Source organism: Centipeda flueggei ATCC 43531, assembly GCF_000160695.1.
Taxonomy (GTDB): Bacteria; Bacillota; Negativicutes; order Selenomonadales; family Selenomonadaceae; genus Centipeda; species Centipeda flueggei.
In genome coordinates, this window is sequence record NZ_GG694008.1 from 118,902 (window position 1) to 234,244 (window position 115,343).

The following is a 115,343-nucleotide window of genomic DNA, read 5'->3' on the forward strand; positions in this document are numbered from 1 at the left end:
CCGGCTCCTCCTCGTAGGCATCCGAGAGCTTCAGATCAAACTCCTGCAGGACTTCCTTCATCGCCTCCTCAAGGCCGAGATTGATGAGATTGGCGCGCAGGAGGCGGCCGAGCAGGAACTCAATGGAAAAATAGTAAATCTGCTTGACGCGCTTTTGTGCATACTGTCGGTTCGTTTTGATCCAGTTGTCTGAGATGGACTGCTTCGCCGTTGCCGCAACCGTCTTGTAGATTTCAGCCTCAGTCAGCTCGTCAACATCTCGTCCGAAGAGCACATGTGCCGTTGTGACAAAGCGGCTCTTCAGAATTTTCTTCATCGTCTCGTAGCTTTTCCCTGTAGGTCTTACATCCTTTTCCTCATGTGCCAAAACGTCCACTCCTTTTCCAAAGCCCCGAAAGTTCCCTCACTCCGTTTTCTGCCGACGGCAGGCATCCCCAAAAGCAAACCAGAAGCCGCTTGCGGCTTCTGACAACCCCTATATCGTCGTGTTCTTGCGTATCACAAGCGGATATTCTGCGGCTCCCTTCAACCACTTGTCCGCCGTGATGACAACATTCTTATCACAGATGACGTTCTCGACGAGTGCGCCATTCTGGATCTCGCATTTCTGCATAATAATCGAGTTGCGGATCTTCGCCCCGCGCCCGACCGTCACGCCGCGAAACAGGATGCTGTTCTCCACCTCGCCGCGCACGATGCAGCCGTTCGCGATGAGGGAGTTCTCCACCTTCGCCGTTTCCTTGTACTGGACCGGAACACCGTCCTTGATCTTCGTATAGATCGGGCGATCGCCCATGAAAAGCTTCTCCCAGACGACGGGGTCAAGGATCTCCATGTTCGCACGGTAGTATGTGGACATTGAATCCACGTGTGCCATATAGCCGTCATGCGCATAGGCAAATATCGTGTAGTTCCCGGCACGGCGGATGATGCCGTCGAGGAGGAACATCTGCCCGCCATGCTCGTAGGCATAGCGGACACATTCGACGAAGACGGCCTTCTCCATCAGGTAGACCCCCATGGAGACCTTCATCCCCTCATAGGCGACCGGCTTTTCTGCAATATCAAGAACAAGCCCGTTCTCCGCCGTCTCAATGACCACGTTGCTGCCCATGTTTTCATCTTCGGTCGTATGCGATACGAGCGTGATGTCTGCCCCCGTATTCTGATGAAAGCGCAGCACCTCGTCAAAGTCCACGTTGTAGACGAAGCTGCCGTTCGCGAGCAGAATATAGTCTGTCGATGCGTGCTCGATAAAGTCAAGATTGTGATAGAAATTCTTAAGATCACCCTTGCGCCGCTGCGCCTCATCGGGAGCGGCGGGGAGGTAGAAGAGACCGTCATGGCGGCGTGCCAGATCCCAATCCTTGCCGGAACGCAGATGATCGAGGACAGAGCGCGGCTCGTCGGGGAGCATCACGCCCACCTTGTGCACACCGGAATTGACCATACTCGACAGAGCGAAATCGATCAGGCGATAGCGTCCGGCAAAGGGAATGGATTCCACCGCACGGCGGTCGGCAAGCTCACGGATCAGCGAACTGTCCTCCTGCAGATTGATCAGTCCCATTATCGTGTTCATCGTCATACCTCTCCATTCCCACAGCTCAGCCGACTTGCTGCTCACCTGCCGCGGCAGTCACCGTCTCCCCCTCCGGAATGACGGCGATCTGTGACTGCTCACCGATGACCTGTGCGCCAGCTTCAACCGTAACATTCTGTGCAAGGATGGCGTAGTCCACCACTGCGCCTTCAGCGACGCGCGCCGACGGCAGAAGAACGGAGTTGCGTACCACTGCGCCCTTTGCGACGCGTACGCCCGGAAAGATCACAGAGTTCTCGACCGTGCCGAAGATCATGGTCCCCTCACTGATCATGGCGCGTACAATATGGGCATCCTTGCCGACGAACTGCGGCGGCATCGACGGATTGAACGAGTAGATGCGCCACTTGCCTGACAGCTCGAACGGCGGCTCATCCTGCAGGAGATCCATATTCGCCTGCCAAAGGCTCTCAATCGTGCCGACATCTTTCCAATAGCCATTGAATGCGTAGGAATAGAGTCGTCCGCCATCCGACAGCATCTGCGGAATGATGTCCTTGCCGAAATCGTGGCTGGATGTCTCGCTCTTTGCATCTGCTGTAAGGTATTTCTCCAAATAGTCGCGGCTGAAGATATAGATGCCCATCGACGCGAGATTGCTCTTGGGCTTCGCGGGTTTCTCCTCGAACTCAACAATGCGTCCGCTCTCATCCGTATTCATGATGCCGAAGCGCGACGCCTCTTCCCACGGCACCTCAAAGACGCCGATGGTGGCTTCTGCCTTCGTCTTCTTGTGCTGCTCGAGCATCCACGCATAGTCCATCGTATAGATATGGTCGCCCGAGAGGATGAGCACATAGTCGGGATCCGACATATCAATGAAGTTGAGGTTCTGGTAGATGGCATCCGCCGTGCCGCGGTACCACTCTGCGCCCTTCTCACGTGCATATGGCGGAAGGACGAAGAGCCCCCCGTCGCGCTTGTCGAGATCCCATGCACTGCCCGAGCCGAGGTACTGGTTCAGCTCAAGCGGACGGTACTGCGTCAGCACACCGACACGCTCAATGCCGGAGTTCACGCAGTTGCTGAGCGGAAAATCAATGATGCGGTACTTTCCGCCAAACGGGACGGCGGGCTTTGCAACACGCTTTGTCAGGGCACCGAGGCGGCTGCCTTGTCCGCCCGCCAAAATCATTGCCAAGCATTCAATCTTTCTCATAGGACATTCTCCCCTCTCGGATACCGAGCGGTATCCCAACCATGTATGCAATGGCCGCGCAACGAGGTTTATCGTACGCTTGTTTGACACGCCATATTTCTGCCAATGTGATCCATATTTCTGCTGCTTGTCCCCAGCATTCTCTTTCGTGTTTTCTCCCTCTGCCTATTATTTATAGGATATTTATTCGATGTACGAAAGAAATTTCCTGCATTTTTCTTTCAATTCTTAAAAAATATTTTTTTCGCAAAGCCCCTGTATTTCAAGGTTTCAAGCACTTATCATATCATTATTATAGTATATGATTACTTTAATAGCAAGCGCGAAAGTAATAATAATTTGCATACAATTTTCACATGAGCTCTACGAAAAAAATATTGCATTCTCGTTTGGCTTGTGATAGAATTACGCAGTACATTTTTCATTGAGGAGGTGAACGATTTGCCAAACATTAAGGCATCCATTCTGAGTGTAAAATCTGACGCCAAGCGCCATGCACGCAATGTTGCGGAAAAGACGCGCGTCCGCCGTGCCATCCGCAGTGTCAATGATGCTGTTGCTGCCGGCAACGCAGATGAGGCGAAAACCCTCCTCGTCGCAGCATATAAGTCCATCGACCAGGCTGCTGCAAACAACGTCTACCACAAGAACGCTGCGGCACGCAAGAAGTCGCGCCTTGCCAAGAAGGTCAACGCGCTGGCACAGTAAGGATAGAAAAACGCCATTCCGTGCGAAATGGCGTTTTTTTGTATCCATTTATTTGATGCGTTTGAAGACACAGAACCCGATCGCCGCCTGCAGGATGCTGAGCACAGCGAGCATTGCAAATGCCGTCTGCAGCGTTGTGAGCGACGAGACGAATCCGATGGCGGCCGGCCCTGCCAGAATGCCGAGGTAGCCCATGGTGCTGACAGCGGAGACCGCCGCACTGACCGGCATGACGTTCTGCCGCCCCATCAGAGAGAAGAAGACGGGCACGATGTTCGCGCTCCCGATGCCGATGGCAAAGAATCCGACATAGAGCAGCGTATCCACGGGCGCAAACATGACGAGCAAAATCCCGCCAAATGCGAGCAGCGCACCGCCGACGGCAACGGGGAGTGCGCCGATGCGCTGCACAACGCGGTCGCCGAGAAAGCGCATCGTAAGCATTGCGGCGGAGAAGACGGAATAGCCTGTGCCCGCAAGTGCGAGATCCATTCCGCGCACCGTGGTCAGATAGACGCCGCCCCAGTCCATGACCGCCCCCTCACTGAGGAACGCAATGAACGCCGTCATGCCGACAAAGACAATGATGCCGCGCGGCAGTGCAAGCAGCGTTCTGCTGCCCCCGCCGTACGGAATCAGATGGCGTCCGAACACCGCCGTCAGGAGAAAGATGAGCCCTGCCGCAATCGCCGTCGACTGAAATGGCGAGAGTCCGAGCAGCCCGACCCAGACACCGTAGAGGCCGGCGCCGACGAAGCCGCCAAGGCTCCAGAAGGCGTGCATCCCGCTCATGATGCGCCGCCCGATGCCCTTCTCCACCAGTACGGCGACGATGTTGACCACAACGTCGATACAGCCCATCACCGCACCGAAGATGAGCACCGCCGGCACGGCCAGGACAAGTGCATCCACGCATGAGACGAGCAGAAGAATCACGGCAAAGAGAATCGCTGCCGTCATGACGACGCGACGGCACCCGAGCCGCATGGCGAGTGCGCCCGAGAGCGGCATCGTCAGGAGCGAGCCGACACCGATGCAGAGCAGCAGCATCCCGAGCACGTCGTCCCCCACCATCAGCCGCTCGCGCAGGAGAGGGACGAGCGGCGCCCACGTCGCCGTGCCAAATCCACCGATAAAGAAGAAGGCACGCGTCGCGTGCACCTCACGCATCCCAATTTCTTTTTTCCCTGTATCTCCCATGATTCGCCCCATTTCGCCGTACCGTCCAAAACTCACGCCATTCTACCATGGAAATAGAAAAAGTAAACCATGCTTCTTGACAGATATGAGGTATCATTGATAAAGAGGATGATAACATGAACGAACCGGCAACAAAGGGAGTGCTCTGGACGCGCGAATTTCTCGGCATGAGTCTCGTCAGCTTCCTCATCTATCTGACGCAATACGCGATGATCGCGGCACTCCCCATCGTCATGATGCAGGAGTACGGAGGCGGCGACGTCGAAGCAGGTCTCGCCATGACCTTCTTCCAGATCGGCACGGTTGCTGCGCGCCCCTGTGCGGGCATTCTCATCGACGCCGTCAACAAGCGGCGCCTCATGATCGTCATCAGCATCCTGTTTTTCATCGTTATGGCGCTCTTCCTCGTCGCCTCTGCGATCTCCATGCTCTACGGCCTGCGCCTCCTCCACGGCGTCATTTTCGCCGTGGCGACAACGACGGCAGCAGCGCTCGCAGCACTGATTCTTCCGCCCTCGCGCAAGGGAGAGGGCATCGGCTACTTTGCCCTCTCCACCAATCTCGCGATGGTCGTCGGGCCCATGGTCGGACTGCTCATCATGGAGCATCTCTCGAGCACAGTGCTCTTCGCTGCACTCAGTGTACTTGCCGCACTCTCCATCGTGATGAGCACGATGCGTCTGCCCGATGCCGTCATCCTGCCGCAGGGTGCACGGCACCGTCTCTCCATTCAGACATTTATCGAGCGGCGCGCGCTCGCGCCCGCCCTCATCGCGGGGATTCTCTTCTTCGCCTACGGCAGTGTGCTCACCTTTATCCCGCTCTATACGCGCAGTCTCGGGCTGTCGGCAGAGACGAGTCTCTTCTACGCCTGCTATGCGGGAGCGATTCTCGTGACACGTCCCTTTGTCGGACGCATCTTTGACCGCATGGGGCCGGACTATACGGTCTACCCGGGGGTACTTCTCTTTGCCGTTGGCATGGCGCTCCTCGGCAGCATCATGGGACTCACGGGACTGATCGGCGCCGCCCTGCTCCTCGGCACAGGGTTCGGCGCAGTCACGCCTGCGCTTCAGACGCTTGCCGTGCGCAGTGTCCCCGCGTCACGTGCCGGCGTCGCCACAGCGACCTACTTCTGGTCACTCGACATCAGCGTTGGGCTTGCTGCTGCAGGGCTCGGCATCGTCGCTGTCACATACGGCTATGCATTCACCTACCGCATCGTAGATGTCGCCGTCATCGCCGCCGCCGCACTCTGCTACACCATCTGGCGGCGCATGGGGAAAAAGGAATAGGGATCGTCAAAGCGGCTGCTGTACGAAGAAATCATACGTACAGCAGCCGATTTTTACATTCCGCTCTCCTTTTTCTGCTCCTCCTCTGCTTCCCGCGCCTTCTTCTCTGCCTTCTTGCGCGCCTGATAGGCACGTCCATCGATCTGCTCCAGATAGCTGTCGGGGATGCGTGCAGCCGCCTTCGGCTCGACCGCATAGAGTTTTTTGTAGTAGTCCTTTGCCGCATCACCGTCGCCCAGCTCATCGTAGATCTCTGCGGCGATCAGATACCCATAGGGGCTCTTTGCGTCCACCTCGATTGCCTTCAGTGCATCAGTGAGTGCGCCGTCGCGCTCGCCGAGCATGCGCCGCACATCCGCGCGGTTGACCCACGTGAGGACATCTGACGGGGCATCGGCGACACCGCGGTCGGCGTCGGCGCGGGCACGGTCAGCGTCGCCCAGCACGGCATAGGCACGCGCACGAATGACATAGCTGAGGGCAGGCTTGTCGTCGTGCGCCGCACCAAAGACACGCGCCATCAGCATGAGGGCACGCATCCCGTCGCCATAGTCACTGTAGGCGTCGCTGTTCTCGCGTATTTTATCCACTGCCTTCGCATCGGCGGCCTCAACCGCCGCACGCTCCGCCTCTCGTTCCGCGGCACGCGTCTGCTCCTCGCTGCGCAGCTTCTCCCGCGCGCCGCTCGCCGTCTCCCCGGCATACGCATCCCCAACGAGGGCGATGAGCTGCGCCCCGGCCTTAGACTTCTCCACAAGGGGCAGCAGTGCCGCATTGATACGGGCATCACCGCGCAGCGATACGCCCCCGCCGCGCGTTACAGAGAGTCCCCAATCCGCTGCACTGTCATAGTCATGAAAAGCACGAGCAAGCGCACCTGCCGCGAGATAGGCATTCTCGGGGCTGTTGTCATAGTCCTCATCCGTCTGCGTCGCCGTGAGGAGCGGCGTGCCGTCGATGCAGACCGTCCGCCGATCCGCCACCGTCACGTGCCCCGCACTGTATGCCGCAAGCATCTCCGCGAGCTTTGCCTCGCGCCGCTCCGTCGCAGGGTGGTCGGAGTAATCGTCCTGCGGAAGATCCTTGTCCTTTGGATTCTGGTACTCCTGCAAATCCTGCGTGACATAGGTTAGATAGTAACCCATCCGTGCCATTGCCGCCGCACCGCCGCCGGGGTTGAAGCCGGCGCTCGTCATGATATGGAAGCCGCCCTCGTCCGCCTCGTACTCTGTGGGCAGAGTGATGTTTTTTGCAATGGAATAGCCCGCCAGTGCATTGAGCTTGTTCCAGTCCATCAGCCCCGCATCCATGTTGAGAAAGCTCATCCCATAGTACTGCGCTGCCGCCTTCGCATAGTTATGTGCGCTGTGCTGACGGATACCGTGCGTCATCTCGTGACCGAGCACCGCCGCAATCTCATCCACGTTTCCGTTCAGTCCGCGAATCAGCCCGCGATTGATGCTCACGTAGTCCGTCGGATAGCATGCAGCGTTAAAGACAGAGCTGTCGTTCACCGCCCAGACAAAGGGAAGCGAGTTCACGCGGAGCACATAGTCTCCGTCCTGCACGAGCCGCTGCATCACATGATCGATAAGAGCAATATCGCGTGCATTTCGTGCGCGTCCGTTTTCCTCAATATCCTGCCGCTCGCTCTCATGCTGCGCGTGAACATCGTTGCCGAGCGCGAGCACCGCACCGAGCGTTGAATGGTATGCACCGAGCACGCCGAGTGCCTGTGCCGCAATACCCCATGCGTCGATTGCCTCGGCGCGCAGAGGAGAAACAAGCAGCCCAAGCCCCGTGATGAAAGCGGCGAACACCGTAAGATTTTTCTTCCGCATCATATCCTCCATTCCTTTTACAGATGATAGCACAACTTTCTTATCTTCTGCTATAATAAATTGATAAAATATGACAAGGAGCGTGAAATCAGAAACATGTGACCCATCTCGTGCATGAACGTCGATTCATCCGCACTCTCAAAAAGCGTGATGATGCGCTTTCCGTCCTCTTTGGAGATTTCACCATGCACTTCTTGACGGAGCATCTGTTTAAGCATAGAAAAAGCACCCTGATCTTCAAGGTGCTTTTGCATATCATTATAGAGTTTGTCAAAATGTGCCCGTGCGCCCGAGCGTTCGCCGCTTACTGCACGAGATACCCCGCGAGTGCCATGTCTGCCTGCTTCTCCCACTCCTCGTCCGTCATTTCGCCCGGGAAGAGCTGCTTGCCCAGTTCGATGTATGTCTTGCGGTCGTTCGTGTCCGTCCATTTGTCGAAGAGTTCCATGTTGTACTCTTGGGTCATTATCGAAGCACCTCCTTGCGTACTCAATCTTTACCGCCAAACGATCCCGATAGGCGGGCTTATTCTGAATGGTATTCGTATTGTAGTCTGCCAACATCTTACGAATGTACGGAAGACGGTCGCGTGCCGAATCCCGTTCCACAGGATCATGCATCACCGACAGATCAACGTATTCGCCAATTTCAGCAGATACCCTGTCGCGTACCATCTCCATGATACCGTCGTTCAGGTACTTCTGAAAAACCGCATCACTTATCCTGCTCTCATTATCGCCGTCTGCGTTCCCGTTGTCAAGCGAATTTATCTGATGATAGATATTCGCATCCGTACCGATTCCGCCGAGGTCAAAGCCGTCGAAGTCATGCGGCGTACCGTGCCATGCGCTTTGTGCATACACATTTCCATCTGCATCCTTGACACCGGAGAGCATATCGCGTATACTGATTGTAGTAAGGTTTCCCGCCGACCCCATCACAGGTGAAATTCCTGCCGGGGTGCGGGAAGTCTTTTTTTCTACAATCACATCATAGAGGTTGACATCTGTCGGTTCAATGGTAATCGCACCATTTTGTTCCTCTGCAACAATACGAATCGTATACAGTTTTCCATTCATCTGTACGGGAACGTAGAAACGATGATACGCGCGCACATTTGGTTTTTTTGATGTTTTACGGTTCGGGGTACTTTCGATAAGCACTGCGTTTTCCAAAAGGTTCTCAATCGAAACAACGCTTGCTTTTCTTGTTCTGAACTCCGCCGCGTTTGCCTTTTTGTTGCTGGAAAACGTGATATGGCGTACATCTTTGGGGAGAATGCTGAATACAGCTTTCCCATCCGCAGATGTAATCGTATCGTTTTTCTGCACGAGCCCGCGAATAAAGTTCAGCACGTCCTTGTTCGACATTTTCTTCTGCGGCAGAGCGGCAGTAATATCAACAATAGGCACTTGTTCATCCAGATTTACATCTGCGTTCATCGCCTGATGAAGCGTCGCCGCGTCAGGCGCATACCGCCCGCCATCACGCAATCCGAATTTCTGCTCGAAATAGTCCAGTGCCGTGTATTTCTCTTTCCCCTCCTGCGTGCGCATTGCCGCCGCGAAAATATCCGCGTGATGTGCAAACAGCATGGCGTTCATACGCGCGACTTTTGTCTGTTTGTCCTCCTTCTGCTTGCCGCCGATCTTCTCCAGCATCTCAATGATTTGACGGTAGAGCTTATACCCTTCGGGCGACAGTCCAGCAGAGCCCTTGACCTCGAACGAATCGACCTTCATCATGCGCTCTTTGATATTCTCCAGCGTCTTGATGTGCCCGTCCAGTTCATCCAGTTCGCCGCGTGCCGCGTCCATTGCCTCCGCCGCTTCACGCGTTGTCGGTATCCATCCCTCCACATTTGGAGCAGACGCATCCCCCACCGTCAGGAGATAGGCAAGGTCACGCAGCTGTGCCTGATTCGGGGCTTTCCCGTGCTGCTTGTAGTACTCCTGATACCACGGCGCATTATTGGACACACGTATCCCGCGCCCATCTTCACCAAGCGACAGAATGTCAACGCCCTGTTTCATCCCCTTTGAGAGTGCATCCATTGCGGGCGGCAGGATCTCATCTAGAAGAAGGCTCCACCCCCTTAACTATAGCGGATTATCCCATTCGTTTTTTGTTTTCTGCTGAACGGGTATTGGTTGCACAGCTATGATATAATAAACGTATTGGAGAAAAGGAGGAACATGATGGAATTTAACGAACTCATCCGTGAACGGTTTTCCTGCCGTGCCCTTTCCGACAAGGAAATCCCGCACGAATCCATGAACCGTATCTTTGAGGCGGCACGTCTCGCTCCTACGGCAGTCAACAAACAGCCGTTTAAGGTCTGGGCGATCCAGAGCCCCTCCGCCCGTGCAAAACTCGCGGAGGCAACGAACTATACCTTCGGTGCCGGCGTCTTTCTCGTCGTTGGTGGAAAAGCAAATGAAGCATGGGTGCGCTCCTATGATGAACGCAACTTCGCCGATGTCGACGCCTCCATCGTCGCGACGCACATCATGCTTGCCATCCACAACGAAGGCCTCCGCTCGACATGGGTCGGACACTTCGACGCACCGAAGCTGAAGAAAGCATTCCCCGCAATGGCAGACTATGATCTCATCGCCATCTTCCCCGTCGGCTATCCGACCGAAAAGGGTGTCCCCTCCCCACGCCACAAGGAGCGCAAGAGTGCCGTAGACATCGTGCAGGTATTGTAAGTAAGTGACTGACGGAAACAAGGGACTGTTGCACGAAGCTATCCGTGCAACAGTCCCCTTTCTATACACAACATGCAGCACTCATGTAACTTCATTGCTCATATTATTTGTATCATCAGTACCCTGTTTCCAAACAAAAATCACTGATGAACACTTGATATACAATTGCATAAATAAAATTATCGCCATTTTGCTCTAAAAAATGTCGAATGTACGCAACGGCTTTTTCTTCACCCACTTGTATGTTCTCCCGTGCATTTTTCGTTATGATTGGATCATAATGCCAGCCAGCGTAGGCTGTCTCGATCTGATTGCCCATTATTTTATAAACATCACCACCTAATATAACGGCGTTCTGTTCCGACAGATATGAAATCACCACAAGTGCATCCCGTGCGCGCCACGCACACCCATCAATACCAAACGATTTCAGCGAGATCGCCATTTTCATTATATCGCTAGGGATTTCGACTTTTTTCATGTGCAGACACTTTCTTTTCATCAAAGAATACAAAAGGAACCCACCGCAGTGCAGTGGATTCCTCCCATACGTGATTGATGCTTACTTCGTGAAGCCAAACGCGCGCTTGCCCGGATAGACCGCACTTGCGCCGAGCTGCTCCTCGATGCGCAGGAGCTGGTTGTACTTCGCAACGCGCTCGGAACGGGACGGTGCACCCGTCTTGATCTGCGCTGTATTGAGCGCAACGGCAAGATCGGCAATCGTCGTGTCCTCGGTCTCACCCGAGCGATGCGACGTGACCGCTGTATAGCCCGCCTTATGCGCCATCTTGACCGCCTCAAGCGTCTCGGAAACCGAGCCAATCTGGTTCAGCTTGATGAGGATGGAGTTCGCCGCACCGAGCTCGATGCCCTTCTTCAGGCGCTCCGTGTTCGTGACGAAGAGATCATCGCCGACGAGCTGAACCTTGTGTCCGAGTGCCTTCGTCATCGCCTTCCAGCCGTCCCAGTCCTCCTCGTCAAGGCCGTCCTCGATCGAGTAGATCGGGAACTGGGCGATGAGCGACTCCCAATGCTTGATGAGATCATCGGATGTGAACTTCTTGCCGGACTTTGGCTGATGATAGAAACCCTTGCCCTTCTCCTTGTCCTTCCACTCGGAGGAAGCTGCATCCATCGCGAGGACGAAATCCTGTCCAGGCTTGTAGCCGGCATTCTCAATCGCCTTCAGGATGTGCTCGATCGTGTCCTCATCGGAGTCGAGATCCGGCGCAAAGCCGCCCTCGTCGCCGACTGCCGTCGTCTTGCCTTCCTTCTTGAGGAGTGCCTGCAGTGCATGGAACACCTCAGTCGACCAGCGCAGTGCCTCGCGGAACGTTGGTGCGCCTGCCGGCATAATCATGAACTCCTGCGTATCGACGGAGTTCGTCGCATGTGCACCGCCGTTCAGAATGTTCATCATCGGAACGGGCAGGACGTTCGCCTGCAGACCGCCGAAGAAGCGGTAGAGCGGAATATCCTCGGACTTTGCCGCCGCATCCGATGCTGCAATTGAAACAGCAAGAATCGCGTTTGCACCGAGTTTTGACTTATCCTTCGTGCCGTCCACATCGAACATCGCCTGATCGACAGCATAGATGTCACTCGCCTCAAGGCCGAGGAGCGCAGGGGCGATCTTCTTGTTGACGTTGTCAACCGCCTTCGAGACGCCCTTGCCGCCGAACTTCTTCTTGTCTCCGTCACGCAGCTCAAGTGCCTCGAACTCACCCGTGGATGCACCCGAGGGAGAAGCACCGCGGCCAATCGTGCCGTCCTCGAGAACGACCTCTGCCTCAACCGTCGGATTACCGCGCGAATCGATAATCTCACGACCGATGACCTGAGCGATTCTTAAATAATCACGCATGAAAATTCCTCCTCATCACCATAACGAAAGGGCATCCCCTTTAGACGCATCAATTCTCGGATGCGCTGTCTCGGTGATATTATACGTTCTTTCCAACCAAAAATCAATGTTCCATCCCGATCTGGCGAGACTTCCTCAGAACTTTTGCGCAAAGCACGAAAACAGTCGAAAAAGATTAAGCCACAAAAATAGAAGTTCAATATTTGCCATTATTAATACATATTTTTTTTTATTGTGTGACCTAGGTTACAAAATTTTCAAACAAAACATGATAAAATACGAAGTGTCAACGGGGAACACGAAACGTCCTCCCCGACATCTTTCCCCCCCGTTGATCATCCCTCTATAGGAACGTCTCCCTGCGTTCCTGATGGTAAGGCAAATCCTTACATCCCATTTCTCAAGCCGCAGGTATTCCCAGCCTGCGAGCATCCCTTTCCATGAAAAAGAGCCGACACCCATGTCGGCTCTTTTTCTGTACGCATTTATCCGAGCGCGACATCGAGCATCATCATGAGCGTAAAGCCAACCGCAAACGAGAGCACGCCGATGTTCGAGTGCTCTCCCTCGCTCATCTCCGGGATCAATTCCTCCACCACGACGTAGATCATCGCGCCCGCCGCGAAGGAAAGTGCATAGGGCAGAACGGGCACGATGAGTGCCGTTGCAAGCACCGTCAGTACGCCGCCGATCGGTTCGACCGCACCTGAGAGGACGCCGCCCGCAAAAGCACGCCACTTTCCCATCCCCGCCGCGCGCAGCGGCATCGAGATGATCGCCCCCTCGGGAAAGTTCTGGATGGCAATGCCGAGTGAGAGCGCAAGAGCCGCACCGAGCGTAATGCCCTCGCTGCCGCTCAGCCAGCCCGCATAGATCGCACCGACTGCCATCCCCTCCGGGATGTTGTGCAGGGTCACAGCAAGGACGAGCATCGTCGTCCGCGAAAGGCGGCTGTGCGGCCCCTCCGCCTGCTGCGCATTCATGTGCAGATGCGGGATGATGTGATCGAGGATGAGGAGAAAGAGCGTCCCCGCCCAGAAGCCGACGACAGCAGGAACAAAGGCGAACTGCCCGAGATCGCCAGAGCCCTCCATCGCAGGGATGAGAAGGCTCCAGACCGATGCCGCCACCATAACGCCTGCGGCAAAGCCTGTCAGACCGCGCTGCACACTGCGGTTGAGCGTATCCTTCAGAAAGAAGACACAGCCGGCACCGAGCGCCGTACCAATGAAGGGGATCATCAGTCCCTCAAAAACATCTGACATAGCATCACCTCTTTATGAAAAGTATATCAGATGATTAGGTTAATATCAATGATAATTCTTCTCATTTATTACGGCATCTTATGATAGTCTATGGCCCCGCCATAGCAATCGCAGAGTTTCTGCGCGTATGGATCATGTTCCTCGTCGAAATTTTTTACGGCGATTGTGCCCAAGGAATATCGTTTGTAGAGAACAGATCTGGGAATCACCATGCCGCGGTCAATCACCTGTTCTTTTAGATCCATCAGCTGCGCATAAATCACCTCATACATGGCAACGTCAGGAGACATCCTCCGCAGCTGATCTGTTTCTGCCATCGCCTGTGCCATGATCTCCTGATAATATGCCTTGGTTCTCCGCGCACTGAGTCTGATATACATAGTTCCTTACTCTCCATCGAACAGGCAAAAAACGGCACGCTGCTCCTGTGCGTGCGTGCCGTTTCCTTTACTCCAACGAAACGATTTTATTCTTCAGTACGTAGACGAGTGCCTGCGTGCGGTCATTCACCTTCAATTTGTGGAAGACGCTGGTGAGATGGTTCTTGACCGTCTTTTCGGAGAGCCCTAGTGCCTTGCCAATGTCCTGATTCGACAGCCCCTTTGCGATGCAGCCGAGCACGTCCATCTCGCGCGGGGTGAGGCGTTCCCCGCGGCTCTCGTCCCAGATTTCCTTCGCCATGCGCCCGACGTCGCCCGAGATGGAAGACGTGCCAAAGAGGCGCTCGGCGAGCTTCGGATAGACGAAAGGATTCCCCTCATTGACCATGTGGATCGCCTTAATGAGCACATTTGGCTCAACATCCTTCAGCAGGTAGCCGAGTGCACCGTTCTTCAAGAGTTCAAGAACGTAATTATCGCTGTCATGAATCGTGAGTGCGATGATCTTGACACGCGAACGTGCCTGCTTCAGTTGTTTCGCTACATCCAGTCCCGTCAGCCCCGGCATATTAATGTCAAGCAGAAGGATGTCCGGTTTGAGCATGAGTGTTCGCGCCAGCGCCTCCTGTCCGTCCTCTGCTTCACCGACGACCTCGAGATCGTCTTCAAAATTCAGTACACGCTTGATCCCCTGCCGCAGCAGGGCATGATCGTCAGCCAAAAGTATTCTGATTGCCACCCGGTACCCCCTCTTTCCGCATTTTCTGCCTCATCACTCATCCAGCACATGTGCTGTGAGAAAGATCATCAATTCGCTCTCGTTTTTGCTTGTTCGTACGGTACGGAAGAATGCCCCCAAGAGCGGCAGATCACCGAGAAACGGAATCTTCGCAAGCGTACGCGACTCATCGCTGTCGATGAGCCCGCCGATCACCATGGTTTCTCCATTCTTCAAACGGACGGTCGTGTCTGCACTTCTCTTTTGAAAGCGGTATGCCTTCAAATCATCGACAAATACAGGTGTACTGACCTCTGTGTGGACATGTGCGACAATATTTCCATCTGCCGTAACACGCGGCGTATAGCGCAGGATAATCCCCGCCTCACGATACTCGATGCCGGTCGTCGTCACGTTATTGGACGTCGTCACAACCGGCACGGGCACCTCCGCACCGATGTTGATGAGAGCCTCGCGCCCCTGCACGGTCGTCACATTCGGGCGGGCAAGCATCTTCGCCTTTCCCTCCGTGATAAGCGCACGAATTGCCGCCGAGTAGTAGAACTCATACGGCAGCCCTTCAGGACCTCGTCCAAATCGGATGACTCCCGGTGCGCTCCTGCCCGCCGTTCCCGCATTGCGGCCACTGACGTGCCAATTGCCCGCAGAGTCACGCGTCACGTTCGGATACTGCGGCAGAGATGACCACGACCAATCGACGCCGAGCTCCTTTGCCGCCCGCTTTGATACGGCAACGACACGCGCCTCGAGCGACACCTGACGCGGTGCAGTGTCAAGCGCAGAGACGATCTCGCGCACAGCAAATGCCTCTGATTCCGTCCCGTAAAAAAGGAGTGTATTCGTCGCGGTATCGACAAGAACACGCCGCTGCACATCAGAACTTTGGTCCCCACTTTCACCTATATCCTTATTAGGTTTCGACACGATCGCTCGTTTTCCTTCACCCGTCAAGGATAAATTTGCCGCATGAGCAAGTTCCTCGGGGTCTGCGTAGCGGACAGTATAAGTATGCACGCGCCGCTGAGCGTCGTGTACTTCCGTGCCAAGTGCCAGCCAGACATCTCCGTGCCGCTCGAGATGAATCCCGCGTGCAGCGGCAATGAGGTGCAGCACCTCCTCCGCTTCCCCCGTAAGATGTGCCGTTACCGTTCCCGTGACACTATCGTCTACGATAAGCGGCAGATTCCCCATGCGCGCCGCTGCGAGGAGCACAGACCGCACATCGCCGCCCGTCACATCGACGGTCACGGACGCAGCAGAAACCGGCGCAGCAGAGAGCAGCAGACCTAGGAGTGCCGCCGTTATGATCCATCGCTTCATCCTATTACTCCCTTGTGAGCGTGACGACACCATGTGCTGTGCGCAGCGTTGCTGCTCTGTCGGTTAGTGCGTCAAGCGTATATCCATGCCATGTGTCGCCTGCGGCAAGTGCCGCGCTGTCCTTCCCCGCGGCGACAATGGCGATGCGCCGACCGTCTGCTCCTGTCACAACACCGCGCAGGACGAGCGTGGTTTTTGCTTCTGCAGACACTTCCTGCAGCTGTACCGGAGGGGCAGCGGGAACGGTCTGCGGCGGCACATTCCTCTCGCGGGACGTCACAGCGCGCGGTGCGGCATTCACTGCCCTCTCCGTCTCATGTGCCGCCGTGAACGGATCACGCAGCGCACTGCGGCGTGCTGCTGCAGAAAGTCCCCGCACCTCCGTCACGGATGTCTCCGCATGGCTGACAGGAGGCAGTGCAGGCGGCGGTGCCGGATCCTCCATGAGGATCGCACAAACGGAAATGAGAAGGATAAGACCGCCGCCGAGTGCTATCTGCTGCCGTCGATACGCCGCGCTAAAGTATTTCTTCCACTCGTGCTGCACGGTGCACCTCCTGCAAAAAGGGGACTGCCGCAGCAGTCCCCCCCCCGAAGCATATTCATACATTCTGCCGTGCAGTTCCCACGCCGCGCAGCAGAGCAGCCGCTCAGCCCTTGAGAGCCTGCAGCTTCGGCCCCATGATACGTTTGTACGCCTCGACACCCGGCTGATCAAATGCATCGACATCCGCCAGTTCCCCCTCGTAGGCAATGGACATCGCGAGCATATAGAGCAGCTCACCGAGATGATACGGCGTCAGTTCCGGCAGTCCAAACACTGCGCTGTAGCGCTTGTTTGAGGCGAGTGCATCTGCATTTGACTGACGTGCGACCTCGAGGGCCTCCCCCATTGTTACCCCCGCAATATCAGCGAGCTTTTTGACCTCAGGGAATACGTTCGGAATGACAAGATCATCCGCCCACTTGTCGATGCGGATAAACTGCACGACTTTATTGAGCTTGCCCTGCTGATGCTGCTGCGTCTGCGCGTGCATATCCGTCGTGCCGACCGCAACGACAGGGGTACGACCGTAGCAGACTTCCTTGCCCTCCTTGTTGAACTGCTTGCCGAGCGACTCGGCAAGCAGCTGAATGTACCACTCGGAGACGGACTTCAGATAGTCGCCGTACGGCATCATGACCTCGATATCGCGGCCGTGCTTTTCGGATGCCGCAAACTTCAGTGCCGCATTGAGCATCGCGGGGTTCTGCCAGAGATCATCATTCTGACACGCCTTGTCCATATCGCGTGCACCCGCAAGGAAACTCTCGATGTCAAAGCCAATGCACGCGGCAAGCGTCAGCCCGACCTCGGTAAAGACAGTGAATCGTCCGCCTACGCCATCCGGCACGGCGAACTGCTGCCACCCCTTCTCAATGGCGAGTTTCTTCAGCAGAGTTGGCTTCTCCTCGTTCGGATCGGTGACCGCGACCACCTCGACCTCAATGTTGTCCGCCTTCGTGAAGGCATCATACATCACCATGAAGTTCGACATCGTATCGAGCGTGCCGCCCGACTTCGAGATGACGAGGAGCATGATGCGCAGCGGCTGTCCGCCATGTGTTTTCTTGATCTGCGCGACATCCTTCATGTGATTGATGATGTCACCCGTGCGGCGCGGATCGATGTTGTTGCCGCTGAAGTAGATCCGCGGATAGTTGCCGCGCTGCTCATTCGAGAGCGAATTCCAGAGCTCGCCGCAGTGCACATCAAACAGCACCTTGTTCCCGAGGTACGAGCCGCCGATGCCAAGGGAAATCACGACATCCGTATTCTCCTGTGCGTGCTTTCCAAGCTCTTTCAGCCGTGCAAGGGACGCAGGAGAGTTGATATTGCCTTCCTTGATGTATGGTGTCTGCGAGAACAGTACCTTCTCCGGCTCCCCATCCTTCGAGAGATGTGCGCGGATAAAGCCCGTCTCGCGCATAACCTTCATTGCGGCATGTGCCTTCTTCAGATCTTCTGCATAGAAGGCAAGATCGGCATCCGTCACTTTCCCCTCGCCGTAGAGGTTGTCATAGTCAAACGTAAACCCCGACTTCAGTACAAGACTCATCCCAAAAATCCCCTTTCTTTACGCGCGGATCTCCGCGAGCAGTTCATCCGTCTTCTCCTTCAGCAGGGCTTTGTCCTGGCGCGTCTCAACATTGAGACGGATCACAGGCTCTGTGTTTGACATGCGCAGGTTGAACCGCCACTGCGGGAACTCGATCGAAAGACCATCCACCTTCGTCACCGTGCCGCCCGCACCGTACTTTGCCTCGATGCGATCCATGACCGCCTTGGCATCGGCAACCTTGCTGTTGATCTCCCCCGAGGTCGGATAGCGATCCATGCGTGCCTGCATGAGCGCCGACAGCGTCTTGCCGCCCGCCGCACTCATCAGCTCTGCAACGAGCAGCCACGGAATCTGTCCGCTGTCGCAGTAGGAGAACTCACGGAAGTAGTGGTGTGCACTCATCTCGCCGCCATAAATTGCATTGACCGCGCGCATCTTGTCCTTGATGAATGCGTGACCGCTCTTGCACATGACTGCCTTGCCGCCCAGCTGCTCCGCGATTTCAAGCGTATTCCATGTCAGACGCGGATCGTAGATGATGCTCGCACCCTTGTTCTTTTTCAAAAATGCCTCAGCGAGGAAGCCGACCATGTAGTATCCCTCGATGAAGCCGCCCTTTTCATCAAAGAGGAAACAGCGGTCAAAGTCACCGTCCCACGCCACACCAAAGTCTGCGCCTGTCTCGCGCACGACCTTTGCCGTCGCCTCACGGTTCTCCTGCAGAATAGGGTTCGGCACACCGTTTGGAAAGTTGCCGTCCGGCTCATTGTAAACTTTGACCAGCTCGAACGGCAGGAACTTCTCCATGGCGTTGATGATGGGGCCCGCCGCTCCATTGCCCGTGTTGACGACGATCTTATAGGGCTTCAGTTTGCTCACGTCAACATAGGAGAGAATATGCTTCACATATTCATCCAGAATATCCTTTTTTTCAACGTGGCCCGCCGAACGTGCGGGCGCAGGATAGGTCTCTCCGACCGCCATCGCCGCGATATCCTTGAGCCCCGTATCGCTGGAGATTGGGCGCGACTCCGCGCGGACGAACTTCATCCCGTTGTACTGCTTTGGATTGTGGCTCGCCGTAATCATGATGCCGCCGTCAAGTCCCAGATGTGCCGTCGTGAAGTAGATCATCTCCGTACCGCACTGACCGATGTCCACGACGTTGCAGCCGGCTTCCGTCAGCCCCTTCACAAGTGCATCGCGCAGCGCCGGCCCCGACAGACGTATATCGTGTCCGACAGCGACCGTTTCCGCGTGAAAAAGCGTCGGAAAACTGCGCCCGATACGATAGGCGAGCTGCTCATTGACCTGATCCGGATAGACACCGCGCACATCATACGCACCAAATCCGCTGTCTGTTACCGTCATGTAACGTCCCCTCCTTATGAGATGCACCATGTATTCCCCTTCGGCACAGCAATGCCGAAAAGTCATTTAAAAACATTGTATATAATTGTAATTCGCCGCCTTTTTTACATTTCCTTTTTGTCTCTCAAAATTTTGAGAACGTTTCACAAAGTTTACATCGATCTGTACTTGTGCTAGGATAAAAAATCATAGAACGGCACGATGTATCCGCTCCCACCCATAGCATGAAAGTCTGGTGTTCCCATGGACGAAGTGATGTCCCGTCTGATTTTTCTCGTCACCGATCTGATCCTGCCGCTCATCGTCGGCTATGTGCTCTATCAGCGGCAGCTGCTCTCCGACACGGTGATCAACCGCCTCATCCGCATCAATATCGTCGTATTCTTCACCCTGCTCTCGCTGTTCAGCTTCTGGGCCCTGCCGCTGACGCGCGATGTTCTTATCCTGCCCTTGTTCTTCGCGTTCATCATCCTCTTTCCCGGTTTTGTCAGCTGGCGTTTCCTCGGCCGGCGGTTTCACAGCCCCATCGACCGCGGTACGCATCTGATCTCCGCATTACTCTCAAACATTGGCACCTTAGGCGGCGTCTGCGCCTACATTATCTATGGTGAACGCGGCTTCGCCTACGCACAGATCGGCGGCGCATGCCAGAATCTCGTGCTCGTTCTCCTTGCTTTCCCCATTGCTCAGTACTACTATCTGCTGCAGAAAAACCATGGACGCAGTGCACGCCTCAACGCACACGGATTTCTGAGACTCCTCATCTCGTGGAACCAACTCAGTATTCTCGGCATGGCAGCAGGTCTCGCTCTCAACGCAGGCGGGGCCGCACGTCCGCCCATCCTTGCGGAGGCATTTTCCTATATCATCCATGTTTCTGCATGGATCGCAATGCTGCCGATCGGCTCCCTCATCAATTTTCATCGTGCACGCCGCTTCATCTATCTAACTCTTGACATGATCTTCCTGCGCTTCCTCCTCGTCCCTGCCGCCACCTTCATCGTGGCGCGGCTCATCATCAGCGATCCGATCATCCAGAACGCCCTTGTCCTCTTCGCAGGTGTTCCCGCCGCGATCAACGCCACCCTCACTGCCCGCCTTTACCATCTGAATGTTGACTACACCATCGCCGTCTTTCTTGTGACCACCGTACTTTACCTCTGCGTCATCTTCCCCATCACCTTTTTCCTGTTCCGATGATGTGAATCATGGTTTGCGCGGAACATCACACGAAGGCACACAACAATCATTGCGATAGAAAGAAGTTTTCCCATGGACAATTCCGATTTCCGCATCATCTACCTCTTCACCGACCTCCTCGCGCCGCTCATCGTCGGCTATCTCCTCTATCGGCACGGGAAGATCTCCGACGCACTCATCAGCCGTATCCTGCGCCTGAACGTCATCATCATCTACACCGTGCTCGCCCTCATGAGCTGCTGGACACTGCCGATCTCGTGGGATCTTGCCCTCATCCCGGTCTACGGCATCCTCATCGTCCTTGTTCCGGGGCTTGTCGGCTGGGCATTCTTCATCCGTAAATATCATAATCCCCTCGACCGCGGCGCATACCTCGCGAATGCGATGATGTCCAACATTACCACCCTCGGCGGTGTCTGCGCCTACATCCTCTACGGCGAGCAGGGCTTTGCCTACGCGCAGATCATGGGCATCTTTCAGACACTTATGCTCGTGCTCGCCGTATTTCCAATGGCGCAGTACTACTATCTGCAGCACAAAAATCACGGACACGGCGGCAAGATCCACATGCGCTTTCTCGATATCTTCCTCTCGTGGAACCAGCTCAGCATCCTCGGTATGGCCGCGGGGCTCATGCTTAACGCGGCGGGCATCGAACGCCCGCCCGCCGTCGGTACTGCGTTTGAGGGGCTGATCCACTTCGGCGCATGGTTCGGCATGCTGCCCGTCGGTGCACTTGTCAACCTGCACCGTGCACGCCGCTATGCCCCATACACCCTCGACCTCTTCGCCTTGCGCTTCCTCATCCTGCCCGTGTTTATGATGGCGATCACCTATCCCTTTGTCAGCGATCCCATCCTTCTCGGTGCAATTCTCGTCTTCTCCGTCACCCCCGGCGCGATCAACTCCGTCACGGCGGCAAAACTCTACCGTCTCAACGTGGACTATACCATCTCAGGCTTTCTCACCACGAGCATCGCCTTCTTCTTCCTCGTCTATCCCGCACTGTTCTTCCTGCTGCGGTAAAACCGCACGTATGCAAAAGCCCTGCCGCAATCCTGCGGCAGGGCTTTTCAATGTCAATATACAGGTAACCGACGATCAGACGCTGAAGCGCGAGACCTCGTTCTGCAGATCCGTTGCGATCTGGGCAAGGCTCTCACTCGCCTCGGCAATATCCGCAAGTGCCTGCGTCTGCGTGTCGACGGCGGCTTCTGCCTCATCCGTCGTCACGTCATTTTCTTTCGCCATATCCATGAGCTTGTTGCTGACGGCAGCGATTGCCTTATTCTTCTCCGTCAGCTTCTCGGCAGATTCGTTCAGTTTCGTAACGACACTGTTCGCGCCTTCGACCGCCTCGGCAATCATCTCAAAGCGGCGCTGTGTGCGTCCGAGATTGACGTTGCTCTCCTCGACGAGCTTTTTGGAGACTTCCATCGTATCGACCGCCTGCTGCGACTTCGTCTTGAGCTCACCGATGATGCCGCTGATCTCATCCGTAAAGCCGCGCGACTGCTCGGCGAGCTTGCGGATCTCCTCGGCGACAACGGCGAATCCGCGCCCCGCCTCACCCGCACGAGCTGCCTCAATGGCAGCATTGAGCGCGAGAAGGTTCGTCTGCTCGGAGATGGATTGAATCATCGCGCTTGCCTCTTCGATGCGCTCGGCACGCTGATTCGTCTCCTCGACCACGCGCGAGACCTCCTGCGTAGCATCGGCAGTCTCGGCGGATTTCTTCATGAGGTCGGCGAGGATCTCCGCGCCCTCGGTCTGGCGCTTCTGGATATTCTCCGTCGCCGCGTTCATCTCCGTCATAACCTTGCGGTTGTCATCGAGCAGTTCAAGAATTTCATCTGTATGATTCACGGCGTCCTGCGTGTCATTGGCCTGTACGCGGGCACTCTCGGCGATGTCATGGATCCCCTTGCGCACCGTCTCGGCAGAGTGTGCCGTGTTCTGCGCCGTCGCCGTCAGCTCCTCACTCGTCGCTGCAACGGACTGGGAGGCGCCGTTGATCTTGCTGATGATATCACGCAGACTGTTCGCCATACGGGAGAGCGAATGAATCATCGCACCAATCTCATCGGAACGCTCCAGATAGATCGCGGCATGCTTGCCCTTCTCACGATCCAAATCGAGATCGGAAAAACGCGTCAAAATCTCCGTCACAACGCCAATTGGAACAATGAGGCGGCGCTGGATAAACATGGCGAGTGCAATGACGAGCACCACGGTACAGATCACCGCCAGCACAACGGAGAAAATGACCATATCGCGTGCTGCGCCGGTAAACTTATCCTTGTCCGTAATGGAGAAGATCGACCACTTCGCATCCACCCCTGCAAAATTAACAGGGTGGAAAATGTAGACGGAGTCCTTGCCCGTGCTCGGTGAGACCTGCGACTTGCTGTACGGAGACTCTGCGAATACATCCTTCTTCTCCGACTCCGGAGACTGCATGATCGTGAAGGCGTTCTTCATGATCGACTCCGGGCTCGTCCCATGCGCGACGAGATCGCCCTCGTTGTCCATCAGCAAATAGATGTTGTCCGGCGTACTGACCTTGGCAAGAGCCTCCTGAAGCTGGCTGACATCAAAGTCGAGTGAGAGCGCACCGACGAAATGCCCGTCCACGATGATCGGCATGCCAATGGAGACGAGCAGTGCTTTTTTCCCGGCCACTTCGTCATAGTACGCCTCCGAGAGAACCAACTTCGATGTAGACTTCGGCTTCTGATACCACGTCTCCGTCTCATAGCCCGTACGGCCCTCAAACTCTATCGCGTTCCCCTCACGGTTCGCATACGGCATCACACGCCCGGACTCATCCGAAAGCGGATCTCCAACATGCGCCGCATCCTGCCCGTCGAAGGCGTTCGGCTCAAACACAACACCAATTCCCGCGAGATTGTCATTCGAAGCAGCCGCATCGGCAAGCATCTCGTTCAGCGCCTCGCGGCTGCGTGCTGCGGGCGGATGCTGCTGCATGTACGTATAGATGCGCTGGCGCACATCCTCTCCCGACTGTTGGACAGACTCATAGCGGCTGATGACCGCCTTTGAACGCTCGCCCAATTCGTTGTACTGCGCCACCGTCCCCATCCTGAGCAGCTCATCATAAGCTCTGTAGCCAACGAACGAGACAAGGATCGTCACCATCACGACAATCCCGATGAGCGTGATCGCGTTCAGCTGGAAGCCGATACCCCTTCCCTTCTTTAGCCCTTGTTCCTGCAAAATATTCTCTCCTTTCTCCGCGCCCGGCCATTCTAACGCAGAACGAGGCGCCCTCTGCCATAACCGCGCGCAAAAACAGCAACATCCGCTACCATTAAAAATAACTTTCGTTACGGTTCTCTAATTCTGTCTAATTCGCCGCATATATATATATTCCTGCCTTGGCAAAATATATTTATGCATGTGCTCCCGGCAAAAGAAATTTAGCCCCGCAATTTTTCATCCGAACCTTTTGCCAAATTCCGATTTTTTGCTATAATGGTAAGCGGTTTCGTAAAGGAGTCGCTGATAAAATAAAGTCTGTCAGATTGGCGCAGATTATTTCATCCGGTTAGGGCGGCAAACCAGACGCATAGCCAAAGCTATGCGGGATTTGCTGACAAAATACGGGCAAAAAGATGCGATAAGACGGCGGTGCTGAATTTATCCGTACTTTCTTAAATACTATCTTAGGGAGTGTATCTAACTTATGACAGCAACCGCATGGTCGATTCTGCCGCCAATCATCACCATCGTCCTTGCACTCTGGACGAAAGAAGTCTATATGTCGCTCATCATTGGCATCTTCTCGGGGGCAATGCTCTTTGCAGGAGGGAATTTCCTGCAGGCGACACTCACGATGTTTCAGGTCATGGCAGACAAGGTGGGCGGCAACGTCAACATTCTTGTCTTTCTCGTCATCCTTGGCATTCTCGTTGCCGCCATCACACGCTCGGGTGCGATGAATGCTTACGGCGAATGGGCGACACGGGCGATCCACGGCAAGCGAAGCGCGTCGCTCGTCACGGTGCTCCTCGGCATCGTCATCTTCATCGATGACTATTTCAACTGCCTCACCGTCGGCACGGTCATGCGCCCCGTTACGGACAAGTTCCAGATTGCGCGGACAAAACTCGCCTACATCATTGATGCGACGGCGGCACCGATCTGCATCATCGCTCCCGTCTCAAGCTGGGCTGCAGCAGTCGGCTCATCGCTCCCGGAGGACTCGCCCATCGACGGCTTTATGCTCTTTTTGCAGACGATCCCATTCAACCTCTACGCATGGCTGACAATTCTCTTCATGCTCTACATTATATGGACGGGGCGTGACTTCGGAGCGATGCGCAGGAGTGTCGAGAAGTCCAATGTGGAGTTCGAGATTCCGAAGGAGTATCAGGACACGGCGGAGGCATCGGCAAGTGCAGCGAGCGAGGGACGCGGCAAAATGATCGATCTTGTGCTCCCCCTGCTCGTCCTCATCGCCGCCTGCATTTACGGGATGCTGTATACGGGCGGCATTCACGAGGGCAAGAGCATTGCACAGTCGTTCGCCGACTGCGACTCGTCAAAATCCCTCGTGCTTGGGTCGTTCATCGCCTTCGTCTTTACGGGGCTGCTCTACCTGCCGCGCCGCGTCGTCTCGTTCAACGTGTTCTGCGACAGCTTCGGCTGGGGATTCAAGGCAATGACCCCTGCCATCTTCATCCTCTGCCTTGCATGGACGCTCTCGGGGATCTGCAGCAAGGAGTACCTTAACCTCGGCGGCTTCGTCGGCACGATTGTCGCCGCCAATGCGGGCGTTGTCATGTTCCTGCCGCCGCTCTTCTTCCTCGTTGCAGCAGGGCTTGCCTTTGCGACGGGCACGAGCTGGGGCACATTCGGCATCCTCATCCCAATCGCCATCGCCGTCCTCGGACAGACGGCGCCCGACATTCTCGTCGTCTCTGTCGCCGCTATCCTCTCGGGCGCGGTCTGCGGCGACCACGCCTCACCCATCTCCGACACCACCATCCTCGCCTCGGCAGGGGCACAGTGTCACCATCTCGACCACGTATCGACCCAGCTGCCCTACGTTGCCGTCGTCGCTTCCTGCTCCCTCATCGGCTACATCACCGACGGACTGACCGAAAACGGCTATATTGGACTCGCCGTGGGCATCGCAGCCCTCGCCATATTCATGGTCGTGCTCTCCTCACGCATCACATCGGCAGAGCGATGAACAAACATACATATATGAAAACGCCGCCAACGAAGCATAGAGCCCGTTGGCGGCGTTTTGTCACGTGCTGTTTTCTTGTCAGCCCCGCGTCTTTCCTCCCGCCACATTATATGTGACGCCGTGGATATAGGATGCGCGGTCGGAGGCGAGATAGGCGACGAGGTCGGCGACCTCGGAGAGCTTGCCGCTGCGCCCAAGAGGCGTGGTCTTGGTACTCGCATATCCCTTGCGCAGGTCATCGACGGTGATGCCGCGCGTGTAGGCGAGAGCCTCCTCATAGGCCAGAGTACGCAGCCCCGTCGCCTCAAGGATACCGGGCGCAACGGCAACAACGCGCACGCCCAGCTTGCCGAACTCCTTCGCCCACGAACGCGTAAAGGAATTGACCGCATTCTTCGTTGCCGCATAGATGCTCTGCCCCTCAGAGCCCTCGATGCCGCTCTCCGAGCTCATGTTGATGATAACGCCGTGTCCCTGTGCGGCGAGCTCTCGCCCAACTTCCTGTGCACAGAGATAGACGCCCTTGAAGTTAACTGCCGTTACCTTATCAAAGACAGCATCGTCCAGTTCATACTTACCGTGCGGATCCTTCGGATCAACCAGGAGGCGCGGAATATTGATGCCTGCATTGTTGACGAGGATATCGATATGTCCAAACTTCTCCTTCGCCGCAGCAACCATCGCTGCAACACTGGCACGCTTCGTCACATCAGTAACGACGTAAAGCACCTTTCCATTCTTCTCATCAAAGGCAGGTGCCTGCGGGTTCATATCGCAGACGACAACATTCGCACCCTGCGCCAAAAACTCCTCGGCGACCGCCTTGCCGATCCCCGACGCGCCGCCCGTAACAATCGCCGTCTTTCCCTCGAGATTCAACCAACTCATATCGTATTCTCCTTTTCCCTTACGAAAGAAAGCAAAATATCTCAGTTCTCATACAGCCCCGCACTGGCGATCCACGCAATGATAACGGCGAGCGGGCCTGTCATGAAGCGAGAGTAAAGGACAGCGGGCACACCGATCTCCACCGTCTTGGCATCTGCCTCGGCAAGACCGAGGCCGACCGGAATAAAGTCGCAGGCGCACTGCACGTTGATCGCAAACACAGCAGGGAGAGCAAGATTCGGCGGGATGTGCCCAAGCCCGATCTCCACACCAATCAGCACACCGACCACCTGTGCGATGACTGCCCCCGGCCCAAGAAACGGAGAAAGAAGCGGAAACGAGCAGATAAGAGCTAAGATAACCAGTCCAATCGGAGAGGATGCAAGCGGCGAGATAAAATGCGCCACGAAGTCGCCAAATCCCGAACCGAGGATAACGCCAATCAGCATGGAGACAAAAGCCATGAATGGAAGGATCGTCGTAATCATGGTATTGACGGACTCGCGTCCCGCCTGATAGAACGTAGCGACGATGCCGCCCATCATCTGCCCGATCTTTGCCATAAGGCCGCCGGACTGCTCCGTGATTTTCTTCGTCGTATCGTACTTCGGAGCGGGTGCCGCCGCAGCTGCATCGGATGCAGCCGGCGCAGCAGGCGCTGCCGAGCCGTCGCTGAATGCGATATTGTTCGGCTTGACCGCCGAGACGTAGATATCCTCCTTGATGTACTGGGCAAGCGGACCAGAGGGTCCCGTCTGCTTAACGTTCACCGTAAAGATGCGCTTCTGCGGGTAGATGCCGCAGCGCAGCGTGCCGCCGCAGTCAATGACCACGGCGAGGATTTCCTCCTCCGGAACACTGGTCTTGAAGCCATCCACAACCTCTGCGCCCGTCATTTCGCCGAGACGAAGGGCAACATCCGAGATGACCCCGCCCGTGATATTGACGATTTTATTTCTCTTCTCGTCCGGCGTCAGCGTGAGCGGGCCGCCAAAGCCGCCCGAACCTGCTGAGACGACAACACTTTTATACTCTGCCATGGTATTGCTCCCTTCTTCCTTACTTCATCACAGTGGGCTCTTTGCTGAGCTCAACGCCCTGCTGACGCTGCACATACGCCGTCGTGAAGTCCGTCAGCCAGCCGCGCAGGAAGTTGACCACGAGACCGACGAGCAGATAGCGGACGGCAAGATCCGTATAGGGCAGTCCGAGCGTCGTAATGCCGTTGGCAACGCCGAGGAACACGAACATCTCACCGGGATTGACATGCGGGAACATACCGTTCATCGTATGGCATGCCGAAGACGATGCTGCATAATACGAGGGCTTGTAAAATTCCGGGAGGAATTTTCCCAGCGAGAGTGCCATCGGGTTGCAGAGGAAGAACACCCCGATAAACGGAAGAATGACATAGCGGGAAAATGGATTGCCTGCACAGAAATGTGCAAATCGCTCCACGCGCTCATTTCCGACGAAGAGAACGATTGCGTTCATCGCGACGAGCAGGCAAAGCAGCGTCGGGATAATGCCCGTCACCCAGCTGATGAGTGTCTCACCGCCCTTGTTGAACATCCCGATGAATCCCTGTGCGAAAAGAATGAGTGTGTCCATGCGTTTGTCTCCTTTCACATGGAAAAAATTAGTCTTATGCTGAACCGGCGAATGCCGTGCCCTGCTCCTGATAGATCATATATTCCTCACGCGCGCCAAGCACGGCGCGGCGCGTTTGGCGATCATAGCGGGCGACATGCTCCTCATCGAGATCGAGGAGATTCACCCCGTTGAAGTCGTCAAATGGTCGGAACCCCGCGAAGACGGTGACGCCCTTCATGATCTCCCCACGCAGGATATTGCAGTCCCCATCGATCACAAAGAGCACAATCGCCCCTGCGGCAAAACGCCCCTTTGCCTTGCCGATGGCGACGCGCCCCTCATGGCGCAGTTCACGCACATGTGCGGCAAAGCGACGAAACTGGAGGATACTCAGCACGAGCTGAAGGACCCACATACTCACCGCGATAACGATCAGCCAAAACATTGTTCTCACCCCCGAATTATTCATTGAGTAAAATCTTTGCTGTCTCCTCATCCGTGATGAGAACATTGATATAGCGGCCGCGCAGTGCGCCGAGAATGGCAGGCACCTTCTCACGCGATGCCGCCATGCCGATGCAGTACGGCAGGCTGCGGAGGCGCTCAAGCTGTACCGCGATGATGCGGTCATGGAACTCGTTCGTCACGGGGCGGCCGTCCGCATCGTAAAACACGGAACAGATCTCCCCCACAGCACCGCTGCGCAAGAGGCTCTCGATTCCCTCTCGACCAAAGCTCCCCATCCAAACCAAGTTGGAGGATTTGACGGGGGCGCCGATGCCGACAATCCCAATATCGAGCTTTTCCCAGAGCTTTGAAATCTGCTCGAAATTGATATCCTGTCGAATCGCCTCTGCGATCTCGCCCGTGCGCGCAATAGCAGGGGCATAGATATAATGACTGCGCCCGCCAAAGGCGTTTGCGAGTTCATAGCAGAGCGTATTCACATGAAGTTCGCTGTCGAGGCTCTCAGGCCCTCCATCAAGCGGAACAAAATCCGCACGCACCGCACGAATTTGCTCCTCGGCCGCGCAGCGCGTCAGCTCGCGGATGCTCGTCCCCCACGCCAGACCGATGGTCTGTCCATCGGCCGCAATTCGGCGCAGCAGGCTGAGCCCCGCCTGTCCCATGCGTTTCTTGACCTGCTCGAGGTCAATGCTGTGTGCGACGACGCACGCCTCACGCAGGCCGAAACGGCGCTCCAAGGCACTTTCGAGTTCCTCGTTGCTGTCCATCTCAACGGTGATGCGAACGATCCCCGACACAAGCGCACGCCGCAGGTACTTACTGACCGTCGTGCGGTCAACGCCAAGCCGCTGTGCAATCTCGCTCTGCTTCAAGCCTTCTGTATAGTATAGATTTGCCGCCTTGATAAGGATCCGTTTATCAACGGCCTGCATCATCATCCCCCTTTCCTATCAGTTTTCACATATGTGACGAACTGGCTCATATGTTTCTGTTATAGATAGAATATAGCGTGTTTTATTCTTTATCGCAAGAAAAAAAGACCGTGATTTGAAATAATCACAGTCTTTTCCCGATGATTGATCAAACATCGTCACATAGGTGATATCACTATATCAAAAGTGACAATGTATCACTTATCCATCATTCCGTTCATCCAGTCGCGCAGAACAACTGCCTGATTGAGCTTCGGATCCTTCGCTCCGTAGAGAAGTGTGACGTTCTCCCCTTTTGCAAGGTGCTCAGCGGCCGTTTTCATGTGCGCAGGTGCGGCACTGCCTGTCGAGAGTTCCGTCCGATACTTTTCGGTAAACTCCGCAAAGTTTTCCGCCTTGTGTCCAAACCACTTGCGCAGTTCGGGGCTCGGTGCGATATCCTTCCACCAGTCCGCAAGGGCGGCATGCTCCTTCGAGATGCCGCGCGGCCAGAGACGATCCACAAGAACGCGGAATCCATCGTTTTCTGTCGGTGTTTCATAAACCCGTTTAATGCGAATTTCTGCCATCGTTACGACGCCTCCCGTACCATATACTCCTGAATCGAGCGAACCTCACCCATCCGCAGTGCCGCAATCATGCGGTTAATGCGCGGCGGCGGCGTCCATGCAAGCGGGAGAAAGCAATTCTCACAACAGTTATACATCTCGTGCAGATCATTCTCCGCCTGTCGGCACAGCATGGCATACTCCGCCGCACGATGCTCGTATCGCCGGCCTGCACGCAGGTAGCCAATCGCGCTGACCGCCGCCCACAGGACAAAGTAATATGTCCAGACGAAATGCGGCAAAAAAGGAGAGAGAGGGAAATAGACAAGTGCAGCGGCAAGTCCGCCGACGAGCAGCCAGAACGGAAAGGATGGGTGCGACACCCCGCACTCAATGCTGCGCAGGTCGTCGACAACCTGATAGAGATTACTGTACTTCACAAAATAGTCCCGCAGGCGTTCGAGTTCTGCCAGCTGTTCCGCCGTATCTGCCGGCGGCACAGTTGGTTCATTCGGCGCGATCGCTGCCGGCATCTCATGGCGTTTTCGGGCCGCCGTATCGGCGAGAAAACTCCATGTCTCAAGCTCGTCATCGACGAGGGCGCGCCCTCCGCAGTGCGGACAAATGCGTGTCAGATTCTCGATCTTCGCGCCGCATTCTTTGCAGATCATCCGTCTCCTCCTTTCCTTTCAAAAATTTAGATCATATTCTACCACAGATTATTATTTCTGTCTAATAGACAGATTTTATTGCTCTATGCAAAAAGATGCGTCCCCGAAGGCAACATCCCTTTGCATATATGTTCCGTCAGTTTTTCCCGCGCTTCGAGCGATAGCCGAGCCAGAGCACGATCAGCCATATAGGCAGGATCGGCACGGCAATCTGCATCCCGGGGATCTGTGCCATCATGATGACAACCCCCGCGAGGAAGATGAGGCAGAGGTAGTTGATCCACGGATAGAACGGCGTGCGGAATTTGATCGGCTTTCCCTCACGTGCACATTGCTCACGAAACTTCAGATGCGTAACGACGATGGTCGTCCAGCTGATGACAGCCGCGCAGGTTGCGATCGCGATCAGATAGAGAAATGCATCGCCCGGGAAAAAGTAATTGAGAAAGACGACAATGAGCGTCATCCCCGAGGAGATGAGAATGCCGCGCACGGGCACCCCGCGGTGCGAGAGACGGCAGAGTGCCTGCGGTGCATCGCCGCGCTGCGCGAGACCGTAGAGCATGCGACTGTTGCTGTAGATCGCGGAGTTGTAGACCGAGACCGCCGCCGTGAGCACGACGAAGTTCAGGATATGCGCCGCCGCAGGGATGCCGACGTTGCGGAAAATCTGGACGAAGGGGCTCGCATCCGCGCCGACCTCGTTCCACGGCCAGAGTGCCATGAGGATCGCCATGGTACCGACGTAGAAGATGAGGATACGCCAGATCACCTGGTTGATCGCCTGCGGGATGGTGCGGTCGGGATCCTCCGCCTCCCCCGCCGTGATGCCAATGAGCTCGATGCCGCCGAACGAGAACATGACGACCGCCGTTGCAAGGAGGAAGCCCCACCAGCCGTTCGGCAGGAAGCCTCCGTGCGCCCAGAGGTTGCTGACGTTCTCGGGGAACGGTGCCCCCGTCACGAGCAGCCAGCCGCCGAGCCCAATCATGAGCACAATCGCCGTGATTTTGACAAGTGCCATCCAGAACTCCATCTCCCCATAGGCACGCACATTCGTGAGATTGAGGATGGTGATGACCGTGAGACAGACGAGCGCAGAAAGCCACTGCGGCAGATCGGGCAGCCAAAAATTCATGTAGATGCCGACCGCCGCCAGTTCCGCCATCGAGACAATGATGTAGTTGAACCAATAGTTCCAGCCGGAAAGAAACCCTGGAAAGTCGCCCCAGTACTTTCCCGCATAGTGACTGAAGGAGCCCGAGACCGGCTCATCCACCGCCATCTCGCCGAGCATCCGCATGATGAAAAAAATCATGATGCCGCCAAGCAGATAGGCGAGCATGACGGCAGGTCCCGCGAGGGCAATCGTCGAGACCGAGCCGTAGAACAGCCCGGTCCCGATTGCCCCGCCGAGAGCAATCATCTGTAAATGCCGGTTCTTCAGTCCGCGTCGAAGTGCGGGCGATGCTGACTTTTCCTGCATATATCCTCCGATTGAATCATTCTACCCGCGCTGACGTGCCTTGAGCGCCTGCTCCACATCACGCTTCGCCGCTTTTTCCTTCAGCGACTGGCGCTTATCGTAGTTGTGCTTGCCGCTCGCAAGTGCCAGCTCAAGCTTTGCTTTTCCGCGCTTAAAATAGACCTTCAGGGGGATGAGCGTCATCCCCTTTTCCCGCGTTTTGCCGAAGAGTTTCAGAATCTCTGCCTTGTGCATGAGTAAACGGCGTACGCGCAGCGGGTCGTGATTGAACTGATTGCCCTGATCGTAGGGGCTGATATGCATGTGATCGAGGAACACTTCCCCGTTCTTGATGTAGGCGTAACTGTCGCGCAGATTTGCCTTGCCGGCGCGCAGGGATTTGACCTCCGTACCGACCAGCTCCATCCCCGCCTCATAGGTCTCGTGGATGAAGTAGTCATGCCGCGCCTTGCGGTTTTCACAGGCGGTCTTGACGCCTTCGTTTTTCTTTCCCATTGATGTTCCTCATTCGGCGTTGCGCGTGCCGCCCTCCGTCCTGCGGTTCATACGGCGTGACGGGCGCGGGGCGCGGCGCGGCTTCTCCGTCCGCTCCGTCTCCTCACTCCGGCTGCGGTAGCCCGGAGGATCGGGCCAGACCGCGCTGTTGAGCCCTGTCACCTTAACGCGGTGGTAGTCACGCCCGCTGCGTTCATCATCACGGCGGCTGTCACTGCGCTCGCCGCGCTGCAGTCGGTCAGTATGACGCCTTGTATCACGTTCACTGCGCTGCGATGCCGGTTTTCCATCCATACGGCCCTTGCGCGGCACACTCTCCGCCGCTGCATGGGCGGCGCGATCCCCCTTCTGGGCGCGGCTGCCGCTTGAGCCATGGGCCCCTCGTGTCTTTTTGCGGCGCTCACCATATCCCGCGCCTGCCGCAGTGGATGTCGGTCCAGGGCGGCGTTCGTTCTTTTTTCGACGGGAAGAGTGTTGCTGCTCTGCCCCCGCCGATTCCTTCACAGGCCTCGGTGAAGTATTCTTCTTGGCGGGAGCAGCCGCCCCCGGTTCATAGACACCATTGTCCTTCAGCACGAAGTCGAGCGTTCGCGCCTGTACATCAGCGCGCGTGATGATGATGGTCACTGTATCACCGAGGCGGTAACGCGTGCCCGTACGCTCTCCCACCATCGCATACTGATCCTCAATATAGCTGTAGTAGTCGTTGACCATGGTCGAGACGTGGACCAGTCCCTCGACGCCGTTCTCCAGCTCGACGAAGATGCCGAACGCCGTCACACCGCTGATGACGCCCTCGTAGGTCTCGCCCACAAACTGCGCCATGTACTCGATTTTTTTCATATCGGTCGTCTCGCGCTCCGCCTCGATGGCGATGCGTTCACGCGCCGAGGAGTGTTCCGCTGCCTCGGGGAGGAGCGCACGCAGACGCTCGCGTTTCTCCGCCGCAATATGCCCCGTGGCAAACGTCTCGCGCAGGAGGCGATGCACCAGGAGGTCAGGGTAACGTCGGATCGGCGAGGTGAAATGCGTATAGTAGCGCGCCGCAAGGCCAAAGTGCCCAAGGCTCGCCGTCGAATAGCGCGCCTGCTGCATCGACCGCAGGGCAACCGCCCCAATGATGCGCTCCTCAGGCTGTCCCTTAACGCGGTCGAGCACCTGCTGGATGTCGGAGGGGCGCACCTTGCCGTCCTCATCGACATGGAGGCGCAGACCGAGTGCGGCGAGAAGACTCTGCAGGCGCTCTATCTTCTCGGCGGCGGGCGTCTCATGCACGCGGTAGACGAACGGCTCTTCCTTCAGCTCCATGTGACGCGCCACGGTCTCATTTGCCGCGAGCATGCACTCCTCAATGATGGACTCGCCGATCGAACCCGTACGTTTTTCGAGCGCGACGGGATGTCCATCGGCATCGAGCTTTACCTTGACCTCGGGCAGCTCAAAGTCAATCGAGCCGCGCCGATGGCGCTTGGCACGCAGTACCTCGCGCAGACGGCGCAGTGTCTCGAGCATTGGGCGGATGTCGCCGTTGTCCGAGACAAACGGTTCCTCACCGGCGAGCACCTTATTGACAAGCGTATAGGTAAGGCGGCGCGCAACATGGATCACGCACGGCACGATCTCATAGTTCCTGACCTCGCCGTCCATGCCGATCTCCATCTCGCACGCCATCGAGAGACGATCCACGCCCTCGTTCAGGCTGCAGATCCCGTTCGACAGCTCCTTCGGGAGCATCGGAATCACGCGGTCGACGAGATAGACGCTCGTCCCGCGCCGAGCCGCCTCACGATCAAGCGGCTCGCCCGCCCGGACGTAGTGGCTGACATCGGCGATATAGACACCGAGAAAGAAAACGCCGTCCTTCTCATAGGCGTAGACACCGTCGTCAATGTCCTTCGTATCCTCGCCGTCAATCGTGACGATGGGGAAATCACGCCGATCACGCCGCCCTGCATACTCCTCGGGAAGCGGATCCTTCGGGCAGCGCGCCGCCGCCTCTGCAACATCGGGCGGGAACTTCTCATCGAGATCGTAGGCGCGCATGACGGCGAGTACGTCCACGCCGGGGTCGCCCGTCTTGCCGAGCACCTCGACGACGCGCCCTTCGGCGCTTCTTCGCTGCTCCGGCCACTTCGTGATCTCGACCACGACCTTGCTGCCCGTCTTTGCCCCGCCGAAGTCCTTTTTCAGCACAAAGACATCGCGCCCGATCTTCGTGCTGTCGGGCGTGACGAACCCGAACGCCTTGCTGCGCTCGAATGTGCCGACGATATGCGTATTGACGCGCTCGAGGATGCGGATGATCTCCCCCTCGCGCGCGCGTCCCGGCTGCTCGGACGGCGTGACGCGTGCGACCACGCGGTCGCCGTGCATCGCCGTCCCCATCGCGCTGCCGGGGACAAAGACATCCGTCTCCTCCTCCGTCTCACGCACGTCGGGGATGATAAAGCCGAACCCCTTCGGCGACATGGAGAGCCGCCCCACCACGAGATTCATGCGGCTCGGCAGGCCGTAAAGGCCGCTGCGGTTGCGGATGACCGCACCATCGGTCTCAAGCGCCGCAAGGGCAGCGGAGAGCTCCTTCCCTTCGCTCTCCGGGAGCCCCAGCCCCGTACGCAGCTCCGCCTCAGGCAGCGGGCGATAGGCGTCCTCCCGCATAAAGGCATAGATCCTCTCCTTGAGCGTATCCAGTTGTTCCTGTTCCATATTTTCCTCTTTTTTCGTTTCTACGATCTTCTTCCCTGCACAGCCTTCTCCAAAAAATCTGCCGTGCGCTCAAATACGCGCTCCCTGATCCCCTCGTCGAGTGGGAGCAGATGCCCTGCGTCAGGGAGAATCACGGTCTCGCAGTCCGCGCTTGCCACATGTGCACGCAGCTCCTCCGCACTCTTCGGGTCCGCCGTATGGTCACGCGATCCATGGACGATCAGGAGCGGCGCACATACCTTGCCCAGCTCGCTTCGGGCGGCGGCAATCACATCCATCATCTCATGGACAGAGACGAGCGGCATGCGCCGATAAGTGTTGTTCGCCCCCTGCGGAACGTTCTCCAGTTTGCGGCGCGCCTTCGGCACATAGCGTCCGACGCTCGCCGCGCGCGTCGGCAGGTGCTCGATCCCCTGCTCCTGTGCGATAATGAGCGGTGCGCCGAGGCTCACGACACACGTGACCTCCGCCTCGACTGAGAGCAGAAGAGCAAAGATCGCCCCCATCGAGTGTCCCACGACGGCGATGTCGTCACACGCACCGCGCAGAATCGCATAGCCGTCGCGCACGGAGTCCATCCAGTCCTCATGATCCGTGCGGCTGAGATCCTCCGCCGTCGTTCCGTGTCCCGCGAGGCGTATGGCGAGCACCGTAAAGCCGCGTGCATGAAGGTACTCTCCCATGAGACGCAGCTCAGCAGGAAGCCCCGTAAATCCATGAATGAGGAGGACACCATGCCGTCCGCCCGGCAGAAAAAAAGGCTCTGCGCCCAGTAAATGCACGGCGATCTCTCCTCCTCAAAATAAAGCCCTGCCCCGCATAGCGGCAGCAGGGTTCATTCACTGATACGGTCAGAGAACCACGATAAATTCAGCACCGCCATCTTGATGCATCTTTTTCCCGTACGCCGACGGAAAATCTACGCCAACCTGGCGGACTTCATTTGATCAGTGATTCCCTAACTCGACATCCGCGCAATGATGATCGTAATTACCCCGAACAGAATGGCAAACACGACCGTCACGCGTGCGAGCAGCGCATCCATGCCGCGCGCCTTGCCCGAAAACACCGTATCCTCGCCGCCGTCCAGTCCGCCCATACCGGCAGACTTTGCCTCCTGTCCGAGCACAGACGCAATGAGAATGATCGCAACAATTGCATCAAGTACCATTAAAAGTGTGAGCAAGAAAAAGCCCCTTCCTGAACGAATATACGCAACTACATTTAGTTATGATAGCACATACTACGCAAAAGTGGCAAGTGAAATGTCTCAACATGAATATTCTCCCACAAGATTTTATGTAAACCTGCCGCACACGAAAATACTGCCGATACGCAGACAGCGATCGGCAGTACGACAATATTTTTAGTTACGAACGTTGACCATTGTTTCCCCAGTAAGATACCGCTTTAAATCCTCCATCCCAATTTCCACGGAGGTCATCATCGTATCACAGGAAGTTCCGGCAAGATGACTGGTCAAGGTAATATTGGAAAGCTTCAAATACGGATGATCCATCGGCAGCGGTTCCTCGTCATAGACATCGATCGCGGCACCGCCGATGGCATGATCACGCAGAGCCTCTGCCAGAGCCTTCGTATCGACCAGTCCGGCACGTGCTGTATTGATGAGATACGCGGTCTGCTTCATTTTGGACAGCTCCGCCTTGCCGATAAAGTGTTCTGTTTTCTCTGACAGACGCAGATGAAGCGTCACTATATCCGACTGCTCCAGCAGCTCCTCCAGCGATACAAATTCGACATTCTGATCGGCACACTTTTTCGGATCAGCATACGGATCATGAACAATCACCTTTGACTCAAAACCCTGCAGACGCATTCTCACGCGCTGACCGATGTAGCCATAACCAATAATGCCGACCGTCATCTTGCGCATATCGTGGATATAGCTCTGGTTATCGTATTTCTTGCACCATTTCCCTTCCATAATCAAATGGTGACTGCGTGCAATATTCTTGTTCTCTGCGATCATCATGCCAACAGCGAAATCGGCGACTGCATTCGCGCTGCGCCATGGCGCGTTAATGAGCTTTACCCCTTTCTCAGTAAGACGGGGAACATCCGCATTCTCATAGCCGCCGCGCAAAACTGCTGCTACCTTGAGATTCTTTGCCTTCTCAATGACCTCTTTGTTGATGGATGCCACATGAACGACAAGAATATCTTTATCCGCACAGTTGTCGAGGAGTGCCTGGCAGGTCGGTGCAGCATCAATGCCCTCATGTTCGATCAAGGTCATACGATCTGTAATCGGTCCCATCGCATACATATCCTTATCTTCGACAATGGTAATTTCAGCGCCAAACTTCTCCAATGCACTCAGTTCTTCCATCATCTTCACAGTGATACCACCATCTGCAACACAAAGAATCTTTGTTTTTCCCATGAATGATTCCCTCCAACAGCTTTACCACCCTCTTCCCGTATGATGGGAAGGGACACCCTCAAAGATGAGGACCTTACGCCTTCCCTGCCGAGCCGACCAGGTCGATCTTCTGACGCACGACCTCCTGCAGGGCAGCAAGCGGCTTCTGATACAGCTGATGCGGCCATATGGCCAAATGCTCTGCATGCTGCAGCTCCTCCTTGAGTGTGCCGTTAAATGCCGTCAGCATCTCAGAGAAGATATTCAGCTTACATATACCGTTGGCAACAGACTTACGAATCAGCCCATCCGGTGTCCCGGATCCTCCATGCATCACCATAGGAACAGGCGATATTGCATTCAGTTCCTGCAGCCGGTCAAAATGAATGTGCGGTTTATGCACGTAAAGTCCATGCGCCGTTCCCACAGCAACAGCGATGCAATCAACCTGGGAACGTGCAACGAACTCCGCCAGCTCACTCGGCTGTGTAAGGAAATCATCAGGGTTATCAAAGGTATCCTTCTTCACAGCCCCAATTTCGCTGTTTCCGACAATGCCGTCCCCCACATGTCCGAGCTCCGCTTCTACACTGACATCAAACCGATGTGCATACGAGACGACCTCGCTTGTCTTTCGCAGATTCTCTTCCAGAGGAAGCATAGAGCCATCAAACATCACCGAAGAAAAGCCTCCATCGATGCACCGCTTGATGAACGGAATATCCACTGCATGATCCAGATGAACAGCCACGGGAACAGATGCAGCTTCTGCAATTCTACGCAAATATCCGAGCCAATAGGAAAGCCGATCACCGACAAGATCGACAGCCAACCCCATCAGAATGACCGGCGACTTTTTTTCCTCTGCAGCCTCAGTCACTGCCATAGCCATATCGAGATTGCTGACATCAAACGCGCCGACAGCATACTTTCCTGCGCGCGCATCCGTCAGCATCTTGTTCATATTTACTAAAGCCATAGATACCCCTCCTCATGCACCGACTCAGTCGGGCGAACACCAACCCCACATGGACTGCGTGCTCGTCATGACCCCATCAAACCCGCGCTGACAGAGCCGCTCAGCAAACTCACTCCGATCGATAAAACCACTCGCAAAAATTCTGCCGGAAAACACCTTGTGAAATTGACCAAGGAAGTCATAGGCACAAACCGCAGGCCTCAGTTCAATGGCATCGGGCTTCGTTACTTCAATGGAGCGGAATGCCATTTCCAACGACAGGGAATCCAAAAGAGCGACTTTCCAAATGGTCTTTAACCCGGCAGACCTCGCCCTGCTGATGTGATATGCGTTCGAACCAATGACCGTGTCTACCTTATAGGCTTTTTTCAGCATTTCAAAGGCAATCGCATCCGTTCCGAGCCCTCCGATCAACTCATGATTGACAATGACCTCCTGTCCATTTTTGTGGCATTGCGTCGTGAGTTCGGCAAGATTTCCGATATGCGATACCGTACTCAGCAAAATCTCGCCCTGGGATGATTTCAGTGCTCGGTCCAGATGCCGTATATCCCGTACCGACGGAATGACCGTGAAGGTTCTATCCATCCTGTCCTCCCTCCCAGTACCGCAGCAAATGTTGATTCAGGCGCTGCCATTCCGCATATCTTTTTTGATAGAATGCGGCCTTTTCCGCATTGGGGAGAACGCGAGGCTTCAGCTTGACCGAACGCGCAAACGCCTCTTCATAGTTCTTGTATATGCCTGCTCCAATACCGGCAACAATGGCAACACCATGCGCTCCTGTTTCGTCACATTCGACGACCTCTACGGGAAGTCCCATAGTATCGGCAAAGATCTGCGTCCACACAGAACTCTTTGCCATGCCGCCGGTCAGGCGAATGAGCTTTGCCGGCAACCCGGCAGAGATCAGGAAATCGATGTGATGTTTATGAATAAACGCGATTCCCTCGACAACAGCATAACACAGTTCTCCGTAGCTTGTATGCATATTGAGGTTGCTGAAGCCCGCGCGTGCGTTCACATGGATACTGGGTGATGCAACAAACGGTTGAAAATACGGTGTGTCCATATTCGGATCTGCCTTCAGAATCCACTCGTTCAGCACATCATAATAGTCGCGTTGTTCATAGACAGCCGCCAGCCTCGCCTTATCTCCGAGGACATGATGAAACCATTCGTAGTTGGTCGCGGAGGCTCCCGTATAGGAACAGTTGAGATACTCATTCTTGTGAATGTAGGGCATATTGCTCGATGCATTTGGTATCACACGATCCGAATGCGTCTCATTGATGCACCATGATCCGGCGATTGATGTGATCACCCCATCGCCCGTTGCTCCGGCTCCGACAAGACTTGCCAGAATATCCATCATACCCGCGGCGATCGGAGTGCCCTCTTTGAGGCCGGTCATCTCTGCTGCTTCCTGCGTCACTGTACCGACGATCTGTTCCGGACTCGAATAGAGCGCTGGCAACTTGTCAAACATCTCGGGAATACCATAGAGATCCATCAGCTCTCGCGAGTACTCCATCGTGTCCATGTCAACCATGAAGGAACCGCCGAAGACATTGAGATCTGTAGCAAACCGACCGGACAGCCGATACATCAAGTAGTCTTTGAACATCAACACGCTGCCGATTCTGTCATAGACAGGACGCTCATGCTCTTTGTACCAGCGCAGAATCGGCCCCGGCTCGCCCGCGAACAGTGTTCCATGTACCATACGGTTGATCTTATCGTATGTGCCTTCCTTCTGATACAAAGAAATGATGTCATTGGCGCGGTAATCCTGTGAAAAACATCCAGGGGCAATGGACCAGCCGCTCTCATCGAGAAACACGACACCATTGCCGAACGACGTCACACCAACCCCGGCAATATCCTCTGCAGAAACCCCAGCCTTCCCGATCGCACGCTTGATGCATTGGGAAACCATGCTCCAGAGCTCATCGACATCAAATTCTTCAAAGCCCCTGCCGCGCGGTGCAAGATGCATACGCTCAGAGCTCTTCGTGGAAGATGATGCGACCATCTTCCCCCCTTCATCAAAAACAACCGCCTTACTCGACGTGTTTCCGGCATCAATGCCAATCAAAAACTTTGCCATGACAGTCCCTCCTTTCAATCATTTACCGCATCAGCATACCGCCTGTGGCATCGAGTGTAATTCCTGTCAGGTAGTCTGCTTTGTTCGAACACAGAAAGAGAATACTGTATGCGACTTCCTCCGGCTCGGCGACTCTGCCTAAGGGAATCCGCTGACAGTAATAATCCCTGCGCGTCTTCAGTGCCTCATGAACCATAGGAGTCTCCATAAGGCCGGGCGCAACTGCATTGACGTTGATACGATGTGATGCAAGTTCCCGTGCAAGTGAAATCGTAAAGGACACCAATCCGCCTTTGGAAGCCGCATAATGTGCGTGTCCCGTCGTAGATCCGGAAAATGCAGCCTGCGACACGACATTCACAATCTTTCCCGGCTTTTTTTGATCGACCAAACAGCGTGCAAAATCACGACATAAGACAAACGGACTGATCAGATTGACCTCCAAGGTATGCCGAAAATCCTCTTCCTCCATATCAAGGACATAGGACTGCGGCCATATTCCGGCAGCATTGACGAGAATGTCCAGCGTACCGAATGCGGAAAGTGCTCTGCGCACGACATCATTGCGGTGGCTGCTGCTCAGATCACATGCGATTCCCGCAGAACGTATGCCGTACCTGTTCTGCAGATCCGCGGCAAGTGCAGTGCATTCATCTCCATGTCGGCTGACGGCAATAACATTCGCTCCCTCCTGTGCAAAGAGCTCACATACCGCTCGGCCAAGGCCCTTTGTACCACCGATCACGAGTGCATTTTTTCCCTGTAAACCGAACTCCATTGTGCACCTCATTTCTGCCGTACAATACAGCGCGATGTCAGATCACCGGAAAGACTCCCCTCCATCTCACGGGAAAGCAAGACAGGAGAATGCAGGAATGCATCGACTGTCCCACCTGCCAAATGCGGCGTGATGGTAACATTATCGAGACCGACCAACGGATCATCTCCAGTAAGCGGTTCATGCTCAAAAACATCAAGTGCCGCCCCTTGAATGCGCTTTTCCTTCAGTGCCGCGTACAGAGCAGCTTCATCAACAAGCCCGGCGCGCGCCGTGTTGATAAAATACGCCGTTGGTTTCATCAAGGAGAATGCACGCGCATTCATCAGCCCCTTCGTCTCCTCTGTTAGGCGTCCATGAATCGTCACGAAGTCCGCCTGTACGAGCAGGTCGTCAAAAGAAACACGCGTGACATCATTCGGCAACACATCCACATAGGGATCGTAGCCGATCAGCCGTACATCAAAGCCACGCAGGCGCTTGGCAACCTTCTGTCCGACCTGCCCCAGTCCGATAATGCCGACCGTCTTATCCTCCAGATCGGGTACCGATGCAGCATTTGCATAGTCGCGAACCCAGCGTCCCTCCTTAAGGTTCGCATGGGCACGGGCAATATTGCGGCACTCGCCCAGAATCATCCCAACAGTAAAGTCAGCAACAGCTGTCGCATTGCGTCCCGGCGTATGATAGACTGTGATCCCTTTCTGCATCGCATAGGGCACATTCACATTTTCGTAGCCGCCGCGCAGAACACCGATGAACCGCAGTTTTGTGCAGGCGTCGATCACCTTCTTTGTGATCGGACAAAACTGTGTAATAAGGATCTCCGCATCACGCAGTTTCGCGATGAGCGCGTCCGGCACCGCATAGACTTCGCTTCCCTGTGTCTCGACCTGCAGATTGATGCTCTGCAGCTCCTCATAGTCTTTCAGCGGCCAGTCAACGACCTCAACATCGACCCCCTTGGCACGATAGCGGGAAAACCCCTCTTCTATATACCGTGACGGTATCAGGAGATCACCAATCCCAATGAGTTTCATCTACATCCACCCCTTTTACTTTCCGATCAGTTCACCCACTTTAACCAGCGCCCAGCCAACAGGTGTATTATATGCCGACACCAAATTCCCCAGTTCCGTCGAGGTTACATTGCTCGGCAGGCGCACATTCGCCTGATCGGCTGCTACGCCGTAAATGCCCGACAGATTACTGCCCGCATAAAGTGCAATGGTCACGATAAAAAGCCCTGTAATAAAGATACGGAACATATTGCGCTTACAGAATGGCGCAACCATAGAAATGACAAACACGATCGACGCGAGGTCGACAAACGGAAGCATGCGGTTCCCCGGCAAAATGATCGAGATGAAAAGCGTGGCAGGAATAAGAAGGAGGCCTGTCGCAATAATGCACGGCTCTCCGATCAGAAGAGCGGTATCCATGCCGATATTGAACTCCCGTCCCGGAAAAATTCTCTTGAGTACCGTCTCTGCCTGATCGCGAACAATCATAACTCCCTCGACGGTGATCTCCACCATCTTCGGCAGCAGGATCATAACGGCAGCCACTTGAACCGCCAGGAAGGCACATTGACCAACGCCCCAACCGGCAAGGATGCCCATTCCTGCACCAAGAATGGTTGCGAGTGTAATCGGTTTTCCAAGGACGCCAAGTTTCTGTATGACTCCCTCTGGACTGAGGTTGATCCTGTTGAGTCCCGGAATCCGTTCAATAATGGCATTAACCGCTATACCGATCGGGACATAGACACCGCATGTGGCATGAACAAACGCGACCCCTTTGATGTTGTACATCTTCTGAATCGCCGGCGCTGTTTTATCTCCAATGATAAACGCGATCAAATACAGGATAAGTGCCGCGGCTGTGCCGAGCATCAGACTCCCCGTCTCATAGTAAACCATCGAGCCCGGCAGGAGAATTAGCCAGTAATTGAATATATCGATATTCAAGATCTGCGTTCGCTTTAACGCCAACAGCACAATATTCAAAATGATTGCCCCCGGCACAACCAGTGGGATGAGGGGGGACGACCATCCGATTGCGGCGCTTGTTGCCCAACCGGCATCAATAACCGTCAGGCTCGCACCAAAGCGCTCAACCATATCCTCCGATGCAGGCCCCAGACTATTTAGAAGCATGGATACAATCAGGTTAATCCCGGTAAATCCAACGCCGACCAGCATTCCCGCTTCAAAAGCTCTGCCCACGGACAATCGGAAACAAATACCCAAGATAAAGAAAATCACGGGCATCATGACCGTTGGTCCCAATGCTAAGATTTCATTCAAAAATTCCATGATGGTCACCTCACAATCAGAATATCTTGCTTAACTGATCGGCCCTCACCGATAAATCTTCTTTGCTGCCAGCATTCCGGCCAATGTGTAAACCGCTGCTGTCTCTTCTTCACCAGATGCCTCTACCGTGACCTCAGTTCCACAGGTAATGCCAAGCCCCATGATCTGCAAGACATCCGTAGCAGCCGCCGTTCTTCCATTCGCATGAAGTTTCACATCTGCTTGAAACTGTCCCGCCTCTTCTGCAATCATCGCTGCTGGGCGTGCGTGAAGACCGGAAGCATTCTCCACCGTAAGCGTAACCTTCATCTCGTCCCCTCCTTTCATATCATAAAGCGCTATCCTACAAATAAAAAACGGTATTAGGAGACAGACTCTCGTCATATCTCATAATACCGAATTCATCTACATACTTCAGTAGTCCGCTATTTTGTTGTATGAAGGTTTTCTCCTTCTTTAATTATCTCAATCTTATCACATCTCGAAAAAATACGCAAGAAGAAATTTTTACTTCTGCTACACAAAAATAGTGAAAGGCTTTCCTATCCGCGTGCCGCCATTGCCGCTGCGAGTGCTGCACCTAGTCCCGAGCCGCCGCACGAGAGGAAGGTGTCTGCCTTTGCTGCGTCCTCACCGAGAAGCTCGGAGAAGGCGCGCATCATGTTCTGCTGCACGAGCGGCATCTTCTCATATATCGAGCCATCCACGGCAATGTGCTGCGGACGCATTTCTCCGCTTCCCGTGATCTGCCACAGCGTTCCGACGAATGTCGCTGCGATGAGCCGCACAGAACGGGCAACGACGGCATGTGCAAGGTCACGCACGCATACGGCATCCTGCACGGAGAGCTCCACTCCCGTCCGCGTACGAACAAGGGCAGCGGCAGTCTCCCCGCCCGTATCTGCCAGCATCCGACTGAGGTCGATGCTGGTAAAGCCATACGTGCATCCCTTCTCGCCCAAAAGCTCCGCGAGAGCCATGGCAAAAAGCACGCCCATGCAGCGTCCGGCAGCCATCTTCTCAAGGCGCTGCTCGCCGGGCTTTTCCGATGCCGCATCAAGTGCTGCGTCAAAGCGGTTCGGCACAAGCTTGCGGAAGCCTCCCGACTCCATATTGAGGATCATCGGCGGCTGTGCCGTCCCTGTATATGGTTCCAAATAGCACGTGTTGTACCCCGCCGCATAGACTGCGCCGATGGCGGTATCACCCTTTACGTAGGCGGCGGCGAGCAGGACAGCGACCGTATCGTTGATGACGGCGATCGGCGTGACGTTCGTCAGCCCCTGCCGCACGAGTGCCTCCCACAGAAGATCGTTGACCGCCTCGCCCTCCACGCCGCGCGCCGCGAACCCCTTTGTCCAGATGACGAGGCGTGCATCGTTGATGTTCGTCTGCCGCGACGGAAAGGAGAAGGTATGCCCAAGCAAATACGGCGTCTCGTGATCACCGCCGACCGTCTCATCAACGAGTGCCGCGATGAAATCGAACATCTCCTTCCCCGTCGCCTCTGGACCGATGAAGTCATAGATGCCGTCCACCTTCAGGGGTTTTGCCGTCTGGGAAAGGACGTCGTACTTCCCATTTCCCAGGAGACGGTAGAGCACAACGTGCACATTGGTCCCGCCGAAGTCCAGTGCGAGATAGTCGCCGCGCTCCTCTCCTGTCGGCAGTCCAAGATAGGACGGCAGCATCCGCAGGGAGGAGTCAGGGGAGCCCATGAGCCCGAGCCGCATATCCTGCCGAAAATCTGCCGCCACTTCACGCAGTTCCTCTGCGTCAATCGTAAAGGCATTGACAATCGCATCATAGTGTGCACGGTCAAACGCCACTGTCATTTTCCTCCATGTGCGGCCGGCAGCTCCTGCACCACAAGCATCGTATGGGAAAGGCGAACGAGTACGCGCGTGATGCGGATGCCGTCTACCTCCTCCACATAGAGCAGTGCACCCTCGTGTGCCGCCATCTGCCCGACGCGCGGTGCCTCACCGAGCTGGTCATACAGCCAGCCGCCGATGCTGTCCACATCCTCGTCCTCGATGCGTATGCCGAGAAGATCGTTGACCTCCTCAAGGAGCAGCTTCGCATCGATGGAGCAGATATCGAGATCACGCCACTCGACACTCTCACGCTCGACATCGAATTCATCACGGATGTCGCCGACAATCTGCTCGATGATATCCTCGACGGTCACCATACCCGCCGTCCCGCCATACTCATCGACCACGATGGCAAGCTGATATCCCTGCTCCTGCATCGTGCGCAGAAGGATACTCCCGTCCATGCTCTCGGGCACGATGAGCGCCTTGCGAATATAGCGGCGCAGGTTCAGCTGCTCACCGCGCATGAGCGGTGCCAAGAGATCCTTGACATGAATAAATCCGATGATATGATCTTTATCCTCATAGCAGACCGGGTAGCGTGTCTGCTGCTCCTCGAGGATGGTCTTGATGCGCTCTGCGGGCGAGTCATCCAGATAGAGACAGATCATATCCGTGCGCGGCACCATGATTTCACGTGCATTCAGTTCCGTAAAGGAGAACACCTTGTCAACAAAGTCCGCCTCCGTGCTGTTGATGAGTCCCTGACGATAACTCTCCTTCATCAGGAGGCGAATCTCCTCCTCCGTATGGGCATCCTCGTTTTCGCCTTTGGCCTCGTAGCCGAGCTTGCGGCTGATATGATTGGCCACCGTGTTGAGCACCCAGACAAAGGGGCGCATCACGCGGCCAAAAAGTACCATGGGAAAGGAAATTGCGAGAAGAATGCGCTCCACGTTGGCGATGGCCATGGACTTCGGCGTCAGCTCGCCGAGCACGATATGGAGCGAGGTGATGAGCGTAAAGGCGATGGCAAGCGCAGCCGTGTGCCCGACCTCATCAGGGAGTCCGACACTCTGCGTGACAGGCAGGATCAGCACGGCAATCGCCGGCTCACCCACCCAGCCGAGGCCAAGTGAAGCAAGCGTGATGCCAAGCTGTGTCACAGACAGCGAGGAATCGAGATGATCGGTCAGCTGCTTCGCGTACTTTGCACGGCTGACGCCCTCGGCGATCAGGGTCTCCAGACGTGACGGACGGATTTTGACACAGCAGAACTCTGCCGCGACGAAGAACCCATTCATGAAAATCAGAAAAACAACGAGCAGTAAATCGAGTAGTGTGGGCAATATGTCCACGAATCAAGGCCTCCTTTGGGAAGGAACATCAATTGATCTTTTTCAAATCAAGTTTCATGCGGACAGCGAGGGCTTTCAGCCGCTCCACTTCCTTCGCATCGACAAGCGAGATGACTGTGCCCTCCTTGCCCGCGCGTGCCGTCCGTCCTGCGCGGTGACGATAGGTGCGCACGTCCTCGGGCAAATCGACCTGAACGACATAGTCCACATCCTCGATATCCAGGCCGCGCGCAGCAAGATCGGTGGAGATGAGAAGCTGTACACGCCCCGTGCGGATTGCATTGAGAGCGGCGCGCCGCTGATCGCGCCGCTCGCTGCCGAGCAGGGCGGCAACACGAATGCCTTCGTACTGCAGCTTCTCTGACGCTTTTTCTGCGTCAAAGCTGCGCCCGACAAAGACCAGTCCCCGCCGAATCGGCAGGCGGCGCGTCAATTTCTGCACAGCCTTTATTTTATCACGAAACGGCACAATATGATAGTAGTTTTCACACGTCGTCTCCTGCACTGCCGCACGGATGATGCGCAGTGCGCAGAGTTCCTCCGCCGCATGCACAGCCGCCGCAGCCGCTGTCGCCGAGAGGAGGAGCATCTGCCGCTCACGGGGCAGGAGGTGCAGGACGGCACGCACCTCCGCACTGTGCTGCTTGTCGAGGAGGCGGTCGAACTCATCGAGTACACAGAGGCGCACCTCCTGCAGTTTCAGTTTGCGGAGGCGGTGCAGCTCCACGATGCGCGGCGCAGAGCCGACGATGAGCGCCGGCTTTTTCTTCAGCGCGTCGATCTGCCGCTGTACATTCGCCCCGCCGATGAGGGCCTGCACGCCGACAGAGAGCCCTGCCGCCTGAATAAGATCCCGCGCGGCGCCCGCGATCTGCATCGCGAGCTCATGCGTCGGTGCGAGAACGAGTACCTGTGCCGCGCGCACGGCGGGGTCAATGCGCATGAGTGCGGGCAGGAGGTAGGCGAGCGTCTTGCCCGTCCCCGTCGGAGCCTCGCCGATCAGGTTCTCGCCTGTGCACGCGGCAGGAATCACCTCCCGCTGGATCTCCGTCGGCTCCGTGATGCCGTGCGCAGCCAGTGCCGCCGCGAGCGGCTCGGGCACGCCAAGTGATGTAAAGTCCATCGTATCCTCCTAAGCTTCAGCAGACGTATCCTTCAAACGCCTCCATCGCCGCGCATTCGCACGGCAGTCCTCGTTCCCCAATGCCTTAGAGGGGGATCTTTGCGGTGGTGGGGCGCCATGGACGATACAGGAGGCTCACCTTACTGGTCAAAAAACAGCGCATCCATCTCCGCCTGCTCATCTGCCGTCGGTGTGTAGCTGCGGCGCGCCGTCATCGCGGCGGCAGTGGGATGTGCCCCCATCCCGTCCGCAGAACCGCGCGGCACACGCCGTCCCGCAAAGTTCGGCTTGCCGCCCGCATCATCCGCCGTCATGCGGCACTGCGGGAACGCCGAGCAGCCCCAGAAATCGCCGTGCTTTCCCTTGCGTTTCAGCATGACGCCGCGCCCGCAGGCAGGACATGGTATCCCCTCGCCTCCCGTGATCTGCGCCGTCCGTGCCGCGTCGCAGAGATCACGTGCGAATGCCGCCTGCCCCGCGAGGAATTCCTCGGGCGTCCCCACGCCGTCCGCCATCGCGTGCAGCTGATCCTCCCAGATCGCCGTCGCATCGGGATACGTCATCGTATCGGGCAGCGCGTCGATAAGGAGATATGCCTCCGCCGTCGGCGTCAGCACCTTCTTCTTTCCCGCAGCATGGAGGAATTTACGGCGGATGAGATCCTCGATGATGCTCGCACGCGTCGCCTCCGTCCCAATGCCGGACACATCGCGCAGCATCTTTTTCGCCGCCTCGTCCTTGACGTACTTGTGAATCTCCTTCATCCCCTGGAGGAGCGTCGCGGGCGTAAACCGTGCGGGCGGCTTTGTCTGCCGCTCCTTCGTCTCTGCCGAGACGAACGCCGCCGCGTCGCCCTTTTTCATCGGCGGGAGTACCGTACTCTCCTCGTCCTCCTTCTCCGCATCCTCGGACTCATTCTTCCCCGCACGGTACATCGTGCGCCATCCCGCCGTGCGTTCCGTACGGCCGCGCGCCGTGAACGTCTCACCGTGATGCGTCACCTCCGCCTTCGTCTGATCGTAGACATAGTTCGGACAGAACTGCGCAATGTAGGCACGCGCGATCAGCTCGTAGATATTGCGCTCCACCGCCGTGAGCCGCGCGAGGTTCACGGGCACGGTTGTCGGGATGATCGCATGATGTGCCGAAATCTTTGCGTCGTTCCACGCACGCGACTTCTTCGCAGAATCTGCCGCCTGTGCCCACGCCGCAAGCGGCGTATCCGAGAGGGCGGCGAGATTGCCGAGAATCTTTGCCGCATCCTTGTGCTGACTCACGGGCAGATACTCTGCATCCGAGCGCGGATAGCTGGTCAGTTTTTCCTCGTACAGCTTCTGTGCCGTATCGAGCACCTGCTGCGGTTCATAGCCGTAGCGTTTGCCTGCGAGCACCTGCAGTGCCGAGAGCGAAAAGGGCAGCGGCGGCGGCTCCTCCTTTTTCTTGCGCTCATACTTTGTCACCACGCCGTCTGCGGGCGGCTCGCCGAATGACGCCGCAGCAGCATCTGCTGCTGCCCGATCCACGAGACGCCCCTCAGGATCGAGCGGCGTGCGCTCCTCCGACGGTTTCCACCGCGCACGAAAGGGCTCCCCTGCCTCTGTGCGGAACAGTGCATCGACAAGATAGTAGGTCGCAGGCGTAAAGTGCTCGATCTCGCGCTCCCGCCGCACCACGAGTGCCAGCGTCGGCGTCTTGACCCTCCCGATGGGCAGGACGAGCCGCGCATGCCCCGCCCGCCGCGCCGCGAGCGTATAGGCGCGTGAGAGATTCATCCCGATGAGCCAGTCCGCACGCGCCCGTGCGAGTGCCGAGAGCTTCAGCGGAAGGAAATCCCCGTTGTCGCGCAGGTCATTCAGCGCATCGTGAATGCTCTTATCGTCAAGTGCATTGATGAGAATACGGCGCACGGGCTTTGTATTGCCGAGGAAGTCCAGCACCTCATCCACCAAGAGCTGGCCCTCTCGATCAGGGTCGCCGGCATGCACGATCTCATCGGCACGCGCGATCAGCCCTTTCACCACCGCGAACTGCTGCGCCGCGCTCTCATTGACGACGAGATGCCACTCCTTCGGCAGGATCGGCAGATCCTCCGCGCGCCAGCGTTTCAGCGCAGGATCGTACTCCTCCGGCTCCGCCTGACGCAGCACATGACCAAAGAGCCACGTCACCACGCCGCCGCCCGTCTCAATCCATCCGGAGCCTTTGCGGTGCGGCGCAGGAAGACATGTGGCAAGCGCGCGGCCGACGCTCGGCTTCTCCGCAATATAGAGCCTCACGAAAGCACCTTCACGAGTGCCCAAACAAAGATGACAATCCACAGGAGCATGAGCACAGAGGCCCCTACAAGCAGCCACGTGCCGTAGCGCTCCACACGGCGTTCCCCCTCCATGCGCGTATGTGCGGGCAGCATGCGGATCAGCAGCGACGTCGCCGCAGGGAGAATCACCATATCATCCACCGCACCGAATAGAGGAATCGTATCCGGGATAATATCAATCGGGCTGATGAGATAAAGCAGTGAAAGCGGAAAGAGAACCTTCACGGCGCGCGGTGTATCGCGCTGCAGCATCGCGTAGAGCAGCAGGGCAATATTGCGCCGCATGGCACGCAGAAGCACCAAAAATCGCAGCATAAAGACCTCCGATCATGAAATGAATAGATTTAGTATACCATTCCGCCCGCTCTCTTTCAAACGAAAAAGACAGGTGCATACGCACCCGTCCTTTCAAACAAAACGATCTTACTTCAGCGTTATGAGCGGTTTGCCCGTCATCTCCTTCGGAATCGCAAGACCTGCAAGTGTGAGGAGAGTCGGTGCAATATCACAGAGCGCGCCCTTGTGGATGTCCTTCACGCGGTCAGAAACGACGATGAACGGTACGGGGTTCGTCGTGTGCTTGGTGAACGGCTGATTGTTGTCGTAATCCCACATCTTGTCTGCATTGCCATGATCCGCGGTAATACAGACCTCACCGCCGACCTCGCGGATGGCATCAACGAAACGCCCAACGCAGGTATCCACCGTCTCGACCGCCTTGACAACTGCCGGGACAACCCCCGTATGTCCGACCATGTCGCAGTTGGCATAGTTGAGGATGATGAAGTCATACTTGCGGGACTTGATCGCCTCGACGACCTTGTCCGTGACCTCGATCGCGCTCATCTCAGGCTGCAGATCGTAGGTCGCCACCTTCGGGGAATGCACGAGAATGCGGTCCTCGCCCTTGTACGGCTGCTCGACGCCGCCGTTGAAGAAGAATGTAACGTGCGCGTACTTCTCCGTCTCCGCGATGCGCAGCTGGGTATAACCGAGATCCTGCACATACTGGCCAAAGGTGTTGTCGATCTCCTCGGGCGGGAACGCCACGAGTGCGTTCATCCCTGCCTCGTACTCCGAGAACGTCGCAAAGGGAATTTTCAGCGATTCGTCGCGCGCAAAGCCGTCGAACTCTGCATCGACAAAGGCATGCGTCAGCTGACGTGCACGGTCGGGACGGAAATTGTAGAAAATCGCGCCGTCGCCGTTCTTCATGCCGTGATAGCCCTCGACCACGAACGGCACGACGAACTCATCCGTCACGCCCTCGGGCTTCGCGCTCGTATCCGCGTACGATGCGAGCAGTCCTGCCACAGCGGTTTTCGCCACCGTCTTTGCCTTGGCGTGGGCAATCGCCTCATAGGCGAGCTGTTCACGCTCCCAGCGCTTGTCGCGATCCATAGCGTAGTAACGCCCGCTGACCGTAGCGATCTTGCCGACGCCGATCTCTGCCGCCTTTTTCTCGACCGCCTCGAGATACTCCTGTGCGCTCTTGGGCGGCACGTCGCGCCCGTCGAGGAAGGCATGAATCCAGACCTCGGTCAGTCCCTCGCGCTTAGCGAGTTCGAGCACGGCAAAAAGATGATCATCGTGGCTGTGCACGCCGCCCGGAGAAACCAGTCCCATGACATGCAGCGCACCACCGTGCTCCTTGACCCCGCGCACGATGGTGAGCAGCGCCTTGTTCTTGAAAAAGTCACCGTTCTTGATGTCACGCGTGATGCGCGTGAGCTGCTGATAGACGATGCGCCCTGCGCCGATATTCGTGTGGCCGACCTCAGAGTTGCCCATCTGACCGTCCGGCAGACCGACGTACTCACCAGATGCCTGGATTTCCGTATGACGGAACTCCTTCATCAGGCCATCGAGCACAGGCGTCTTTGCTATCGCAATGGCATTGTACTTCAGATCGTTTGGATCGCCATCGCCGAATCCGTCCATGATGATGAGCGCAACAGGTGCGTTCTTTAGTTTTGCCATAATATTGACATCTTTCTAAGAGCTTTTGCTCAAAACTCGTATGGCGCTTCATTTCCGCCGAGCGGAAAATCCACGCCATACAAAATGAGGGTACGATCATCAGAAATTCACGATTGCCGCGAAATCCTGTGCCTTCAGCGAAGCGCCGCCGACAAGTGCACCGTCGACATTCGGCTGCTTCATGAGATCCTTGATCGTCGCCGGCTTGACACTGCCGCCGTACTGAATGCGGATCGCGTCGGCTGCCTGCGCATTGAACTTCTTCGCGACTGCCTCGCGGATCGCCTTGCAGACCTCCTCAGCCTGCTCGAAGCTCGCCGTCTTGCCCGTGCCGATCGCCCAGATTGGCTCGTAGGCGATGACAAGCTTGCCCGCCTCATCTGCCGTAAAGCCCTCGAGCGCGGCGTTGATCTGCGCAACGACGTGCTCAATGTACTTGCCTGCCTCACGGACCGCAAGCGACTCGCCGCAGCAGATGATCGGCGTGATGCCTGCCGCGTATGCAGCACGGGCACGCTTGTTGACGCCCTCATCCGTCTCACCGAAGTAGTCGCGGCGCTCGCTGTGTCCGAGGATGACGTAGTCTGCGCCGATCTCCTTCAGCATATCTGTCGAGATCTCGCCCGTATAGGCGCCGCTCTTCTCCCAGTGCACATTCTGCGCACCAATGTGGATGTTCGTTCCCTTGACCGCATCGGCGACAGCGGCGAGTGCCGTTGCTGTCGGGCAGGCGACGACCGTGGCCTTTGCATCCTTAACGAGCGGGATGAGCTCCTTGACGAGCGAAACACCCGCTGCGATCGTGTTGTTCATTTTCCAGTTTCCGGCGATAATCGGAGTCCGTGCCATAGTTTTCTCCTTCTGTATCAAACGTAGATGTTCTTACTTGTCTGCGATGGCCGCGATGCCCGGCATCTCCTTGCCCTCAAGGAACTCAAGCGTCGCGCCGCCGCCCGTCGAGACGTGGGAGATCTTGTCCGTCAGCCCCGTCTTCTTGAGCGCCGCGATGGAGTCGCCGCCGCCGACGATGCTCGTCGCACCGGCCTCGGTCGCATCCGCAACCGCCTTTGCCACTGCCAGTGTGCCCTTTGCAAACTCGTCGCACTCAAAGACGCCCATTGGTCCGTTCCAGATGATCGTCTTGGCGCCCTTCAACGCATTGACGTACTCCTCAGAGGTCTTCGGGCCGCTGTCGAGTGCCTGCCAGCCATTTTCGACCTTGTCGACATCGACGATCTTGACCTTGCCCTCGGCCTTCCACTTCGCCTCGTCGGCGAGCGGGAACATATTCGCGGCGGCAACGTCGAGCGGAAGGACAACCTTGACCCCCTTTGCCTCCGCCTTCTTGAGGAGGTCACGTGCGAGATCCATCTTATCCGGCTCGCAGAGGGAGTCGCCGATCGGCAGCCCCTTCGCCGCATCAAAGGTGTGTGCCATGCCGCCGCCGATAATGATCGTGTCGACCTTCTCGATCATATTGCTGATGACGCCGATCTTGTCGGAGACCTTCGCCCCGCCGATGATCGCAACGAACGGACGCTGCGGCGTCTCAAGCGTCTTGCCGATGTAGTTGATCTCCTTCTCCATCAGAAAGCCCGCAACTGTTTCAATGTACTTCGGCACGCCCGCATTCGATGCATGCGCACGATGCGCGACACCGAACGCATCGTCCACAGCGACATCGGCGAGTGACGCGAGCTGCTTTGCGAAGGCAGGGTCGTTCTTCTTCTCTTCCTTGTGATAGCGCAGGTTCTCGAGAAGCAGCACCTCCCCCGGCTTCAGTGCCGCCGCGAGCTTTTCCGCCTCGGGGCCGACGCAGTCAGATGCCCACTTGACCTCGCGGCCGAGGAGCTCCGCGAGATGCTTCACGAGATGCTTCGTGCTGAACTTCTCCTCGCGTGCCTCGGTCGGGCGGCCGATGTGGCAGGCGATGATGAGTGCCGCACCGCCGTCGAGCAGATAGTTCAGCGTCGGCAGTGTGCGCACCATGCGCGTATCGTTCGTGATGTTCATCTCGGCATCGAACGGGACGTTGTAGTCCACGCGGACAAACACTTTCTTCCCCTTGACGTCGATATCCTTGATTGTCTTTTTGTTCATGCTGTCTCCTCCATAAAGGAATCGCTGAATGGATCAGTGCTCCCTAAAAGAAACGAGGTCCGGCCCAAACATCGGCCGGACCTCGAAAGATCGTATGCTGAGGGGGTGCAGAAAAGACCTCTGCCCACCCAAGAAAACAATGTTTACTTATCAGCCGAGTTCAGCAAAGTACTTGATCGTGCGAACCATCTGGCTCGTGTAGCTGTTCTCGTTGTCATACCAGGAGACAACCTGGACGAGCGTATTGCCGTCGCCCGTATCGCTGACCATCGTCTGCGTCGCATCGAAGATCGAGCCATAGGTCGTGCCGATGATGTCGCTGGAGACGATCTCGTCCGTGTTGTAGCCGAACGACTCCGTCGCCTCTTTCTTCATCTGTGCGTTGATCTGATCAACTGTGACCTTGCCCTCGACCACCGCGTAGAGGAGCGTCGTCGAACCCGTCGGGGTCGGAACACGCTGTGCCGAGCCGATGAGCTTGCCGTTGAGCTCGGGGATGACAAGGCCGATCGCCTTTGCCGCACCCGTCGAGTTCGGAACGATGTTGACTGCTGCTGCACGGCTGCGGCGCAGGTCACCCTTACGCTGCGGGCCGTCAAGCGGCATCTGGTCGCCCGTGTAGGCGTGGATCGTCGTCATGATGCCGCTCTTGATCGGAGCGAGATCATTCAGTGCCTTTGCCATCGGCGCAAGGCAGTTCGTCGTGCAGGATGCTGCCGAGATAACCTTGTCCGCCTTCGTCAGCGTTTTGTGGTTGACGTTGAAGACAATCGTCGGGAGATCGCTGCCCGCAGGAGCAGAGATGACGACCTTCTTTGCGCCGGCCTTGAGATGTGCCTCAGCCTTTGCCTTTGCCGTATAGAAGCCCGTGCACTCGAGCACGACATCGACGTCATGCTTGCCCCAGGGGATCTGCGAAGCATCCGCCTGTGCATAGATATTGATCTTCTTGCCGTTGACCGTGATGGAGTCCTCACCGGCCTCAACGGAATCTGCATACTTATAACGCCCCTGCGTGGAGTCATACTTCAGGAGATGGGCGAGCATCTTCGGGCTCGTCAGATCGTTGATTGCGACGACTTCATAGCCGGGTGCATCGAACATCTGACGGAAGGCGAGACGACCGATACGACCGAATCCATTGATAGCAACTTTTACTGCCATTGAAATACCCCCTGTGTGTCCCTATACAACATGCGCCGCAGGGCTTTCCTGCCGCGCGCTCATTACGTTTTATATTATAAACCATTCCCAATAAAAGTCAAACCATTTATCCTTTGATTGGCACTCATTTTCACTATTTTCTGCGGGAAAATACTTGCAAAATCCCGTGAATTTTCGCTAAAATATAGACTGTACGTAAAGGGGGAGAACACCATGTTGGAAACGATCAAAGAAACGGTACTCCGCTGCGCACAGCAGGCAGAGCACGACGGACTGTGCCGGCACCGTGCGGGCAATTTCAGCATTCGCGACGCAGAAAGCGGCTATATCTGCATCACACCGACAGGCATGGACCGCATGGAGATGCAGACAGACGACATCGTCGTCATCGACGGTGCAGGGCATACGGTCGAAGCGCGCAGCGGAAAGCGTCCAACCAGCGAACTGATGATGCACTGCGCCATCTATCGGAACCGCAGCGACGTGCACGCTGTCGCACATACACACTCGCGCACAGCAACTGCCTTTGCCGTCATGAATAAGCCCATCCCTGCCATCGTCTACGAACTCTCCCTCCTTGGCTGCCGCAAGGGTTACGTGCCTGTCGCGCCCTACGGGCGACCGGGAACGAAGGCCGCGGCAGAGAACGTCCTCGCCCCCCTCTCCATCGCAGACGTTGCCCTCATGCAGGCACATGGTGTCGTCGCCGTCGCCGCCGATCTCAAGGAAGCTCTCCTGCGTGCAAACTACGTCGAAGAACTCGCCGACATCTACTACCGCACCCTCACCGTCCTCGGGCACGAGCCGGAGACCATCCCGGCGGACGAACTCACCCAATGGAAGTATCCGACAGTTTAGGAGGCATACAATGAGCACTAACATCCTCGATATGGAAACCGTCGCCCTCGACGACAGCGAATGCGCCCTCGTCATCATCGACCAAACACAGCTCCCCAGGCGTGCCGAATATCTCCATCTCAAAACGCAAGGCGAAATCTGGACGGCAATCCGCGAGCTGCAGGTGCGCGGTGCGCCTGCCATCGGCGATGCCGCCGCCATCGGCATTTACCTCGCCGCGCTCGAAATTGACACCGATGACTACGGTGAATTTGCACGCCGTTTTCACGAAGCTGCCGACTACCTCAACTCCTCCCGCCCCACCGCCGTCAACCTCTCATGGGCGCTGAACCGTATGAAAGCTGTCGTCAAAAACGCTGAGGGCAAATCCATCCCCGAAATCCGCGCACTCCTGCGTGACGAAGCCCTCCGCATCAAGCAAGAGGACATCGACATCTGCAAAAAAATAGGCGAGCACGCGCTCACCCTCGTAAAGCCCGGCGACGGACTCCTCACCCACTGCAACGCCGGACAGCTCGCCACCGCCAAATACGGTACCGCCACCGCTGTCATGTACCTTGGACACGAAAAAGGCTACAACTTCCGCATCTTTGCCGACGAGACACGCCCCCTGCTCCAGGGTGCACGCCTCACCGCGTATGAACTCAGTGCCGCCGGCATGGACATCACCCTCATCTGCGACAACATGGCAGCCACCGTCATGAAAAACGGCTGGATCGACGCCGTCTTCGTCGGCTGCGACCGCGTTGCCGCCAATGGAGACGTGGCGAACAAAATCGGCACCTCCGGCGTCGCCATCCTCGCCAAACACTACAGCATCCCCTTCTACGTCTGCGCCCCCACCTCCACCATTGACAAGAATACCCCAACAGGTGCCGACATCCACATCGAACAGCGCCCCCCCGAGGAAGTCACCGACATGTGGTACAAAGAACGCATGGCACCAAAAGGCATAAACGTGTACAATCCCGCATTCGATGTCACGAATCACGAACTCATTACGGCGATTGTGACGGAGGAGGGAATCTTTAGCGATTTCACAAAGCTTCATGAAGAGCCATAAATATACCTTTGCCCTTCTAAATTTGCCAAGGAAATGAAGAGATTTCCCGCCTCTTAAAGTTTCAATTCTCTAACTCAAACTTAGGAGCAAATTTTTCATAAGCCTTAATTCTCTTTATGATCTTGCCTAGACGCACTATTCACGTCAAAACCTCCTATTCTATTGGCTAGCTCTTTTATGTTTTCATCTACACCACTGAGTTTCTGAATTTTATCATCAAAATCCTCATGCTCATCAGCACTCGCTTGTCTGTATATTTTAACAACCTTCGTGAAATTATGAAGAAGAATCTTGACGCATTCTTCATCATCTAGCAATTCTGGTGGGATGAGCCGCCTCATTGTCTTGTCATCAAGCTCCACCTTATTGTATTTAAAAAGCCATTCTCCCCAAAATTTAAATTCTTCTACAGAGATTGCTTCTGTTTTGAGACTATCATAGAAGACTCCTAAAATACGCCCTATTTGCTTTCGTTTTTTTAGAAATTCTTCTATATATTTTTTCCATGTATCAATATCCTCAGGAAGACTTCTATCATTAACCAACCCCTGTAGATAGTCCTTTATTTTAGTCCAAACGAGATCTGGCCAATCATAGGCAATAATCCGCCCCGCAGAAATTCCATATGAATCAATTCCCTGCTCAATATAGTGAGCCCATTGCTCCTCAGATCGTGTATCAAGATAGTCTTTCACGCGAGTACGACAATTTTCCGAAAAATCATCCTCCACCTCATCAATAAGCGATAGAAAATCTACCGGCAAGTATTTTTCCACTTCATTGTCGGAGATTTTTACAAACTTCCACCGTGATAGTTGAGCAGAAAGGTCTTCCTTAGAAACCTTTGAACACACTATAACCATTTCAAATTGCAATAACAACTCCTTAGGATTTGCCCTTAATGGTCTTTCTATATCGCCAGTAACAATCTTACATATTGCACAATACAACGAAGAAGTTTTGTACTGTGTTGATCGGAACATAAGATCAGAATAACTCATATATAAAGAAATTTTATCTGAAATCTCCTCAGCCTTATCTTCTTGGTTGAGATAAGACGTAATTTCTGAGTAATTTTCGACTGTATTGAAATCAAATTTTGAAAATATGTAGCATAATAAATCCGACTCAATATCGGAATGCTGGTGCTCTTTCGCTTCACGAATATACTGATCAAGATATTCTATGTCCAAGTTAATTTCGATTTTATCCGAAATAACTTCCCGATAATTACGCCATAAAGTGCAAAACTCATTATATGAATTAGTTTGTTCCGCACCTTCTTTCGCCCTCTCTTTAAATTGTTCCAATTTATATCCACTTTTATGCAGCTCGCCAATATAGCTAACCTTTGCTAACTGTTCAACAGTTAAATCTGTCAGAAATTTATCAACCTCCTCTTCTTTACTCCGAAGCCTATACTGGCTAGGAGTTCCTTTAGAATCAGTAATTATCTTTTCCAGTTGTTCCCATGGAACAACAATTTCCCCAAGGAGATCAAGAACTTGAATGTCTTTGGGAGCGACAATCTCTTCAACTTCCTTGATGCAATCAATATACCTAGCTGCATTAATTCCTTCTAGTTGATTAAATTGTGGAATTAGTTTTGCTAGTATAGCTTCAATTTGTTCCTTGCTTCCATGTTTTATCAGGACTTTTTGATATTGGAATAAATACCCGTCTTTAGATGTATCCAGTTCAAGGTCTATATCCAAAACCCCCTGAAATATCATATTCCAACGATTAGCATAGATTTCCTCCCCACCATAGTCTTCTGGAGATAAACCATCCAAGGCACAAATAGGCATTTGAAGACTATCCACTGTGTTGAACTCTCTTAGCAAAGTCTCTAGAATCGATGGGAAAGTCCGTATTTTTGAAATTTCTTTTACTTTATCAGCATCACCATTCTCAAGAGCCAATCGCAACACTCTATGAATTGCAATCTCCTGACCTCGCTCTAATGTCACCTGATGTGAAAGTGCCGGAATTGTTTGAAAGAACTCTTCGTCTTGCTCAAACACTCGCTTCAATCCCTTTAAGTACGCTAAATCACTTAACGCCTCAATAATATTCTTTAGAATGTGCTCTTTATGGGAGATAAACACAGCATAGTAGCGATATTTTATACCATGACCTTTATGCAATAAAGAAAGTATAAGGCATTGATTAATAAAAGCATGAATTTTTCTTGGTGTAATCGTTTCTGTATAGCAATCATAAATGCGTTTTACATAGTCTAATTCTTGCCTATCCCCATTCACCTCATCTTGACCGAAAGCCTTTTCCCACTGACGATCAAAATATTCTTCCCAATCATTCAAGACAGGTAAGGCAACTCGGAAAACGGCATCAAAAGTTTTATCTGTATAATCATGTATATTATTCCCTGCACTATCTTGTTCATCATTCACACACAAATGTGTTCGATCAAAGGGTATAACAATTTTTATTTTTGGGAACTCTACAACACCATCACTGAAACATGATTGTATTATTGTCCACACTTCTTGAACATTAGCTCGCGGCAGCCTATCTAGATTATCAAGAACAATGATTAACACATGTTTCTCAGGTATACTCTCATCAACATCATGAAAAAATTGTCGAAATACTACTGTAGAAGGTCTCTTTGTATCCGTATATTCTCGTTTGGTGGACTTTGTATTACCTTGTTTATACGCACCTATCAGCTGGTTTTTGATGTGTTCCAAATGACCCATACTAAAAAAATCTTTACGTTGTTTTCTCATTGAAATGAAAACAGCAAATAAAATACATCCTATTGGCATCAAAGATATCACATAGTTTATCCATTCAAACTTCAACGTCGTACTCAGTTGTATTGCTGCTGGTGTAAGGATAATACTGCAAACCAAGAAAAAACTTGCCCATGTAAAGGATGACTGAAGCTCTGTTTCTGTTTCAACGACTGTACCTAATGCTTTTATTTTAACGTAATTCAATTTATCTTTTGTTACTAAGAGACCATCCTCCCTATCAATAAATTCTACAATTTCCTCTATAATCGCACGACGTTGGAAATCCATCTGATGTGCCCAAGCATCGTAAATAAAGAAGAAATATTTTTTGTCTTTATTACTCAATTTCTGCTGTAGAATTTTTACTAGATTGCTCTTTCCAGAGCCCCACTCCCCCTCCAAACCAATCACATGGAGGCGCTCTATATTATCACATATTGTCTCTGCAACATGCTCTTGGGCACGTCCTGAAAACAAATCTTCTCCAATCGGTTCATTCTTTAAAAATTCAGCCAATCTTCTCACATCCTTACAGAGTAAACGCCAGCAGCATCTTGAACTATTCCATATCCATCAACCACATATTCACTCTTTGATCTAAAGCCTCTAGTAGAGTAATATATTGCTCTTTAAGATAGTGTAAAATAAAATGTGTAAACTACATGGGGTAAAATAGAGATTGAAAAAGAAGCCCTTTTTCTGTAATGTGTTAAGCGACAAAACCAAACACAAGAAAAGGAGCTTCCCTCATGTCAGATTTTACCACAGAACTTATGAATGCGCTACAAAAGGATTTCCCGCTGAACGAATTTTTCCGTCAGCAGCTTGAATCCGCTGTCAATGGTCTGCTCCAGAGCGAGATCACGGCCTTCCTCGGATACGAGAAACACTCCTCGGACGGCTGGAACTCCGGGAACAGTCGGAACGGTTCCTATGTGCGTACACTCACAACTTCCTATGGAGATCTGCGGCTCCTCGTCCCGCGCGATCGGAATGGTTTGTTTGCCCAAAAAAACCATCCCACGACACACACAGCACACCGATGCCCTTGAAACCACCGTCATCCAGCTCTACCGTCACGGTGTGACAACACGCGAAATCAGCAGCCTCATCGAACAGATGTATGGACATCACTACACACCGTCCACCGTGTCGAATATCGCCAAAGCGGCTGATGAGCAAGTACGCCAGTTCCATTCCCGCCCCGTTGCCAAGCGATACGCCGTTATTTATGCAGATGCCACTTACCTGAACGTACGTCGCGATTCTGTCGCAAAGGAAGCTCTGCATGTCCTACTCGGCATTACCCCGGAAGGATACAAGGAGGTGCTGGATTTTGCGCTCTATCCAACCGAGACAGCCGCCAACTATAGGGAGATGCTACAGGGATTGAAAGAGCGCGGATTGGAGGAGGTTCTGCTTTTCGTATCGGACGGGCTGAACGGGCTTTGTGCCGCCTTGCGGGAAGAATTCCCCGCAGTACGCCATCAATCCTGCTGGGTACATCTTTCCCGTCTCGTAGCAAGATATGTCCGAAAGACGGAGCGCAAGGATGTATTAAGCGCCCTGTCAGCCGTCTACAAGCAGCAGAATGCCGGCGATGCAGCGTGCGCCTTGGAGGAATTTCTCGTGTGTTATGGCAGCAAATATCCCAAGCTGAAGAGGATCTTCTCAGAATGTGACAGTCTGTACACCTTTTATGAATTTCCGCCCTCCATATGGGCGAGCATCTACACATCGAATCCGTTGGAAAACAACAACAAAGGCCTAAAACATCTGACCAAGAAAAAAGAGCAGTTTCCAAACGAGGATTCCCTAGAACGTTTTGTCTGCGCCTATTATAGCGAATACAACCGCAAAAGTGGCGACCGCGTCCAAAAAGGTTTTCAGGAAGCTACGCCTCTGCTGCTGGATATGTTTCCTTAACCGATTTGATATTGCAATTTAGGGTTGCTACACTTGCAGAAACGTTTACACAAAAAACTTGACACTATCTCCACTTTCATTCAGAGACGTATTATACGTTAATCTTTCCAGCTTGCCTCAATGTTTATATATCCAATTCTTATATTCATCAAAAACTATCAATTATCCTTCTTATTGTCAAAATTTTTTCTTTCTTCTTTGATTTATCAAATAAATAACGGCATCAAGAAAGCCCTGCCTTCTCAATGCCGTTTCGTGATTCGTCTTTAAAGAATACACTATCTCACAATATTATCTTCTCGCCACACACTTGATCTCATAAGTAAAGATTCTCGGACTTGGTGCGTGATAAGCACTCCCGGTAACCTTATTCCAAAACAGCTTGTTTTTGATATACGCCCACAAAAGTACTTTGCGCACACCCCTTTTCCAACCTTTTGCGTCCCCCAGTCCATCAACATCCAAAAATTGGATGTCGTGAAATCCTGCCTCGCGCAAGACGAAAAGGACACTGCCTGCCGTAAATAGTGTGTAATGTGTAAAATCTTCATACGCCCAATAACAATCTGTATTGGATTGCGCATTTGGTACCATCAAGACAAGCTTTCCATGCTCTTTGAGGACGTCGCTCCGTATCTTGCGGAGCATTGGTATCACATGATCTTTAGGAAGATGTTCCAATACATGGCTCATCAGCACACAATCATACTTCTTACCCGCATACTGCATAACGTCGCCCATTACAACGGGTAGACCCTGCGACTGACAATACGCTACCGCCTGCTCAGAAATATCTAATCCGCTAACTTTTTTGTATCCGGCATTCATGAACGCGCGCAGGTTCTGTCCAAAACCGCAGCCAAGCTCCAGTATGGTCTCCGCCGGAGCGATCACATGCATAAGATACGACGGCAGTTTTACATCATCGTACATGGCAGGATCTACACCACGGCTTGAGTAATATGTCGCATATGCCTCTCTGTTATTCACTTCGTCCATCATCATCCGTATCCTTCCTGATTAGGCGTTCATTCATGTGCAAGACTGCTTGTACCACCACACCTGCGGAAATCCGCATGATGCAATGCGGCTCATTGTGCTGACATCCATGCTCGCACCCTGGAAACGGTGTAGGACGCAGAATCGTCATATCACGCTTATACGGACCAAAACGACTTGGAGAGTTACAATGATTCTCGTCACCTCCAATGGGATGACATGATAATACAATGCCTGGTTTTCTAAGTGCAGCCGCCATGTGCATAGGCCCCGTATCACCGCCTAAATATATATCGCACAAGCAAAGCGCAGATATTGTCTCGCGCAAAGTAAGTCGATTGACTAAATTACGGCAAGGAACTCCGCTCTCCGAAAAAGCAGCAGCCTTCCCAATCTCATTCTTTCCACTTCCCAAAATAACCCATTCTATATCAATCTGCTTCGAAAGAGCTTGTGCCGTTTCCATAAATGAATGAACTGGCCACTCACGCCGAGGACTTCCCGCACCTAAAAAAAGTGCCACGCGTAACTGTGATGATTTTTTCCCAAGCAAGGATAGGGCATGGGTATTATCTTGCTCCGATGTCCACACTTCCAAGTCAGTATTCCCCACGCGAATGCCAAGCGAATGCAGCACATCTATACTGCGCTCCACCTCATGTCTACTCTTGCCCTGTTCGGATGTCAATACCTTCGTATAGAAGCCATCATATCCTTTGTCTGACAGGCTCTTGCTGCGAAGAACCACCTCACTATAACCAATGCGCTGTGCTGCCCCCGAAAGAAAAGCAAGCGGCCCTGCCCCATAGCCTGCATCTGCATCAAAGCGCGGTACAAGCGCCATGCCATATTTTTGTTTATAAAAGTGACAGAAAGAAAAATACAGCGATTGAAACAGGCGAAAGTAAAATGCACCACGCCCATTGACTTTTGAAAACGTGAGGATCTCATCGACATACGGACATAATTCCACCAGATTATAAACAGCAGGCTTGGCGACTAAGGTAATATGCGCCTTTGGATAGCCGCGCCTAAGCTCTCGTAAAAAAGGGGACATCATCACCATATCGCCAATCTCGTCAAGGCGAATGACAAGAATTCTAGAAGTCGCAATTTTCGGTTGCTGTCTCCCTCGCCTACAGGAATAAATGACCTTTCCAATGGTCTGGACTCCTAAAATAATCATACGCTGGAATAGATGATCGACATTACGCAATATCCACTTCAATAAGCACATAATAATATACTCCACCTGATATCTGTGTCAGATATCAGAACCAGTAAGTGCTCTATAATCCTCTCCAAGCAAGCTCTTCCTTGATGTAAAGCGATTGATCCACGAGGACAATCTAACCGCCACTGAAAACTTCCATTGGCTTACAGGTTGTTTCGAAAAGAGATGTATATCACGATAACCGACGTAATGGTAGTCAAAGCTCTTTGCTAGCAGTTGCAAAGATTCTACTGTATAAAAAGATACATGCTGCCCATTATACGGAGCATAATACCACCAATCGTCTACTTTGGGTATGGTACGAGGAACTATCGTCGTTGTAAACAGGATATTGTCAGAAATCTTGCTGAGCACATTAACTTCTTCCACTGGTGTCGGTAAATGCTCAAACAGTTCAAATGCCGTTAGTACATCATAACGATCTTTACTTTTTCTGAATGATTTCGCGAACATATTCTCGCAATATCGATCAAACCATTCAAAATGGAATCCTCTATCCCTCATAAGTCGCACTAAGATACCATACCCTCCAGCATAATCTAAAAAAGATGTTGCTGTGGGAAAGCAAAAAGAAATAACGGCTGCGGTCAGTCTACTAAGCATAATATTGCGCTCAATCAATCCAATATCAGAGTCCACGATTGCATCCGAATATGCTTCATCCAACCAGTAAGGCTTCTCTGTTTGTATAAAGCCACAATTCTGGCAACGAAAATACTGTGCCCTATATTTTTTTAGCATCAAAGCCTCATCAAAATAAGTTGACTCAGCACCGCATATTCTACACTGTTCCATGTTCTGTTCTCTACTCCGTCTGCACAATGGTATTAGCAAGTCCTCTATACTCACATGCCCACTGGCGAACCTTCCCCCCCTCCTCAACCAGGCACGTATCAATGGTATCTTACACCTCTACTAGCAGTAGTTTATCGTTCTCCAACAATTTCTCTTCTTCTTTTACAGTCAATAATGCCAATTCTCCGTCTTGACGCCTTGCCTGACGATATTTTGCTCGGATATAGCACTCTTCAACACTGCGTTCACGAACTACATCATTCAACAGCTCTCGACGGACAAAAAACAAATTGCTCCCTATCTTATTTCCATACACTAATGCATAGCCTTTTTCATCCCCCAATTGAACCATAGCACGAATACTAGCACCAAAGTACAAATTGGAATAATGCGCTTTTGTACGATAAAAAGAGGCATCATAAGGAAGTGTAACGGCACGCTCGGCACCAAACCTGCTGTTATATTCACAGATGACAATATCCGGAATAATACAATCTATCGCCCTCCAGACCCAATAATCCATTCCATCAATATCAACAGAAAGAATACCGATGTCTCCCGAGAAACCATTTTCTCGTATTAGCTCATTGATATTCTCTGCCGTGATGAACGCATGGACAGGCGTTAAATCATGCATCCAACAGACATTATCATGACGCGCATAGTCAATATTCTCCTTGCTCCCATCCATAATCAATCCGGACCAATTATCATGCATGAGCAGGAATCGTGTATTCGCTTCTGTATAATTTTGTACACCAAACTCTATGAAACGCTCGCTGGAGACTCGGATATTTTTGATCAGCCACTGAATGACGCCATCTTCACCGCTTTGTGAAAAAACCTTAAACTCACGAACTGGATCTCCTGCGTGAATAGCATCCGCTCGCATCGACCCAATTGCATATCGTAGTTCCTCTACCTCCTGCGCGATATATGAAATCTGATTTAGCTTCGTCTTCATCGTTTTTATTTTATGTATCATCCGAAATGCCTCCATACCAACCATCAGAGCTTCACGTACAAAACTAATAATGAACCTCTTATCTCACTCAAGCTGCAATCATGAGCGATAACCCGCAAGAATTTGTTTGTATTTAGCCCTCAAAAGTTTTATGTTCCGAAGAATATAATTTCCATTCTCACAAACAATATTTTGTCGTGTCAAAAAGTATGGATCCACGGTAATATCCTGATCCTCAGGAAAACGAACTTCGAAGGGAAGTTCGTGTATCGTATGCACAAATTGATCGGTGGCAGATATTGTATTCGTCCCTGTTCCATCTCGTCCAATATCTTCTGCAAGGGCATGTAGCGGCGTAACAGTTACACCACCGGAAAACACTTGCAAAGCAGTCCAATAGAATGCCCACGTATTGATATTTTCCGGATGATTAACAACCATCTCAAGATAATTCAGGTTATCACACCCGGCTAAACGCCCAAGCCTTATTTTCTGAACCTTATCTTCCCAAATACGTTGTGCGATCTTCGGATCACGATCATAGTCCTTCCAACGATCTCGCCATGTCCCAAAAGCCATGCTGGACAAGCGATAGGTAAAGTAAACATCATATGGATAGCACCGATTATAAGACACATCAGAATCTACTGCATCACTTGCTCCAGCAGCACATATAGATTTAACCTGAGGAACATTTTCATACCGTTCGAAACAGAGTGACGCAAATCGGTGATAATCCTTACCTAATAAAATATCGTCCTCTAAGGCAATAACCGCTTGATGTTTTTCCAAAACATAGGAGATCCCCTGGGTGATGGAATTTGCCAAACCTTTGTTCACACCAGATATATGCATTTCAACAGACGATCCATCTCGATCCTGTAATAGATGAATTACCTGTTGTACTTCTTTCCATTCTGCTTCATCATGCTCGCTCCGCAAGCCATCTTGAAAAACATATATGTTGTCAAATCTATTCTCAAGAATCGACTGCACGACACGTCTTGTATGTTCTGGTCTTTTATATACAAAAAAAGCGAGTCCTATATCATACTTGTCTTGCATCCCATTGGCTCTTGTTTGAACATCCATGATAATATATACCTCTCTTTTAGAGATGATACCCCGCTGAATGGAGCACATTCCTACAATCCAAAAGGATTTTTCCTTCCAAATCTTTTTCTGTTTCTCTTATCTGATCATGCGCTACCATAACAACAATAAAATCTACGTCAGAGGTGAATTTCGCAAAGTCGTGATATTGATGCTCTACTATGTCTTCTGCGACGTAGGGATCATAGACTTTAACACCAAAAGCCATATGTTTTTCCATTTTATCCAATAGTTGAAGTGATGGACTTTCTCTAGTATCCGCTATGTTCTCCTTATATGTTAATCCATATATCCCAACGCGACTCAAATCATTAATGTGGTTTTCCCGCATGATGAAAGCCATACGTTCCATAACAAAATCAGGCATGGATTCATTCACAGTTCTAGCTGCAAGAATCAAGCACGTCAACCGGGGGTAATCTCCAACTAGGAACCATGGATCAACGGCAATGCAATGACCACCCACTCCAGGACCAGGAGAAAGAATCGATACACGCGGATGCATATTGGCGATACGAATGACCTCATGCACATCAATACCAGCAACGCGACAAATTTTACTTAATTCATTTGCAAATGCGATATTAACATCTCGATATGTATTCTCAACGACCTTGGTCATTTCGGCAGTTTTAATATCAGTAATGACAATATCCCCATTACAAAACATAGCATATTTTTTTCGTATAATAGAACCAATACGTGGATTATCTACACCAATGGTTCTCGCGTTATTTTGAAGTTCTCGGACCATACTCCCAGGAATAATACGCTCTGGTGCATGAGCAAGATGAACCTTCTTCCCTGCATCTCGCATCAGGCGATCAATCAAGGGCCGAATATATACATCAATTGTACCTGGAGATATTGTGGATTCTATGACGATAATCGAATCATGTGGGCAAATACATAAAATCGCCTCAACCGCACTAATAACATAATCGGGATTAATTTTTTTGGAGTTTTTGTTATAAGGTGTAGGGACAGCAACAATATATATGTCTGCTTTCACCAATTCTACAGAGAATTTAATATTAGGAACTGCTCGGTGATAAAGCTCCCTTATTCCCACTTCTCCGATATCCAAAGCGTCATTCTTCAAAGTATGAATGAGTTTCGCATTCCGGTCAGAACCAACAACGGCCTCCCCATGTGCAGCAAACATCAAAGCAGTCGGCAGACCAATATATCCTAACCCTACAACATTAATCATATTCATTCATCCTCATATCATATGGTACAATTGAGCAAGTGTATACTGTGGTACATTCTTCTGCACAAGATAATCTGCAAGTTCCGTGATAAAATCTGTAATACCACGTGCCGCTTTATTTCGTATCTGTTCTATAATCTCGTCTGATATTGAATTCCATACGTCTCTGCTCACGGAATCCTTTATATCACGCATATACTGAAAATCAGGGGTATTAATAAGCAAATGCATCGGATGTATATTGATTACTTTAACCCCCGGTTGTTCGAAATAACTCTTTACAGAAGAAAAATTAAGATCTAATCCATGATATAGGTACGCCCCATCTTCAAAGAAAGCCGGAAATGAGACCATCCCCGAACGATGAACAAAAGGAGGTATTACATCAAGCATCGTACATAGATTAGACTCATAACGGATTCCACGATTGTATAATTCCGTGTAAATATCATTATCGGCATACCACCGATGTGCACGAAACGCCTCGGCTTGGGGAAAATGTGTCATACAATAATGGATAACTGCCTCCTTATCTTCCCCTTGACTGCTTGGCTGAATAAAGTTTGGATGGATACCATACGACACACTCTCTGTTCGAATCAAATGATGAATATACGGACTCGTATGTGTAAAGAAAAGAGTCAACGGTATCTGACACCCTTGAAAGAAGGTTACTGCTTCCTTGATTACATAGTCTGACGCCCAATCCACATCCATCGTGACCGAAAACGCGTCAAGGTCCTTAAATGCCGCCTTAATCAGCGCAACATTATTCATGTTCATGTGAGCTCCCTTTCCTCGTAAAATTAAAACGACCAATGCAGTTATTTTCTCTCAACTAAAGAATGTGCATGAGCTACAATTTTATGGATAACTGCGGCATTTCCTTCCGGTGTTAGTGGATATCCATATTATTGATTAACCACCTGTTCCAGATCATCGTACTGAGGACTCCCCCCTTCCTCAACCCTATGAAGAACATTTTGACAATCCGCATACGATTGTATGGAAACCACATCTCTGCAATACCGCATCCACGAATTATCAGCGCCAAACAACAAAATCGGTTTTTTCAGTTTCGTTGCCTCAATCGCCACTGTTCCATTGAACGTAGCTATCGCCATGGCACTCTGGTTGATATGACTTGATGTGTTGTGGTCAAGCGTTTTTGTAACACGAGTGTCCAATAAACTTATGTCGAATACCTCGCTTCGAATGGCGTACGATAGCCGTTATAAGAATGCGGTCGTACTTGTGAGACGGAAAATCCCTACTGTTTGTGGATCACGCGCAAGGATCATCTCTGTGATATGATCCTTGCGCGTATGATTCACCTGCACAATCGCTGTGATAAGATTTTGCGGAATATCTTTATAATTCGCCAAAAGCTGCTTTGTATCCTTCGGCAGACAATATCCTCCATAGCCAAAGGATGGATTGTTGTAATCCTGACCTATACGCGGGTCAAGACAGACACCTCTGATAATCTGCGCACTGTCCAGCCCGCGAAGCTCCGCATAGCTGTCCAGCTCGTTAAAGTACGCCACGCGGAGCGCAAGATATGTATTTGCAAAAAGCTTGACCGCCTCTGCTTCGGTTGACTCCATAAAGAGCACAGGCACATCTTTTTTTATCGCGCCTTCAACGAGTAATTGTGCAAATCGCTTTGCCGCCTCCGTCTGTGCACCGATGATGATACGCGACGGATAGAGATTGTCATGAAGGGCCTTCCCCTCTCGCAGAAACTCCGGCACAAAAAAGATATTTTTACATGAATACTGTCGCTGGAGCGACTTCGTGTAACCGACAGGCACAGTCGACTTGATGACAATATGCGCATTGGGGCTAATCGCAAGAATCTTCTTCAGCACATTCTCCACCGATGATGTGTTGAAAAAATTGCGCTTGGGGTCATAATCCGTCGGCGTTGCTATAATGACATATTCCGCCCCACAAAACGCCTCCGCAGGGTCTGTTGTAGCGCAGAAGGACAATGCTTCCTTACGAAGATATGCCTCAATATCCGCATCGACAATAGGAGAACGCTTCTGATTGAGCAGATCCACCTTGGCAGTGTTAATATCATACGCGCATACGTCATGATGCTGCCCCAGCAGAACTCCATTCGACAGTCCCACATAGCCCGTACCCGCGATTGCTATTTTCATGAAATTGCTCCCACTCATTCAACACCTATGAAAGAGATGCAGATACGCTAAAGCACGAATTACGCCTCAAGAAGCCATTCGTTCTGTCGCAAAAACTCACGACCTACCGGCAGGTCGACAACAAAACAATCCCGCCCCTGCGCTGCCCATGCCAAAAGTTCGGAAAATCGTTTTTGCCGCATCTCGTCTTCCGGCGTATACGAGAACGTGCCATCCAGACGTGCGATCATCTCGTCAGCAGCATCCGCAATTTCTTCCGGCGTATTTTCTTCAAGGATGATTCCATGTGTTTCGTAATACTCAGCTATCTTGTAGCGTGAGTCCTCCTGGCGTTCGATGGCAAAAATCTCCTGAAAGGTAAGATATCGTTTCTTACGAGTGTCATACATTTTCTTCGGCAGGAAGATATCCTGCTTTCGGTCACAATAATTAAGGCTGTCTGCATTGAATGTAATCACAGGCATATTGATCATGACAAGAGGTTTGTCAAAGAGATTCGCCATAACCTCCATTGCGCTTGGATCGGAAATCAAAAATTTCGCTTTGGACAGCACATAGAAATCCATAAATTCACTTCGATAGCGATTTGCATAATCCACACTTCCAGGAGCATCAAACGAACCTTCTACCAAGCAGCCCATCCGCACCGATTGTATTCCACGCCTCCACAAGCGTTCCGACATGAGATTGAAATTTTCAATGTGGCTATTACGCGTCACCTCGAGATCATCAGGATTCATTCCCAAATGCTCTTTCAAATACCGTCCCTGTCGCGCGAAAAAACAAACATAATCGCCCGAGATCCCCATCTCTTCGAGCTTTCTATCCCCCTCTTGCATCTCGTCTAGTTCGAAATGCAAAAACTGACGATGAAAATTTTTCTTCTTTATAATCTTTTTCTGCATAGCCAAGAGGCTCGGATGATCGAAACGATGAGATATATATGTTCTATGTTTGTAATGTTGTATGAAATATTTCCAAAATCCGGCATTTTCCCGTGTCACGAGGGGAAGCATGTCTGCCACTTTCCGATAAAGATAAGTGTTCGCTATATATCGATCCTCATAGAGATATTCGCATTGCACTCCGCCCTCTCGCGGAATCCAGCCCACGGGAAAAAAAATCGCAAGTTCTCCTTCCTTTGGCGGGAACTCCTGCTGATGCCCTAACGAAACGATGATTTCCCCTATCCTGTACGCAAAGATGGTGCACAGCTCAACTTTTCTGTATTTCCTCAGGATTTCTTGACTTTTCTCTTCATATTCCGCTTCTGATCCTCTCGCTTTGGGAATCTTCGGAAAAACCTCCTGCTCGAAGAAGCGTTCGTCCCGGCTTTTTTGTCGTCTTGCTTGTATCGCTTGGAGTGCCGCGCTCGGAAGAAGATACTTCAACCCCGTTTTCAAATATTGTATCATTTTTTTCATGTCGAGGCACTCTCCCCATAGAAAGGCTCAGGCAATGAGGATTCCAAAAACCATGCATTTTTTGTAATCCATTTCGCTCCGATCTCAGCACAAACCGCCAAAAAATCATCCTTCACAATATATTCACACATAATGCTTTTGTACTTGCGCTTCAGTGCCATTTCTTCGTCGGTATAGCTTACATTCCGATCAAGGATGTGAATCATTTCCTCGGCAAGTTCCTTGATTTCCGTTTCGGAATTAGGGATGGCTATATACCCATGATCTGACAGCCATCTCCAAAAGCAGAGCGTTAGATTTTCTCCTCGATGTTCTTGAATCAACTGGAGATGAACCGCAAGAATTTCTCGTAAGGTTAAATACGTATCGTCCAACGGATGGTAAAATTTCTTACAAATCATCAACGTGCCTTCCGTCTGTGAGTCCCCTGCAGAAAAAAAGACGATACATTCGTAAAGGCCATAGGTTTTTTTGCCAGCAAAGGAAAGACAAAAATCCCCGATGGATCTCCCAAAAAGAACTTCGCATGTGAAAACACATACACATCACCAAAAGCCGACCGTCTTTCATTAGTATAGTCTACTATATGTGCGAGTGTACCCCTTGAGGATACAGCCTCCCCCATACGGACGCATCGCATTCCACTGCTGTGCAAATACGCAGCCGCAGATTGAAAACTCTCAATATCTGAATCACAATAGCGCACCATGAGTTCATTTGCCCATTTCGCTTTATCTAAAAATTGGTCATCGTAAAACTGATTATAGTATGCTGCATCACGAGCAAACAGACAGACATAACCGCCGGACTCAATCTTGAGTTTCTCTAAAATTATGTCTCCCTCACGGATTTCCTGTTCTGTAAATGAAAAATGTCCGGTTTGACGGCTGTCTGTATCGTATCGGTACGCCCCCTTCCCTGCATAGAATTGACGCGATATATCGATCCCGCTGCGATACGCATCACCGAAATCCAACGATTCAACCTTCCAGAAACACATCTTCAGAACACGCAGCCAGAACGGAAGATTTTCTTCCATATCGACAAGATCACGACAGATGATTTCCTCTAAAAATGCATTCGGGATTTTCTTGCTATGGTCGAAATGCTCCCGATAAAAAAGATACAGCGTATCCGAGGCTCGATGTTCACATAGCCATTGATACATAAGCCCCATGCCGCCTATATTGCGGCATGACATCTGAAGCACCGCGATCTTTTTATACGTCCGTCTGATCAATGCCATTCGATTCATATCTTCTTGCGTAGACACATAGTCGGCAGGATCGAATTTCTTGTACAGAGAACGGACGATTCCAACGCTTCTTTTCAAGCGCAATGCCTTTGCCGGGATGAAAGGTTTTAGAAATCCTTTCACGATATCCCATGCATTCATTTGGATCCCCCCAAAAGCCTCTGCACCATCTCAATCGGCGAGATAGACTCATACCCCATCTCCAGTGCACAGCTATCATCCAGACAGAACGGCGCACGCATATCGTTGTCCACAATAATCTCGGAAGAAGATCCCGTCAGTCTCTTAATCTCGTGAACAAGTTCGCGTACCGTCGTCTTTTCGTGGGAGGCAAGACATACAACATCGTACTTCCACGTATCCATGCGCAACAGATGAGCAACGAATTTTGCCAGATCATCATTCCAGACAAAATTTCGTGTTGGAAAATCCGGTGCGTAGATGCGTACCGAATCATTTCGTAGAAACTTCTCAATGGTACTCGGCAGCCAGATACCGTAAGAACCATGCCCGATGATCCCCGGCATACGAAGACTGATACTTTGAATTGACATTTCCTCACGAAGCAGACACTCTGCCACATATTTCGTCAATCCATACGCATCGGGATTGATGCGGTCTGAATTCTCATCAATGTTTTCGTCACGGAACTCGCCATAGATGCCGATTGTCGAAAAGTAAATAACTCTGCGGACTTCATGGCGCTTCGCATAGTCGATGATCTGCCTCATCGTATCGATGTTGTTTCGCACATATACGCAGAAATCTTTTGCCCGATGCGGAACACTTCCGGCTGTGTGGATTATGGCCTCAAAGCGCCCCATCTCAGGCCACGGCTCTTCAAGATTAAGCTGCACCGTTTCAAACGGTACTTCGATGCGGCGGGAATGCACTGTTCCGACAACATCAAATCCGCTCGCATACAGGTGCTCCGCTGTGCGCCGCCCTGCGAAGCCGCCTGCACCTGTTACCAGAACTCTCATCGCTGCAAGCTCTCCCGCACTTTTTCCATGATGCTTCCCGAGGCAAGTCCGTTGATTTCCCGCATCGCCTCGCGGTTTCCGCATCCTTTTGCACAACCGTTGAGACCCATTCGATGAAAAGATGCTGCAGTACCGCTCTCTGCCAGCACCTCTGCGACTGCACTGCCAAGTCCGCCATGGATACTGTGTTCTTCCAGGGTGATGATATGGCCTGTCTCTTTTGCCGCTGCGACAATCAAATCCCGATCAATCGGGTTTACCATGGGCATATTGATAACGCGAACACGGATACCATCAGACTCCAGTTTTTTTGCGGCACTCAGAGCCTCATTGACAACAGAACCCATAGAGATGACAGTGATGTCTCCTCCATCTCTCAGAACGTAGCCCCGTCCCACAGAGAATTGATAGTCCTCACCATACAGTTCCGGCTCATTAAATCCCTCCAGACGGATATATACGGAACCTCGATGATGATAGGCAAATCTCGTAGCCTCCCGTGCTTCAATCGGTGTAGCAGGAGTGATGACAAGCATATTGGGAAGAGTTCTAAGAAGCGCAACTTCTTCCGTCCCCTGATGTGTTGCTCCCATGCTGCTGCTTACCAAACCGGAAGACCGTCCGAGAAATTTGACATTCTGATTCGCAACGCAGACATCATTACGAATAAACTCGAAAGCATGCATTGACATGAAATTTGTAATCGTATACAAAAATGGAATCTTACCGCAGGAGGCAAGCCCCGCAGCACTTGCCACCATATTTTCTTCGGCAATCCCATAATCGATATACTGTCCCGGCATCTCCCGCTTGATCTTATCGTATATTTCATTGCTGTTGTCGGCGGTCAATGCCATGACATCTCGATCACGTTTAGCCAAATTATAGACCATCTGCGTACTTGCATTTCTCATAGACGCGTCAGCTCCTCTTTCCGGATTCGATACTCCTCACATATCTTATCCCATTCTTCGCCTTTCGGTGCGCGGCTATGCCATGCAGGATTATTCTCTGCAAGGGAAACGCCTTTCCCCTTAATCGTACGCGCTAAAATCATGGTTGGACGCTCCGTTGCCTTTGCACGTTCAAAGGACTGTATAAGTTCTGAGAAATCATGACCGGAGCATTCCAATACAGTCCAACCAAAGGACTCCCATTTTGCCTTCAGAGGTTCTATCGATGAAATGTCCTCAATATATGCACTTGCTTGTAAGCCATTGCAATCCATGACAACCGTCATATTCGAGAGTCCTTGATTCGCAGCAAAGGCCGCCGCTTCCCATACTGAGCCCTCCTGAGACTCACCATCCCCCATAACGACATAGGTGCGATATGATCGCCCATCCACCTTCGCCGCGAGTGCTGTTCCTGTGGCAAAGCAAATGCCATGCCCCAACGCACCTGTTGCAGTCTCAATGCCCGGCAGTGCAATATCAGGATGCCCGCCAAGACGCGTATTTCGTTGATAAAACGTCAAAAGCTCCTCACGAGGAAAATACCCGGCGCGAGCCAATACAGCATAGAGAGCAGCACAAGCGTGCCCCTTGCTGAGGACAATACGGTCACGCTCCTCAGAAAACCTGTTTTCCCATGCGATGACCCCCCCAAAATAAAGTGTCGTGAAAATATCAACACAGGAAAGTGCCGGGGCCATGTGCCCGGTACCAGAGATGTAAAACATCCGCAGAATGTCTAATCTCAACTCATGCGCTGTTTTTTCCAAGTTCATTGCCATCTTCACATCTCCTCTGTCTAAGCCAGTACACGTGAATACGTTTTTGAGATCAAACTCTGCTGTTATCTATCGCGCAGACCACCGATTCAACAGGATTCTCGGAATAATGTCTCATGTAGAACTTATACCCATTATTTAAGCCTACAAATAAAAAGTCAAGCCCCCCTTAACTCTCAGTAGAATCGACAGCATAGAGGATAGAATCTATAGGAATATCTCCATAATGCCTCATGTAAAATTTATATCCTGTACTTAATTCATATAGGTACAATGGAATATTGAATATATCATCTTTTTTATGATAGACGGAAAACGCAATGGTCGGTTTATATTCTCTAATGATATTTTCCGCTCCATGAAGTGCCTGCATTTCAGCCCCTTCTATATCCGCCTTCATAAAGGAGATCTTATTCCCGATCTCCTCATCGAGACTGCAAACAGGCACTTCAATATCCCCTTGCTCATCAAAAAAAGAGGTCCATGTCCCTTCCGACGAAAACCGCAAGACCGTATTCTCAGAATATGCCCCTTTATTAATATAAGTCATATTTGGATAGTGTGAGGTGCGTCTCTTTAGCTCCACAAAGTTGTTTGGATCCGGTTCAAAGGCATAAATATGAGCATATGATACACCAGCTGCTTTGATATGTTTGACAAAGGAGTCCACCGTATCACCAATATAGGCCCCGAGATCAGCAAACACCTCATTTTCCCTAAAACGAACGATAGCCCCATCAAAGTACTGATCACAATGACCAAGATCATTGATATCTGTAATTAAGGAAATATTTCTGCTGACCTTATAGTTTAAGAGATTTCGGAATACTTCTCTGGACCGCTCATCTTCAAGTAGCCCATAGACTTGCTCCAATTCTAAGCCATGTTCCATATAATAGGAATAGTAGTCTAATCCGTGTTCCCAAAGGAAAAATTCCGACCATAATACACGCTTTGGTAAGTTAGAGTCAATGTTCTCCAAGCGCTTCATAAGACTGGTTGGTCCATACGAAGAAATCAGAATTATGCCGTCACGCCCCACCATTTCTTCCGGGGAGAGGACTGGCTTTCCATAAAATCCACTCTTCTGTTTTTGTATATCATCATCCAAAAAGGCTTCTACCGATATCCCATTTTCTCCCAGCACATTCAGGTAATTCTCTCCGCAGTTGCCTGCTCCAAAAAGGTACAACGGCTCTGAGAGATTTTTCAAGTTCTCAACCAAAGATACCATCTTGTTCGGTTCTTTTACCAAGAAATCTAACATTTTGATGTCCTCCGTACCTGTTAAGGAATCGCTGATAAAATGAAGTCTGTCAGATTGGTGAAAAATTTTTGTCCTGCCAAGGAAACAAACCGGACGCATAGCCAAAGCTATGTGGAGGATTTGTTGACACAGGCAGGGCGAAAAGGATACGCCAAGATGATGGGCTGAATTTATCAGCGATTCCTTAAGACTACAAGATAGAAATATACCTAAATAAAGTTGACATGCCGCATATCTGTATCAAAATAGGATTGAATCAACAGGTTTCGTTCTTCATATACACAAAAATTACGGCAATCTCGTTTCGGCTGAAGAGCATTCAGTCGTTTTTTTGTCTGCTCCGAAAACCACATCTCACGGAATGATTGATCCTGAAGATCTCCAACAACCGCCTGAGAATCGTATGCTCTCGTATGACACAGATAGACCCTCTGATCTGCCGCTATGACCGTAACCAGACGGCACGTGTAGCAAGTCTCAAAGGGCTGAGCAGTAAAGTTCTTATCCATCCAGTCGTATTCGTAATTATTGACTATGCGAAACGCATGCTCCCCCGAAGGAACGGAAAGCTCCTCTTGCGCACGATGAAGCTGCTCGATCACCTTATCCTTGATATCAAGATGATAGTGTGGCTGGTTCTCCACAACAGCCGCAAACTTGACGTTATCTGCCCCAAGCTCCTTCAGCAGTGCCGCCGCTTCATATACATAGTCACAGTTCGCCTTGCTGATGACGAAGTTCACACCGAGCACGCAATCCTTATCTTTATTCTGTGCAAAGCTGCGGATATTCTCACAGACTCTTTGAAAGGAAGATTTCGGAATGCGGCGCAGAGACGAATACACAGATGCCAACGGAGCGTCAAATGAGATGCGCACCCATTTTGCCGTATAAAATTCTTCTGCAATCTCTCCTTTCAGGAGTTGACCGTTCGTAATCAGCGAGAGATCGATCCCGTGGCTCTTCACTTGCTGCACAGCTTCTCTGATGTGCGGATAGGTCAGCGGCTCTCCGCCACCTGAAAAGGTGAGTGCCTTGACCCCCATCGCTCCCATATCTGCAATAATCTCCTGGAGCTTATCCCACGGTATCATATCGCGGTGTTCTATGCTGTCGCGGTTCTCCGTCTTCTGGTAGGTATCGCCGGATCCATAGGTGCAGTATGCACAATGATGATTGCAGAAATTCGTTGGCTTCAAGCGTATGTAGAACGGAGCAATATGCTTGTGCCGCTCCAACGCATCCAGTGCATCTTTATGATGAAAAATTTTCAGTGAGCTATACGGGTTTCCCATCAATACGCCTCTTCTTTCCACAGCCTAATGCCATGATATAGCATGTCATCGGATACATGCCCGTATGAAGAACCTCGTCATTCATCCCAAAAATAAAGACATTCTCAAAGTAACGGCTCATCGCATCATACAACCTTTTTTGATCGTAGTTATTGATATGCGCAATCTTATTCCACGAACTTGAATATGGCACCATCGTCACATTAGGCGTTCCAATCACAGCAAACCCATCGTCCTTCAGGTTACGGCAAACCGTCTGAAAGTACATATCTTCCTGTTCCACGGGAATATGTTCAATAACATCCAGAGAAAGAACGCAGTCCCCCCCCAGAGGAAAGATATCCATTCCCATAAAATTTCCTTGAACAAAAGACAATTTATCTTGCTTTAGATTTTCATTTGCCCATCGGATTGCATCTTTATCAAAATCGACTCCAATTACCTGTTCACAATGACAGTTTTGCAAAATCATCAGATCACCAAGACCATCATTGCAACCCAAATCAAGGACCTTAAGATTCTTTCGATTTGCCATCATTTTTAGGGCGAATTTATAGCGTGCTAAAATAAACAGAAAACCATTCCCAGGACTTTGGAGTGTCGCAGACATTTTGGGGCTGAGTGTCAACGGCTCTCCTTCCAATTGATGCTTGACCTCATTCCAACGATCTTGCGTATCCATATTAATCCTCCCTCAAATTCTGCTTCCACTTCGCTTACTCATGGTTTTAGGTACTGCATACAAAACCGTTTCAATGATGGTCGGCGAGTAGTGCCGAATATAGTAATCATAGGTATTTGGACACATTTTTTCAATCAGGAGCTGCAGACGAAAGAGATCCTCCACCTTATGATAGATGGATACCATGAGAACGGGATGATTTCGGAGTGTCTGCTCCATTCCCAAGATAGCATCGTACTCTGCCCCCTCAATGTCCATCTTGATGGTGGTCACGGCTTCACCGTTCAAGATATGATCGACCGAATCGACATCCAATACGTCTGCACCGTCTGCACTTGCAAAGCTGTTTTTGGCATCACTTACCTCAAAGCGAATTTGCCCCTTTTCCTTATGGATACCGATATTCACGCACTGCACACGTGGCAGCATTTCGGTATTTTTCACCAGCATCTCGTAGTTCTTGCGGCTCGCTTCGACGGCAATAATTTTCTTGTATTGATCGCCTGTATAGTCAATAAAGCCTCGCAGGGAATCTCCGTCATATGCCCCCAGATCAAGGAAAACATCTTCGCCACTCCATAGAACAGGAATCTCATCCTTAGGCGGAAAATATTGATTTTTCTCTTCCATTCCGGCAAGGAACTTCAGATCTCGGCTGATTCGATAGTTTACCAAATTCTGCAGCACGTTACGCGACTTTTCATCTACAAGGAGACTCCATGCCCGATTTAACTCTGCTTCATGCTCCTTGAAATACGCCGGATTTTCCTTGTCAGCATCGTAACGACCAAAATCAATCTCACGATAGTACGAAAGAAGTCCGAGTTTCTCGATACACTGCTTCATTTTCGCATTGAATCCACTCGTAATGAATATGACCGTCTTTTCATCAGGGCAAATATCATCCAATCGAACGATTGTATAACCGTCCAACACTTCTCCCGCACGAAAATCATCACAAACAGCGCGCACGTGAATCCCATACTGGGTCATCAAGGAAAGCGCCTCATGTCCACAGTAACCTGCGCCGTAAAGAATGACATCGTTGCCGTCCGCTTTCAGCTTCTTCAGACACTCGGGTACAGCATTAATACTGTCTCGTATTTCCATGTTAAACTCCTTAGCTGATTCAGCGTAGTTCCACACCAGTTATACATTCATAACCGTGCTGAGGAACTTGAGCAAGTCAACCTTCTTCACGGCTTCCTTGTTTCCGACGACGTTTGTTTTGAGTGCTCCTGCCGCATTAGCGAGCAGGGTCGCCAGATCAAGCGGCATTTTATGCAGTGCGGCAAGTGCAGCAAGTGCATAGAATGCATCTCCCGCGCCAATCGTATCCTTCACGCGCAGCAGAAGTGCAGGGCTCCTCACTTGCTCATCTTCAGCATTACCGATGGCACCGTCTGCGCCGATGGTCGCCCATGACATATCGGCATGCAGTTTTTCAGAGAGCTGCCGCAGCAGCCGATGACGCGAGGTCAGAGCCTGCCCGAACGCAAGGCGCAGCTCGCGTTCATCCACGACGAAGCAGTCTGCTCGATGATACTTCGTAATAAGGTTCGTCCCATAGTTCGAGCTGTTTGTCTGGCAGTTTACGGCGAGAAATTTTGCCTTCTCCTCAAGGATGCGGAGTGCCTCATCATCGAGAAGCCCATGCCCATAGTCGCACACGACGACAAGGTCATACTCGCCGACCATATCGCGCAGCTTCTGATGAAACACAGTGTAGTCAAAGCGTTTACGCTGTCCTCTCTTGAGGAGATAGTTCACAGAAAAGAGCTTCGTATACTCCTGACGGACGAGGTTCTGTTTCAAATAGCGACGCTTGAGCGGTGTCACGAAATCTGTGTCTTGCAACAGTTCGAGATGAACCCCCTCCATCTTGTCCTCAATGAAGTCCACGAGTCCGTACTCTGTCCCCATCATCGAGAGCAGTGTGACATCCTGCGAGAAATTTGCCAAGTGACGCGCGATGGCAAGAGAGCCACCCGCATAGTTCTCCTCGCTGTCGCAAAATGCCGAGAGTGTCGCATCCTTCATCGTGACGCCCTGCACGTTGCAAAAGACATAGGCGTCGATGATCACATCGCCCACGACCAAGACCTTGGTATCCGAAAATCTTTCCACCGTACCTCGCACCTGAGCAAAAGCATCTGTTCCGTGTTTTTTTCGCAGGGAGAACGCCATCTCCTTGACGTTCTCGGGCAGTGCTGCAAAGAAGTTATTGAGCAGTTTTGTCGAACTGTGAACTTCTCCCTGCGTGAAGAAGATCCTGCCGCCGTATTTCTCTACAACGCTTTGTTCCGCCCCGATATTGCCGGTCACATCATCCTCAGCGCGGGCATACTCCTGCCCCTTCGCATAGATATCCGGCTGCACGAAGTCGACAATCTCATGAACGGTGACAGCCTCACTCAAGAGAACATAGTCTACCATCTCAAGACTCGCCAAGAAAGCCATCCGCTGACGATCATCGAAATAGGGGCGTCCCGGACCTTTGTTGACATACTTTGCAGCAGTCACAGAGACAACAAGGATATCGCCCTGTTTTTTTGCTTCTTCCAAATGCTCGATATGCCCATAGTGCAGGAGATCAAAGACACCGTGACAAAGCACAACCTTCTTGCCCGCATCGCGAAACGTCTGTCGCAGCTTCAAAAAATCTTCTTTGCTGATGATTTTTTTGTCCGTCATGCCCGCTTTCCTCAATTCCCGAGATACTTGAACCAATCCGCTGTGGCTTCCTGAATCGTGTCCGGTGTCCAGACGGGAGCTTTTTTCCAGTAGTCAATGTGCTCCAATATATGCTGTACGCCTTCCTCGAGTGTCACTTTCGGATGCCAGTTAAGCATCTTGTTGATCTTCGTTGTGTCAGCCCATGTGCAGTCCGGCTCTCCGGGACGCTTTGGGATGTGCACCACTTCTGCATCCGCCCCGCCGAGGAGCTCTACCAAGCGATTGACCGAATATGTATGCTCACTGCCGACATTGAATCGCTCGCCGATGACATCCGACTTCGCTGCCGTAAGGAATGCGTCAACAATATCGGCGACATAGGTGAAGTCCCGCGTCTGTTCGCCTGTGCCGACGATCGTATACGGTTTTCCCGCCAGCTTCTGTCCGAGGAACACACCGAACACCGCGCCATACGTTCCCGAAGTGCGTGAGCGCGGTCCATAGACGTTAAAAAGGCAAAGCGAGACCACCGGCAGCTGATAGACCTTCGCCCAATGTAGGGCAAGTTCCTCGCCCAGTCTCTTCGTCAGCGCATAGGGATACTCAGGACGGATGTCCGCCTGCTCATTGGTCGGAAAATGATCCGGAATCCCATAGCACGAGGACGATGCCGTATACAGGAAACGCTTGACATTCGCCGCCTTTGCCGCCTGAAGCACTGAGAACGTACCATCCACATTGGAGTGAAAATACTCCTGCGGCTTCTGAATCGAGGGAACAATGTCCGCAAGTGCCGCCATGTGGAACACCCAGTCCGCTCCCTCAAAGAGCGGCGCAATCGTGCCGTAGTCACAGATATCCGCTTCCACAATAGTAAGATGAATGTTCCCCTGATGATGCGCCAGATTCTCCATGCGCCCTGTGCTGCAGTTGTCGATGACGATGAGTTCATGCCCCTCGGCAAGCAAACGATCGACGATATGCGACCCGATGAATCCGCAGCCGCCCGTAACAATAGATTTCATTTCATCGTCCCTCCCGCGCATCGAGTGCCATGATTTCATCGACAACCTGCTGGAGCATCTGATTATGGATGGACTCTACAATCCCATACTCCATCGAAGGAACGTAGAGATTACGATGTCCCTTTGCCCGAAGATGATTGTCACTCTTGAACCCCGTAAACGTGACAATCGTGCCGCCGACCGCCTGTACGGCTTCGGCAGCGCGCAGGATATTGGGCGAGTTGCCGGAGCTTGAAATCGCGACCAGAACATCCCCGGGGTTCGCCAAGATTTCCAACTGCTTGCTGAAAACATATTCATAGCCATAGTCGTTCCCAAGGCAGGTAAGCGTCGCAGGTTGATACAGATCGACCGCACGCATCTTCCCATTCTTGAGGAAGTCTGCCGTCATATGCATGGCAATACCGGCACTCCCACCATTGCCAACGAAAAACAGCTGCTTTCGTTCTGCCCGCGCCTGGCGCATAAGGAGCGACAAATCCTCAGCAATATGTGCGCTAATCGTATTACCATCGTGGTCTGTATAGAGTTTTTCATCGTATGCAGTACGGTACTGCACTTCATAGTCTTGTATTAGCATGGAAATTTCTTCCTCTAAACAACTGCAATCAACGCAAATTATCACCTATACCATGTGTATCACACCATCTTCAAACCGCACCTTGAAATCACACTCCGCCAGCGTGCTGGCGCGGTGTGCGATGGAGAGGATGGTAATCCGGCCTTTGAGCTTCAGTATTGTATCGGTGATTCCCCGTTCCGTCTCGTTGTCGAGGGCGGAGGTTGCTTCGTCGAGGACGAGGACTGCGGGGCGCTGATAGAGAGCCCGCGCGATGCCGATACGCTGCCGCTGTCCGCCGGAGAGTTTGACGCCGCGCTCACCGACCATCGTTTCGATTCCCCTTGGCTGGGCATTTACAAATGCATCGAGTTCCGCCATCGCAAGTGCTTTATGAACCCGCGCATCATCAATTTCATCGGGGGCTTCTCCTAATGCCACATTCTCGCGAATGGTCGCATCGATCAGATAGATGGACTGCGGGACATAGGCGATATTCGCCTGCCACGCCCGCAGCTCGCGGCGAATATCTACCCCATCGACAGTAATCTTGCCGCGCGTGGGTAAAAACAGCCCCAGCAGGATGTCCACAAAGGTGGTCTTTCCCGCCCCTGATGGTCCAACGATGCCAACAAAACTCCCCTTGGGTACAGAAAAGTTGACATCTGTCAGCACTTCCTCCCCGGCAGGATACGAAAATCCCAGATGCTCCACGCGAATCTCCTTTGTAAAGGAAAGCGGCGGAGGGACATCAGCGATTTTGAGTTTACGGTGGTGATACTTACGGGATTTGATGGCAATCAGCTCGCGGTACAGCTCATCAAACAGCGGCAGCTGAAACTTGATGCCGTTTGACAGGTTCACAATACGGTTCGCACTCGGCATCAGCCGAAATGCCGCCAACGCCAAAACGCCGAGGAGCGGCACAATCTCCGAAGGTGCGTATCCAACGGCAAGTTTTCCAATGATGAGCAGGAGGAGCGCGCATACGACGAGTGTCTCGATGATCATGCGCGGAAGCTGACTCAAAAAGAGATAGCGGCGATTGGCAGCGCCGTATTGTTCATAGTTCTCCTCGAACTCCCGAAGAAAATACTCCTCCTTCCGCATGATTTTCGTTTCTTTGATTGCGCCCAGTCCCTGATTCACGGAGCGGATATACCGTGCGGCAAAGGCATTCTGTATCTGCCCCGTCTTTTCCATACTGCGGCGGAAGGAGCGCAGGAGCACATAGATCATCCCGCCCATAACCCCCGCGACGATGATCGCCGTGAATGGATCGGCGGCGATCAGCACCAGCCAGATCGTCAGTGCCGTAACGATTTCGGTGAGAAGCTGAAATGTGGGAATTAATATGTTGGAAAAAATGACAATGCCGCTGCTGTTAACATTCCGCAGAAGCACAGCGGTGTTATGATTGAGATGAAAGAGATAGGGCTTCGCGAGGTAGTTCGCCATCAATTCCTTCGAGAAGTGAATCTGATTGGACAGGGAGAAGTCAATCTGCAGGCGAAGCTGCCATGCGAGATAGAGATTCTTTAGGATATAGAGTACGATGAGGAGCCCTGCAAGTCCCATGATGAGACCGGTGTGTGTCGTAACCCCAACGCGCTCGGCGTACGCGGCGATGTCTGCGTGCCGCGTCAGAAAGTCCGGCTGCCCCATCAGTGAAATGAGTGGAAGGATCGCCCCGATGCCGACTGCCTCGAGGACAGCACCGACTATCATCACAACAACGAGAAAGGCACAATGCCTGAGTTCACGCGGTGTAAAAATTGAGAAAATCCGAAAGAATAATTTCATCGAGAAAATACTCCCCATGGATAGGAAGAACTATAGGAGCCCTTATAAAACAAGAGAATAGAAAAAGGATATGATAAAAAACAGTATAAACATTAAAATATCATTGTCAACACATTGGCAAAATCATTGGCATGGATTCTCACTTTTATCGCTCCGCCCGCACCGGATGCGCCAAGAAGTCCTGATAAGCGAGACGAATTCCTTCCTCGAGTTCTGTCTTATAGTGCCATCCGAGCCTCTCCGCCTTCGAGACATCGAGGAGCTTGCGCGGCGTGCCGTTCGGCTTCGCCCTATCCCACAGGATCTCGCCGTGATAGCCGACCACACGGGCGACCATCTCCGCAAGAGCATGGATCGAGAGTTCCTTTCCCGTTCCCGCATTGACCGTCTCATCGCCGCTGTAGTGATTCATGAGGAACACACAGAGATTCGCGAGATCATCCACATACAGGAACTCGCGCAGCGGCGAGCCGTCCCCCCAACAGGTCACGGATGCGGCGTGCGTCTCCTTCGCCTCGTGAAAGCGTCGAATCAGTGCCGGAATAACATGGCTGTGCTCCGGATGATAGTTGTCATTCGGTCCATAGAGATTTGTCGGCATCACGGAGATATAGTCCGCTCCATACTGTTTGTTCAGGCAGGCACAATACTTCAGCCCCGCAATCTTCGCCAGCGCATACGCCTCATTCGTCTGCTCGAGCGCCGATGTCAGGAGGCAGTCCTCCTTCATCGGCTGGGGGGCGAGACGCGGATAGATACAGGAGGAGCCGAGGAACTCGAGTTTCCGGCATCCGTTCCTCCATGCAGCATGGATGACGTTCATCTCGAGCATCATATTCTGATACATAAAGTCTGCCGGAGCCTCGGCATTCGCCTGAATCCCGCCGACCTTTGCCGCCGCCAGGAATACGTACTCCGGCTTCTCCTCGGCAAAGAATGCCTCAACGGCATCCTGGCGGCAAAGATCAAGCTGTGCGTGAGTGCGCGTTATAACATGTATATACCCCTGCCGCTCAAGCTCTCGGCAGATGGCAGAGCCGACCATGCCGCGATGCCCCGCCACATATATTTTTGCATTCTTTTCCATCATCGCACTATCTAGCCTCGGTGCTCTTCTGTCCACTTTATCTTATCCTCTTTAGAAATCGATGAACCGATCTGAACCTCGATCACCACCATGCGCTCCCGCGCACTGATTTTATGCTTCATCCCTGCAGGAATATCGATCACATCGCCTGCTGCAGCAGAATGTGCCACGCCATCGAGGAGCACCGTACCGCACCCGCTGACCACATTCCATATTTCACGGCGATGTGCGTGACTGTGATAGTTCATCGCGTGCCCCGCATTCAGCGTCACCTTGATGGTCAAGCTCTCCTCCTCCACATCGATGATGCGAAAACTCCCCCATGACTTTTCCGCAAACATGACCGGCTGACTGATACGCTCGACATAGGGCTTCATGTGACTGGAAGATGCCTTATCCGCTACGAGGATCCCCTCGGGGCTTGCCGCGACGATGAGATGCTGTGCGCCCATGACGAGCACGGGAACATCCATCTCATTGACCACATGCGTATTGCGGCACATATCATCCAATACGACATTCCCGAGCACCGTTTCTTCCATGATCTCAGTCAGTGTGTTCCACGTGCCGAGATCCTTCCATGTGCCGCCATAGCGGAGCACGCTGATATTTGTTTCATGTTCGGCAACAGCATAGTCAAAGCTGATCTTCTCAAAGCTCTCATACGCGGAGAGGAGCCCCTCATAGTCCGAGCACCCGAGCAGCTGGCGTGCCTGTGTCAGAACATACCCCAAACGATAGGCGAACACCCCGCTGTTCCAGAGTGCCCCTTCGTCGATGTACCGCTGTGCTGCCGCTTCATCCGGCTTTTCGCGAAAGGAGAGGACATGGCTCACACGCTCCTTATCCTGCGGCAAAATATAGCCGTATTTCTCACTTGGATAGGTTGGTTCAATCCCCATCAGCATCAGCTCCGCCGCCCCTGTTTCCGCAAGCTGCGTCAGCTGACCCACGGCGGCGAAATAGCGGTCTTCCACATAGGGGTCAACAGGGCATACAGCAACGGCTTCGTTCTCTTTGATGCCCTTGACATCATGCAGATAGGCACTGACCAGTGCGGCTGCCGGAAACGTATCACGGCGGCATGGCTCAACGCAGATATCAACTGCATCCCCCAACTGATTCCGCAGCACGGAAACCTGTGCTTTCGATGTCGCAATTGTAATATCAGCAAGCGGCATCATACGGCGAACCTGGCCGCACACCCGCTGTGCCATCGAGCAGCGCGAACCGTCGTTCTGCCGAAAGAATGGAATGAACTGCTTGGAACGAATGTCATTCGAGAGCGGCCACAGACGCTTCCCCGAGCCGCCCGAAAGCAGAACGATGTGCATATACACGCTCCTTTGACGGAATCCTCAGTCCCCGTACTTCTCCCGATCTGCCTGCACCATCATGCGAATCAGTGCAGGGAACTCCACCTTACGCGTCCATCCAAGTTCCCGCTCCGCCTTCGACGCATCGCCCAAAAGAAGCTCCACCTCAGCAGGACGGAAGAAGCGCGGATCGACATCGACGAGCAGGCGGCCCGTTCTTGCGTCATATCCTTTCTCCTTGCCCCCAGTGCCGCGCCACTCAAGCACAATGCCCGTCTCATGAAATGCCGTCTCCACGAACTCACGCACCGTATGCGTCTCGTTCGTCGCAAGCACATAGTCGTCGGGGGTGTCCCGCTGGAGCATCCGCCACATGCCATCGACATAGTCGCCCGCGAAGCCCCAGTCCCGCTTTGCGTCGAGATTGCCAAGGGAGAGCTTCTCCTGCTTTCCCGCAAGAATTTTGGCGACTGCCATCGTAATCTTGCGCGTCACGAACGTCTCTCCGCGACGCGGCGACTCATGGTTGAAGAGGATGCCGTTCACGGCAAACATCCCATAAGACTCGCGATAGTTCTTCGTAATCCAATAACTATAAAGTTTTGCCGCACCATAAGGCGATTTTGGATAAAATGGCGTCGTCTCGCTCTGGGGGGCAGTATCCGGAAGTCCGCCAAAGAGCTCCGACGTCGATGCCTGATAAAAGCGGATGGGAAGCCCGCTCTGACGTACCGCTTCAAGAAGGCGTATTGTCCCAACCCCCGTCGCCTCTGCTGTATACTCCGGCACCTCGAACGAAACCGCCACATGGGACTGCGCGGCGAGGTTATAGACCTCATCCGGCTGAATCTCACGGATCAGTGCATGTGCATTGCTCGAATCCGTCAGATCGCCATAGTGGAGAAAGAGGCGCCCATCATACTGAACATCCGACAGGAGATGATCGATCCGCTCCGTGCATGGCGTACTGTGCCGACGGATAATGCCGTGCACCTCATAGCCTTTGTCAAGCAAGAGCTCTGTCAGATAAGAACCATCCTGGCCGGTGATTCCGGTGATTAGTGCTTTTTTCATTATATCATCCCCTACAGGAAAAGTTGACATTCTATAATCACACACGCGCTCTGATTCCCCTGATGACATAATGGACCATATAAATCAAAGATCTCAGCATGGTGAGCTGCTGACTGTCTCGATAGACTCTCCATGTCCACAGCAGGCTCTTCAATTTATTGGCAGACAGTGAACCGCCTCGTACGCGATATCTTGCCAAATCATCTGTCATGCCATAAATCCTGACTCCTGTCTTTGCCAAGTTCAGCCAAGCAGCATAATCCTCATGATGAACCATAGGCATACTCAGCGATGCGCATTGTGATCGATCGATCATCACCGTCAAACATCCGATGCAGTTTCCTCGGAGAAGCTTATCATAGGTGACATCCGACACAATTGGAACAGGTTTTCCCGCATCCTGTATGTCATGGCAAAAGCGGCGATAAGAGGTATACGACATCGCAGCCTTTGTCTTTCTCATGAACTGGAGCTGTCTTTCCAACTTGTCGGGAAGCCATACATCATCACTATCTAAAAAAGCAACATATCTTCCTGTTGCTTGTTGAATCCCTGCATTTCTCGCATTTGCGACACCTCGATTGCGTTCCAGTCGAATAAGATGAATCCTGTGGTCCTGAAGCAAAGGCGTAAGTACCATCTTTATATCTTGTTGCGAGCCATCGTCGACAACAATCAATTCCCAAAATTGATATGTCTGACAGGAGACGGAGCGAATCGCTTCACGAATATATTTTGTATCATTATAGACCGGCATAATCACCGATACACGTTTATCTACATAACAAACTTTGTTCATAGACATCGTCCATAATTAATATACTCATTAACACCTTGATACATGAGTTTCCACGCTTTCCACATGCCGCCAACATTACGCGTATTTCTGCGATACCTCAATATAAATTGTACACACAGAAAATACGCGAAGCGTTGTGAAATTGCACAAAAAAGTGCGCCACGATCACGATAATATTTCTCTGTGTATCCATGAAACCATGTCGAACTCTCTTGCCGAACGGTCCCAATACAGCAAGGCGACGCATACAGTCTAAGCCCGCGGCGCAAGCAATCCACAATAAAAATACTATCTTCCCCAGCTGAATATCTTGCACCCCCGCCAAACAAAAGCGAAAAGCAAAGATTTTTTTTCCTAAGGCTGTCCAGTCGAGCAGCTAAGCGAAATGCACCGTATCTAAAACAATTGTACCACCTGACACGATGAAAGTTTTTCTCTATAGCTTCAATTCGACTCTTATTTAGCGATGGCATATTAAAAAAAATAACATCGGCTTCCGGGTGGTCTTGGAAAGCCTTTTGAACCATTTCCGGATATCCATCTACATAGATGCAGTCATCATCTGAAAAAAGAATAATATCCGCATCCGCCCGCATTAGTGCTGTATTACGGCTTAATCCTACGCCTCGCTCTGAACAAGTATATATTTCTATCTTGTATTTACCATAAACCTCCTCATTAAACCGATATACATCACTTTGATTCACGAGAATCACATTGCTTTGAACATTCATGTCCTTGCAAAAAGATAGGTCTTTCAAGTCCATTGCAGACAACAGCAGCTGTAATGTCATAGTAAGTTCCCCATATTATACAAGCACCCAGCACTATCCCATATGTTGAAACATCCGCAGCCATCTATCTACATTCTCCGCACTGGCGTAGGTAGTATCATAAAAATGTTTTGCGCGATTCCCCAACATAGCAGCCATGTTATCATCTTCCGTCAATACGTATCTTTCTCTCATCCATCACTTGCACCACCGACAAAACTCCCAACTACAAGAATGTCGTTTCCACCCATAGTGGAGTAAGAGGCACTTCAATGCCCTTGTTTTTCTTAATCTTTTTTTTGCGATGTTCTTAATCCTTGCAAGATACCCTCTCCGTTTTTTGATACAATCACTTGGATCAAGCCCATTTTCCTGCAAGGCGCGAATATACTCCATGCATTGCACTTCTATCTCACTGCCGCTTACTCCGTCATTGGCATAATATGCAACAATCAGATCTGTCTGTCTCAGTATAATATTACTATCTAAATAGAATGTCAGAAAATTTTTATAATCCGCTGCAACACGATAATTTGTGTCGAATGGGTGTTGGTTTAATATTGCCCGACGAACAAACATCCCTTGATGAGGTGCATTGTAACCAGACAGGACTGCTTCTTCTGAAAAAAAACTACGGTACACCTTCTCAATTCGATAAACCGGATCCACCATCATCACAGCACCACACAATACATCCGGTTCAGCTTCTGATCTCAAACACGAAACGATCTTGGAAATAACGGCTGTGTCATAGAGGCAGTCATCCGCCCCAAGATAATAGATATAATCTCCCGTCGCAGCGCTGAGGCCCTTATTCATTGCATCATAAATTCCCTTATCCGGCTCACTCACCCAATACGCAATTCTGTCTTCATATTTCTTGATGACATCAAGGGTGCCATCCGTCGAGCCTCCGTCAATGATGATATATTCAATATTCGGGTAATCCTGTTCTACGACACTGCGAATGGTCTGCTCAATCGTATCGGCTGCATTATAGACAACTGTGATAATCGAAATTTTGAAATTTGACACCTGCAAGCTCCTTATGAGTCTCTCCATAAAACCAGCATCGGCAGCCGTTGAAAAGGATTTCCCCATCAAATCCGTCAAACAGACATTGCTTCAGCTAAAAATCTCCATCCATGTTCTTCTGTATGTCGAATTCTTTCAAGCTCTCCTTCGTTCGCACGCTATGTACTCCCTCCGCCGCACTTTTTTGGAAAAGAACACGTACGGTCTGGATGATGATGGTAAGATCCGTACGAATGCTGGCATTCTGTATATAGACAAGATCATAGATGAGCTTGTCATACACTGTCGTGTTGTATTTCCCGTAAACCTGAGCAAGTCCTGTAATGCCGGGTTTGACATTCATCCGATAGATGTACTCCGGTATCTCCCGCTTGAATTGCTCGACAAAAAAAGGACGCTCAGGACGTGGGCCGACGATGCTCATATTCCCCATAAGGACATTCCAAATTTGTGGAAGCTCATCCAGTCGGACAGCACGCAGAAATGCCCCAAGACGCGTGATACGGGGGTCATTCTCCTTTGCGAGCACAGGGCCGCTCAATTTTTCCGCATTGACACGCATGGTACGAAACTTATACAGTTTGAACGGCTGTCCATAGCGGCCTACCCGTTCCTGCGTATAGAAAATCGGTCCAGAGTCGAAAATCCTGACAGCAGCGGCTGTCAGAATCATAAGCGGAAGTGCCATGAGGAATCCCGCCGACGCCACTGCGATATCCATGATGCGCTTCAGGCTGCGCTGCTCAAGCGTGGGACAGAGACGCTGCGGACGAAAAACGGGAACATCATCAATCTTGTCAAGTATCATACTGCTGCAGAACACTTCGTATGCATTGGGGATCAGAAGAGCCTGTTTTTCATGAAGATTGCAGTAGTGAACGAGCCGTGCCTTGTCCTTGAGACGTATGTCCGGGCAGATAATGAGGACATCCACCTGCTCTGCCGCCGTCTCCCAGTCACTGCCTGCCAGGTCGGTACAGATGGAGCGCAGTTCCATCGCAAGCTGCGGCTGTTGTTTCATACGATGGTAGACGTGCTGACACTCTTCCTCGCCGCCAATCAGCATGACTCCGCGAATTTTCTGTCTGGCCCTGATATAACGCCAAACCAAATGCCGCCATACAGAAAGGAAGATCAGATCCAGTCCCGCACACGACAACAAGACACCGCGCGAAAGAGCAAACTCGCGAATGAAGAAGGTCAACGCCATTGTCAGGACGAGGATCTGCACGATACTGACCACCAAAGAGAACAGGATCTCAGCAAAGCGCTTGTTTTCAATTGTATAGAGGCCATTGATATTAAACAGGAGTCCCATCAATATGATCTGCACAGGGAGTATGCCTTGATATAGGCCAAAGTTGCCGATCAGGTCAACACGCACCAAGATAACAGTTGTCACAAAGGCGTACACGGATACGGCGATTCCTATATCACCAAAGAGCAATATCAGTTTCGGCAAGACAGAAAACTTCTTTTCTTCCATATCAAGCCACAACTTTCTATCTATATTATGCTCTATTTTATAGCATTAAATCAGCATATCAATCAAAACAGGAGTATCTCTCACAATCTAGGGAAACACTCCTGCACCTTCTTTACGCTTTCAAATTTTCTTTATACCACTGGATTGCCTCTGTGATTCCCCGTGCAAAGTCGTATTCAGGGTGATAGCCGAGGTATTTTCGTATCTTTGCGATATCCGCACCGCTGCGGCGGATATCCCCCTTTCGCACGGGACCAAAGACCGGCTGCAAATCTTTGTTCAAAAGTTTGCTGAGCACAGCATACATCTCATTGAGGCTCAGCTGCTTTCCTGCGGCGACGTTGTATGCCTCGCCTGCCGCCTCATGCGGTGCGGCACATGCGAGAAGGTTCGCCTGTACGACGTCGTCCACATAGACGAAGTCGCGTGACTGCTCTCCGTCACCGTTGATGGTCGGCGGCTCATCACGCAGAAGGCACTCGATGAACGTCGGGATGACCGCTGCATACGCCCCATTGGGATCCTGACGGCGCCCATAGACATTAAAGTACCGCATTCCGTAGCAGTCAAGCCCATAGTGCATGGTATACTGATGCGCGTATTCCTCCGCCGCAAACTTCGTCACAGCGTATGTCGAGAGGCGCCGCCCGACGATCTCCTCCCTCTTTGGCATGGTCTCATCATCGCCGTAGACGGCCGCACTCGAAGCATAGGTGAACTTCTTCACACCATGTTTTGCCGCCGCTTCCATCATATTGACCGTACCGATGATATTCGTCATGGTGTAGTCAATCGGCTTATCGATACTCTCCGGGACGCTGACTTCTGCCGCCAGATGCAGTACATAGTCAACGTCTTGGCAGGCATGATGACATGCTGCAAGATCCCTAATGTCCCCTTCAATAAACTCGAACTTCGAGTTGCCGCAAACGTTCTCTATATTCCTTGTATGCCCCGTCGACAAGTTATCCAGTACACGAACCCTGTGCCCCAATGACAAAATTGCTTCACACAGATTCGAACCAATAAAGCCTGCCCCGCCGGTGATGAGAAACAAGCTGTCCGCAGGAAGCAAAATGTCACGGTAATTCACGGCAATACTCCTCTATCCGATGCCATAGGTGCGGTATACAACCGCGCTGCTGTCGATGATTCTTCAGAAAAGCCCCAACGTCTTAAACAGAAACACCCAGCCGAAGATGGTAAAGCAGGAAAGTGCGCTGCTGTAGACAACGCAGTTGCCCGCGAGCTCGGCATCCGCCTGCATCTGCTGTGCCATGGCAAAGCCCGCGACAGCACAGGGCGTAGAGAAGATCGCGATGAGCGTGACAAGCTCGACGCCGCGAAAGCCGATCGCGACAGCACAGGCAAGCACGACAGCAGGCACGAGGATGAGCCGCGCAGCGACCGAGAAGATGAGCTGACGCAGATGCGCGTGATAGCTGCCGCCATGGAACGACGCCCCGAGGATGATGAGTGCGACGGGCGTGGTCGCCGCCGCGATCTGTGCGACGGGTTTCAGGACGGGCGCAGGAATCGGCAGTTCTGCGACGCGGCACAATGCCCCTAGTATCGCGCCGAGAATCATCGGGTTCATTGCAACGCCGCGCAGGATATGCGGCAGGTTGAATTGCCCGCCGCGAAATGTCTCAAGAATAAAGACGCTGAGAATGTTGTAGAGGGGGACAATGACGGCGATCATCATGGTCGGGATGGCAATCGCCTCGTCCCCAAAGATGTTGCCGACAAGCGGGACGCCCATGAGGACGTAGTTGCCGCGAAAGCTCGCCTGGATCATCGGGCCGCGCCGTGCATTGTCCTTCTCGATCATGCAGACGATCGCACCGAAGACGAGCGCCGTCAGGATAACGCCGCCCGCACCGAAGACCATGAGCATCGGCTGAAACGCCTTCTGCGGGTCAGAGACGTAGATGTTGTAGAACATCATGAAGAAGAAGAACACACGGAACACCATACGGTTCACGTGCTTCAGTTCTTCCTCGGTAAGGAGGCGTGCGTGCTTAACGAAAAGCCCGACGGCCATCAAGCAGAATAGCGGGACGACGCCGCCAAGTGCAACAAAAAAATTGCTCAACACGACGAACTTTCCTCCGTCCATTGTCCTATATTATAGCAGGAAAAGAAAAAGAGGGCAATAAACAGCTTCACTCGTCACAGATCTGCATCTTCCGCTCGTGGAAGGTGACGACGGTGAGGTCAAAGGCATGGGCAAGCTCACGCCCACGGTCACAGCGCACGCCGACCGCCTCGGGAACATGGGCATCCGATCCGATGGTGACATAGCGTCCGCCGAGTTCGCGGTAGCGGTGATAGATGGGCGCCAGTTCCTTGATGCCGCGCGGCGTGCCGAGGCGGCGCGTATTGATCTCGATCACGGTGTCCGTCTCGACGAGCGCACGCAGGACGGCGTTGATGTCGTCGGTGAAGTCGCCATAGCTGATTTCAGGGTTGTCGAATGGGGCACAGCGCGCGATGTAGTCGATGTGTGCAAGTGCGTTGATCTCGGGCTGAGCATAGATCTCTGTGCGCATCGCGGTGAAATACTCGTGGTACATCTCATGCTTTTCCCGCCCCGCATAAGTCTCGGGCAGATAGAGATCTTTGCTCTCCAGTGAGTGAATGGAGCCAAGGACAAAATCAAACGGAACACGCCGCAGAAATGCGGTGTTTTTTTCATGTGTCCCCGCCATCAGACCGACCTCGACACCGAGAGAGAGCACATCCCCGCGCAGCGGTTCGTATGCTGTCCAATACGCCTCGGGATCAAAGATGAACTGCTCCTCACCTGCTGCCGGGACGTCATAATCCAGATGATCGGTAAAGACGAGCCCAATCCCCTGCTCTGCCGCGCGGACAAGAGCCTCCTGGGCAGACATCTCAGAGTCAGCAGAAAATGATGTATGGATATGGCTGTCAAAGAACATGGTCATTCCTCCTCCGGCAAAATCGCGCCCACGGCATCCGACAGTCGAGCGAAGTCCGCGAGGGAAAGCTGCTCCCCGCGTATGGACGCAGCAAGTCCTGCTGCCGCAAGCCCCGCGCGACAGAGCTCCTTTGTCAGCCCCGCCCCCGTGAGCGCATTAAGGAGTGTTTTGCGCCGCTGTCCGAAGGCAGCGCGAACGAGACGGAAGAACAGCTTTTCATCCGTTGGACAGACAGAAGGTGTCTCCCGCACACGACAGGCAATGACGGCACTCGTGACCTCGGGTGCGGGCATAAAGGCGCGCGGCGGTACATCCATGACGATATGTGCATCCGTATAGTACTGCACAGCGATGGAGAGCGCCCCGTAGTCTTTCGAGCCGGGGCGCGCCGTCATACGGACGGCGACCTCCTTCTGCACCATGGTTACCATACGCGCGATGGGCAGATGCTGTTCAAGGAGTGCCATGAGGATCGGCGTCGTGATGTAGTAGGGAAGGTTCGCAACGACTTTGAACTGCTCTCCCGCACCGAGGTTCAGGATGCGGAGGATGTCCAGTTTCAGGATGTCCCCCGGCACAATGGCCACATTGTCATAGCCTTTCAGCGTCTCGGCAAGTACGGCAGGGAGCTTCTTGTCCAACTCGACAGCAACAACGCGGGCACCGCTTTCAGCGAGTCCCTGGGTCAGCGTACCGATGCCGGGGCCGATCTCGAGGACAGTATCTGCAGGGCTGAGGTCAGCCGCATCCACGATGGCGCGCACCACGCCCGCATCCACGAGAAAGTTCTGCCCAAGCCGCTTGCTCGCGCGCAGGTGAAAGGCATTCAGGATGTGGCGCGTGACCTTGGGGTCAGCGATCACTGGGATACCTGCATTCATTCCATATCCTCCAGTGCGGCAGTAAACTCCGCGCGTGTAATGCCGTAAGTGTTGAGACGGCGCAGAAAGGTCTTGGCATTCGCGAAGCCGAGGCCCAGGCGGCGTGCGACCTGTGCGCGCCGTACAGCGGCGTCATCCGTTCCCGTCAGTCCCGCGTGCATCATGTCGCTCATGGAAAAAGTCTCCTCCGGTTCTTCCACCGGCGTGCGCACCTTTTCGAGTGCCGCACGGACAGCCGCGGGGGATGCCTGCTCCACGCCGATGTCGCCGTCTCCCGCATTCGTCGCGTCCTCCACGGGGATAAAGGCGTGGCGGGCGCGCGGGAATATCTCGGTCAGGCGCGCACGAATGCGCTCACCGACCGTATCGGGGTCAGTGAGGATGATGATGCCGCGCTTTTCATAGGCGGCACGGATATTTTTGATTGCTGCACTGCGCAGACGAAATCCGTCGGTGATGATGCAGTCCGCATCGACGGCACGCCGCACCGCTGCAACGTCCATTTTGCCCTCGACGATGATGACTTCTTTGATCACAATCGGCTCTTACACTCCTCATCCTGGCACATCACTGTATTCGCCCCTTCCACCGCTCACGCGGTCCCCCTCCCCCGTAAACGGGGGAGGCTTTTTCATTTACAGGATACTGACTTTCCTATCGTAATACGGAGAGGTTTCATACAGCTTCTTCCAGCGGGTCTTTCACCACGGGTGACGCGTAGACCGTAAACGGATCAATATCGATACATTTCGTTTCATCACGATTGCCGGCGATATCCCATGCAACTGTGCCGTTCATCACCGTCAGACGATCCACGAATACCTTACGGTCACGAAGCTGTGCGAGGATGCCCGAACGCATGACAAGCTCCGATGCATCGTAACGACGCACCGTGCCATCGTTGAAATACGCATAGACGGTGTAGTTATCCCCTGGGACAACCTGCAGTACTTCGGGGAAGAAACGAGAATCCATCTTCCTCATCTCCTTATCATCGGCGGTATCGGATTGGGCTCTCTGCCAGCCTTGACCAATTCCCAGTCCTGCATGAGTTCATCCTGATAGAGAACACACCATGCCAAGACAAGTTTTAGCTGTCGATTGGGAAGGTACCCATTCAAAATACTGGCATTCTGAATATCTATCGTGGCTTTATTCCCTGCATATTCCGCATGGATATGCGGAGGGTTATGATCGTTGTGGTAAATCGTGATACGGATACCAAAGAACAGGCTGATTTCAGGCATGCGATTCTCTCCCCGTCGTCAAAAACTTCCCCACTTCCGCATACAGCCGCTCATGAATCTCCTCGATGGGGAGAGGTGCGCCGTCTGCGCTCGATGGGATGCGTACCCAGCCGCAGCGTGCGGTGAGCAGGACATAGGCATCGTGAGTGCGGCGCAGGTAGTCCGCGTCGCGCTCGTGAATGTCGGGCGTCTCTCCCTTCGCCTGTGCGCGCGCGGTGAGCAGGCGCTCTGCCGCGCACGGCTCCATGTCGAGGAAGAATACGGCGTCGGGCACAGGCAGTCCAAGTTTGTTGAACTCGAAGTCATCGAGCCAGTCGAGAAAGGCATCGCGCTCGGCTGCATCCCTGATCTTCACCGCCTGATGCACCATGTTCGATGTGGTATAGCGGTCAGCAAGGATGATTGTCCCAGCCTCATAGTCCTGCCTCCACTTCATCCGATAGGAGGCGTAGCGATCAACCGCAAAGAAGGTCGAGGCGGCGTATGGATTCACCTCGTCCGCCTGCATGCCGAAGTCGCCGCGCAGATACATCCGCACCGGCATCGACGCATCCGCCTCGTAGTCAGGAAAGGCAACGGCCCGCACGCGATGCCCCTCGCGTATGAGACGCTGTGCGAGGAGGCGCGTCTGCGTTTCCTTGCCCGAGCCGTCGCCCGCTTCGATGATAAAGAGCTTTCCGCGTGCCATACTTATCCTTTCGCAATCACCGTCACCGTATCGAGAGACACATCTTCCGCCCCCACGACACGCGCTCCGATGGCCCGCATCATCTGCAGATAGCGGAGCGTCTCTGCGTCGATCACGTCACCGGGCGCGAGGACGGGAATCCCCGGCGGGTAGAACACAATCGTCTCTGCTGCCGTACGCCCCACAGCATTCTCTGCGGGCACGTGCTCCTTGGGCGAAAAATACGCCTCACGCGGCGTGAGCCGCGTCTGCGGCAGTGAGGGGAGGCCGCAGAGTGCCGCCTCTCCTGCGCCGCGTGAGGTGCAGCGCGGCGCATACTCCTCCGCCATGCTGCGGAGTGCCGCATAGAGCCGCTCTGTTTCCGATGCACCATCCGCATAGGAAAGGAGGAAGAGGACGTTGCGTGCATCCGCCAGCTCACAGGCGATATTCCGCCGCCGCAGTTCTTCCTCCGCCGCAAAGCCCGTCATGCCGAGCCCCATCACCTGCACGGTGATCTTCGTACGGTCGAGTGCCGCCATACCGGGTGCGCCCATACGTTCCGCGCCGAACGCCCACAGTCCCGGGAGCGCATTGATGCGCCGCCGCAGGTCATCGACACGGCGAACGAGATCGCTGATGCGCGGTGCTCCCTCCTCCTCCATCTGGGCACGTGCCAGATCGAGCGATGCAAGGAAGATCTCATTCGGACTAGTCGTCTGGAGAACGCCCGATGCCGCGCGAATCCGCTCCGGCGGCACGCGCCCGCCGCGCATGAGAAGCATCGAGGTCTGCGTCAGCGAACCGAGCATTTTGTGCGTGCTCTCTGCTGACAGATCTGCCCCTGCCGCCATCGCCGACGGCGGCAGTTCCTCCGAGAACGCAAAATGCGCCCCGTGTGCGCCATCCGTGAGGAGGAGTATCCCATGGTCGTGGAGAACGTCAGCTATCGCCGAAAGCTCCGATGTGACACCGTAGTAAGTCGGATGGACGAGAAGCGCGGCACGCGCCTCGGGGTGTTCCTGCACGGCATGTTCCACCGTTCGCAGAGATACGCCCATCGCAATCCCAAGCCGAGGATCTATCTCGGGGGCGAGATAAACGGGCCGTACACCCATGAGAATCATTGCTCCGACGACGGAGCGGTGCGCATTGCGCGGCACCAAAACAGTATCCCCGGGGTTGACCGCCGCCATCAGCATCGTGTGGACGGCGCCCGTCGTCCCATTGACCATAAAGAATGCCGCGTCCGCACCGTACGCGCGCGCCGCCATCTCCTCTGCCGCACGAATACAGCCCGTCGGAGCATGAAAGTCATCCAGTTCTGCTGAGAGCGAGACATCGGCACGAAGTCCCTCGTCGGTAAGCAGTCGCCGCAGCAGCGGATGCGCCCCGCGTCCGCCCTTATGCCCCGGGGTGTGATAGGGAGCAACGCCGCATCCCGCATAGCGGAGCAGTGCCTCTGCAATCGGCGCGCTCAAGCGTTCTCCACCATACGGTTGCGCACACGCAGATGCACCTTCGTCCCCTTGCCCGGCTCGGAGAGAATCTGGATCTCGGCGCCGATGAGCTTTGCCCGCTCCTCCATGCCGATCATGCCGAAGTGCCGTCCGCGGCGCCTGCGCTGCGACTCCATATCGAGCGCATCGTCGTCCTCATCGTCTGCCGTTTCATCCACATGGTCAGGAGAGAATCCGATTCCCTCATCTGCGATCAGTACGGTAAGCGCCTGCGCTGTATAGTGCATCCGCACGCGCACCTGATCCGTCCGCGCATGCTGAACGACGTTGTTAAGCGCCTCCTGCACAATGCGGAAGACGGCGATCTCCACGTGCTTCGGCAGATCATAGTGTTCCCCCTCGATGCTGAACGTCCCGCGCAGCTTTCCGCGCTCACCGAAGAGGGCAATCAGCTGCTCCACCGCCTGCGGAAGCCCAAGATCGTCAAGCGCCATCGGCCGCATGTCGAAGATGATCTGCCGCACGCTCGTCAGGCACTTTCGGATCTCGCCGCGCAGTTCCTCAAGCGTTTTCTTTGCCTCCGCCATGTCGTCCTGATCCATCACGCGCTCAATGATCGTCGACGTAAACAGGCAGTTCGCGAGATCCTGCGCAGGTCCGTCGTGGATCTCACGCGAAATGCGGTAACGTTCCTCCTCCGTCGCCTTGATGATCCTCGCACCGACAAACTTATCCTTCTGTACCGCCTCGATCTGCCAGATCACCCCGCTCACCTGTGTGCTGAGATAGCTGAGTACCGAGCCGATAGAGAGCGCCATCTGCTCCGCACGGGCAACCACATTGCCAAGATAGCGCAGACGTATCTCAAGCTTGTCACGTTCCACACGCATGGACTGCTCTTTCTCGCGCTCAATCGCAAGGTTGATCTGGATGATGGAAACCGCCTCGTACGTCTTACGGATCTCATCCTCCGTATATTCCGTGAACTTCTCGCTCACCTCGGCGAGACGCCGCTTGGCCTGCTGCTCCTCTGCGGTAAGGGCATCCACACGTTCAATGGTCGCAGCGACGTGTTCTTTCAGCTCCAGGAGACGGCGCCGTGCCCCCTCCACTTCCTTGCGCGTATTTTCATAGATGTCAAAGATCTGGGTCTTGTTGTCCTCGATCGTGTTGATCGTATTGGTCAGCAGTTTGCGCAGCTGTCCCTCTTCAACCCCCTCCACGGGCTGATCGTCTGCGGGTGCACTGCTCATCCGCCGTCTGTCTGTTGTGCGCATCATATCCTCCTATCTCTTTGCGCTTTATTGTACCCCATTTATCATGAAAAGTCACGTTCCCTTACTCCTTGCATTTTCTTCTAAAAATCGGTAAAATGACAAAACGGAGAGAAAAATACATTCCATAGATAAGGAATAAAACGAAAGTACAGGTGAACTCCATGAGTATTTTTTCACGCTTCCTGCCGAAACGCAAGCCGCCCGAGCTGAAGAACAACATCCCGAAGGAGAAGGAGAACATCCGCAAGACCTTCAGCGTCTACTGTGCAAAGCACCACAAGCCGAAAAACGGCAAACTCTGTCCTTCCTGCACGGCACTTCTCGCCACCGTCTTCACAAAGATTGACCGCTGTCCCTACGGTATCACAAAGCCGATCTGCGACCGCTGCGACCGCCCGTGCTTCGGTGCGAAGGCAACACAGGACTTCCTTACGATCATGCAGTCCACACAGCGTGGAATGTTCCTGCGCCACCCGGTCATGGCGATCAAGCACAAGCTGGCAAGCATGGGCGTGGACTACGTAAAATACCAGCAGCAGAAGAAGACCAACGACAAGGCGAAAGCAAAGGAGCAGGCGGCAAAGACGCGTGCCAAGGGAAAAGAGAAGAAGAAGTAACACGGCATAGAGAAAGGGCTGTATATGAAGTTCTGCTTCATATACAGCCCTTTGGTGTACAAGGATTACGCGAGGCTCTTGACGTAGTCCCTGAGCTGTTCAGTGGACCGCGTCACCTGCGAAAGGTTCGCCGTGATCTCCTGCGTGGACGCTGCCTGCTGCTCACTGATGGAGCCCGTCGTCTCGATGGACCGCGAGATGTCTTCAACGGCGCGGTTCATCTCTGTCAGCGTAGCATGGATGCGCTCCGTTGCCTCACGTGACTGCTCTGCGAGTTTGCGCACTTCCTCTGCCACAACAGCAAAGCCGCGTCCCTGCTCACCGGCACGAGCCGCTTCAATGGCAGCATTGAGTCCGAGCAGGTTCGTTTGTCCCGCGATATTTGTGATGAAGTCGATCACCTTCATCGTGTCGGCGTTGCGCTCCTGAAGGAACTTTGCCTGCTGGACAGACTCCTGCCCTGCCTTCGCGAGTTCTGTTGCACTCTTTGCCACCTGTTCGATTGCCTGAAATACCGTCTGCGTTGACACTGCAATCTGTTCGATCGTCGTCAACAGACGCTCATGGTCAATCTGCGTCTCTTTCGTTTCTTCTGCCATTCTTCTTCCTCCCTGATCCTACCCCGGGAATAAATTCTCTCATAAGAGCTCTTTTTGATTTATTCCACAAAGTTGGAAAAATCCCTTCCTCATGGAAAAATTTTCATTTTTCCGGCATAAGGATGATATTTACGGGCAAATTCGACGCCCCCGGCGGCGAGTAAAGAAAGGTGACCGGTGCATCTGCCCCATACGTGCCAAGGTCGGCAAGCTCCGTGTACGGGGTGAGTCTGCACAGGCCCTCCGCACGTGCCTGTGCGGCCTGGGGCGACTCCGGCTGTGTCTGATCGCCGAAGAACGCACGCGCTGCCGGTGTCTCCACAAGACGGCGGCCGCCGCCGCTCATTGCACTGACTGCCCCTGCATAAACGCCGCCGAGAGGGCTGAGGAAACAGTTCATCCGTCCGCGTCCCGCCATGGGCAGGCGGATTTGGTAGAGGATGCCGTAGTTGCCATAGTTGACGACAGGTGTTCCGTCTGTCGCATCAATTCCGCGGCGATAGATATCATGGACGTTGTCGGCAATGGGGAAATAGACGGCTCCGTCCCGCGCAGGATAATACGCCCGCGGCAGGCTGAGGATGCGGTCCATCCCATGAAACGTGCCGCGCAGGGCAACCTCGTCACGTGGGAGGATACGCGCTGTCCGCAGGAAGGCAAACGGATCGACATCAGCACCATACATCACGACGGAAACACGGACAGGGGCATTCGTGTGAAAATCATAGACCCCATAGACCAGTTCGCCCGGCGCGAGCACTGTGGTATTCATCGCCGGAGAAAGCAGGCGCGGGCGCTCCTTCGTCACATGAATACGCTCCTCACGCTGCTGCGCATCGAAGTAGGCGATCTGCGTTGCCTTTCCGACGCGCAGATAATCCGTACTCGGTGTACTTGAACCGCCGCGCGTCACAGAGACGATGGCAAGATCTGCATCCGTCTCGAGGATGACGGCCACCTTCTTCGGCTGTGCCGTATCGTTCAGGTGGTAGTAGAGGACACGTGCATCCCCCTCCACCGTATCGCGGTAAAGGATACCGCTCTCCCTGACATACTCAGGACTATCCGAAAAAAGCAGAGTCCCCCCCGTATCCTGTGTGGTCATATCCCAACGCCGCATCACATACGTGCTTCCGTGGGAGAATACATGGTTTTGCGGCTGTGCCTGTGTTCCGATGATATCTGCCACCCGTTTCCGTATGTTTTCCTCTGCCGTACCGCGCTCACGCACGATGGTTGTGCCCTCGGTGTGCTGCGCTGCCGCAGCGTGACCCGCACAAAAGAGGACAGTGGCCAATGCTGCCGCCTGTATTCCCTTAATTCCCTTATTCATGCCCGTTATCCTGCATTTCCTTTCTCATTGTTATCGTGTACTCCGCAGCGCATCCCGCAGTCTTTCGAGCGGTGCACGCACTCCGTCAGGCAGCTCTGCCATCCGCACCGCCGTGCGTGCTGCAAGATCCGCCTTCATCAAGCGCAGGCGGAACTCCGTCATCCCGAGATATGGTGCGGGGATATTGACGCGATGCAGGAGATACGGATTCGTCTGAAGGTTGTTCAGCCCCGCCTCACCTGTCACAGCGGTGAGATACTCTTCCTCAGGGAGCATGGCAACGATTGCCTCGTCATACGCCCCGTTCGGATAGGAGAAGCTGTAGATTGTCTTCAGCCCACGCCATTCGAGCAGCAGTTTCGAGAGGTGCAGCTCATCGTACCGTTCCTCCGGGGAAAGTTTCGTGAGCGGAATGTGATTTGCCGTATGGCTGCCGATCTCCATGCCGCTCCGCTCCAGATCAAACAGGTTGTCCCACGTCATATAGCCGGGCTGACCGATGTCATTCGTCACAACGTAGAACACGGCCTTCATTCCGCGCTCCTCAAGCATCGGCAGGACAACACGCCAGTTGTCTTCATAGCCGTCGTCAAAGGAGAGGATGACAGGCTTTTCAGGCAGTTCCTGCTTTCCCTTGCGTGCACGCGCATAATCCTGCGGCGTGATGGTCGTATATCCTTCCTGCGTGAGATAGTCCAGCTGTGCGGCGAACTCCTCGGGCGGAACGGCGTAGCGCACCTCATCGGGTTTCGCGTCATCCTTCACCATGTGATATTCCAGTATGGGAAAGCCCGCCGGCGGCTGTGCTGTCAGTACCCATGCAAAGGCTGCCAAAACAATGAGCAGCGGCAGCGGCAGTCCATGCGTGAGCCGCCGTGCAATACCTCGAATCAATCTGTTTCCTCCTCTGCCATCATGCGGAGTTTCCGCAGACGATGGCTCATTCCTGATTTGCTGATGTGGCAAAGCTCCGCCAGCTCCGCCATGCTGATCTCCGGATGGGCACGCCGCATCTCTGCTGTTTCGCGCAGCTCCTCCGGCAGGGCAGCAAGCCGCCCCGTCTCCTCCAGCCGCACAATCGCCGCCGTCTGATCCGCGGCAGCATCCACAGCACGCTGGAGGTTTGCAGTCTCAACGTTGACGATACGGTTGACCTGCGCACGCACCTCCTTCAGATTGCGTGCAACCTCAATCTCCTCTGCCGCCTCCTCCACACCGACGAGTGAGAGGAAGTCCATCACGGCATCTCCCTCTTTGAGATAGACAACATACATCTCATGACGATCGGTGATCCCGACAGGAAAATGCAGCCGTCGAAGGAGTGTATGGAGTGCACGCCCCATGGCCTCGCTTCGTGACGTGATCTCAAGGTGACACGCCGCCTCGGGGCGGTTGACGCTGCCGCCGCCGAGGAATGCACCGCGCAGGTAAGCGGCGCGGCAGCACTTCTTTCGCAGCAGGGCGAGATCGCTCCCTGTGCGCAGAGCCCCGTCAGCGGAAAAACCGAGACGTGCCAGGAGGGGGGTAGCAGTCTCTCCCGCCGCAATGTTGACGATATAGAGACGCCGCCGCAGCTGCGGCGTACGCTCCATCGCAACAGAAGTCTCGATAGAGCTGTCCATGGCGCGCAGCAGACGAATCACGCGGCGTGCTACGGCGGCACTCGCCGCCGTAAAGCGCAGCCCCGTCCCACGCACTCCATCCGTCGCAGCAGAGGCCCCCATACGCAGGAGTGCGGCCAGTTCTGCCGTCTGACAGCAGGCGCGGTCAACATCCGTACGCGAAAGTGCATTTTTCACATCTGAGGCAAAAGACGGCATCTCAGGTCACCCGAAAATCATAAATCATGCGCATGATATTGCGGCTGAGCTTGTCAGGATCATGCCGCACGGCATCCGCTTGGCTGATAATATCCGCCGCAACAAAGCCAATGCCGAGTGCGTTGATGGCCTCCTCGTCCACGGCAACGGGATAGATCCCCTGCGCGGCATACTGTGCGCGCAGTGCCTCGGAGATAGGTGTGTTGTTGACCAGCATAAAATCGATTGTTCCGCGCCCCGCATGCTTCAAAATTGCCTCCGCATGCATGGACGCCGTATAGCCATCGGTTTCACCGGGCTGTGTCATAACATTGCAGATGTAGATCTTGAGTGCATGGCTTTTCCGCAGTTCATCGGCGACACCGCGCACAAGCAGATTCGGCATAATGCTCGTATAGAGACTGCCGGGACCGAGGATGATTGCATCCGCCGTACGCAGTGCCTCAAGCGCTGAGGGCACGGGAGCAACATCCTGCGGAAAAAGACGTACGCGGCGGATGCGCCCCGGCACCTCCGGAATCCGCGACTCTCCCTCGACGACAGTTCCGTCTTCAAGAATGGCATCGAGCCGTACGGATTCCTTCGATGCAGGCAGGACACGCCCCTTGACGGCAAGGACTTTGGAGGACTCGCGCAGCGCCGTCTCCATGTCTCCCGTAACCTCTGCCATCGCCGCGAGAAAGAGATTGCCGAAGCTATGCCCTGCGAGATTGCTCGCCCCTTCAAAGCGGTGCTGAAAGAGCTTCTCCATCAGCGGCTCGGTATCGGCGAGTGCGACGAGGCAGTTCCGCAGATCTCCCGGCGGAATGATGCCGAGCTCCTCGCGCAGGCGTCCCGAGGAGCCGCCGTCATCCGCCACCGTCACGACAGCAGTCACATTGCTCGTCAGCTCCTTGATGCCGCGCAGGAGCACCGAGAGCCCATGCCCCCCGCCGATCACCGTCACCGACGGGCCGCGGCTGAGCCGTGTTTTTTCATAGACCAGATCAACGAGACGCGCCGATGTTCCCTCCGGCATGAGTGCCGTGATGACGGAGCGAATGACGTGCCGCGTCGCCACGAGCATGAGTACACTGCCGACAAGAGACGCAAGTACGCCTGCCACAACCGTGAAACCGTAGTCATAGCTGCCCTGCCACGTATAGACAAAGCGGAAGATTGCCTCCTCGATGGAGTCAATGTACTTGTAGTTAAAGATCAGTGCAGCCCCGAGTCCGACGAGAAGCGTTCCGAGCGCAAAGACGAACAGCCAGCGCTTGAACCCCATGCCGGGATAGAGCCATTTCATCAGATGCATGGATCCGTCATCCCTCGCTCACGTGTTCCCGCACCTCATTCTTCATGAGGTCGCGATGTTCCAGATGCGCCGCATAGTGTTTCTTGATGCGGTCATAGAGATGCTTCGCGATAAAGACACTGCGGTGCATCCCCCCCGTACAGCCGACAGCGATTACGAGCTGGCTCTTCCCCTCCTTCACATACTGCGGCAGGAGGAAGTCCACAAACCCATCCAGGTATTCCTCGAACTTCTGCGTCACATCCCACGACTCGATATAGGACGCGACCTGCGGAACGGTTCCGCTTCTCCTGCGAAGGGAGTCCACATAAAATGGATTGGGCAGGAAACGCACGTCAAAGACAAGATCCGCATCGAGCGGAATGCCGTACTTGAATCCAAACGAGAGGATGTTCACATTCATCTCCGTATCCGTGCCCGGCGTATCGTAATGACGGCGGATGATGTCCCGCAGTTCCGCCTTGCGCAGCTTCGACGTGTTGACGATCTGTGTCGCGCGTTCGCGCACAGGAGCAAGGCGCTCCCGCTCGCGCGTCACGCCCTCGGAGATGCGCGCATCCGGGGCGAGCGGATGCGGCCGCCGTGTTTCCTTGTAGCGTCGGATGATGACATCATCCGACGCCTCAATAAAGAGCAGTTCATAGGGGACGCCGCCCGCATCCAGATCACCGAGCACACGCACAAAATCGTCGAAGAACTCACGGCTGCGCGTATCCACGACAATGGCGGCACGGTTGATCTGCCCGTGCGTCTCACGGCAGAGATCAATAAACTTTGGGATGAATACCGGCGGGAGGTTATCCACACAGAAGTAGCCGAGATCCTCCATATAGCGGGCAGCAAGCGACTTGCCGCCGCCTGACAGCCCCGTCACGATCACGGGGCGGAACTTCTCCGCGGGACGTTTCATTTCCATCATAATCCCACCTTACAGCACAAATTTTTCCACAGCGGCGGCAATCCCGTTTTCATCATTGGATGCCGTGATATAGGATGCACGCGCCTTTGCCGCGGGAAGACCATTCGCAGGAACGACAGAGAACGCGCCCATCGAGAGCATGTCAAGATCGTTATCTGCATCGCCTGCAACCATGACCTCATCGAGTGTCAGCCCCATCGCGTCCGCAAGCGCCTGCACGCCGACCGCCTTGTTGATGCCGGGCGGGTTGATGTCAACGCTCGTGCCCGTATTCTGCTGCGGCACGAGGCGTCCGCCGAAGTGCGCCCGCACCTCGCTGACGTAGGAGTCAACCCCGCTTTTCATCTCGCGCAGGACGAACTGCGGTACGTTCTCCGTGCAGCCGAGATAGTCGCTTCCCACCTCCGTCACCACGAAATTCGCCGTCGTTCGATAGGCGGCAAAGCATTCTGCACGGTATTCCGGCGCGTAGATCTCGATGCCGTTGTACCAGTTCACGTACCAGTCCCGTGCATAGCAAAACGCAAGGAACTCCCGCACAAGCGCGGGATCAAAATAACGGGCAAAGAGCGGATCGCCCTCCGCCGTTCCGACATACCCGCCGTTGCAGCAGATGACGGGGGCACGCGAGCCGAGCAGCCGTACAAAGTAGAGTGCGGAGCACAGCATCCGCCCCGTCGCAATGGTGACGGTGACGCCGCGTGCCATGGCGCGTGCCAGGATGTCCTTCGTCCGCGCCGTAATGGTCTTGTCCGAGGTCAGAAGCGTGCCGTCCAGATCGAGCGCGATAAGTTTGATTGCCATGCCTTCATCCTCTCCGCATTGGTACAGGTGCATTCGCCCCCATCCCGAGCACATACGTGTAGATTGCCGCCGCAAGGCCATTCTCCGTGCAGGACAGCGTCTCGTAATCCGCTTCCTCTTTGACTTCGGGAAAGGCATTTCCCATGGCGACGCTCTTTCCCGCCGCCTTCAGCATGGGCAGGTCATTGTACGCATCGCCGATGGCCATTGTTTCATCCGCAGTGATGCCCAGCTTTGCCGCAAGTGCCGTGAGTGCCGATGCCTTCGAGACCCCCTTCACAACGATCTCGACCAGCCGATCTGCCGAACGCGTCACACCGATGTGTGCGCCGAACGCATCCATGAGCATCTGTGCACGCGCCTCACTCACGGCGCGCCCCTCCGTCACGAGGAGCAGCTTGCAGTTGCCTGTCACGTACGCAAGCATTCCATTTCTCCCGACGGCCTTGCCGGTGATCTTCTGTGAATTCTCGTAAAAACGCGACTCCTCACAGGCGATGGCATAGCGCAGCACACCGCCGCTGTAGCTTTGGATATACCAGCCCCGTGCCTGCGCAAAGGTGATAATGTCCCGTGCGAGCATCGGGTCAATCGCATGCTCCTCATAGATGCGTCCGCTCGGGCTCTTGATCAGCGCACCATTGTAGGCGATGATCGGCACATCGACGCCGAGCGCCTCAGCGACGGGCAGTGCCGCCTCGAACATCCGCCCCGTCGCGATCGTCACGGTGACCCCTGCGCGTACGGCACACTGCACCGCCGCGATATTCTCTGATGAAACGATATCGCCGCTTGGCAGCATCGTACCATCCAAATCCGACACAAACAATTTTACCGCCATTGTGGCTTCCCCTCCGTATCCATTTCTCAAGCGTCCCCCTGCACATCCCACGGGAAACTGCTGACAAAATCATTTCCCCTATGCTATAATGATCGAAAGCTTCCGTGAAAGGAGCGTTTCTGTGCTCAGCATCTTTCGCCAACTGATCGTCGTCGTCGCCCTGCTCCTCATTCTCGTCGGCATCTTCGGTCTCTCGTACACGTACCGCATCGACCACCGCAGCGCACGCAGTCTCTCTGCCTACGCGACCATTGATTTTCGCGCATCCTACACGGAAGAGGGACGGCTTGAGGGCGCGACACTGTCCCTGCTCGACTATCGCTATGACAGTGCAAAACTCCTGCCTGACGTCATCCTCTATACGGACGGCACAGCATGGGAAATGAAGGCGGCAACGAAGTACACACCGCATCCTGTCCCTGCGTCAGACAGCGCATACAAGAATGAAAATAAAATGTTCGTGGTGTTCCCCCGCGCCTGCCTGCCCGCCATCCGCAAGGCAGTGAGTGTCCGCCTGCGCTTCTACTACGACAACGGGAAAACCATCGACCTCCCGCTGAACGAGCCCGATCTCGCCTACTGGCAGCGCGAACTCAGTCAGGGAATTTAGGGAGTCACTGATAAAAATGAAGTCCGTCGGACTGCGTAGATTCTTCATCCTGTCAAGGAGACAAACCGGACCCATAGCGGAGGCTATGCGGAGGATCCAGGGCACAGACAGGGCGGAAAAGATGGACGAAGACGGCAGTGCTGAATTTATCCCTGCTTCCCCAGGATAAGACATCTGGTATTTATTGTACTGTGATAAAAAACATTCGTCAAGGCAGGACCGACTATGAAGAAAAATGACCTCGCGCTCATCGCTGCGCTGCTTCTCCTCTGCGGGATCGGCGCAATATTTTTTGCGCTTCGCACGGACGATGCAGTGCGTCACGCTGTCATTACGCAGGACGGCACACAGCTCTATGACATCCCGCTCACGGGACACAAAGGGACGGAGGACATACAGATTGCGGACGCACACGGCGAGAACACGATCCGCATCGAGGGAGAGAGCATTTCTGTCGTCCACGCGGACTGCCCCGATCAGGTCTGCGTGCGGACGGGACGCGCGGAGAAAAAGGGGGACGTGATCGCCTGCCTCCCGCATAAACTCCTGATCGAAGTGAAATGATATGAGACCGCTTCATCATACGGCGCGCATCGCCTTCCTCACATCCCTCTCCCTCATTCTCTTCCTCCTTGAGGGATTTCTTCCCCTGCCGCTGCCGGTACCGGGGGCAAAGCTTGGGCTTGCCGCCATCGTCACCCTCATCGCGCTCCGCCTCCTTCCGCGCACCCGCGATGCCGCCGCCGTACTCCTCCTGCGCATCTTTCTCTCCGCCTTCCTCGGCGGCGGAGTCGCACCGCTCCTCTACAGCCTCGCGGGCGGACTGGCGAGCTTTGCCGCCATGGTACTCCTCCTGCGGTACACGCAGCTTTCTCTCATCGGCATCAGTGCTGTCGGCGGACTCTTCCACAACATCGCACAGCTTCTCGTCGCTGCCGCAGTCATGGAAAGCAGTGCGCTCCTCTTCTACGCACCAATCCTCGGGTGCGTCGGCATCCTGACCGGTACGGGCATCGGCATCCTCGCACAATCCATTGTGAAAAAAATAAATAAATAAATAGATAAATATTCTCAATTCTAATATTTTGTGCTATACTATTCCTATCAGAATATTCCTTTTCTACATGATAGGAGGTTCATATCCATGGAGTATCGCATTGAGCACGATTCCCTCGGCGAGGTCAAGGTCCCCGCAGACAAGTACTGGGCGGCGCAGACCGAGCGCAGCTTCGAAAATTTCCCCATCGGCATAGAGAAGATGCCAGCCGAGATCATCCACGCATTCGGCATTCTGAAAAAATCCGCTGCCATCGCGAACCACACGCTCGGCAAACTGGACGAAAAGCGACTCTCTGCCATCTGCAAGGCATGCGATGAGATCCTCGACGGCAAGCTCGCCGCCCACTTCCCGCTCGCCGTCTGGCAGACGGGCAGCGGAACACAGTCCAACATGAACGTCAACGAGGTCATCGCAAACCGCGGCAATGAAATCGCAGGCGAAAAGATCCTCCATCCAAACGATCATGCAAATATGTCGCAGAGCTCGAACGACACCTTCCCAACAGCAATGCACATTGCCGCCGTCATCGCCATCGAAGACGGGCTCTTCCCCTCCATCGACCTTCTCGCCGCGACCTTCCGCCGTCTCATGGCAGAGAACGACGGCATCGTCAAGACGGGACGCACGCATCTGCAGGACGCAGTGCCCATCTCCTTCATGCAGGAGATCAGCGGCTGGCTCGATATGCTTGAGCAGTCAAAGAAACAGCTGCAGGCATCCCTTCCCTTCCTCCATGAACTGGCACTCGGCGGCACCGCCGTCGGCACGGGGCTCAATGCGCCGAAGGGATTTGACATTGCCGTCGCCCGCGCGGCGAGCGAGCTGACAGGAAAGCCCTTTGTCACCGCAGCAAACAAGTTCCATGCCCTCACGAGCAAGGACGCCATTGTCTTTGCCCACGGCGCACTCAAGGGGCTTGCCGCCAACATGATGAAGATTGCAAACGACGTGCGCTGGCTCGCCTCGGGACCGCGCTGCGGACTCGGCGAGATCACCATCCCCGCGAACGAGCCCGGCAGCTCGATCATGCCGGGTAAGGTCAACCCGACCCAATGCGAGTCCGTCACGATGGTCGCCGTACAGGTCATGGGCAACGATGCCGCCATCGGCTTTGCCGCCTCACAGGGGAATTTTGAGCTGAATGTATTCATGCCCGTCATCATCTACAACTTCCTGCAGTCCACACGCCTGCTCACCGACTCCATCAAGTCGTTCAACGACCGCTGCGTCGTCGGCATCAAGGCAAACCGCGAAAAGATGCACGAGAATCTGCATCGCTCGCTCATGCTCGTCACGGCGCTCAATCCATACATTGGGTATGAGAACGCCGCCAAGACAGCACACAAGGCGTTCGATGAGAACATCAGCCTGAAAGAGGCATGCGTCGCACTCGGCTTCCTCACCGCAGAGAAGTTCGACGAGGTATTCCATCCCGAAGAGATGGTCTAAGGAAGCACTGACAAATTCGGCACGGCCATCTGGCATACCTCATTTTATCAGCGATTCCCTAAGGCATACAGAGCCGCTCAGTACAACGGGGCTGCTGCAAACTTCATGCAGCAGCCCCGTTTTTTTTCACAATATTTCTCTTCATTGGGTCAAAAAATGCTATAATAACTGCAGTGATACAACATTTAACAGAAACGGAGCACCCTATGCAAAATACAACATACCAAAACCTCATCATCGGGTTTGGCAAGGCAGGCAAGACGCTCGCGGGCTTTCTCGCGAAGAAGGGCGAGACGGTCGCCCTCGTCGAGCGGTCAAAGGAGCGCTACGGCGGCACCTGCATCAACGTCGCCTGCATCCCGTCGAAGTCGCTGGAGTACAGCGCGCGTCTCTCAGCAGCGGCGGGCGGTGGCTTTGCTGCAAAGGCGGAGCGCTATCGTGCGGCGATTGCAGAGAAGCGCCGCCTCACGGCGATGCTGCGTGAAAAGAACTACGCCAAGGTGAGGGGCGCGGGTGCTGTCGTCATTGACGGAGAAGCATCGTTTGTCGATGCGCATACCGTGCGCATTGTCGGCGCGGACGGAGAGCAGACCGTCACGGCGGAACGCATCTTCATCAATACAGGCGCACTCCCCTTCGTTCCGCCAATCGAGGGGGCGGCAGAGAGCACGCACGTCTACACGAGCGAGACGATGATGGAGCTGGACAAGCTGCCCGAAAAGCTCGTCATCATCGGGGGCGGCTATATTGGGCTTGAGTTTGCGTCATACTACGCCAACTTCGGGTCGTCCGTCACCGTCGTGCAGGACGGCACTGCCTTCATTCCGCGTGAAGACACGGAGATCGCCGCACGCGTCCTCCAGCATACAAATGACCGCGGCATCCATATTCTGATGGGAGCGAAGGTACAGCGCATCGAGGACAGTGCCGATGCTGCGACCGTTGTCGTGCAGACGGCGGACGGAGAGAAGACGCTTACGGCGAACGCCATCCTCATTGCCACGGGCCGCCGCCCGAACATCGAAGGGCTGAATCTTGCAGCGGCGGGCGTTGCTGTGACGGAGCGCGGTGCCGTCGCCGTTGACGAGCACCTGCGCACAAGCGTCCCGCATATATGGGCGATGGGCGATGTCGCGGGCGGCCTGCAGTTCACCTACATCTCTCTCGACGATTTCCGCATTGTCAAGGATCAGCTCGCAGGCAGCGGAACACGTACAACGGCAAATCGCGGAGCCGTCCCCTACTCCGTCTTCCTCGATCCGCCGCTCTCGCGCGTCGGGATGACAGAGGCACAGGCAGAGGCAGCAGGCTTTGACGTACGCGTCCTCCGCCTGGAGGTCGCCGCCATCCCGAAGGCACAGGTTTACAAGAAGCCCGCCGGCATGCTCAAGGCAGTGGTTGACGCAGCGACGGACACCATCCTCGGTGCTCATTTCTTCTGTCCCGAGTCGCAGGAAATGATCAACCTCATGAAAATGGCAATCGACCAGGGCATTACTGCCGCCGCACTCGGTTCTGCCATCTACACCCACCCGACCATGACCGAAGCACTAAACGATCTGTTTAGCTAAGGAGACAACGATGACATTTGCACACAAAGCGGTGCGGTTCTGTTTCGCCGCCATATTTGCCCCGCTGCTCTTCCTCGGGGCAGAGGCTGAGGCGGCGCCCGAGCCAGCCCCCGTACAACCGACAAAAACAGCCCCCGTCGAGGACACTGCCATACAGCAGCTCTCGATGGAGTTTCGCCATCCTGTTGCAGACGGCACGCTCATGCGCATGATCTGCCTGATCGACACCCCCGCGAAAAATGCACTCTCCGCAGAGGAGCTAGCGGCACGCGGCATCGACGGCGAGCACTTCATCACCTGCCTCGGTGAGTTCGTCGGCAAGGAGTATGCAGACGGACGCTTTCAAGACATCGCCGAGCACTATGTCCCATGGACGGATGCGCG

At 53.4% G+C, this 115,343-nt stretch carries 109 protein-coding genes and 1 pseudogene (1 of these 110 only partly in view); 17 read left to right on the forward strand and 93 right to left on the reverse strand.

Going from position 1 to position 115,343, the window contains the following annotated elements; all coding sequences use genetic code 11:
- From HMPREF0908_RS08080 to HMPREF0908_RS08090, 3 genes and pseudogenes are all read right to left on the reverse strand, one after another.
- Window positions 1-316: pseudogene (locus HMPREF0908_RS08080) on the reverse strand (glycogen phosphorylase); the annotation flags it as partial.
- A 159-nt stretch (window positions 317-475) separates the two neighbouring features.
- Complete coding sequence (gene glgD, locus HMPREF0908_RS08085; protein ID WP_040572640.1) at window positions 476-1,582, reverse strand: glucose-1-phosphate adenylyltransferase subunit GlgD; 1,107 nt, start codon at window positions 1,580-1,582, stop codon at window positions 476-478.
- 25 nt (window positions 1,583-1,607) lie between these two features.
- A complete protein-coding gene (locus HMPREF0908_RS08090; RefSeq protein ID WP_006690997.1) occupies window positions 1,608-2,762 on the reverse strand; it encodes a glucose-1-phosphate adenylyltransferase in 1,155 nt (384 codons plus the stop codon).
- A gap of 441 nt (window positions 2,763-3,203) precedes the next feature.
- Here HMPREF0908_RS08090 and rpsT point away from each other — a divergent pair, with 441 nt between their 5' ends.
- A complete protein-coding gene (gene rpsT, locus HMPREF0908_RS08095; protein ID WP_040572641.1) occupies window positions 3,204-3,470 on the forward strand; it encodes a 30S ribosomal protein S20 in 267 nt (88 codons plus the stop codon).
- Between the two features lie 48 nt (window positions 3,471-3,518).
- Here the strand turns inward: rpsT and HMPREF0908_RS08100 are convergent, their stop codons facing one another.
- The gene (locus HMPREF0908_RS08100) at window positions 3,519-4,682 is read right to left on the reverse strand and encodes an MFS transporter (protein ID WP_006690999.1); all 1,164 of its coding nucleotides are present in this window, start codon (window positions 4,680-4,682) and stop codon (window positions 3,519-3,521) included.
- 104 nt (window positions 4,683-4,786) lie between these two features.
- Here HMPREF0908_RS08100 and HMPREF0908_RS08105 point away from each other — a divergent pair, with 104 nt between their 5' ends.
- A complete protein-coding gene (locus HMPREF0908_RS08105) occupies window positions 4,787-5,965 on the forward strand; it encodes an MFS transporter (RefSeq protein WP_006691000.1) in 1,179 nt (392 codons plus the stop codon).
- Window positions 5,966-6,018: 53 nt separating this feature from the next.
- Here HMPREF0908_RS08105 and HMPREF0908_RS08110 read toward each other — a convergent pair whose 3' ends face one another.
- Both HMPREF0908_RS08110 and HMPREF0908_RS08115 read right to left on the reverse strand, forming a co-directional pair.
- Complete coding sequence (locus HMPREF0908_RS08110; RefSeq protein ID WP_040572688.1) at window positions 6,019-7,806, reverse strand: M48 family metallopeptidase; 1,788 nt, start codon at window positions 7,804-7,806, stop codon at window positions 6,019-6,021.
- A gap of 50 nt (window positions 7,807-7,856) precedes the next feature.
- Window positions 7,857-9,860 carry an LPD3 domain-containing protein gene (locus tag HMPREF0908_RS08115; protein ID WP_006691002.1) on the reverse strand — a complete coding sequence of 668 codons (2,004 nt, stop codon included), beginning with the start codon at window positions 9,858-9,860 and terminating at the stop codon, window positions 7,857-7,859.
- A gap of 144 nt (window positions 9,861-10,004) precedes the next feature.
- Here HMPREF0908_RS08115 and HMPREF0908_RS08120 point away from each other — a divergent pair, with 144 nt between their 5' ends.
- Window positions 10,005-10,517: a nitroreductase family protein gene (locus tag HMPREF0908_RS08120; RefSeq protein WP_040572643.1), complete on the forward strand. Its 513-nt coding sequence runs from the start codon at window positions 10,005-10,007 to the stop codon at window positions 10,515-10,517.
- 115 nt (window positions 10,518-10,632) lie between these two features.
- Here HMPREF0908_RS08120 and imm40 read toward each other — a convergent pair whose 3' ends face one another.
- The 9 genes from imm40 to HMPREF0908_RS08165 all read right to left on the reverse strand — a co-directional run bounded on the left by imm40 (window position 10,633) and on the right by HMPREF0908_RS08165 (window position 19,561).
- Complete coding sequence (gene imm40 / locus HMPREF0908_RS08125) at window positions 10,633-10,998, reverse strand: Imm40 family immunity protein (RefSeq protein WP_040572644.1); 366 nt, start codon at window positions 10,996-10,998, stop codon at window positions 10,633-10,635.
- An 81-nt stretch (window positions 10,999-11,079) separates the two neighbouring features.
- Window positions 11,080-12,384, reverse strand: coding sequence for a phosphopyruvate hydratase (gene eno, locus HMPREF0908_RS08130; RefSeq protein WP_006691005.1), 1,305 nt, complete (start codon window positions 12,382-12,384; stop codon window positions 11,080-11,082).
- 485 nt (window positions 12,385-12,869) lie between these two features.
- The gene (locus tag HMPREF0908_RS08135) at window positions 12,870-13,649 is read right to left on the reverse strand and encodes a ZIP family metal transporter (protein ID WP_006691008.1); all 780 of its coding nucleotides are present in this window, start codon (window positions 13,647-13,649) and stop codon (window positions 12,870-12,872) included.
- A 68-nt stretch (window positions 13,650-13,717) separates the two neighbouring features.
- On the reverse strand, window positions 13,718-14,029 hold the full coding sequence (locus HMPREF0908_RS08140; RefSeq protein ID WP_006691009.1) for an immunity protein Tsi6 family protein: 312 nt from the start codon (window positions 14,027-14,029) through the stop codon (window positions 13,718-13,720).
- Window positions 14,030-14,096: 67 nt separating this feature from the next.
- A complete protein-coding gene (locus tag HMPREF0908_RS08145) occupies window positions 14,097-14,768 on the reverse strand; it encodes a response regulator (RefSeq protein WP_006691010.1) in 672 nt (223 codons plus the stop codon).
- A 33-nt stretch (window positions 14,769-14,801) separates the two neighbouring features.
- Complete coding sequence (locus HMPREF0908_RS08150; RefSeq protein WP_006691011.1) at window positions 14,802-16,088, reverse strand: secretin N-terminal domain-containing protein; 1,287 nt, start codon at window positions 16,086-16,088, stop codon at window positions 14,802-14,804.
- A 4-nt stretch (window positions 16,089-16,092) separates the two neighbouring features.
- Complete coding sequence (locus HMPREF0908_RS10440) at window positions 16,093-16,635, reverse strand: hypothetical protein (protein WP_156778228.1); 543 nt, start codon at window positions 16,633-16,635, stop codon at window positions 16,093-16,095.
- A gap of 103 nt (window positions 16,636-16,738) precedes the next feature.
- Entirely contained in the window at window positions 16,739-18,187 is a 1,449-nt protein-coding gene (locus HMPREF0908_RS08160) for a glucose-6-phosphate isomerase (RefSeq protein ID WP_006691013.1), read from the reverse strand.
- 18 nt (window positions 18,188-18,205) lie between these two features.
- Window positions 18,206-19,561: a phosphohexomutase domain-containing protein gene (locus tag HMPREF0908_RS08165; RefSeq protein WP_040572645.1), complete on the reverse strand. Its 1,356-nt coding sequence runs from the start codon at window positions 19,559-19,561 to the stop codon at window positions 18,206-18,208.
- A gap of 243 nt (window positions 19,562-19,804) precedes the next feature.
- On the opposite strand from HMPREF0908_RS08165, the gene HMPREF0908_RS08170 reads away from it, so the two are divergent.
- Window positions 19,805-20,761, forward strand: coding sequence for an AEC family transporter (locus HMPREF0908_RS08170; RefSeq protein WP_006691016.1), 957 nt, complete (start codon window positions 19,805-19,807; stop codon window positions 20,759-20,761).
- 72 nt (window positions 20,762-20,833) lie between these two features.
- A complete protein-coding gene (locus HMPREF0908_RS08175; RefSeq protein WP_006691017.1) occupies window positions 20,834-21,787 on the forward strand; it encodes an AEC family transporter in 954 nt (317 codons plus the stop codon).
- 75 nt (window positions 21,788-21,862) lie between these two features.
- Here the strand turns inward: HMPREF0908_RS08175 and HMPREF0908_RS08180 are convergent, their stop codons facing one another.
- Window positions 21,863-23,998 (reverse strand): methyl-accepting chemotaxis protein, encoded by a 2,136-nt coding sequence (locus HMPREF0908_RS08180; RefSeq protein WP_006691018.1) that lies wholly within the window; start codon window positions 23,996-23,998, stop codon window positions 21,863-21,865.
- Between the two features lie 469 nt (window positions 23,999-24,467).
- On the opposite strand from HMPREF0908_RS08180, the gene HMPREF0908_RS08185 reads away from it, so the two are divergent.
- Complete coding sequence (locus HMPREF0908_RS08185; protein WP_006691019.1) at window positions 24,468-25,979, forward strand: Na+/H+ antiporter NhaC family protein; 1,512 nt, start codon at window positions 24,468-24,470, stop codon at window positions 25,977-25,979.
- A gap of 78 nt (window positions 25,980-26,057) precedes the next feature.
- Here the strand turns inward: HMPREF0908_RS08185 and HMPREF0908_RS08190 are convergent, their stop codons facing one another.
- The 29 genes from HMPREF0908_RS08190 to gap form a co-directional block, all read right to left on the reverse strand.
- Complete coding sequence (locus tag HMPREF0908_RS08190; protein WP_006691020.1) at window positions 26,058-26,867, reverse strand: SDR family oxidoreductase; 810 nt, start codon at window positions 26,865-26,867, stop codon at window positions 26,058-26,060.
- 41 nt (window positions 26,868-26,908) lie between these two features.
- On the reverse strand, window positions 26,909-27,907 hold the full coding sequence (srlE, locus tag HMPREF0908_RS08195; RefSeq protein ID WP_006691021.1) for a PTS glucitol/sorbitol transporter subunit IIB: 999 nt from the start codon (window positions 27,905-27,907) through the stop codon (window positions 26,909-26,911).
- A 19-nt stretch (window positions 27,908-27,926) separates the two neighbouring features.
- Window positions 27,927-28,478, reverse strand: a complete 552-nt coding sequence (gene srlA / locus HMPREF0908_RS08200; RefSeq protein ID WP_006691022.1) for a PTS glucitol/sorbitol transporter subunit IIC — start codon at window positions 28,476-28,478, stop codon at window positions 27,927-27,929.
- A gap of 34 nt (window positions 28,479-28,512) precedes the next feature.
- Window positions 28,513-28,905, reverse strand: coding sequence for a transcriptional regulator GutM (locus tag HMPREF0908_RS08205; RefSeq protein WP_006691023.1), 393 nt, complete (start codon window positions 28,903-28,905; stop codon window positions 28,513-28,515).
- 16 nt (window positions 28,906-28,921) lie between these two features.
- Window positions 28,922-29,860, reverse strand: a complete 939-nt coding sequence (locus HMPREF0908_RS08210; protein WP_040572690.1) for a sugar-binding transcriptional regulator — start codon at window positions 29,858-29,860, stop codon at window positions 28,922-28,924.
- A 197-nt stretch (window positions 29,861-30,057) separates the two neighbouring features.
- Window positions 30,058-30,429, reverse strand: coding sequence for a DUF488 domain-containing protein (locus tag HMPREF0908_RS08215; protein ID WP_006691025.1), 372 nt, complete (start codon window positions 30,427-30,429; stop codon window positions 30,058-30,060).
- A 2-nt stretch (window positions 30,430-30,431) separates the two neighbouring features.
- A complete protein-coding gene (locus HMPREF0908_RS08220; RefSeq protein WP_006691026.1) occupies window positions 30,432-31,079 on the reverse strand; it encodes a hypothetical protein in 648 nt (215 codons plus the stop codon).
- Between the two features lie 136 nt (window positions 31,080-31,215).
- Window positions 31,216-32,565, reverse strand: a complete 1,350-nt coding sequence (locus tag HMPREF0908_RS08225; protein ID WP_006691027.1) for an amino acid permease — start codon at window positions 32,563-32,565, stop codon at window positions 31,216-31,218.
- A 21-nt stretch (window positions 32,566-32,586) separates the two neighbouring features.
- The gene (gene smpB / locus HMPREF0908_RS08230; RefSeq protein ID WP_006691028.1) at window positions 32,587-33,060 is read right to left on the reverse strand and encodes an SsrA-binding protein SmpB; all 474 of its coding nucleotides are present in this window, start codon (window positions 33,058-33,060) and stop codon (window positions 32,587-32,589) included.
- Window positions 33,061-33,069: 9 nt separating this feature from the next.
- The gene (gene rnr / locus HMPREF0908_RS08235) at window positions 33,070-35,766 is read right to left on the reverse strand and encodes a ribonuclease R (protein ID WP_006691029.1); all 2,697 of its coding nucleotides are present in this window, start codon (window positions 35,764-35,766) and stop codon (window positions 33,070-33,072) included.
- A 20-nt stretch (window positions 35,767-35,786) separates the two neighbouring features.
- Window positions 35,787-36,548 carry an alpha/beta hydrolase gene (locus HMPREF0908_RS08240; RefSeq protein WP_040572646.1) on the reverse strand — a complete coding sequence of 254 codons (762 nt, stop codon included), beginning with the start codon at window positions 36,546-36,548 and terminating at the stop codon, window positions 35,787-35,789.
- 176 nt (window positions 36,549-36,724) lie between these two features.
- Complete coding sequence (gene secG, locus HMPREF0908_RS08245; RefSeq protein WP_006691031.1) at window positions 36,725-36,937, reverse strand: preprotein translocase subunit SecG; 213 nt, start codon at window positions 36,935-36,937, stop codon at window positions 36,725-36,727.
- Between the two features lie 195 nt (window positions 36,938-37,132).
- Complete coding sequence (locus HMPREF0908_RS08250; RefSeq protein WP_006691032.1) at window positions 37,133-38,173, reverse strand: 2-hydroxyacid dehydrogenase; 1,041 nt, start codon at window positions 38,171-38,173, stop codon at window positions 37,133-37,135.
- A gap of 73 nt (window positions 38,174-38,246) precedes the next feature.
- A complete protein-coding gene (locus tag HMPREF0908_RS08255; RefSeq protein WP_006691033.1) occupies window positions 38,247-39,131 on the reverse strand; it encodes a class II fructose-bisphosphate aldolase in 885 nt (294 codons plus the stop codon).
- Between the two features lie 24 nt (window positions 39,132-39,155).
- Window positions 39,156-39,719 carry a glycerol-3-phosphate responsive antiterminator gene (locus tag HMPREF0908_RS08260; protein WP_006691034.1) on the reverse strand — a complete coding sequence of 188 codons (564 nt, stop codon included), beginning with the start codon at window positions 39,717-39,719 and terminating at the stop codon, window positions 39,156-39,158.
- Window positions 39,712-41,241, reverse strand: a complete 1,530-nt coding sequence (locus HMPREF0908_RS08265) for an FGGY-family carbohydrate kinase (protein ID WP_006691035.1) — start codon at window positions 41,239-41,241, stop codon at window positions 39,712-39,714. Before HMPREF0908_RS08265 ends, HMPREF0908_RS08260 begins: the two co-directional genes overlap by 8 nt.
- Window positions 41,242-41,263: 22 nt before the next feature.
- On the reverse strand, window positions 41,264-42,019 hold the full coding sequence (locus HMPREF0908_RS08270; protein ID WP_009754090.1) for an SDR family NAD(P)-dependent oxidoreductase: 756 nt from the start codon (window positions 42,017-42,019) through the stop codon (window positions 41,264-41,266).
- Window positions 42,020-42,027: 8 nt separating this feature from the next.
- Window positions 42,028-43,059 (reverse strand): 2-hydroxyacid dehydrogenase, encoded by a 1,032-nt coding sequence (locus HMPREF0908_RS08275; RefSeq protein ID WP_006691037.1) that lies wholly within the window; start codon window positions 43,057-43,059, stop codon window positions 42,028-42,030.
- A 15-nt stretch (window positions 43,060-43,074) separates the two neighbouring features.
- Window positions 43,075-44,337 (reverse strand): PTS galactitol transporter subunit IIC, encoded by a 1,263-nt coding sequence (locus HMPREF0908_RS08280; RefSeq protein WP_006691038.1) that lies wholly within the window; start codon window positions 44,335-44,337, stop codon window positions 43,075-43,077.
- 45 nt (window positions 44,338-44,382) lie between these two features.
- Window positions 44,383-44,646, reverse strand: a complete 264-nt coding sequence (locus HMPREF0908_RS08285; protein WP_039981417.1) for an HPr family phosphocarrier protein — start codon at window positions 44,644-44,646, stop codon at window positions 44,383-44,385.
- 233 nt (window positions 44,647-44,879) lie between these two features.
- A complete protein-coding gene (locus HMPREF0908_RS08290; protein WP_211204799.1) occupies window positions 44,880-46,166 on the reverse strand; it encodes a hexokinase family protein in 1,287 nt (428 codons plus the stop codon).
- A gap of 2 nt (window positions 46,167-46,168) precedes the next feature.
- Entirely contained in the window at window positions 46,169-47,512 is a 1,344-nt protein-coding gene (locus tag HMPREF0908_RS08295; protein ID WP_006691041.1) for a hemolysin family protein, read from the reverse strand.
- 28 nt (window positions 47,513-47,540) lie between these two features.
- Window positions 47,541-48,635 (reverse strand): DEAD/DEAH box helicase, encoded by a 1,095-nt coding sequence (locus HMPREF0908_RS08300; protein WP_006691042.1) that lies wholly within the window; start codon window positions 48,633-48,635, stop codon window positions 47,541-47,543.
- Between the two features lie 140 nt (window positions 48,636-48,775).
- Window positions 48,776-50,911 (reverse strand): DNA topoisomerase III, encoded by a 2,136-nt coding sequence (locus HMPREF0908_RS08305; RefSeq protein ID WP_006691043.1) that lies wholly within the window; start codon window positions 50,909-50,911, stop codon window positions 48,776-48,778.
- Window positions 50,908-51,267 carry a YkvA family protein gene (locus HMPREF0908_RS08310; RefSeq protein WP_006691044.1) on the reverse strand — a complete coding sequence of 120 codons (360 nt, stop codon included), beginning with the start codon at window positions 51,265-51,267 and terminating at the stop codon, window positions 50,908-50,910. Before HMPREF0908_RS08310 ends, HMPREF0908_RS08305 begins: the two co-directional genes overlap by 4 nt.
- Before the next feature lie 108 nt (window positions 51,268-51,375).
- Window positions 51,376-52,932, reverse strand: coding sequence for a 2,3-bisphosphoglycerate-independent phosphoglycerate mutase (gene gpmI, locus HMPREF0908_RS08315; protein ID WP_006691045.1), 1,557 nt, complete (start codon window positions 52,930-52,932; stop codon window positions 51,376-51,378).
- A 99-nt stretch (window positions 52,933-53,031) separates the two neighbouring features.
- A complete protein-coding gene (tpiA, locus tag HMPREF0908_RS08320; protein ID WP_039981415.1) occupies window positions 53,032-53,781 on the reverse strand; it encodes a triose-phosphate isomerase in 750 nt (249 codons plus the stop codon).
- A gap of 33 nt (window positions 53,782-53,814) precedes the next feature.
- Window positions 53,815-55,032 (reverse strand): phosphoglycerate kinase, encoded by a 1,218-nt coding sequence (locus tag HMPREF0908_RS08325; RefSeq protein ID WP_006691047.1) that lies wholly within the window; start codon window positions 55,030-55,032, stop codon window positions 53,815-53,817.
- A gap of 150 nt (window positions 55,033-55,182) precedes the next feature.
- Complete coding sequence (gap, locus tag HMPREF0908_RS08330) at window positions 55,183-56,196, reverse strand: type I glyceraldehyde-3-phosphate dehydrogenase (RefSeq protein WP_006691048.1); 1,014 nt, start codon at window positions 56,194-56,196, stop codon at window positions 55,183-55,185.
- A 213-nt stretch (window positions 56,197-56,409) separates the two neighbouring features.
- Here gap and HMPREF0908_RS08335 point away from each other — a divergent pair, with 213 nt between their 5' ends.
- Both HMPREF0908_RS08335 and mtnA read left to right on the forward strand, forming a co-directional pair.
- Complete coding sequence (locus HMPREF0908_RS08335; RefSeq protein ID WP_040572647.1) at window positions 56,410-57,054, forward strand: class II aldolase/adducin family protein; 645 nt, start codon at window positions 56,410-56,412, stop codon at window positions 57,052-57,054.
- Window positions 57,055-57,064: 10 nt separating this feature from the next.
- Window positions 57,065-58,117, forward strand: a complete 1,053-nt coding sequence (mtnA, locus tag HMPREF0908_RS08340; protein ID WP_006691050.1) for an S-methyl-5-thioribose-1-phosphate isomerase — start codon at window positions 57,065-57,067, stop codon at window positions 58,115-58,117.
- A gap of 104 nt (window positions 58,118-58,221) precedes the next feature.
- On the opposite strand, the gene HMPREF0908_RS08345 is transcribed toward mtnA, so the two are convergent.
- Window positions 58,222-61,395, reverse strand: coding sequence for a P-loop NTPase fold protein (locus HMPREF0908_RS08345; RefSeq protein WP_006691051.1), 3,174 nt, complete (start codon window positions 61,393-61,395; stop codon window positions 58,222-58,224).
- Between the two features lie 257 nt (window positions 61,396-61,652).
- Between HMPREF0908_RS08345 and HMPREF0908_RS11455 the strand changes: the two genes are divergently transcribed.
- Complete coding sequence (locus HMPREF0908_RS11455) at window positions 61,653-61,931, forward strand: transposase (protein ID WP_425358109.1); 279 nt, start codon at window positions 61,653-61,655, stop codon at window positions 61,929-61,931.
- Entirely contained in the window at window positions 61,882-62,805 is a 924-nt protein-coding gene (locus HMPREF0908_RS08350) for an IS256 family transposase (protein ID WP_211204800.1), read from the forward strand. Before HMPREF0908_RS11455 ends, HMPREF0908_RS08350 begins: the two co-directional genes overlap by 50 nt.
- 291 nt (window positions 62,806-63,096) lie before the next feature.
- Here the strand turns inward: HMPREF0908_RS08350 and HMPREF0908_RS08355 are convergent, their stop codons facing one another.
- The 39 genes from HMPREF0908_RS08355 to HMPREF0908_RS08545 all read right to left on the reverse strand — a co-directional run bounded on the left by HMPREF0908_RS08355 (window position 63,097) and on the right by HMPREF0908_RS08545 (window position 102,039).
- Window positions 63,097-63,810, reverse strand: a complete 714-nt coding sequence (locus HMPREF0908_RS08355; protein ID WP_006691054.1) for a class I SAM-dependent methyltransferase — start codon at window positions 63,808-63,810, stop codon at window positions 63,097-63,099.
- Entirely contained in the window at window positions 63,788-65,056 is a 1,269-nt protein-coding gene (locus HMPREF0908_RS08360) for a glycosyltransferase family 9 protein (RefSeq protein ID WP_169304140.1), read from the reverse strand. The genes HMPREF0908_RS08355 and HMPREF0908_RS08360 overlap by 23 nt, the downstream gene beginning before the upstream one ends.
- A gap of 12 nt (window positions 65,057-65,068) precedes the next feature.
- On the reverse strand, window positions 65,069-65,833 hold the full coding sequence (locus tag HMPREF0908_RS08365) for a class I SAM-dependent methyltransferase (RefSeq protein WP_006691056.1): 765 nt from the start codon (window positions 65,831-65,833) through the stop codon (window positions 65,069-65,071).
- 109 nt (window positions 65,834-65,942) lie between these two features.
- Entirely contained in the window at window positions 65,943-66,818 is an 876-nt protein-coding gene (locus HMPREF0908_RS08370) for a hypothetical protein (protein WP_040572649.1), read from the reverse strand.
- Between the two features lie 78 nt (window positions 66,819-66,896).
- Entirely contained in the window at window positions 66,897-67,889 is a 993-nt protein-coding gene (locus HMPREF0908_RS08375) for a sugar transferase (RefSeq protein WP_245522936.1), read from the reverse strand.
- Between the two features lie 19 nt (window positions 67,890-67,908).
- Window positions 67,909-69,123 (reverse strand): nucleotide sugar dehydrogenase, encoded by a 1,215-nt coding sequence (locus HMPREF0908_RS08380; RefSeq protein WP_040572650.1) that lies wholly within the window; start codon window positions 69,121-69,123, stop codon window positions 67,909-67,911.
- Window positions 69,124-69,135: 12 nt separating this feature from the next.
- Complete coding sequence (locus HMPREF0908_RS08385; protein ID WP_245522937.1) at window positions 69,136-69,900, reverse strand: polysaccharide deacetylase WbmS family protein; 765 nt, start codon at window positions 69,898-69,900, stop codon at window positions 69,136-69,138.
- A gap of 455 nt (window positions 69,901-70,355) precedes the next feature.
- Window positions 70,356-71,291 carry a nucleotide sugar dehydrogenase gene (locus HMPREF0908_RS08390; RefSeq protein ID WP_425358108.1) on the reverse strand — a complete coding sequence of 312 codons (936 nt, stop codon included), beginning with the start codon at window positions 71,289-71,291 and terminating at the stop codon, window positions 70,356-70,358.
- Window positions 71,292-71,350: 59 nt separating this feature from the next.
- Window positions 71,351-72,715 carry a TIGR04372 family glycosyltransferase gene (locus HMPREF0908_RS08395; RefSeq protein ID WP_006691062.1) on the reverse strand — a complete coding sequence of 455 codons (1,365 nt, stop codon included), beginning with the start codon at window positions 72,713-72,715 and terminating at the stop codon, window positions 71,351-71,353.
- Window positions 72,712-73,116: a hypothetical protein gene (locus tag HMPREF0908_RS08400; protein ID WP_006691063.1), complete on the reverse strand. Its 405-nt coding sequence runs from the start codon at window positions 73,114-73,116 to the stop codon at window positions 72,712-72,714. Before HMPREF0908_RS08400 ends, HMPREF0908_RS08395 begins: the two co-directional genes overlap by 4 nt.
- Window positions 73,116-74,111, reverse strand: a complete 996-nt coding sequence (locus HMPREF0908_RS08405; RefSeq protein WP_006691064.1) for a TIGR04372 family glycosyltransferase — start codon at window positions 74,109-74,111, stop codon at window positions 73,116-73,118. The genes HMPREF0908_RS08400 and HMPREF0908_RS08405 overlap by 1 nt, the downstream gene beginning before the upstream one ends.
- Window positions 74,108-74,953: an NAD-dependent epimerase/dehydratase family protein gene (locus HMPREF0908_RS08410; protein ID WP_006691065.1), complete on the reverse strand. Its 846-nt coding sequence runs from the start codon at window positions 74,951-74,953 to the stop codon at window positions 74,108-74,110. The genes HMPREF0908_RS08405 and HMPREF0908_RS08410 overlap by 4 nt, the downstream gene beginning before the upstream one ends.
- Window positions 74,950-75,834 carry a transketolase family protein gene (locus HMPREF0908_RS08415; RefSeq protein WP_245522938.1) on the reverse strand — a complete coding sequence of 295 codons (885 nt, stop codon included), beginning with the start codon at window positions 75,832-75,834 and terminating at the stop codon, window positions 74,950-74,952. The genes HMPREF0908_RS08410 and HMPREF0908_RS08415 overlap by 4 nt, the downstream gene beginning before the upstream one ends.
- A gap of 29 nt (window positions 75,835-75,863) precedes the next feature.
- Window positions 75,864-76,688: a transketolase gene (locus tag HMPREF0908_RS08420; protein ID WP_006691067.1), complete on the reverse strand. Its 825-nt coding sequence runs from the start codon at window positions 76,686-76,688 to the stop codon at window positions 75,864-75,866.
- 166 nt (window positions 76,689-76,854) lie between these two features.
- The gene (locus tag HMPREF0908_RS08425; RefSeq protein WP_040572651.1) at window positions 76,855-77,952 is read right to left on the reverse strand and encodes an FkbM family methyltransferase; all 1,098 of its coding nucleotides are present in this window, start codon (window positions 77,950-77,952) and stop codon (window positions 76,855-76,857) included.
- Window positions 77,953-78,161: 209 nt separating this feature from the next.
- On the reverse strand, window positions 78,162-79,247 hold the full coding sequence (locus tag HMPREF0908_RS08430) for a radical SAM/SPASM domain-containing protein (protein ID WP_006691069.1): 1,086 nt from the start codon (window positions 79,245-79,247) through the stop codon (window positions 78,162-78,164).
- Window positions 79,231-79,929 carry a class I SAM-dependent methyltransferase gene (locus tag HMPREF0908_RS08435; RefSeq protein ID WP_006691070.1) on the reverse strand — a complete coding sequence of 233 codons (699 nt, stop codon included), beginning with the start codon at window positions 79,927-79,929 and terminating at the stop codon, window positions 79,231-79,233. The genes HMPREF0908_RS08430 and HMPREF0908_RS08435 overlap by 17 nt, the downstream gene beginning before the upstream one ends.
- Before the next feature lie 12 nt (window positions 79,930-79,941).
- Window positions 79,942-81,039: an FkbM family methyltransferase gene (locus tag HMPREF0908_RS08440; RefSeq protein ID WP_050755866.1), complete on the reverse strand. Its 1,098-nt coding sequence runs from the start codon at window positions 81,037-81,039 to the stop codon at window positions 79,942-79,944.
- Window positions 81,040-81,078: 39 nt separating this feature from the next.
- On the reverse strand, window positions 81,079-82,623 hold the full coding sequence (locus HMPREF0908_RS08445) for a PfkB family carbohydrate kinase (RefSeq protein ID WP_006691072.1): 1,545 nt from the start codon (window positions 82,621-82,623) through the stop codon (window positions 81,079-81,081).
- An 11-nt stretch (window positions 82,624-82,634) separates the two neighbouring features.
- Window positions 82,635-83,630, reverse strand: coding sequence for an SDR family oxidoreductase (locus tag HMPREF0908_RS08450; protein ID WP_040572652.1), 996 nt, complete (start codon window positions 83,628-83,630; stop codon window positions 82,635-82,637).
- A gap of 1 nt (window position 83,631) precedes the next feature.
- Window positions 83,632-84,210: a D-sedoheptulose-7-phosphate isomerase gene (locus HMPREF0908_RS08455; RefSeq protein WP_006691074.1), complete on the reverse strand. Its 579-nt coding sequence runs from the start codon at window positions 84,208-84,210 to the stop codon at window positions 83,632-83,634.
- Window positions 84,211-84,255: 45 nt separating this feature from the next.
- On the reverse strand, window positions 84,256-85,992 hold the full coding sequence (locus HMPREF0908_RS08460; protein ID WP_040572653.1) for an ABC transporter ATP-binding protein: 1,737 nt from the start codon (window positions 85,990-85,992) through the stop codon (window positions 84,256-84,258).
- Window positions 85,993-86,137: 145 nt separating this feature from the next.
- Window positions 86,138-87,082, reverse strand: a complete 945-nt coding sequence (locus HMPREF0908_RS08465; protein ID WP_006691076.1) for a GDP-L-fucose synthase family protein — start codon at window positions 87,080-87,082, stop codon at window positions 86,138-86,140.
- Window positions 87,083-87,090: 8 nt separating this feature from the next.
- The gene (locus HMPREF0908_RS08470; protein ID WP_006691077.1) at window positions 87,091-88,413 is read right to left on the reverse strand and encodes a sugar phosphate nucleotidyltransferase; all 1,323 of its coding nucleotides are present in this window, start codon (window positions 88,411-88,413) and stop codon (window positions 87,091-87,093) included.
- 24 nt (window positions 88,414-88,437) lie between these two features.
- On the reverse strand, window positions 88,438-89,469 hold the full coding sequence (gmd, locus tag HMPREF0908_RS08475) for a GDP-mannose 4,6-dehydratase (RefSeq protein ID WP_040572654.1): 1,032 nt from the start codon (window positions 89,467-89,469) through the stop codon (window positions 88,438-88,440).
- A gap of 37 nt (window positions 89,470-89,506) precedes the next feature.
- Window positions 89,507-90,268 (reverse strand): glycosyltransferase family 2 protein, encoded by a 762-nt coding sequence (locus HMPREF0908_RS08480; RefSeq protein WP_006691079.1) that lies wholly within the window; start codon window positions 90,266-90,268, stop codon window positions 89,507-89,509.
- On the reverse strand, window positions 90,265-91,062 hold the full coding sequence (locus HMPREF0908_RS08485; RefSeq protein WP_006691080.1) for a glycosyltransferase family A protein: 798 nt from the start codon (window positions 91,060-91,062) through the stop codon (window positions 90,265-90,267). The genes HMPREF0908_RS08480 and HMPREF0908_RS08485 overlap by 4 nt, the downstream gene beginning before the upstream one ends.
- A gap of 177 nt (window positions 91,063-91,239) precedes the next feature.
- Window positions 91,240-92,154 carry a glycosyltransferase family 2 protein gene (locus HMPREF0908_RS08490; protein ID WP_050755867.1) on the reverse strand — a complete coding sequence of 305 codons (915 nt, stop codon included), beginning with the start codon at window positions 92,152-92,154 and terminating at the stop codon, window positions 91,240-91,242.
- A gap of 16 nt (window positions 92,155-92,170) precedes the next feature.
- Window positions 92,171-93,562 carry a sugar transferase gene (locus tag HMPREF0908_RS08495; protein WP_006691082.1) on the reverse strand — a complete coding sequence of 464 codons (1,392 nt, stop codon included), beginning with the start codon at window positions 93,560-93,562 and terminating at the stop codon, window positions 92,171-92,173.
- 112 nt (window positions 93,563-93,674) lie between these two features.
- Entirely contained in the window at window positions 93,675-94,655 is a 981-nt protein-coding gene (locus HMPREF0908_RS08500; RefSeq protein ID WP_006691083.1) for an SDR family oxidoreductase, read from the reverse strand.
- A 63-nt stretch (window positions 94,656-94,718) separates the two neighbouring features.
- Window positions 94,719-95,660 (reverse strand): AEC family transporter, encoded by a 942-nt coding sequence (locus tag HMPREF0908_RS08505; protein WP_040572655.1) that lies wholly within the window; start codon window positions 95,658-95,660, stop codon window positions 94,719-94,721.
- A gap of 67 nt (window positions 95,661-95,727) precedes the next feature.
- Entirely contained in the window at window positions 95,728-96,513 is a 786-nt protein-coding gene (locus HMPREF0908_RS08510) for a PHP domain-containing protein (RefSeq protein WP_006691085.1), read from the reverse strand.
- Complete coding sequence (rsmA, locus tag HMPREF0908_RS08515; protein WP_006691086.1) at window positions 96,510-97,388, reverse strand: 16S rRNA (adenine(1518)-N(6)/adenine(1519)-N(6))-dimethyltransferase RsmA; 879 nt, start codon at window positions 97,386-97,388, stop codon at window positions 96,510-96,512. The genes HMPREF0908_RS08510 and rsmA overlap by 4 nt, the downstream gene beginning before the upstream one ends.
- Complete coding sequence (gene rnmV, locus HMPREF0908_RS08520; RefSeq protein WP_006691087.1) at window positions 97,385-97,924, reverse strand: ribonuclease M5; 540 nt, start codon at window positions 97,922-97,924, stop codon at window positions 97,385-97,387. The genes rsmA and rnmV overlap by 4 nt, the downstream gene beginning before the upstream one ends.
- A 139-nt stretch (window positions 97,925-98,063) precedes the next feature.
- Window positions 98,064-98,363, reverse strand: a complete 300-nt coding sequence (locus HMPREF0908_RS08525; RefSeq protein ID WP_050755868.1) for a DUF2442 domain-containing protein — start codon at window positions 98,361-98,363, stop codon at window positions 98,064-98,066.
- A gap of 5 nt (window positions 98,364-98,368) precedes the next feature.
- Window positions 98,369-98,635, reverse strand: coding sequence for a DUF4160 domain-containing protein (locus HMPREF0908_RS08530; RefSeq protein ID WP_006691089.1), 267 nt, complete (start codon window positions 98,633-98,635; stop codon window positions 98,369-98,371).
- Window positions 98,628-99,323, reverse strand: coding sequence for a dTMP kinase (locus HMPREF0908_RS08535; RefSeq protein WP_006691090.1), 696 nt, complete (start codon window positions 99,321-99,323; stop codon window positions 98,628-98,630). The genes HMPREF0908_RS08530 and HMPREF0908_RS08535 overlap by 8 nt, the downstream gene beginning before the upstream one ends.
- Before the next feature lie 2 nt (window positions 99,324-99,325).
- Window positions 99,326-100,783, reverse strand: a complete 1,458-nt coding sequence (locus HMPREF0908_RS08540) for an aminotransferase class I/II-fold pyridoxal phosphate-dependent enzyme (protein ID WP_006691091.1) — start codon at window positions 100,781-100,783, stop codon at window positions 99,326-99,328.
- Window positions 100,780-102,039 carry a sensor histidine kinase gene (locus tag HMPREF0908_RS08545; RefSeq protein ID WP_156778233.1) on the reverse strand — a complete coding sequence of 420 codons (1,260 nt, stop codon included), beginning with the start codon at window positions 102,037-102,039 and terminating at the stop codon, window positions 100,780-100,782. The genes HMPREF0908_RS08540 and HMPREF0908_RS08545 overlap by 4 nt, the downstream gene beginning before the upstream one ends.
- Before the next feature lie 161 nt (window positions 102,040-102,200).
- On the opposite strand from HMPREF0908_RS08545, the gene HMPREF0908_RS08550 reads away from it, so the two are divergent.
- Window positions 102,201-102,656, forward strand: a complete 456-nt coding sequence (locus tag HMPREF0908_RS08550) for a nitrous oxide-stimulated promoter family protein (protein WP_006691094.1) — start codon at window positions 102,201-102,203, stop codon at window positions 102,654-102,656.
- Between the two features lie 65 nt (window positions 102,657-102,721).
- On the opposite strand, the gene HMPREF0908_RS08555 is transcribed toward HMPREF0908_RS08550, so the two are convergent.
- The 8 genes from HMPREF0908_RS08555 to HMPREF0908_RS08590 all read right to left on the reverse strand — a co-directional run bounded on the left by HMPREF0908_RS08555 (window position 102,722) and on the right by HMPREF0908_RS08590 (window position 110,269).
- The gene (locus tag HMPREF0908_RS08555) at window positions 102,722-103,255 is read right to left on the reverse strand and encodes a methyl-accepting chemotaxis protein (RefSeq protein ID WP_006691095.1); all 534 of its coding nucleotides are present in this window, start codon (window positions 103,253-103,255) and stop codon (window positions 102,722-102,724) included.
- 103 nt (window positions 103,256-103,358) lie between these two features.
- Entirely contained in the window at window positions 103,359-104,588 is a 1,230-nt protein-coding gene (locus tag HMPREF0908_RS11335; RefSeq protein WP_006691096.1) for a hypothetical protein, read from the reverse strand.
- 30 nt (window positions 104,589-104,618) lie between these two features.
- A complete protein-coding gene (locus tag HMPREF0908_RS08565) occupies window positions 104,619-105,482 on the reverse strand; it encodes a polysaccharide deacetylase family protein (protein ID WP_006691097.1) in 864 nt (287 codons plus the stop codon).
- Window positions 105,479-106,408 (reverse strand): DNA-binding protein WhiA, encoded by a 930-nt coding sequence (gene whiA / locus HMPREF0908_RS08570; protein WP_006691098.1) that lies wholly within the window; start codon window positions 106,406-106,408, stop codon window positions 105,479-105,481. Before whiA ends, HMPREF0908_RS08565 begins: the two co-directional genes overlap by 4 nt.
- Before the next feature lies 1 nt (window position 106,409).
- Window positions 106,410-107,705, reverse strand: a complete 1,296-nt coding sequence (locus HMPREF0908_RS08575; RefSeq protein WP_006691099.1) for a gluconeogenesis factor YvcK family protein — start codon at window positions 107,703-107,705, stop codon at window positions 106,410-106,412.
- 7 nt (window positions 107,706-107,712) lie between these two features.
- Window positions 107,713-108,624 (reverse strand): RNase adapter RapZ, encoded by a 912-nt coding sequence (rapZ, locus tag HMPREF0908_RS08580; RefSeq protein WP_006691100.1) that lies wholly within the window; start codon window positions 108,622-108,624, stop codon window positions 107,713-107,715.
- 9 nt (window positions 108,625-108,633) lie between these two features.
- The gene (locus HMPREF0908_RS08585) at window positions 108,634-109,428 is read right to left on the reverse strand and encodes a Cof-type HAD-IIB family hydrolase (RefSeq protein WP_040572657.1); all 795 of its coding nucleotides are present in this window, start codon (window positions 109,426-109,428) and stop codon (window positions 108,634-108,636) included.
- Window positions 109,429-109,432: 4 nt separating this feature from the next.
- The gene (locus HMPREF0908_RS08590) at window positions 109,433-110,269 is read right to left on the reverse strand and encodes a Cof-type HAD-IIB family hydrolase (protein ID WP_006691102.1); all 837 of its coding nucleotides are present in this window, start codon (window positions 110,267-110,269) and stop codon (window positions 109,433-109,435) included.
- 121 nt (window positions 110,270-110,390) lie between these two features.
- Here HMPREF0908_RS08590 and HMPREF0908_RS08595 point away from each other — a divergent pair, with 121 nt between their 5' ends.
- From HMPREF0908_RS08595 to HMPREF0908_RS08620, 6 genes are all read left to right on the forward strand, one after another.
- The gene (locus tag HMPREF0908_RS08595; RefSeq protein ID WP_040572658.1) at window positions 110,391-110,879 is read left to right on the forward strand and encodes a hypothetical protein; all 489 of its coding nucleotides are present in this window, start codon (window positions 110,391-110,393) and stop codon (window positions 110,877-110,879) included.
- 225 nt (window positions 110,880-111,104) lie between these two features.
- Window positions 111,105-111,443, forward strand: coding sequence for a NusG domain II-containing protein (locus HMPREF0908_RS08600; RefSeq protein ID WP_006691105.1), 339 nt, complete (start codon window positions 111,105-111,107; stop codon window positions 111,441-111,443).
- Between the two features lies 1 nt (window position 111,444).
- Window positions 111,445-111,936 carry a Gx transporter family protein gene (locus tag HMPREF0908_RS08605; protein WP_006691106.1) on the forward strand — a complete coding sequence of 164 codons (492 nt, stop codon included), beginning with the start codon at window positions 111,445-111,447 and terminating at the stop codon, window positions 111,934-111,936.
- 87 nt (window positions 111,937-112,023) lie between these two features.
- The gene (gene fumC, locus HMPREF0908_RS08610) at window positions 112,024-113,388 is read left to right on the forward strand and encodes a class II fumarate hydratase (protein ID WP_006691107.1); all 1,365 of its coding nucleotides are present in this window, start codon (window positions 112,024-112,026) and stop codon (window positions 113,386-113,388) included.
- 206 nt (window positions 113,389-113,594) lie between these two features.
- The gene (locus HMPREF0908_RS08615; RefSeq protein WP_006691108.1) at window positions 113,595-114,959 is read left to right on the forward strand and encodes an FAD-dependent oxidoreductase; all 1,365 of its coding nucleotides are present in this window, start codon (window positions 113,595-113,597) and stop codon (window positions 114,957-114,959) included.
- A gap of 10 nt (window positions 114,960-114,969) precedes the next feature.
- Window positions 114,970-115,343: the 5' portion of a hypothetical protein gene (locus tag HMPREF0908_RS08620; RefSeq protein ID WP_006691109.1), read on the forward strand. It continues 229 nt past the right edge of the window; only the first 374 of its 603 coding nucleotides appear in the window; its start codon is at window positions 114,970-114,972; the stop codon falls past the right edge of the window.

Bases quoted from the DNA above. Each gene is read 5' to 3' on its own strand.
- gap (WP_006691048.1), bottom strand. From the start codon at position 56,196: ATGGCAGTAAAAGTTGCTATCAATGGATTCGGTCGTATCGGTCGTCTC.
- HMPREF0908_RS08525 (WP_050755868.1), bottom strand. From the start codon at position 98,363: ATGGATTCTCGTTTCTTCCCCGAAGTACTGCAGGTTGTCCCAGGGGAT.
- HMPREF0908_RS08440 (WP_050755866.1), bottom strand. From the start codon at position 81,039: ATGGAAATACGAGACAGTATTAATGCTGTACCCGAGTGTCTGAAGAAG.
- HMPREF0908_RS08300 (WP_006691042.1), bottom strand. From the start codon at position 48,635: ATGGACTTTACATCACTTGGCGTGCCCGAGCCGCTCGCGGCGGCACTG.
- HMPREF0908_RS08280 (WP_006691038.1), bottom strand. From the start codon at position 44,337: ATGGAATTTTTGAATGAAATCTTAGCATTGGGACCAACGGTCATGATG.
- HMPREF0908_RS08535 (WP_006691090.1), bottom strand. From the start codon at position 99,323: ATGGCACGCGGAAAGCTCTTTATCATCGAAGCGGGCGACGGCTCGGGC.
- HMPREF0908_RS08555 (WP_006691095.1), bottom strand. From the start codon at position 103,255: ATGGCAGAAGAAACGAAAGAGACGCAGATTGACCATGAGCGTCTGTTG.
- HMPREF0908_RS08140 (WP_006691009.1), bottom strand. From the start codon at position 14,029: ATGTATATCAGACTCAGTGCGCGGAGAACCAAGGCATATTATCAGGAG.
- fumC (WP_006691107.1), top strand. From the start codon at position 112,024: ATGGAGTATCGCATTGAGCACGATTCCCTCGGCGAGGTCAAGGTCCCC.
- rapZ (WP_006691100.1), bottom strand. From the start codon at position 108,624: ATGATGGAAATGAAACGTCCCGCGGAGAAGTTCCGCCCCGTGATCGTG.
- HMPREF0908_RS08165 (WP_040572645.1), bottom strand. From the start codon at position 19,561: ATGACGGTAACAGACAGCGGATTTGGTGCGTATGATGTGCGCGGTGTC.
- HMPREF0908_RS08205 (WP_006691023.1), bottom strand. From the start codon at position 28,905: ATGTTTTGGCTGATCGTTATCGCGGTGAGTATGTGGGTCCTTCAGCTC.
- HMPREF0908_RS08255 (WP_006691033.1), bottom strand. From the start codon at position 39,131: ATGGCTTTAGTAAATATGAACAAGATGCTGACGGATGCGCGCGCAGGA.
- HMPREF0908_RS08150 (WP_006691011.1), bottom strand. From the start codon at position 16,088: ATGAAGCGATGGATCATAACGGCGGCACTCCTAGGTCTGCTGCTCTCT.
- HMPREF0908_RS08185 (WP_006691019.1), top strand. From the start codon at position 24,468: ATGACAGCAACCGCATGGTCGATTCTGCCGCCAATCATCACCATCGTC.
- HMPREF0908_RS08530 (WP_006691089.1), bottom strand. From the start codon at position 98,635: ATGCCTGAAATCAGCCTGTTCTTTGGTATCCGTATCACGATTTACCAC.
- rnr (WP_006691029.1), bottom strand. From the start codon at position 35,766: ATGGAACAGGAACAACTGGATACGCTCAAGGAGAGGATCTATGCCTTT.
- gmd (WP_040572654.1), bottom strand. From the start codon at position 89,469: ATGAAAAAAGCACTAATCACCGGAATCACCGGCCAGGATGGTTCTTAT.
- HMPREF0908_RS08390 (WP_425358108.1), bottom strand. From the start codon at position 71,291: ATGAAAATAGCAATCGCGGGTACGGGCTATGTGGGACTGTCGAATGGA.
- HMPREF0908_RS08435 (WP_006691070.1), bottom strand. From the start codon at position 79,929: ATGGATACGCAAGATCGTTGGAATGAGGTCAAGCATCAATTGGAAGGA.
- HMPREF0908_RS08480 (WP_006691079.1), bottom strand. From the start codon at position 90,268: ATGAACAAAGTTTGTTATGTAGATAAACGTGTATCGGTGATTATGCCG.
- HMPREF0908_RS08120 (WP_040572643.1), top strand. From the start codon at position 10,005: ATGGAATTTAACGAACTCATCCGTGAACGGTTTTCCTGCCGTGCCCTT.
- HMPREF0908_RS08265 (WP_006691035.1), bottom strand. From the start codon at position 41,241: ATGGCAAAGTTTTTGATTGGCATTGATGCCGGAAACACGTCGAGTAAG.
- HMPREF0908_RS08575 (WP_006691099.1), bottom strand. From the start codon at position 107,705: ATGCATCTGATGAAATGGCTCTATCCCGGCATGGGGTTCAAGCGCTGG.
- HMPREF0908_RS08160 (WP_006691013.1), bottom strand. From the start codon at position 18,187: ATGAGTCTTGTACTGAAGTCGGGGTTTACGTTTGACTATGACAACCTC.
- HMPREF0908_RS08325 (WP_006691047.1), bottom strand. From the start codon at position 55,032: ATGAACAAAAAGACAATCAAGGATATCGACGTCAAGGGGAAGAAAGTG.
- HMPREF0908_RS08600 (WP_006691105.1), top strand. From the start codon at position 111,105: ATGAAGAAAAATGACCTCGCGCTCATCGCTGCGCTGCTTCTCCTCTGC.
- HMPREF0908_RS08550 (WP_006691094.1), top strand. From the start codon at position 102,201: ATGAGTATTTTTTCACGCTTCCTGCCGAAACGCAAGCCGCCCGAGCTG.
- HMPREF0908_RS08365 (WP_006691056.1), bottom strand. From the start codon at position 65,833: ATGGAACAGTGTAGAATATGCGGTGCTGAGTCAACTTATTTTGATGAG.
- gpmI (WP_006691045.1), bottom strand. From the start codon at position 52,932: ATGGCAAAACTAAAGAACGCACCTGTTGCGCTCATCATCATGGACGGA.
- HMPREF0908_RS08310 (WP_006691044.1), bottom strand. From the start codon at position 51,267: ATGCTGCGATTTTTGGTGCTTCTGCGTGCCATGCGGCGCAATATTGCC.
- srlE (WP_006691021.1), bottom strand. From the start codon at position 27,907: ATGGCAGAGTATAAAAGTGTTGTCGTCTCAGCAGGTTCGGGCGGCTTT.
- imm40 (WP_040572644.1), bottom strand. From the start codon at position 10,998: ATGAAAAAAGTCGAAATCCCTAGCGATATAATGAAAATGGCGATCTCG.
- tpiA (WP_039981415.1), bottom strand. From the start codon at position 53,781: ATGGCACGGACTCCGATTATCGCCGGAAACTGGAAAATGAACAACACG.
- whiA (WP_006691098.1), bottom strand. From the start codon at position 106,408: ATGCCGTCTTTTGCCTCAGATGTGAAAAATGCACTTTCGCGTACGGAT.
- HMPREF0908_RS08425 (WP_040572651.1), bottom strand. From the start codon at position 77,952: ATGTTAGATTTCTTGGTAAAAGAACCGAACAAGATGGTATCTTTGGTT.
- HMPREF0908_RS08405 (WP_006691064.1), bottom strand. From the start codon at position 74,111: ATGAATGCATGGGATATCGTGAAAGGATTTCTAAAACCTTTCATCCCG.
- mtnA (WP_006691050.1), top strand. From the start codon at position 57,065: ATGAGCACTAACATCCTCGATATGGAAACCGTCGCCCTCGACGACAGC.
- HMPREF0908_RS08465 (WP_006691076.1), bottom strand. From the start codon at position 87,082: ATGATGGAAAAGAATGCAAAAATATATGTGGCGGGGCATCGCGGCATG.
- HMPREF0908_RS08395 (WP_006691062.1), bottom strand. From the start codon at position 72,715: ATGAAAAAAATGATACAATATTTGAAAACGGGGTTGAAGTATCTTCTT.
- HMPREF0908_RS08100 (WP_006690999.1), bottom strand. From the start codon at position 4,682: ATGGGGCGAATCATGGGAGATACAGGGAAAAAAGAAATTGGGATGCGT.
- HMPREF0908_RS08455 (WP_006691074.1), bottom strand. From the start codon at position 84,210: ATGCTAATACAAGACTATGAAGTGCAGTACCGTACTGCATACGATGAA.
- HMPREF0908_RS08375 (WP_245522936.1), bottom strand. From the start codon at position 67,889: ATGGATGTTCAAACAAGAGCCAATGGGATGCAAGACAAGTATGATATA.
- HMPREF0908_RS08605 (WP_006691106.1), top strand. From the start codon at position 111,445: ATGAGACCGCTTCATCATACGGCGCGCATCGCCTTCCTCACATCCCTC.
- HMPREF0908_RS08485 (WP_006691080.1), bottom strand. From the start codon at position 91,062: ATGACATTACAGCTGCTGTTGTCTGCAATGGACTTGAAAGACCTATCT.
- HMPREF0908_RS08260 (WP_006691034.1), bottom strand. From the start codon at position 39,719: ATGGATAGAACCTTCACGGTCATTCCGTCGGTACGGGATATACGGCAT.
- eno (WP_006691005.1), bottom strand. From the start codon at position 12,384: ATGCGTGATTATTTAAGAATCGCTCAGGTCATCGGTCGTGAGATTATC.
- HMPREF0908_RS08450 (WP_040572652.1), bottom strand. From the start codon at position 83,630: ATGAAATCTATTGTTACGGGCGGCTGCGGATTCATCGGGTCGCATATC.
- HMPREF0908_RS08275 (WP_006691037.1), bottom strand. From the start codon at position 43,059: ATGAAACTCATTGGGATTGGTGATCTCCTGATACCGTCACGGTATATA.
- HMPREF0908_RS08225 (WP_006691027.1), bottom strand. From the start codon at position 32,565: ATGCAGGAAAAGTCAGCATCGCCCGCACTTCGACGCGGACTGAAGAAC.
- HMPREF0908_RS08115 (WP_006691002.1), bottom strand. From the start codon at position 9,860: ATGGATGCACTCTCAAAGGGGATGAAACAGGGCGTTGACATTCTGTCG.
- HMPREF0908_RS08410 (WP_006691065.1), bottom strand. From the start codon at position 74,953: ATGAGAGTTCTGGTAACAGGTGCAGGCGGCTTCGCAGGGCGGCGCACA.
- HMPREF0908_RS08495 (WP_006691082.1), bottom strand. From the start codon at position 93,562: ATGGAAGAAAAGAAGTTTTCTGTCTTGCCGAAACTGATATTGCTCTTT.
- glgD (WP_040572640.1), bottom strand. From the start codon at position 1,582: ATGAACACGATAATGGGACTGATCAATCTGCAGGAGGACAGTTCGCTG.
- HMPREF0908_RS08615 (WP_006691108.1), top strand. From the start codon at position 113,595: ATGCAAAATACAACATACCAAAACCTCATCATCGGGTTTGGCAAGGCA.
- HMPREF0908_RS08210 (WP_040572690.1), bottom strand. From the start codon at position 29,860: ATGCAGGCCGTTGATAAACGGATCCTTATCAAGGCGGCAAATCTATAC.
- HMPREF0908_RS08460 (WP_040572653.1), bottom strand. From the start codon at position 85,992: ATGAAATTATTCTTTCGGATTTTCTCAATTTTTACACCGCGTGAACTC.
- HMPREF0908_RS08215 (WP_006691025.1), bottom strand. From the start codon at position 30,429: ATGGCAGAAATTCGCATTAAACGGGTTTATGAAACACCGACAGAAAAC.
- HMPREF0908_RS11455 (WP_425358109.1), top strand. From the start codon at position 61,653: ATGAATGCGCTACAAAAGGATTTCCCGCTGAACGAATTTTTCCGTCAG.
- HMPREF0908_RS08445 (WP_006691072.1), bottom strand. From the start codon at position 82,623: ATGACGGACAAAAAAATCATCAGCAAAGAAGATTTTTTGAAGCTGCGA.
- HMPREF0908_RS08370 (WP_040572649.1), bottom strand. From the start codon at position 66,818: ATGATACATAAAATAAAAACGATGAAGACGAAGCTAAATCAGATTTCA.
- HMPREF0908_RS08110 (WP_040572688.1), bottom strand. From the start codon at position 7,806: ATGCGGAAGAAAAATCTTACGGTGTTCGCCGCTTTCATCACGGGGCTT.
- HMPREF0908_RS08400 (WP_006691063.1), bottom strand. From the start codon at position 73,116: ATGATTTGTAAGAAATTTTACCATCCGTTGGACGATACGTATTTAACC.
- HMPREF0908_RS08220 (WP_006691026.1), bottom strand. From the start codon at position 31,079: ATGATCTGCAAAGAATGCGGCGCGAAGATCGAGAATCTGACACGCATT.
- HMPREF0908_RS08355 (WP_006691054.1), bottom strand. From the start codon at position 63,810: ATGATGATGGACGAAGTGAATAACAGAGAGGCATATGCGACATATTAC.
- HMPREF0908_RS08135 (WP_006691008.1), bottom strand. From the start codon at position 13,649: ATGTCAGATGTTTTTGAGGGACTGATGATCCCCTTCATTGGTACGGCG.
- HMPREF0908_RS08430 (WP_006691069.1), bottom strand. From the start codon at position 79,247: ATGGGAAACCCGTATAGCTCACTGAAAATTTTTCATCATAAAGATGCA.
- HMPREF0908_RS08170 (WP_006691016.1), top strand. From the start codon at position 19,805: ATGGACGAAGTGATGTCCCGTCTGATTTTTCTCGTCACCGATCTGATC.
- HMPREF0908_RS08380 (WP_040572650.1), bottom strand. From the start codon at position 69,123: ATGATTAATGTTGTAGGGTTAGGATATATTGGTCTGCCGACTGCTTTG.
- HMPREF0908_RS08545 (WP_156778233.1), bottom strand. From the start codon at position 102,039: ATGCGCACAACAGACAGACGGCGGATGAGCAGTGCACCCGCAGACGAT.
- HMPREF0908_RS08105 (WP_006691000.1), top strand. From the start codon at position 4,787: ATGAACGAACCGGCAACAAAGGGAGTGCTCTGGACGCGCGAATTTCTC.
- rsmA (WP_006691086.1), bottom strand. From the start codon at position 97,388: ATGAATGCAGGTATCCCAGTGATCGCTGACCCCAAGGTCACGCGCCAC.
- HMPREF0908_RS08175 (WP_006691017.1), top strand. From the start codon at position 20,834: ATGGACAATTCCGATTTCCGCATCATCTACCTCTTCACCGACCTCCTC.
- HMPREF0908_RS08510 (WP_006691085.1), bottom strand. From the start codon at position 96,513: ATGACCATGTTCTTTGACAGCCATATCCATACATCATTTTCTGCTGAC.
- HMPREF0908_RS08270 (WP_009754090.1), bottom strand. From the start codon at position 42,019: ATGGAGTTCGGTTTACAGGGAAAAAATGCACTCGTGATCGGTGGTACA.
- HMPREF0908_RS11335 (WP_006691096.1), bottom strand. From the start codon at position 104,588: ATGAATAAGGGAATTAAGGGAATACAGGCGGCAGCATTGGCCACTGTC.
- HMPREF0908_RS08385 (WP_245522937.1), bottom strand. From the start codon at position 69,900: ATGAATAATGTTGCGCTGATTAAGGCGGCATTTAAGGACCTTGACGCG.
- HMPREF0908_RS08590 (WP_006691102.1), bottom strand. From the start codon at position 110,269: ATGGCGGTAAAATTGTTTGTGTCGGATTTGGATGGTACGATGCTGCCA.
- HMPREF0908_RS08420 (WP_006691067.1), bottom strand. From the start codon at position 76,688: ATGGCAATGAACTTGGAAAAAACAGCGCATGAGTTGAGATTAGACATT.
- secG (WP_006691031.1), bottom strand. From the start codon at position 36,937: ATGGTACTTGATGCAATTGTTGCGATCATTCTCATTGCGTCTGTGCTC.
- srlA (WP_006691022.1), bottom strand. From the start codon at position 28,478: ATGGACACACTCATTCTTTTCGCACAGGGATTCATCGGGATGTTCAAC.
- HMPREF0908_RS08285 (WP_039981417.1), bottom strand. From the start codon at position 44,646: ATGAAGGTTACGCTTACGGTGGAGAATGCTTCCGGTCTTCACGCACGC.
- HMPREF0908_RS08250 (WP_006691032.1), bottom strand. From the start codon at position 38,173: ATGGGAAAAACAAAGATTCTTTGTGTTGCAGATGGTGGTATCACTGTG.
- HMPREF0908_RS08090 (WP_006690997.1), bottom strand. From the start codon at position 2,762: ATGAGAAAGATTGAATGCTTGGCAATGATTTTGGCGGGCGGACAAGGC.
- HMPREF0908_RS08335 (WP_040572647.1), top strand. From the start codon at position 56,410: ATGTTGGAAACGATCAAAGAAACGGTACTCCGCTGCGCACAGCAGGCA.
- HMPREF0908_RS08470 (WP_006691077.1), bottom strand. From the start codon at position 88,413: ATGCACATCGTTCTGCTTTCGGGCGGCTCGGGGAAGCGTCTGTGGCCG.
- smpB (WP_006691028.1), bottom strand. From the start codon at position 33,060: ATGGGAAAGAAAAACGAAGGCGTCAAGACCGCCTGTGAAAACCGCAAG.
- HMPREF0908_RS08190 (WP_006691020.1), bottom strand. From the start codon at position 26,867: ATGAGTTGGTTGAATCTCGAGGGAAAGACGGCGATTGTTACGGGCGGC.
- HMPREF0908_RS08585 (WP_040572657.1), bottom strand. From the start codon at position 109,428: ATGGCAATCAAACTTATCGCGCTCGATCTGGACGGCACGCTTCTGACC.